Origin of the sequence: Rhizobium indigoferae (assembly GCF_034554815.1) — a bacterium.
Classification (GTDB): domain Bacteria; phylum Pseudomonadota; class Alphaproteobacteria; order Rhizobiales; family Rhizobiaceae; genus Rhizobium; species Rhizobium leguminosarum.
On the sequence record NZ_CP140638.1, the window covers coordinates 115344 to 228611 of the forward strand.

The window sequence follows — 113268 nt, forward strand, 5'->3', positions numbered from 1 at the left end:
TGGCCGATCTGGCCGTCGAAGGCGGCAACCGAGGCCGTATTGACGATGACGCCACGTTCGCCTTCCGCATCCGGCTCGGTAGTCTGGATCGCCGCCGCTGCCAGCCGGACCATATTGAATGTGCCGATGAGATTGATGCTCACAGTGCGGGCAAAACTCTCTAGCCGGTGCGGCCCGTCGCGGCCGATCACCTTTTCGGCCGGTGCGACGCCTGCGCAATTCACCAATCCGCGCAAGTCGCCGAAGGCTTCGACGGCAGCGGCAACCGCCACCGCCCCCTCCTCGCCATCGGTCACGTCGGCCTTGACAAAACGGGCATCGCTTCCGAATTCCCTGACGATTCCCTGACCGGCTTCCGCGTTGAGATCGGCGATTGTCACCCGTGCGCCCGCCTCCACGAGCATGCGCACTGTTGCCGCGCCGAGGCCGGAGCCGCCGCCGGTCACGATGAAACTTGCACCTTGGATCAGCATGAATGTTCCTCCCCGCCGGCCGCGCCCTCCTCCAAGCGCAACCGACGGGTACGATTCTATTCGCTCCACCTATTGCAAGCGATGACAGAAATGCTCCATTATTTCGGCCAGTTTTGCCATAGTGAGGATAGGATGGCCGAGATCGAGCGACGCATGATCGCGCCGGGATTCGTGGAGGAAGCGCTCGACAGCCTGCGGCGGTTGGGCAAGCCGACGGCGCCAATTCTTGCCCGCGTTGGCCTGCAGTCCCCAGTCAATCAGCCGGTTTCGGCAGAGACCTATGGCGCGCTCTGGCTAGCGATCGCTGCCGAGCTCGACGATGAATTCTTCGGCATGGGCGCGCGGCCGATGCGCGGCGGCAGCTTCACGTTGCTTTGCCACTCTGTGCTGCATGCGCCGACGCTCGGTCACGCCCTGCGCCGGGCGCTGCGCTTCCTCGATGTCGTGCTCGACGATCCCAGGGGACGGCTCGTCATCCGCGACGGTCTGGCCGAGGTCGAGCTCACGGATGCCGGCGGCCCGCGTTCGGCCTTCGCCTATCGTACCTATTGGATCATCCTGCACGGCATCATCTGCTGGCTGGTCGGCCGGCGCATCCCGATCCGCCTCGTCGATTTCCGCTGCGCGGAGCCCAGACAAGGCGCCGACTATCGGCTCTTCTTCGGCGCGCCAGTGCGTTTCTCGCAAACCATCAGCCGGCTCGGCTTCGACAGCGCCTTGCTCGACCTGCCGGTGGCGCGTAGCGAACAGGCGCTCAAACAGTTCCTGCGCGGCGCGCCCGCCAATATTCTGGTGCGCTATCGCTATGATGCCGGTATCGCCGCCGCCGTCCGCCGCCGCCTGAACCTGGCCACGCCGAGTGCCTGGTCACGCTTTACCGATCTTGCCGCCGACATGCGCATGCCGCCCTCCACGCTCCGCCACCGCCTGCACGACGAGGGACAAAGCTATGCCGCCATCAAGGACGATATTCGCCGTGACCTCGCCGTCGATCTGCTACTGAATACGTCGAAGACCATCGGCGAGATTGCCGTGCAGCTCGGCTATTCCGAGCCGAGCGCCTTCTTCCGGGCCTTCCGGAAATGGATGGGCAAGAGCCCCGAAGGGTTTCGGCGGGACGGAGCAGAAATCGAGGGCATGTCAGTCGAAACGGTTGACCCGCCCTGACTGGCCTCGCGCTTTCATGAACATGGCGGCAATCTTCATCATGAAGGACTTGCTGAAGCGGCCAACAACCTCCTGATGAGGCTCGATGTACTAGGAGCGCTGGACGATATCGTAATTGTATTCGTCGACGACGATCCAACTCTGTTTGAGATCACCGAGACCGGCGCGCCGGCGTTCGATATCGGGAATTTCCAGGGCAACCCTTCCCGCCTCCGGTGGCTGTGTGGTGATTGCCAGAAGGACGAGATGGGTGTTTCCATCGCTCGCACTGCGGATCGCGATCACGACACAGACCGGGCGCTGTTTACGCCCCTCGGTCTCACCACGCTGCTGCTGCCATGCCCAGAGATACGGATAGGTTATCACCTCGCCAGGACGAAACTCATGGTTCATCGTCGTAGCTTTCCCCGCGCGCTAGCCGCTCAATCGCCTCGTCGAACAAATCGGCATGCTCGCCCGGCATCTCCGAAATGTGATGGGCACGACGCGGGTCCCCGCCGCTGCGCATTCGCTGATAGTGCTCATAGCTCATCAGCACGAAACGTGGCTTGTTGTGGCGTGTAAGAATAACCGGCTCGCGGCTCGCGACATCGGTGACATCACCAATCTGTTTATTGAGATCACCTGTCGTGAACTGTCGCATGATTATCGTCTCCAGTTTCATTTCCATATATTCCATATATTCCATATTTTCAAGAAAAGCCGCTCACGGGGCTCAACAAGAATTCGCAAGGCTCTTCGGCCCCATCATTCAAGGGCACTTTGACCCCGCCGCAACCCGCGCTACATATTTGAGCGGGAGGAGTGCCATGTTTGATTTTTCGCTCGGCGAAACCGCGGACGCGATCCGTGAAACGACGGCGCGGTTTGCCGCCGATCATATTGCTCCGCTGGCTGCGGAGATCGACGAAAGCAACACATTTCCACGCCAGCTTTGGCCTGAGATGGGCGCGCTCGGCCTGCATGGAATTACCGTCGAAGAAGAATTCGGCGGCGCCGGTCTTGGTTATCTCGATCATGTCGTCGCCATGGAAGAGGTTTCACGCGCCTCGGCCTCCGTGGGGCTCAGTTACGGCGCCCATTCCAATCTCTGCGTTAACCAGATCCGCCGCTGGGCCTCGCCGGAACAAAAGCGCCGCCACCTGCCGAAGCTGATCTCCGGCGAACATGTTGGTTCGCTCGCCATGTCGGAGGTCGGCGCCGGTTCCGATGTCGTCTCCATGCGCTTGCGCGCCGAGAAAAAAGGCGATCGGTATATTTTGAACGGCACCAAGTTCTGGATCACCAACGCGCCGCATGCCGATGTGCTTGTTGTCTATGCCAAGACCGATCCCGCAGCCGGCCCGAAAGGCATTTCCGCCTTCATCATCGAAAAGGACCTGCCCGGTTTCAGCGTCTCCAAGAAGCTCTCCAAGCTCGGCATGCGCGGCAGCGACACGGCCGAACTCGTCTTCGAAGATTGCGCGGTGCCGGCCGAGGCGCTGATGGGTCGGGAGGGAGAAGGTGTGAAGATCCTGATGTCCGGCCTCGATTACGAGCGCGCCGTGCTTGCCGCCGGACCGCTCGGCATCATGCAGGCCTGTCTCGACGTCGTGCTGCCCTATGTGAGCGATCGCAAACAGTTCGGCAAAGCGATCGGTGATTTCCAGCTGATGCAGGGCAAGATCGCCGACATGTATGTCGCGCTGAATTCGGCGCGCGCCTATGTCTATTCTGTCGCCCGCGCCTGCGATGCAGGCCGCGCGACGCGCACGGATGCAGCTGCTGCGATCCTCTTTGCCAGCGAAAATGCCGTGAAGGTCTCGCTGGAAGCGATCCAGGCGCTCGGTGGCGCCGGCTATACCAAGGAATGGCCGGTCGAACGCTTTTTGCGAGACGCCAAGCTCTACGATATCGGCGCCGGCACCAATGAGATCCGCCGTTACCTCATCGGCCGGGAGCTCATTGCGTCATGACGGTGATTTCGACTGCGATCGACCGCGACAGCGACAGCTTCAAGGCCAATGCCAGCAAGAACAAGGCGCTTATCGACGAACTCTACGACCATTCGGCGAAAGCGCGCGAGGGTGGATCGCAGACAGCACGCGAGCGCCACACCGGCAAGGGCAAGCTGCTGCCGCGCGACCGCATCCAGCTCTTGCTCGATGCCGGCAGCCCGTTCCTGGAGATCGGCACGCTGGCGGCCAACGGCATGTATGATGACGAGGCGCCCGGCGCCGGCATCATTACCGGCATCGGCCGCGTTTCCGGCCGCGAGGTGATGATCGTCGCCAATGATGCGACGGTGAAGGGCGGCGCCTATTACCCCCTGACGGTGAAGAAACATCTGCGGGCGCAGGAGATCGCCATGCAGAACCGGCTGCCCTGCCTCTATCTGGTCGATAGCGGCGGCGCCAATCTTCCGCATCAGGCCGAAGTCTTTCCCGACCGCGACCATTTTGGCGCGATCTTCTTCAACCAGGCCCAGATGTCGGCCGAAGGCATTCCGCAGATCGCCTGCGTGATGGGAAGCTGCACTGCCGGCGGCGCCTATGTGCCCGCCATGTCCGACGAAACGGTCATCGTGCGCAATCAGGGCACGATCTTCCTGGCCGGCCCGCCGCTGGTGAAGGCCGCGACCGGCGAGATCATCTCGGCCGAAGAGCTCGGCGGCGCCGAGACCCATGGCCGCCGCTCGGGCGTCGTCGATCATGTCGCTGAGAATGATGAACATGCATTGCTGCTCGTTCGCGATATTGCAGCCACTCTCAACAGTGTGAAAGCTATCGATATCGACCTCAAGCAGCCAAAACCGCCGAAACTCGATGCCGAGGATCTCTGTGGTCTCATCCCGGATGATGTGCGCTCGCCCTATGATGTGCGCGAGGTCATCGGCCGGATCGTCGATGGTTCGGAACTGCATGAGTTCAAGCCGCTCTACGGCACCACGCTGGTCTGCGGCTTCGCCCGTATCTGGGGCATGCCCGTCGCCGTCATCGCCAATAACGGCGTTCTCTTCTCCGAGAGTGCGCTGAAGGGCGCCCACTTCATCGAGCTCGCCTGCCAGCGCCGCATACCTTTGCTGTTTCTGCAGAACATCTCCGGTTTCATGGTCGGCGGCCGCTATGAGGCCGGCGGCATCGCCAAGGATGGGGCCAAGCTGGTGACGGCGGTCGCGACATCAACTGTTCCGAAAGTGACCGTCATCATCGGCGGCAGCTTCGGCGCCGGCAATTACGGCATGTGCGGCCGCGCCTATCGCCCCCGTTTCCTCTTCACCTGGCCGAACAGCCGCATCAGTGTGATGGGCGGCGAACAGGCGGCCTCTGTGCTTGCCACCATACGCCGAGACTCCATGGAGGCGCGCGGTGAGAATTGGCCTATTGAAGAGGAGGAAGCCTTCAAAGCGCCGATCCGCGCCGGCTACGAGGCCGAGGGCAACCCCTATTATGCCACCGCCCGCCTCTGGGACGACGGCATCATCGATCCGCGCCAGACGCGGGATGTGCTGGGCCTTGCCTTTTCCGCCTGCCTGAACGCGCCGATCCCGAAAGGGCCGCGCTTCGGCCTGTTCAGGATGTGAGGCGCCGATGATGGAAAGTCTACTCATTGCCAACAGGGGTGAAATCGCCCGCCGCATCATCCGCACCGCCAAGACGCTCGCCATCCGCACCATCGCCGTCTATTCAGAGGCCGATGCCGGCCTGCCCTTCGTAAGGGAGGCAGACGAGTCGATCGCCATCGGCCCCTCGCCGGCCCGGGAAAGCTATCTCTCGCAGGAACGCATCCTGGAGGCGGCCCGGCAAACCGGCGCTGCGGCGATCCATCCCGGCTATGGTTTCCTTTCGGAAAATGCCGGGTTTGCCGAAGCGGTGGAAAAGGCCGGGATCATCTGGGTCGGCGCGCCGCCTGCCGCCATCCGTGCGATGGGACTCAAGGATGCCGCGAAAGAATTGATGCAGGCGGCCGGGGTGCCTGTGACCCCTGGTTATCTCGGGCCTGACCAGAGCGAAGAGAGGCTGGCGGCCGAGGCTGATACCATCGGTTATCCCGTGCTTATCAAGGCTGTCGCCGGCGGTGGCGGCAAGGGCATGCGCCGCGTCGAGCGCGCGCAAGATTTCGCTGAACTTCTCGCCTCCTGCCGCCGGGAGGCGGCCGCCTCCTTCGGCGACGACCGCGTTCTGATTGAACGTTACATCGCCAATCCGCGCCATATCGAGGTGCAGATCTTCGCCGACATGTTCGGCAATTGCGTTCATCTTTTCGAACGCGATTGTTCGCTGCAGCGCCGTCACCAGAAGGTCATCGAGGAGGCCCCTGCCCCCGGGCTCGATGCCGCCGCCCGCGCAGCGATCTGCGATTCTGCGGTGAAGGCCGCAAGAGCGGTCAACTATGTCGGCGCCGGCACCATCGAATTCATCGCCGATGCCTCCGAGGGCCTGCATCCGGATCGCATCTGGTTCATGGAGATGAACACTCGCCTGCAGGTGGAACACCCGGTTACCGAGGCAATTACTGGCGAGGATCTGGTGCTGTGGCAGTTGAAGGTGGCTAGCGGCGAGCCTTTGCCGAAAATGCAGGACGAGATCGCCATGAATGGCTGGGCGTTCGAAGCCCGGCTCTATGCCGAAAATCCCGCCGCCGGCTATCTGCCCTCGACCGGCCGGCTTGAACATCTCAGCCTGCCGGCGACAGTCCGTGTCGATAGCGGCGTCGAACAGGGCGATGAGATCACCGCCTTCTACGATCCGATGATCGCCAAGGTCATTGCGCATGGGTCGAACCGCGAGGCGGCACTTTCGAAGCTTGCAGCCGCCTGCGCGCAGATCGAGGTCTGGCCGGTCAAATCCAATGCCGGCCTGCTTGCCCGCATCGCCGTCGATCCGGATTTTTGCGCAGCTCGGATCGATACCGGCTTTCTCGACCGCCATGGCGACAGCCTTGTGGCAACGGAGCCGGGCGAAATCGCGATCGACACCACGGCCACCGTACTTTCAAGAAATACGGATAGTGATCCCTGGACCGCGCTCACTGGGTTCCGCATCGCCGGCGCGGATGACAAAAGGGTGCGTATCCGTATCGGCGATCATCTCCATTGGGGGCAATCGCGTCGGGAGCTTGAGGCAAAGACCGTCACGATCGGTGAAACGACGGTGCTTTTCGACGCCGGCAATGCCTGGCCGATCCGCCTGCCCGTTGCCAGCGAAGTCGAGGCAAGTCAGGGCGCCGGCGATGGCGCGATCCTTTCACCCATGCCCGGCCTCGTCATTTCGGTGGATGTCGCCGAAGGCGATCGTGTCGCCAAGGGGGACCGCCTGCTGACGGTTGAAGCGATGAAAATGGAACATTCGCTGCGCGCACCCTTCGATGGAATCGTCGAAAAGCTGCAGGTTTCCTCGGGTATCAGGGTCTCGGAAAACCAACTCGTCGTCAGCGTTGTGAAGGAGAAGGATTGATGGCCGGCCGTTATTTCGACGAGTGGACGGTCGGCGACCGCATCGCCCACGACATCCGTCGCACGGTCACCGAGACCGACAATCTGCTGTTCACGACGCTCTCCCATAATCCGCAGCCGCTGCATCTCGATGCCGATTATGCAGCCGGCACCGAATTCGGCCGGATCGTCGTCAACGGCACCTTCACCTTTGCGCTCACCGTCGGCCTTTCGGTCGGCGACACCACGCTCGGCACGCTCGTCGCCAATCTCGGCTATGACAAGGTGACGATGCCAAAGCCGGTTTTCATTGGCGATACGCTGCGGGTGGAAACCGAAGTGATGGAGCTGCGTCGCTCGAACTCCCGCCCCGATGCCGGCATCGTCACCTTCCGGCATATCACTCTGAACCAGCGCGGCGAGACTGTCTGCCAATGCCTGCGCACGGCAATGCTCAAGGTGAAGCCGTCATGAGGCTGCGCTCGCTGCTCTTTGCGCCCGGTGACCGGCCGGAGCGTTTTGAAAAGGCGCTCGCCTCAGGCGCCGACGCCGTCATTCTCGACCTGGAAGATTCGGTTGCGCCCTTGAACAAGCCGAAAGCGCGCGAGAGCGTGCACGAGTTCGTCCTGCATCATGCCGGCGAGACCAATCTCCTGATCCGGATCAATCCCCTCGCCTCGCCAGAATTCGAAGACGACCTTGCCGCTTTGAGCGGCCTTCATCCCTTCGCGATCGTGCTGCCGAAGGCCGAGGGTGCCGCTTCGGTGCTGAAGCTCGCAGGCTCTCTTGCATCTGCAATTCCCATCTTGCCGATCGCAACCGAAACGCCATCGGCGATCTTCGAGATCGGCACCTACCGGGATGTCTCGACCAGCCTCTGCGGCCTGACATGGGGCGCGGAGGATTTGCCCGCCGCGATGGGGGCTACGACCGCGCGAAGGACGGATGGCCGCTATACGCCACCTTTCGAGTTTGCCCGCTCGCTCACACTTTTCGGCGCTCATGCCGCCGCCGTCCCGGCAATCGACACCGTCTATCCCGATTTCCGCGATCTCAACGGTCTCAGGGCCTATGTCGGCCGCGCCCGGCGCGACGGCTTTTCAGGCATGATGGCCATCCATCCAAGCCAGGTCGAAGTGATCAATCACGCCTTCACGCCGGATGCATCCGAAATCGCCTGGGCGGAGAAAGTCGCCGCCGCCTTCGCCACCAGGCCGGACGCAGGCGTCATTCAGCTCGACGGACGAATGCTGGACCTGCCGCATCTCAAGCTCGCGATCCGCATCCTGGAGATATCAGGCCGATAGCCAGCGAGGCGCTCGCTTGACCGTCTTCGGCCAATTAGTCTGACTTCGCCGTTCGCTCGGGATCGTTCTGCCCCTGTTGCGTCAGGTAGCCGGCGCCAATGGCGACGTAGAGGTCCACATAGTCCTTGGCAACCTGCTGTACGGTGGCTGCAAGGCTTGCCTGGGCATCGGAGACCGAACGTTGCGCGTCCAGCACATCGAGCAGAGATGAAGCTCCATCCTTGTAGCTCGTTGTCGAAAGTGCGAGCGATTCCTGGGCCGTTTCCACCTGCCTGCGCAGCGGTCCCAGTGTCTGCCTGTCGCGGCGGACTGCAGACAGGGCGTTTTCCACCTCTTCGACCCCGTTCAGCACCGCCTCTTTCCAGGCGAGATACTGGGTCTTGGCATCGGATTTTTCGATATCGACATTCGCACGCAATTTGCCGCCATCGAAGATCGGCAGGTTGAGCGTCGGTCCGAAGGACCAGCTGGTCAGGGTTCCGCCGCTGGCACCGGATGATTTGACCCAGCTCGGCGAGATCGAACCGGAGAGCGAGATCGACGGGTAGAGCTGGGCTTCGGCAGCGCCGATATCGGCAACGGCTGCCGCCAGATCGCGTTCAGCCTTGCGGATATCGGGACGGTTGCGGATGAGATCGGCCGGAATGCCGGCGCGAATGTCGCCGCGGAAAACCGGCTGGCCGGCGCTATTCTGCAGCTCGTTCATCAGCGAGGCCGCCGGCATCCCGAGCAGAGTGGCAATGTGATGGGCCGATTCGGTGAAGCTCTGTTCGAGGCCGGGAATGTCGGACTTTGTCGACTGTACCAGGCCCTCGGCCTGAACGACGTCGAGGCGAGAGGCCGCACCTGCCTTGAGCTGCAGCTGCGTCAGTTCGTAAGTCTGTTGGCGGGATTTCAAGCTCGCCTGTGAAAGCGCGATGCGCTCCTGGTAATAACGGGCGTCGATATAGCTCTCGACCAGGTCTTTCAGGAAGGTGAGCTTTGTATTGTCGGCCGTTGCATAGGCGGCCTCCAGCGAGGCGATGGCGCTCTCCTTCGAGCGATGGTACTGGCCGAAGAAGTCGAGCAGCCAGGAAAGGCTGGCCTCGCCGCCTGTGGTATTTTCGGTGCCGACCGTCGTGCGGAGCCGCCCCTTCTCACCGGATACCGTGTGCGATGCGTCAACACTGAGGCTCGGCAGGCCGCCGGCGCCGGCAACCGTGACATTGGCGGAAGCCGAGTTGATGCTCTCGAGCGCCTGCAGCACATCGAGGTTCTCGCTGAGGCCATGGGCTACAAGGCCGTCGAGCCGCTTGTCGCGATAGGCCGTCCACCACTGTGCCGTCACGACATCGCCGTTGCTCTTGGTCCCGCCCTCTTCGAATTTAGCAGGAAGCGGCATCTGTGGGGGAGCGTGATCCGGGCCGCTGACGCAGCCCGCCACCAAAAGCGTGAGTGCCGATGTGGCGTAGCGGAGAGATGATATTCTTGTGCAGAGCGACGGACTCACTGGCGAGCTTTCTGAACCGGGATCGTAGGTTCAGGCTTAGCGGCGCCAACGTTAATGGCGGTAAAGACACTGTAAAGTTAGGTAAAGTCTGGGTTGCGGGGCCTCATCCACCACCGCCTCAACCTTCGTCGATTGGTCCTCAGGCGCGTTCTTCCGCCAAGCCATAGGGTATCGGCTTCCTGGGAAGCTCCAGGGTGACCGCCAGGCCTCCGGCATCCGGCAATGACGCATGCACACGCCCGCCGTGGCGTTCGATCGCCTGCCTGGTGATTGCCAGACCCAGGCCGTATCCGCCTCTTGGCACAGCCTCTTTACCACGTGAGAACGGCTGGAAGATCCGTTCGAGTTCGTCTCGCCGGACACCCGGCCCCTGATCCGTGACGCAGATTTTGAGGCGGTCGGTCGTCGCCTCGCACGTCACTGATATGTGCGAATGCTCGGCCGTGTATTTGACGGCGTTGCGGACGACGTTTTCGAGTGCCCTGTAGATCAGCTCACCTTCGACCTCGGCGCGGAAGGTGCCCTCGACACTGGTTGTGATCGAGACCTGCCGTGCCTGGGCTTCGAATGCCGAGTCGCCGAGGATTTCATTGAGGAGTTCGATGACATCCAGGGTCTGGGTCTTCAGCGGCAGGCCGGAGCCCGCGGTCAGTCTGGCAAGCGTCAGAACTTCGCCGACCAGCGCGTCGAGCCGTTCGACCTCCCGGTCCATGCGGTCCAGCATGGCGCCGAGTTTGGCCGGGCTTTGCCGAAGGACGCCGACGGCGGCCTGCAGACGGGACAGGGGCGAACGCAATTCATGAGAGACGTCATGAAATAGTCTCTGCTGCGCATCCTGAAGCTCCTGAAGCCGCGCGGCAGTAGAATCGAAGTCGTGCGCCAGTGCGGTAACTTCATCCTTTCGGCCCGCCATCTGGTTGCCGATACGGAAGTCGAAGCGGCCATGGGCGAGCGCGCTCAGGCCGTCGCGCAGATGTACGACGGGTCGAATGAGATAGCGGGCGAGTGCGGCGGCAGCGACCGTACTCGAAACGAAAATCGAAAGCCAAGGCACCAGCAGCGCCAGGTTGTCCGCAATGTTGAGAAGGAAGTTCGCTTCTGGCGCCACGGAGATCCGGTAGCAAATTCCGTCCTTCAGAATGGACTTCGTCTCTGCCCTGCCCTCGTCTCCGCACGCAGGCGACTCCATGGTTTTCGAAAGCGTCAGGCCTAGTGGCACCGTATATTCACTTGTGCGGATGAAGCGCGCTGCGGCGTCCTCCCCATCCCTTGTGAGCACGTTCGCCGTCAGTTTCAGAATGATCGCTCGCTCCTGGTATTCCCGATCGCGGCCAGGCGGCGGGATCTGAAAGAGGTTGACGATCACGATGATGACCGTGAGCGTCGTTGCAAGCGTCAACCAGATCGTCGCGAAGAACTTCCAGAAAAGCCTAGGCATGGTCAGTCCACGAGAAGTTGATAGCCCTGGCCGCGAACGGACTGGATCCAGGATTGCCCGTCCTCTCTCAGTCCGAGCTTCTGGCGAACGCTGCTGATATGGACGTCGATACGGCGATCGAACGGGGTCAACGGCTTGCCGAAGGCCCGCTTCGAAATCTCCTGTTTCGACACGAGCTGGCCGGCACTGCGGGCAAGCACCTCGAGCAGGCTGAACTCGGTACCGGTCAGGTCAACGCTTTCTCCGCGCCATTCGGCGATCCTGCTGCCCGGATGGATCACGAGCTGCCCCGCCCTGATGGTGTCGGTCGACGCGCCGGCCGCCGGCTGGCCGGCTCGACGAAGAATGGCGCGCAGCCTCGCCGCCAATTCGCCCGGTGAGCATGGCTTCGGCACATAGTCGTCGGCGCCGAGATTGAGACCCGATATCCTGTCCACGTCATCGCCCCTTGCGGTCAGCATCAGCACGGGAACCTGGCTGAGCTTCCTGATCCTCTGCAGAACCTCGATCCCGTTCATCCGAGGCATCATGATGTCGAGCACAATAATATCGACCGTATTGCCGGCGGCAGCGGCAATCGCGGCGCGACCGTCCGTATCGGTGACGACCTCATATCCTTCTTCGACCAGATATTCCTGCAGAAGCGTCGTCAGCTCGGCATCGTCGTCGATGAGGAGAACCTTGTTCATTCACTTCGTCCGTCATTGATCCTTGGCAGCCATACCGCACAATCACAGTCGCATGAGCGAGTTTTACCTAACTTAACACTAACTTGACCGCACTTAACGTTCACCCCGTTACTTATCCTTCCATGACATCACCGCGAGCCAGGATCGGGTTGCCTCAACATGAGCCGCAATCCTTCATCGAGTTGGCACGGATCGGGAAAAGGCACCCATGCCTTTGACCACAAGGAGTGCATCGTTGAGAAAACCGCCCAGAATATTCGCTGCTGCTCTTGTTGCGGCAGCGCTCCTGCTTCCCCTGCGCAATGCCATGGCGGACCAATCCGCCGCACCCGCCCTTACCGTCTCGCTGGTGACGCCGGCTGAGCGGGACTGGCCGGAAACCGTTCCCGCAAGCGGCTGGCTGAAGCCTTGGCAGGAAGCCATCATCGCTTCCGAGACGAGCGGTCTGCGCGTAACCGAAATTCTGGCCGACGTCGGCTCCGTGGTTAAGAAGGGGCAGACCCTCGTGCGGCTGTCGCAAGACAGCGTGCAGGCCGACCTTCGCAAGCAGGAGGCCGCCGTCGTGACCGCTCAGGCAAAGCTGACAAAGGCGAAGGCCAATGCCGATCGGGCTCGCCAGCTACGCTCTTCGGGCGCCCTTTCGGATGAGAAGATTGTCGAATATTTCGCCGACGAACAGACGGCGACGGCAAGTCTTGCGTCTGAAGAGGCGGCGCTCGACAGCCAGAAGATCAAGCTCGACCAGACAACCGTCACGGCCGTCGACGACGGCCTGATAACGTCGCGATCTGCCGAACTCGGCGCGGTCGTCTCGTCGGGCACCGAACTGTTTCGCCTGGTCCGCCAACAGCGGGTCGAATGGCAGGCCGAGGTTTCGGCTCGTTACCTCTCACACATCTCCGAAGGATTGAGCGTCGACATCGACGGGCCGGACGGACGTCCCATTCAGGGAAAGGTGAGACTCGTCGGACCTTCGATCGACACTAATACAAGCCGGGCGATCGTCTATGTCGCGCTCCCCCAGGACGTTCAGCCGCGCACCGGTCTTTATGTCACCGGCACCATTGAACTGAGGACCACACCGGCGCTGACGGTTCCGGAGACCGCGATCGTTTTCCGTGACGGCATAAACTACGTCTTTGCCGCCGGCGAGGACAAGCGGGTAAGGCGGGTCCGGGTCGAGACCGGCCGTCGCACCGACGGCGAAGTCGAGATCGTCTCCGGCATAGATAAGTCGGCGAGAGTGGTGACGTCGGGCGGAGCGTTTCTGTCGAACAACGATCTCGTGAAGATTGCGGGAGAAGGTTGATGAACTTTTCCGCATTTTCGATCCGCAATCCCGTACCGGCAATCCTGCTCTTCGCGATGCTTGCCGTCGGCGGTTTGCTGGCCTTCAAGCATCTGCCGGTCCAGAACTTCCCCGATATGGACCTCCCGACCATCAAAATTACCGCGACGCTCGACGGTGCCGCGCCGGCGCAGCTCGAGACGGAGGTCGCCCGCACGATCGAGGACAATCTTGCCTCGCTGAGCTATCTCGACCACGTCACCACGACGATTACCGACGGCACGGTGTCGATCAGTGTTTCCTTCAAACTGGAGAAGGACAGCGAAACGGCCTTGAACGAGGTTCGCAACGCCGTCGACAGCGCACAAGCCGATCTGCCGGCGCAGATGGAGACGCCAAGCGTCACCAAAGTCACTGTGCAGAGTTCGGCACTGGTCACCTATGCCATCCGGTCTACGGCCCTCAATGAAACCGAGCTCTCCTGGTTCATCGACAACGATCTGACCAAGGCGCTCCTGTCGGTACCGGGCGTCGGACAGGTCAACCGAATCGGCGGTGTCGACCGCGAGGTTCACGTCGACCTCGATCCGACAACGATGGCTGCATTCGGCGTCACCGCGACCACTGTGTCGGCGCAATTGAAGTCGGTTCAGGCCGATACCTCAGGTGGCCTTGGGGAGATTGGCGGCACCCGTCAGACATTGCGCACGCTCGGCGCCGTGGCATCGGTCGACGCTCTGAAGGAGCTTAGAATTCCCCTGGCCAACGGGCAGCAGGTTCGCCTCGATGACGTCGCATCCGTCACGGACAGCTTCGCGGAGCGTTCTTCGATGGCCTATCTCGACGGTAAACCGGTGGTCGCGGTCGAGATCAAGCGCTCGAACGGGTTTTCGGACAGCGGTGTCGCGGACGATGTCGACAAGGCGATGAAGGAGTTCGCAGCCAAACATTCCAACGTGCAGATCGAGGAGGCCTACAGCACGATCGGGCCGATCATCGACAACTACGATGGTTCGATGCACATGCTATACGAAGGGGCGATCCTGGCGATCATCGTCGTCTGGCTCTTCCTTCGGGACTGGCGTGCGACCATCCTGTCGGCCGTGGCGCTGCCGTTGTCGGTCATACCGACCTTCCTTGTAATGCACCTGGCCGGCTTCAGCCTGAATATCGTCACCTTGCTGGCGCTGTCGCTCGTGGTCGGCATCCTCGTCGATGATGCCATTGTCGAGGTCGAGAACATCGCCCGCCACCTGCAGATGGGCAAGCGGCCGATCGACGCCGCTCTGGAGGCGGCCAACGAGATCGGGCTCGCCGTCATCGCAACCACCTTCACGCTGGTCGCCGTCTTCCTGCCGACCGCCTTCATGAGCGGCATACCGGGACTTATATTCCGCCAGTTCGGTATCACCGCCGCGGTGGCGGTCCTCGTCTCGCTCGTCGTCGCACGGCTGCTCACGCCGATGATGGCCGCCTATTTCATGAAGGCCCATCCGAGGGAGGAAAAGGATGGCCGCGTCATGCGCGCCTATCTGGCAATCGTGAAAGCTGCCATGAACCGCAGGAAGACCACGGTGGCAGTGACTGCCGTCGTCGTCGCGCTTTCGCTTGCCACCATCCCACTCCTGAAATCCGGCTTCCTGCCCGCTTCCGACGACGCGCGAGCCCAGATCACGCTCACCATGCAGCCGGGTGCTACTATCGAGCAGACGGACGCCACCGCCACGAAGGCCGCCGATATCGTCGGCAAGCTCCAGGACGTGACACATGTCTTTTCCTCGGTCGGTTCCGCATCCTCGGGCGGTGGCCCCGACTCCAGCACCACGAGCAGCGTCGGATCCGCGACGATCGTCGCTGTGCTGTCGCCCATCGGCGAGCGCGATCGCAAACAGTCGGAAATCGAAAACGACATCCGGCAGGCTCTCTCGGTGCTTCCCGGCGTGCGGGTCGCGGTCGGCGGCGATGGCAACGGCACGAAGCTGGAGATCACCCTTGCCAGTGACGATGCCAACGCGCTTGACAGTGCAAGCACGGCGCTCGAGGAACAGCTCCGCACGCTGCAGGGCATCGGCGCGGTGACATCAACAGCGGCCAGGCAAGCACCCGAGATCCAGATCACGCCCGACTTTGCGCGCGCAGCAGCGCTTGGGGTGACCTCGAGCGCCATCGCCGAGGCGGTGCGCGTGGCGACGAATGGGGAATATTCCGCCGATTTGCCGAAGCTCAACCTGCCACAACGCCAGGTTCCCATCATCGTCCGCTTCAGCCCCGAGACACGCACCAAGCTCGACGATATCAAGAACATGCGGGTAGCCGGAACGAACGGCAATGTCGATCTCGGATCGATTGCCGATATCCGGATCGGCGGCAGCCCGTCGGAGATCGACCGTATCGACCGGATGCGCAATGTCACTCTTTCCGTCGAGCTCAACGGCCGCATCCTGGGCGACGTCAACCGCGAGGCGCAAGCCCTGCCGGCGCTCCGGCGTCTGCCGCCGGGGGTCACCCTTGTCGAACAGGGCGAACTTCAGCGCAGTTCGGAGCTGTTCCAGAGCTTTGGCCTTGCAATGGCGATCGGCGTGTTCTGCATCTACGCAGTCCTCGTCCTGCTCTTCCACGACTTCCTGCAGCCACTCACCCTTCTGATGGCTCTGCCGCTCTCGCTCGGCGGTGCGCTGGTGCCGCTGGTGGTGACCGGAACCAGCTTCTCGATGTCCGCTGTCATCGGGTTGCTCATGCTCATGGGCGTGGTGACGAAGAACTCCATCCTTCTCATCCAATACGCCATCATGTCGCGTCGCCAGGGCATGTCGCGGTTCGATGCCCTTGTGGATGCCTGCCACAAGCGCGCGCGACCGATCATCATGACCACCATCGCCATGGCATTCGGCATGCTTCCGGTCGCTCTCAGCCTGACAGGCGGCGATTCCAGCTTCCGGCAGCCGATGGCGATCGTGGTGATCGGCGGGGTCATGATGTCGACGCTGCTCAGCCTCATCGTCATCCCCGTCATCTTCACCTTCGTCGACGACCTCAACGAGGCGCTCACGCGCCTTGTGCGCCGGGCCGGGCCTGATACCGCCGACTCGGAACCGCAGGCATCTAACGATCGTGCGGCGATCACCTTCAAGCCCGGGCTTTCGAAGCGAGGGCAAGGTCAGAGATGACTGCTTTTGGCAAGCTATTCGCTAGATGGTCCAGCGCCCGACGCGGGCGACGCCCGGCGACCTTCATGGCAACCTCTTCGGTCGAATTCCCTCCCCCGGAACGAGACCGCGGGACGTGTTCCCCCGCAGGCGGCCTCGCGCCGCCTGCGCGTCCTGCATCTTCCCTGCCAACAGCGTACCTCGCTGTGTCACAGAAAGAACCTTTACCAAACTTTACACTTCCTTAACCGCGCTTAACACCCGCACAGCTATTAGAGTTCGACCTCAGCTCAATCCGGAGTGTCGTGTGTCCAAGGCACATCGAAATATTCTGCGTTGCCGCCTCGCGGAGCGGAAAATCATACTTGCCGAGATTTGGCGGTGGTTGCTGAAGCTTAATTCAACGAATTATATCTCAATTTCTACTTTCTTAAGTCCCTGGACCCGATCAGGCCGCGCAGAAAACGTTCGAATAGAGCGTGATGCTCTACTGGAAGACATTTCAATTGGAGGAACGGGGTGATTGATGCTCTTGGGTGATCAGCACGCGTTTGCTGGACAGATCAAACTGTTCAACAGGGCAGCAGGCCCTATCTCATGCTGAATATTGCCGGGCGTCATGACAATGGCGTCATGGCTTCGAAATCCGGCAAAGCGCCGCTCGCGTAGCCCACCGTTCCGAGCGAAGCGATGGCGATCCGGCCGTCGCGGATCGACAGCAGCGGTCCGTCGGCTCCCTGCTCGTAGAGATCGGGATGGGCCGCGGCAAAGCGCGCCTTCTCCGCCTGCGACGCTCCCTGCATGCCGGCCACATAGTGATGACCGTTGCGTTCGACATGGGAGAGGCCGAGCAGCGAGACAAGCGCCAGATCCTGCTGCACGGCAAGTCCCGCCTGGCAGGTCAGATCCTCGCCCGAGAGGAACAGTCCCGGCACCGTTCCGGTCCTGATGCGGATCGCCTTGAGTAACGAACGGTAAATGCCCTTGCAGGTTTTCGAGGAGACGCCGGTATAGCCGAGCCGTCTGGCGGAGGCGAAGGCGCCATCGCCGTCGTCGCTCTCATCGATCAGGAAGGGCAATTGCGCCGCCAGATCTCCCAGCGGCGTATCCATGGTGATTGCGCGCGAGAACGGCTGTTCGACAAAGGCAATGGCCGCACGCAACCTCGCCAGCTGCGGCATCGCCTCGATTTGCGCCAGCAAGGCGGCGAGTTGTTCGGCGGCGCCAAACTGTTCGTTGCCGTCGACCGTCACCCGATAGTCGGGCATGCGGTCCAGCACGGCAGCGATCCGCATCAGACGGTCGAAATCGGCATCGATCGCGCCCGAAAGTTTGATCTTGAACCAGCGGTTGCCATAGCGCGTTATCACCGCCTCGAGGCTTTCCGGCAGGCCGTCATCGACGGGATGGACGACATCGCCTTCGGTGATCGGGTCGAGAAGCCCGATCGTATGCCGGGCCGAGATCGAGCCAGCAGGACGAAGATCGGAAAGCACCGCCAATGCTGCATCCGCATCGATATCGTCGGGCAGCATTGGGCCGCCGATGCCGACGAGATTGCCCCGCACCGCCTCGAAGAAGGAAATGCCGGCAAGGCGGCAATAGGCATCGAGCGCGGCGCGGGCGATGAGCGAAGGGCCGAAACAGGCGGCCAACGGATTTCCAGGCAAACGCCGCACGGTTTCCATCTCGTTCAAGCGGGCGGCGGCAAACAATGTCGTCGGGCCCGACGGTTCGAGCGAAGCGGCCGCAGCAGTGCGGATCGAGGTGAGCAACTGATCGACATTCTGCGCCGGCATGAGCGCCGGGTTCTTGTCGAACCATTTCGGCATCATCATCTCGGCGGCGGCGCCAAGGGCAGTTCGCCCCTCTTCATCCTCGATACGGACCCTGAGAAAGGCTTGCGGCGCCTTTTCGAGAGTTGACGCGCCAAAGCGGAACGGCAGGCGCAGCTTGATATCGCGCTCGAAGGCGTCGATCTCGATGATTCTGATAAGCGGCGCCGTCACGGAACCCCCAACGCTTCTGTCCATGGTCATGCCATGCGGTCGAGCATGGCACGGGACACTTCGTGATGGAGCGGTTCCCGGCGAAGCAGCCGGCCGATCTCATCCACCATGGCCTGTCCTTGGGCGAGATGCGCCTCTTCGGTGTGGCCAGCAACATGCGGCGAAATGGTGACATTGGCCAGTGCGAGATCGCGGAAGGGACTATCCGGAGGCAACGGCTCGTCGTCAAAGACATCGAGAGCCGCCTCGATGCGGCCGGAGCGGATCTCGGCGAGTAGAGCCGCCTCGTCGACCAGCTGCGAGCGCGCCGTATTGATGAACAGCGCGCCGGGGCGCAGCAGCGCCAGTTCGCGGGCGCCGATCATGCGGTGCGTTTCGGGCAGGACAGGCGCATGCAGCGAGATCACGTCGCTCTGAGCCAGCATATCGTTCAACCCAGCGCTGAAAACGCCGAGCGCAGCAGCCTCGCTATCGTGGAGAAAGGGATCGACAACCAGCACGCGGCATCCGAATGGAACGAGCAGCCGCATGACCGCCCGGCCGACATATCCAGCGCCGACGATGCCGACCGTTCTGGCGCCCAGCAATCTCTGCGGCACGGCGGCGCGGACGTCGAGCCATTCACCGCCGTTGCGCAATTGATGATGTAGCCGATGAATGCCGCGCATGGCGAGCAGCGCTTCGGCGACGACGAACTCGGCAACCGAGGCGGCAATTTTCGAGGCGGCATGGGTGACGCGAATGCCATCGTCGAACAGACGCGCCGGGACCAATGTGCGGACGCTGCCTGCCGAATGAGCAACGAGAGCGAGTTGCGGATGGCGCTGGCGCGCGGCGGGATCGAAGGGCGGCGTGCCCCATCCGGTGAGACATGCGGTGGCGCCTTGCAGCAGGTGGTCGACATCGGTGGCTTCGATGGTGGCCCCGGTCGGCCAACGCACCTCGCCAAGGGCGTTCAACCGTGCAATCGCTGCGTCGTCCAGCATCATCCGGCGGGTTTTTTCGGTCAGCAGTACGGCGATAACGGGAGCCTCTTCGTTCATGGTTCTACTCTTTCGCTGCGGCGACCAGGCGCCTGAGATGGGCAAGATCGGCGCGGACCTTGTCGAGCGCCTGCCCTCGAGAGACGCGATATTGGGAATGCATCGAGAGCACCCCGGCAAATCCGGTGGTCACCAGATGCGGGACGATTTCGTTCCAGGGCACCATGCCTTCGTCGAGCCCGTACCAGTCCGAATGCCATGCGCGTTGGCCATGAGCTCCGTAAGTGCCGGGGAACCAACCGCTATTCTTGACGCCCATGCAGCAGAACCACGGTTCGAGAATATCGAGGGTCAGACGCCAGTCCTCGCTTCCCTCGCGAATGATCTGATTGGCTGGATCCGGATAGGCGCCAATCCTGATGGGATCACGCCCGGCCAGCAATCGCACCGCCAGCGCGCCCGAGCTGTGCAGGGTGCCGCCGTGAAGCTGGATCGCCAGCTTGATGCCGAAGCGTTCGGCCAGGCGCTCGAAGCCGTCGAGATCGCGCCGCGCCTCATCAAGCTGGGCCTGCCAGCGCCGCGACGGGTCATAGCGCCAAAAGCCAAGCCGGACCTGCCCGATGCCAGCCTCGCCGCAACAACCGAGAAGCCGGGATGCGGCATCGTCGGGCCGGGTGGAGTCGATGGTCGCCATCGGCGTGCGCAGGCCGGCCGCGGCAAAGAGCGTGACGGCCTTGACGATTTCCTCCGGCCTGTCAGGAGAAACGGCGTGGCCATCGCGAATGAGAAGATCAGCGCAGTCGAATCCCAAACCGGCAGTGATCCCGGCCGCCTCCTCGAGCGGCAGCCGTTCCAGGGTCTTGGTGAAATAGGCGATATCCATCGATCAGATCCCAGGCAGAAAGGCATTGTTCATGAGCGGGAGACACAAAGCTCGCTCCGGCGGCCAAATGCATCGCGGGCGCACACCGCATAACGCACGCCCTCGGGCGGCGACATGTGCAGGAATGCCGTCGAGATCAGCGGCGCGGGACTGACTTTTTCAAAAGTCCCGCCGTTAGTGCTGACCAAGACATCGTAGAAGATGGCAGGCCGGATATCGCCGGAAGCCCAGAAGAGCATGCGCTCTTCCCGGCCGCCAAGACCAAGATAACGTTCGACGACAAGGCCGGTCGGTGCCGCCGGTGGCACGCCGACATCGGGAACGACAAGCACCTGCGTCAGCGATGGCAATGGCACATCGAGGTCGACACCGATCCGGCCTTCGTCGCACGCGACGACGCTGATCGGATGCAGCAAGGCGGGCTCCTGCGCCCGGCGCAGTTCGGCAAATTGCGCCTCGCTCGGTGCCGGCGGTGCGCCGACCGGCTCGAAGGGGCCGCGCGGATTGCTTTCGTCGCGTTGGGCCTCCCAGACCTCCATCGGATTGGTGAATTCCTCGTCGATGCGCAGCAGGCAAAGTGCGTGCCGGCCGGGAACCAAGCCACTCACCTCGAGACGCACGGCGGTTCGGCCCGAACGGTTGATGGCATCGACGCTATGGATGAGGCTGATGGAAACACCGCCGCCCGGCAGCCGTGTCGGCAGGATCGCCAGGCCATCCTGGTCGGGAGCAAGCGGCGGTTCGGCCGTCACCTCGCAAAAGGTATCGCCCAGCGTTGCCAGCAGTTCCATCGATGTGAGGCCGGGCTTTTTGATGATGTCGAAAGGCGGCGCCCTGTCGACATCCGTCACCAGCATATCCAGATTGGTCTTGTGCTCCCACTGCGCCTTGGTGAAATTGCGCGAACCGAAATAGGCAAAGATCGTGCGCTGGCTCCAGCCGCCGATAAAGGCGTGGTCATTGCTGAGGAAGGTGAAATTCGCTGCTTTCGGGGCGATAATGCGCCGGTCGTGCTGTTCGATGATGCGGGCGATGATGCCGGCGTAATAGGCTTTGCCATGCCAGCTATGGTGATCGCTCCATCCAAGCTGCGGATCGCATTCGTCGTTGACGATGGGCAGGCCTGCCAGGCGCGGGTGGTGCTCTTTGAGATAGTCGACGACGAGAAGCGTGCGGTCGACGATGGCGTTGGCTTTCGGGGTGAGGTCTTCCTTGCTGCCGTTGACACCCTTTTCATGGATCGAGATGTAGTCGATCCGCGGCGGGCCATCGCCGGTGAGACAGCTCGTGCCACTGTCGCAATGAGCCATGAGGGCGCGAAAGATCGGCGAGAGCGTCCGAGCGGTGCCAGGCCCGCCCATCGGCAGGCTCGGATCGATGGCATCGAGCCCCGCGACGCAGGCGTCATAGTAGTTGGTGTAGCCCTTGATCCCGTAGGTCCACCAGCCGGAATCGGCCTCGTTCGTCGTTTCGAAATACCATGTGCGCAATTCGTCCATGCCGTAACGCGCGCCATAACGGTCGACTGTTGCCGTCACGAGATCCCGCCAGCGCCTGACCTGATCCATGTCCTCATAGTCAGTGAACAAGCCAGATGGGTTGCCCATCAGCTCGAAGAACGGCTTCAGGCGGTGTTCGATCATCACGTCCAGCGCGCGATCGAGCAGGGACCAGTCATAACCAGCCCCGCCCTTTGCACTCAGCAGATTGTAGAGATAATGCACACGCAGGAACTTGATGCCCTCATTCGGCAGGCCGCCGATATAGGCAAGCATCTGGCGCATCTCAGGTTCGAGCAGCAGCTCTGCGGGCGAAAAGCCGGTGCCGCGCCAGAACCGGTTGAACGGGCGTACCGCTCCGCTGGCATCAACGTTTATTCGCGTGCGTTCACGCATGGGTCATCTCTCCTTGGGCGGAAGTTGGCGGTGCGCCGCAATGCCGGCACACGAGGCCACAAGCCGGATTATTTGAACTTGTCGCGCATCGCATCGATGCCGGGGATGGTTTTGGTCAGATGCTGATGGGCGGGATCGAAGCGCTGGATCAGCCCCCGCCGATGCTTGCCGACGAGAATGGTGAAGATATAGCCTCGGTGCCCCGGCGAGGTGACCGTCGGGTGGTAACCCCGGTCGACCAGGACTGTGTCGCCGTTGCGGGTCATGAGGATCTTGACCGGACCGTCTTCATCATAGGTGATCTGGCTGCCGAAACCGGTCTCGGGCTGGAAGCGGTAGTGATAGAGTTCTTCATGCCGGGTCTCGACGTCACCGTCTTCGGTATCGTGCTTGTGGGGGGGATAGCCGGACCAGCAGCCCTCGCCGGCATAGAGTTCACTCACCAGCAGGTTACCGCAGCGTCCGTTCTGTCGTTGTCCGAGCAGGTGGACGATTCGCCGCTGGCTGTGCGTGTCCGACGAGCCGACATTGACGGCGTCGACCTCATCCGGCGTGATGCGAAACGCGGCGTAACGCGTGTCGCAGAGGCCGCCGGCAATGGCGACTTCCGCCGCCGCGCCACGAGCCGATATCCGGACCTTGGCGCCGACAGGCGCGTAAACCGAGTCCGCATCGCCTCCCCAGATATCGGCTCGCCGGCCCACCGCTTCGAACATGATGTCATCGACCTCGATATCCACCTGCCCCGACAGCACGACGTAGAGGCTTTCGTGCATGGGCAGCCGCCGCGTGTCCTGGCCGTTGGCCGGAAGCGTGACGAGGTCGAAGTAGATGAGATCGAGCGTCGTGGAGGAGGTATCCACAATGGGACGCTGCTCGGAGCGTGGAATGAATTCGGGCATTAATTGAACTCCGGAACGGTACGGTCGGCGAAGGGATTGAGCGACAAGGATTCGGCGTAGTGACAGGCCACTGCGTGCCCATCGGCTGTGACGGTACGCAACGCCGGTACCTCCTGCTTGCAAAGCTCGGTGGCGTAGCGGCAGCGCGGATGAAATGCGCAGGCGGGAGGCGGATGGGCAGGATCGGCGACCTCGCCCGCCAGTCGAATGCGCTGGCCATGGCGGCGCATCCTCGGATCGGCGATCGGCACGGCCGAGAGCAGCGCTTCGGTGTAGGGGTGGAGGGGGCGCGAAAAGATCTGCTCCGTCGGCGCCTTTTCGACCACCCGACCGACATACATGACGGCAATGTTATCCGAGATGTGCCGTACGACCGAGAGGTCGTGGGCGACGAAGAGATAGGTCAGACCGAACTGCTCCTGCAGGTCCTGCAGGAGGTTGATGGTTTGTGCCTGCACACTGACATCGAGCGCCGAAACGGCCTCATCGGCGATCACCAGCCGCGGATTGGAGGCCAGCGCCCGGGCGATGCCGATGCGCTGGCGCTCGCCGCCAGAAAACGCGTGCGGATAGCGGTGCATGTATTCGGGCCTCAGGCCGACGCTCTGCATGAGGTCGGCGACGCGGTGCTCGAGCTCCCGGCCCTTGGCGATGCCGTTGACACCAAGCACCTCACCGATGATGTCGATGACAGGAAGGCGCGGATTGAGCGAAGATTGCGGGTCCTGAAACACGATGCGCAGGTCGCGATGGATTTCGTCGAGGGCAGAACCCGACAACGCCGCGAGATCGACCGTGCCGCCACTGCGGTTGCGATAGCGGATTTCGCCGCTCGTCGGCTGATAGATGCGCAGCACCGTGCGGGCAAGCGTGGACTTGCCGCAGCCGGACTCCCCGACAATACCGAGTGTTTCGCCATCCTGGACGCGAAGCGAAACGCCATCGACCGCCTTGACGTGTCCGACCACACGCCGGAATGCGCCCTTGCGAATCGGGAAATGCATCCTGAGATCGTTCAGTTCGAGCAGCGGGCTTGGTTGCTTCATGAGATCGGCCATTATTGTCTTCCTTCGTAAAGCAGACAGCTGGCGACATGCCCGTCACCGATGGCGATGGGCTGTGGATCCCTTTGGTCGCACAGGCCCGCCCTCGCCTCTTTGCATCGGGGATGAAAGCTGCAGCCCTGGGGCCGGTTGAAACGCGAGGGCACCATGCCATCGATGATCGCGAGCCGTTCGGTGGGTTGCCCATGCATGCGTGGCACCGATTGCAGCAGCGCCTTGGTGTAGGGATGCGCCGGTGCGTGGAAGATCGTGTCAACATTGCCTGCTTCCACGACCCGGCCGACATACATGACGACGACCTCGTCGGCGATCTCGGCCACCACGCCGAGATCATGGGTCACGAACAGCACCGAGAGCCCGAATTCGGCCTGCAGCGAGGCCAGGAGATCGAGGATATTGGCCTGGGTGGTCACATCGAGTGCCGTGGTCGGCTCGTCGGCGATCAGCAGTCTGGGGCGGCAGGCGAGCGCCAAGGCGATGCAGACGCGCTGGCGCATGCCGCCGGAAAACTGGAAGGCATAACTTTCCATGCGCTCGGCCGGCCGCGGAATGCCGACCAGAGCCAATGTCTCGATGGCATGTTCGCGCGCCTCCTTCTTTCCCATCTTCAGATGCAGGCGGATCACTTCCACCATCTGGTTTCCGATCGTATGAACGGGGGAAAGTGCGGCCATCGGCTCCTGGCTGATCAGGCCGATCTGGGCACCGCGGATCGCCCGCATGTCGTGACCGCGCGGATCGAGTGCCGCCAGGTCGACCGAGGATGCTGCGGGATCCGGTCGGTAGCGGATTGCGCCCGAGACGATCCGTCCTCCCCTGGGAACCTGGTTGAGGATCGAGCGGCCGGTGATGCTCTTGCCCGAACCGGATTCGCCGACGACGCAGACCGTCTTGCCGCGTGGGATGGAAAAGGAGACGCCGTCGACCGCCTTGATCGTGCCCGCACCACCGAAGAAATGGGTCCTGAGATCAACGACCTCGATCAGCGGGTCACGATCCCCGTGCCGGCCGCCGGCTGCGGCAAAATTGGGATCAGTATTCATAGGGATCTGCAGCATCGCGTAATCCATCACCGAGGAAATTGAGGGCGAGCACGGTGACGATCACCGCGAGACCGGGAAGAAACAGCCAGGGTGCGCTCGAGACGGCGAGAATGTTCTGTGCCTCCTGAAGCAGCACGCCCCAGCTCACCACCGGCGGGCGCAGGCCGATGCCGAGGAAGGAGAGCGCGGTTTCTGCGAGGATCATCGTCGGGATGGCGAGCGTCACCGAGGCGATGATGTGGCTCATGAAGGACGGAACCATGTGCCGCCAGATGATGCGCATCTGCGAGCAGCCATCGAGACGGGCGGCGATGACGAAGTCTTCCGTCTTGAGCGACAGGAAGCGCCCGCGCACCACCCGCGCCAGGTCGGTCCAGCCGATCAGCGACAGGATGATGGTGATCCAGAGATAGACCAGGATCGGATCGGCGCTGATCGGAACGGCAGCCGCAAGGCCCATCCACAGGGGAATGGTCGGGATAGAGTTGATGAGTTCGATGGAGCGCTGGATCACGTCGTCCACCCAGCCGCCGTAGAGCCCCGAGATGCCGCCCAGGATGATGCCGAGGATGAGGCTGATTGCGACGCCGATCAGTCCGACGGACATAGACACGCGCGTGCCGTGGACCGTCCGGCTGAAGACGTCGCGACCCAGCCGGTCGGCACCGAACAGGTAGAATGGTTTGCCCATCTCGATCGGGCCGATCAGGTGCCGGTCGAAATCGAACAGCCCCCAGAGCCGGTAGGGTTCTCCCTTGACGAAGAAGCCGAGGGGGATGACGACGGCCGGATCGGGCACGTAATTGCGGCTGAGCGCGATCGGGTCAACCTTGATCGAATAACCGTTGACGTAGAGCGGATGAAACTGCCCGGCCGCGTCGTAGCCGGCGAACTTGATCTGCTGCGGCGGCGCATAGGTGTAGCGGGAATCGTAGGTCTGCGATGAAACCGGGGCGAGAACCTCGGCAAACAGGGCGACCAGGTAGATTAAAAAGATGACGACGCCTGCCGCCAGCGCCAGGCGATGGCGACGGAAGCGCCGCCAGATAAGCTTCCACTGGCCGGCGACCGCGTCGGAATTCTGGATCAGTTCAGGCTGTAGCGCGATGGCTTGATCGGTCATTGGTCTCGTCCTTCAGCCGTTGCGAATGCGTGGATCAAGCCAGGCAAGCAGCAGATCCGAAATCAGTGTGCCGATCAGCGTCAGCATGCTCATCAGCAGGATGAATGTGCCGGCCAGATACATGTCCTGGGCAAAGAGGGCGTTCAGCAGCAGCGGCCCGGTGATCGGCAGGCTGAGAACGATGGAGACCACCACCGAGCCGGAGACGAGGTGCGGCAGCACCCAGCCGACGGTCGAGACAAAGGGGTTGAGCGCCACCCGCACCGGATATTTCAACAGCAGCCGGATTTCGCTCAAGCCCCGGGCGCGGGCCATGTCGACATAAGGCTTGTTGAGCTCGTCGAGCAGGTTGGCGCGCATGATACGGATCAGCGCTGCGGTGGCACCGGTGCCGAGAACGACGACCGGGATCCACATATGCGAAATGAGATCGCCGAGCTTGGCCCAGCTCCAGACGGCATTGATATAGGCGGGTGAAAACAGCCCGCCGGTGCTTTGGCCGAAATACTGTGCCGAAACATACATCAGCACCAGCGCCAGCAGGAAGTTCGGGATGGCAAGGCCGAGAAAGCCGAAGAAGGTGGCGAAGTAATCTCCCACCGAATATTGCCGTACGGCCGAATAGATGCCGATCGGAAAGGCCACCGCCCAGACGAAGAGCAGCGTGGTAACCGAGACCACCATCGTCAGGCCCATGCGAGCCCAGATCAGCTCGCTGACCGGCTTGTTCCAATCGAGGGACTGGCCGAAATCGCCGCGCAGCAGGATGCCGCTGATCCATTTCCAGTATTGGACCGCCCAGGGCTGATCGAGACCATAGCGTTCACGCAGGCCGGCAATGACGCCGGGATCGATCGTTTCGTTCTGGGAGGCGAGACGCGCGGTCATCGCGGTCAGGAAGTCGCCGGGCGGCAGCTGGATGATGATGAAGGTCACGACGGAGATCGCGAACATCATCGGGATCATATAAAGCAGGCGTCTGATGATGAAGCCGGCCATGGTCAAGCTCCTTCAATCGGCGATCGCCGATCGGATGATTGGGACTGGGCTGGTGTCGATGGGCTGGCGCCCGTAGACGCCATCCCTGTCGGTCGCGTTCCGTTATTTCTGGTAGTAGAAGGTCTCAGGCTTTGCCGGTCCCGGCGTCATGTAGAACGATGTGCTGGGAATGACCTTCGGAACGTTGCGCATATTGGTCTTGACGATGCCGACGCGGTCCGGCTCCAGGTTGGTGCCGATGACGTAGAATTCGTCACGGGTGATCGCCAGCAACTCCTTCATCGCGGCCAACTGCTTTTCGAGCGTCGGCGCTTCCTGCACCTGCCGGTACAGCTCCATCTGCTTCTTGGCAGCGGGACTCGGTTCTTGCGCGTTCGGATCCTTGGGGTTCTGGTAATAGAGGCCCCAGGCCGTCGCGAAGCTCGACTCGTATTCGTGGGGGAAATACCATTTGGGATCGAGCAGGCCGAGGAAGTCGTAGCCACCGCCGCCAACCCATCCAAGGCCGTCATTCTCATTGTTCTGCAGGCGGGAGAAGATCAGCGAACGTTCGGCCGGGCGGGGCTGCATGTCGATGCCGACGGCTCGCCAGTAGCGCTGGATCATCTCGAGGGCGTCCACCTGGATCGGGCTTCCGGTCAAGGCGTCGATCGCAAAGGTAATCCGCTTGCCGTCCTGGCCGAGGCGATAGCCTTCGGCGTCATGTTTGGTAAGGCCGGCCTTGTCGAGATACTGATTGGCGAGATCGACATTATACTCCAGATACTGCGTCGCCATCTTCTCGTCGTAGAGCGCGGTGCCTTCACGCGGTGCTGCCTGATAAGGCTTGGCCTGTCCGGCATAGATCAGCTGGTTGAGCTCTTCGCGGTTGATGGCGTAGCTGAGGCCGATGCGGAAATCCTTGTTGGAAAAGACAGCGCGCAAGGCCGGATTCTTGTGGGTCTGGTTGAGGGTGATCAGCAGGGCGTTCGACCACGCCGGCCGGGCGATGAACAGGCCATACCCGCCTTTCTCTTGGTTCTGCACGATTACCGTACGGGCGTCCGTCGTCTCGATGAAGCGGTTCTGCATGTCGATTTCGCCGCTGATCGCCTTCAGGATGATTGCCTGGGTATCCTGCATTACATCGATGGTGATGCGATCGAAGTAAGGCAGCTGGTTTCCTGCGGTATCCACCTTAGCATAGTATGGATTGCGCTCGGCGACGACCTGGGTGGTGCCGTTATAGGGCGCGGTCAACACCCAGGCATCGAGCGTTGGACGGCCGAGATCGCGCCAGCGGCCGGGAAACCCGATCTTGTTGTTGAAGAGCTGGACCCAGTCGGTTGCACCGGCTGCCTTCGCCAGGGCGTCGACGCCGTCGGGATTGAAATCCTTGTGGAATTGCTTGAGGTAGTGGGCCGGTGCGGCCGCCAAAATATCCGAGCCGCGCACGGTGGCCATGTTCATCAGGAATAGGCCGTTCGGCGCGGCAAACTTGAAGACGACCTTGTCGTTGGCGAGCTTTTCGACCTTGACGGTCTCCCCGCCCGAGGTCAGCCAGTCTGGTGCTGCAGGCGTGATCTTGGTGTTGCGCAGCACGTTCTCGTTCCACCACACCAGATCGTCCGCGGTAAAGGGCTCGCCGTCCGACCAGCGTGTGCCTTCACGCAAGGTGAACGTATATTCGGTGGCATTATCATTGACCTCGACGCTCTTGGCGATATCGGGGATCACTTCGGTCCATTCGGGATTCCAGCGAACCAGTCTCGTATAGCCGATCGAACGCTCGATCTCGCTGTCGCCACCGCCAAAGGTGGCCGTGCGCCAGGTGCCGCCATAGGTACCGACCGATTCAAGCGGAGTGAGCACCAGCGGCTCCTTGGGCAAGCGCTTTTCGACCGGCGGCAGCTTGCCGGCATCGACCAGCGCCTTCAGTTCCGGCGACTCCTCAAAGCCGAATGCGACACCGGCCCAGCCGGCACCCATGAGGATCGCCGCAGCAACGGTCGAGACAATCTGCCGTCCTAAGATTCTGACGTGTTGCATTCTTTCCTCCCAATATTCTGCTCTAGGTTATCGTTAACGTATTCTCCTCTTTCTCTAACGTTATCGTTACCGTTAAAAATTGTCAAAGAGATTCTCGACGTCCTAAACTAGGCCGGAGTAGCCTTGGCTTTCCTGGAAATTATGTTAGTTATCGTTATCGTAACTTTCTACCATTTCTAACGAGACAATCCAGTTGAGCAGCCCCAAAGAGCCAGAATCCAAAATAACCATCGCCGATGTCGCCCGCGCCGCAGGGGTGTCGCCGATGACGGTATCGCGCGTGCTCAATGATCGGGGCGGAGCCAGTGCGGAGACCAGTCAACGGATTATCTTAGCGGCGAGCGAACTCAATTACCGGCCCAATCCCTTTGCTCGGGGATTGCGGTCCGATCGATCGAAAGCCATCGGCCTACTTGTTCCCGACATCACCAATCCGTTCTTTCCCGAAGTCATCAGGGGAGCCGAGGATGCGGCAAGCGCTGCCGGCTACAACCTCCTTCTGTCCAATGTCGTCGAGAACAGCAAGCGGGAAGAAGAACTCATCGAAACGCTGCTGCGGCACCGGGTCGACGGGATCATCGTCTGCAGCCCGCGACTGCCCGATGCCGCGCTTCACAAGGCGCTTGCGCCCCACCGCGCCGTGGTGCTCATCAACCGCGAGGCGCCCAACGAGGTCGCCGGGACGATCGTCACCGACTACGAGACGGGAGCGTCGCGTGCCATCGACCATCTGGTCGAGCGCGGACGCCGCAGGATAGCGATCATCGCCGGGCCGCGCAGTTCGTTTGGCGGCAAGAGCCGGCTTGTCGGTTTTCGCAAAACGCTAGCGGCCCACGGGCTTAAGGCGCAAGGCATCGTTTATTGCGATCCGACCGCAGCGGGCGGCCAAACGGCGGCCGCGCAGTTGCTGGCGGAGACGCCCGGCATCGATGCCCTTGTCTGCTACAACGACCTCAATGCGATCGGCGCGATGAAGGCCTGCCGGGCCGCCGGCATTTCGATTCCCGCGCAGATCGCCCTGATCGGTTTCGACGATATTCCGACTGCCGAACTACTGTCTCCGGCACTCACCACCTTGCGGGTGCAAAAACGCGAAATGGGGGAGGAGGCGGTGCGTCTGCTGCTCAGCCGGATCGCCACCAGAAACCGTCAGCACGGCATCGTCATCGTGCCCGAACTCATCATCCGCGAAACAACCTGAACTCCCCGGAGCATGATGCCGAAAAGTTTGAGCGGTTTTCGGACGACATCATGCTCCAACCCTTAAAGTGGAACAGGAGGAATATCCGATGGATATCAACAATCTGCAGTCACTGGCCCTGCCTGAGGAGAAGAAGGCCTGGTTCGTTCACGACCGGTTCGGCATGTTCGTGCACTGGGGACTTTATGCCCTGCCGGCACGCCATGAATGGGTCAAGAGCCGCGAAGAATTGAACGACGCCGACTACCAGAAATATTTCGACCATTTCGATCCCGATCTCTACGATCCCGGTGAATGGGCCAGACGCGCGAAGGCTGCCGGCATGAAATATGTCGTGCTGACCACCAAGCACCATGAAGGCTTCTGCCTCTGGGATACCAAGGCGACCGACTTCAAAGTGACCAATACGCCTTATGGACGAGATCTCCTGGGTCCGTTCGTCGACGCCTTCCGCGCAGAGGGCCTGAGGATCGGGTTCTACTATTCGCTGATCGACTGGCATCATCCCGACTTCACCGTCGATCCGCGCCATCCGCAGCGCAACCATCCCGATGCGCTGAAAATCAACGAAGGCCGGGACATGCAGCGCTATGCCGCCTTCATGCGCGAGCAGGTCCGCGAGTTGCTGACCGAGTTCGGCCAGATCGACATCATGTGGTTCGATTTCAGCTATCCGCAGTGGAAGCTTGGCGAACTGGTCGGAAAGGGCCATCAGGATTGGGAAAGCGAGAAACTCGTGCGTCTGGTGCGCCAACTCGCCCCCGATATCATTATCAACAACCGGCTCGATCTCGCCGGCCTGCAGCCAGACATCGTCACGCCGGAGCAATATATGCCGCGCGCCCGGCCGCTCCGCGATGGCAGGCGCGTCGTCTGGGAAGCCTGCCATACACTCAGTGGCTCCTGGGGCTACCACCGCGACGAGGACACTTGGAAAAGCACGGAACAACTGGTGCAGATGCTGGTCGGCACCGTTGCCATGGGCGGCAATCTGCTGATGAACGTCGGGCCGACGGCGCGCGGCACGCTCGACCACCGCGCGATTGCAGCCCTTGCCGCTTATGAGGAGTGGATGGCGCTGCACGAGCGCAGCATCGTCGGCTGCACCCAGCCCGACTTCACAGCTCCGGCCGACTGCCGCCTGACCCAGAATGGCGATCGTCTTTATATCCACCTCTTCAACTGGCCCTATCGCCATCTGCATTTCGATGCGCTGGCAGGCAAGATCGAATATGCGCAATTCCTGCATGATGGCAGCGAGGTCACCTGGTTGCGCCCATCCGCCAATACGCTGTGGGCGAACACGCAGTTCCCCGTCGGCGAAAATCAACTGACATTCGTCCTGCCGGTGCGTCGACCTCAGATCGTGGTCCCGGTCATCGAGGTCAAGCTCAAGCCGGGGAGCGCGGCTGGCATTCAGGACTAATGCGGGTGAGATGGCTGACCTGAGCGGGCAAGATGGCGCCCGCTCATGAGAACGGCTCGGTCGATCTCGCCGCCTAATGCCCGACAAGGGCTCAGGGATTGGCTGCGGTGGTCCCTACAAAGAACTGGTTGAGTTGCTTCATCTCCAGCGCATGAGCGCGCTTTCTAAGAGCGACGGCCTGTTTGAGCGTCGCTAGCTCATCCGTTATGTCAATGAGATGAGCCTCGGCGACGAGCATCTCCGCTTCGACCCTTCCCTGCTCTCTCAATTGCCAGACGTCCCGGATGCGGAATTGAACAATGATCGTGCCGAAAAGCGCCACCAGCGCGGAGGTCGCCATTGGGAGCCATTGGGGGATAACCGTGCCATAAGCCGAAAATAATGAAGAGAGGCCGCTCAGAACGATGATCCCCAATGTGAGAAAATTCCAGAGATACTGATTCACCCTGGAGGATCGCGCATACCAGTTTCGATGCGTCCGCAGGTCACGCAAAGCCTGCCTTTTAATCTCGACCATATCCGATGGAAGCATCTTTTCTGCTCTCTCTTGACCGATCTCCCGTCTTGCTGCCAAAATCACGTTGATGACACCTATAGTTATCCCGAAGGTAATCATGAACCAGGCGATGTAGTGCAAAGGGACGTCATCGAGAATGACGTTTGGAAAAAACTCAGGTTGAAAAAATTCGATTAAAGCGCCAAGCGATATCAAGAATACAGAAAAGACAACCACTGCTATCGAAAGCATCGCTGCCATATTTCTATATCTTCCATTCAGTTTCATTTTCTGCAATTGCGCGGAGTCATCCTCATCCTTTCTGAACAAGTCCATCATCCTATCCTCGACACTGCAGGTTTAACCACAGTCAACCTTGTACTACGCCAGAAAGCAAGTAACGTTTGCGAAGAAATACTTGATAGATCGAATTGCGGGCGGCCCTGGGTTCCGTCGATATGTCAGATGCCGCGAGAACCAACCGCCATATCGCCAACGTTCAGGCTGGGATAGCCTCCGCCTCTTGAATCCTGTCGCTTCAGGATAGGCTGATCGCCAGCAGTCGGTCGAGATCAATATATTCCTGGTTCTGCCGGACGAGAGCGGACAGGAGATGATGCCCGCTCAGGAGAATGGCTCGGTCGGTCCCGCCGCCGGAATTGTCAGCCAGCATGGTCCCTCGGCGGTCATGTACATATGGTCTTCCAGCCGGATCCCGAATTTCCCAGGGAAGACGATCATCGGCTCGTTGGAAAAACACATGCCGGCGGCAAGCGGCGCGTCGTTGCCGCGAACGATGTAGGGTTCCTCGTGGATCTCGAGCCCGAGGCCATGACCGGCCCGATGCGGCAAACCTGGCAGGCGATAGTCGGGGCCGAGGGAGTGTTTGGCAAGCACCTTTCGGGCCGCATCGTCGAGGCTCGAGCAGGCGGCGCCGATCCGAGCTGCGTCGAAGACGGCCTGTTGCGCCTCGCGCTCGATCCACCAGGCCCGTTCGAACGCGCTTTCGCCGCCCTCCAGCATATAGGTCCTGGTGATATCGGAATGATAACCGTCGATCCGGCAGCCGGTATCGATGAGAATGACGTCGTCGCGCCCAAGGACCTGATCGCCGTCGGCGCCATGCGGAAGCGAGGTCGCCGCGCCGAAGGAGACGATGCAGAATGTCGAGCCGGCATCGGCGCCGGCCTGGCGATGCTGCCGGTCGATGAAATCCACCACTTCGGATGATTTGATGCCCGGCTTCAAAAGCCCATGCACTTGCCTGTGGACGTCAAGTGTCAGGTCCATCGCATACTGAATGAGGGCAATCTCCGCGGCCGATTTTATGCAACGCAGGTCGCGGATCAGTCGCCCGCCATCGGCAAGCCTCGCCTCGCCCATCTCCGCTGCCAATGCATGATAGAAGAAAAGCGGCAAACCATCGTCGAGGGCAAGTCTGCCGCCCTGGGCAACAAGGCGGGCGATGAGAGCGGCGCTGCTCTCCTCCTCTTCCCAGACCAGGATTTCCCCCGGCAGATGCGGCAGCGTTTCGACACGGCTGCGCTCGAACCCCGGCACGATGTAGGAAATGGTCGCTTGCGTGACGAGCGCGCCGAGGAACCTCTCGCTCGGATGCCAGACCAGCCCCGTGAAGTAACGCAGGCTTTCGGTCGGTCCAAGAAGCACGGCAGCCAAGCCTCCGGCTTCGATCATTTTGCGAAGCCTGGCGAGGCGGTTCTGCCGTTCGTCCTCAGTTATGCGGGGTACCGTATGCTGCCATGACATGTTGTCTTCCTGCTTTTCCTGCGCTTCCAGATCGATGAAGCCCTCGCCTTGCAGCGGGGATCTTGAGCCGACACTAATGCCGCTGTAGGCAATATGTCGACATGAAAAATGAGGAGATGGCGATGGCGGTCGAATACACCATACCGGGCATGCTGATACGCGATCATATGGTCGACGTTCCCCTGGATTGGTCGAAGCCGGAGGGGGAGACGATCCGGGTTTTCGCACGCGAAGTATGCGATCCCGCCCGCCGTCGCGAAACATTGCCGTTGCTGGCTTTCCTGCAAGGCGGCCCTGGCGGAAAATCGCCGCGGCCGAGCAATGGCGGGCCGCCATGGCTTGCCGAAGCCCTGAAGACGCACCGCGTTATCCTGATCGACCAGCGCGGCACCGGGCGCAGCAGCCGGATCGAAAGTGCGACGATGGAGCACTTTGCCGACGGCAGGGCCGCAGCCGACTATCTCACCCTCTTTCGTGCCGACAGCATCGTTGCCGATTGCGAACATCTGAGGAAAACCGTCTTCGGCGGCGGACGCTGGCAGACGCTCGGCCAGAGCTATGGCGGCTTCCTGACGCTTACCTATCTCTCGAAGGCGCCGGAGGGACTTTCCGCCTGTTATGTCACCGGCGGCCTTGCTGGCCTTGGGGCGACGGCCGATGATGTCTATCGGCGCACCTACCCGCGCGTCGCCGAAAAGAACGCCGCCTATTACAGCCGCTACCCCGGGGATGCCGAGCGCATCAGCCGGATCGCCGACTATATCGAGGCCAACGAGGTGCGGCTGCCCGATGGCGATCGCCTATCCGTTCGCCGCTTTCAGACTATCGGCATCGATTTCGGCATGGCGCCGGGTTACGAGAACGTCCATTGGCTGGTCGACGAGGCTTTCTCCGGTCCCAATGAAGACCGTCTCTCCGATCGCTTCCTCGCGTCGGTGATGTCGCTGACCTCCTATGACGACAATCCGCTCTTCGCCGTTCTGCAGGAAAGCATCTATGGCCAGGCCGGGACGCCGACTGCCTGGGCGGCCGAACGCATCCGCGCCGAGCATCCGGCCTTTGCCGGCGACCGGCGGCCGCTGCTGTTGACGGGGGAGATGATGTATCCCTGGATGTTCGAGGAAATTCGCTCGCTCAGGGCCTTCAGGGCAAGTGTCGAGGCGCTGGCCACGCATCAGCGCTACGTGCAGCTCTATGCCCCGGAACGTCTCGCGGCAAATGAGGTGCCAGTCGCCGCCGTCATCTATCATGACGACATGTATGTCGATGCCGGGCTTTCGCTCGAAACAGCGCGCCACGTCGCCAACGTGCAGGCATGGGTGACCAACGAATTCGAGCACGACGGTGTCCGCCAATCGGCGGCTGTCCTGCGCAGGCTGATGACCTTGGTCAGGGAGCAGAGCGGCCCCCTCGCCCCCTGAGGCTCGAACGTTTCATTGCTCTCGTCGCATCAGGACATGCTGATCGCCACCGGCCGATCCAGGTCGCGGGCGATATATTCCTGGATCTGGCGAACGATCTGCCCGGCGTGGGCGATCGCCAGGCGGTCGGCCCGCTCGACGTCACCGGCCTCGATCGCTGCGATGATCTCCTCGTGTTCGTCGACATACTGGCGCGGCAGACGGTCGTCGAATGTCGAGTAGTAAAGGCGCAGGATGCGGCGGCCCTCGTCGAGCAGCCTGGCGAAGAAGGCGGTGTAATAGGAATTGCCGGCAAGTTCGGCAATCGCGACGTGAAATTCGCGGTTCGCCTCGATCATCGCATAGGCATCGCGCGCGGCAACGGCATCGGCGAAGTCCTTCTGATGCCGGCGGACGGTCTTCATGATGTCGCCGTTTCGCCTTTGCGCCGCGCCACGGGTCGTCACCCGGTACATCAGCGTCAACGCTTCGAAATAGGTGGGCAGGCTTGCGAAATCGATTGTCGCAACGATCGTGTTCCTGTTCGGCAGCGTCGTGACGAGCCCGTCGGCGGCGAGCCGCAACAGCGCCTCGCGAATGGGAGTTCGCGACATCCGGAAACGTTCCGACAGGCGCACCTCGTCGAGCGGACTGCCGGGTTCCAGCGCCATCGACAGGATTTCCTGCCTGAGCGTCACATAGACGCTCTGCGTGCCAGAGCCGCGCACCCGCACATTTTCCGCGTCGTTCCGCATTCGTCCGCCCTCTTTCGTTAGTGCCTTGTATTTCGTTTCGGCCGATTCCCGCAATGTCGGTCTTCGGGGGCCTCAAATTTGTAAGCTCACATCATTGAATCTTGTCGACAGTTTGTATATAAGGCAACCAGTTTCAACGAGGCTCGATCAATGACCACAGGATGGAAGGGCGTATTTCCCGCCGTAACGACACAGTTCAACGAAGATCTTTCCGTTGATCTGCCCTCGACCCAGCGCGTCCAGGACGCGCTTGTAAACGATGGCGTCAATGGACTGATTGTCATGGGCACATGTGGCGAGAACAATTCGCTGGACCCCGAGGAGAAGCGCACGATCTTGAAAGCTGCCGTCGAGGTCGTCAACGGCCGCGTTCCCGTGGTGACGGGCGTGTCCGAATTCGACACGCGCCGTGCCGTCGCCTATTGTCGCGACGCCGAAAAGCTCGGCGCCGACGGCCTGATGCTGCTGCCGGCCATGGTTTATGTGCCGAAGCCCGAAGAGCTGATTGCACATTTCCGCACCGTCGCCGAAGCGACCTCGCTGCCGATCATGCTGTACAACAACCCGCCGGCGTACCGCGTCAATATCGGCGCCGATGTGCTGAAGGTGCTTGCCGACGTACCGAACATCAAGGCGGTCAAGGAAAGTGCGCCGGATCCGCGCCGCTTCACCGATCTCATCAATGAATTCGGCGATCGTTTCGATATCTTCGCCGGCCTCGACGACGTCGCGCTTGAAGGCCTGATGCTCGGCGCCAAGGGCTGGGTCTCGGGCTTGACCAGCGCCTTCCCGGAGGAATCCGTGCAGCTCGTTGCCGCCGCCGAACGCGGCGACTGGGAAGAGGCCCGCAAGATCTATCGCTGGTTCATGCCGCTTCTGCACCTCGATGCCGAACACGATCTCGTGCAGTCGATCAAGCTTGCCGAGCAGATCATGGGCCGCGGCTCCGAGCGCGTCCGCCTGCCGCGCCTGCCGCTTTCGGGCGCCCGCCGTGCCGAAGTCACCGCCATGGTCGAGAAGGCCGCTGCCACGCGTCCTTCGAAGATCCGCCAGGCTGCCTGATCAACGAGGCCGGCGACCCCGCGGTTGCCGGCCTTTCCGTGTTTGCGGTTCAGGCAAGCGCCAGCGACTGGCCGGTCGCCGGATCGAACAGATGCATCTGGTTCATGTTGAACGAGAGCGGCATCGTCGACATCGGGCTAGGCCCGCTCTCGGGATCGATGCAGGCGCAAAGACTTGCCTCGCCGATGTCGAAATAGACCATGGTCTCCGGCCCGAGTGGCTCCACAAGATCAATTCTGGCTTCGATGTCGGCATAACCAGGACGGGCCTGGCGGTCGGTGATCGATTCCGGCCTGATCCCGAACACGACTGATTTGCCGGCATGGCCGGCGTAGTCGCCGGCGCGCGCCTCTGGCACTGGAAGCTCGCTGCCGTCGGTCAGTTTGACGACGAGACCCTTCTCTCCTGATAGCAGCGTCGCGGACAGGAAATTCATCGACGGTGAGCCGATGAAGCCGGCGACGAACTGGCTGACGGGCCGATGATAGAGCGCCTGCGGCGGTCCCGCCTGTTCGATGATGCCGCCATTCATCACCACGACACGATCCGCCATGGTCATCGCCTCGACCTGGTCGTGCGTGACGTAGACGGTCGTCGTCGGCAACAGTTGGTGCAGCCGCTTGATCTCCGTGCGCATCTGCACGCGAAGCTTGGCATCAAGGTTGGACAATGGCTCGTCGAAGAGAAAGACTTTCGGGTTCCGCACGATCGCGCGCCCCATCGCGACGCGCTGGCGCTGGCCGCCCGAAAGCTGGCCCGGGCGCCGGCCGAGCAGCTCGCTGATATGCAGGGTTTCCGCCGCCCTGATGATACGCGCGTCGATCTCGCTCTTGGCGAGCTTCTGCTGCTCCAGGCAGAACGAAATATTCTCCCGCACCGTCATGTGCGGATAGAGCGCGTAGTTCTGGAAGACCATGGCGATATCGCGTTTGCCCGGGCCGAGCCGGTTGACGACCTGGTCGCCGATCACGATCTCACCGCCGGTAATGTGTTCGAGACCCGCAATCATGCGCAATGTCGTCGATTTTCCGCATCCCGACGGGCCTACGAAAACGACGAATTCATTGTCTTCGATGTCAAGGCTGATGCCGCGCACGGCCTCGTAGATACCATAGGATTTGACGATGCTCTTGAGTTCCAGCCGTGCCATGGTTTTCTCCTAGACCTCCTGCAACCAGATCGCCATCGCTCCGGGCTCGCGATTGGCCCAGAGGTGATAGGGAATCGCCTTAAAGGGCCGCTCCTTCAGCGAGGGAGGCGCGGTGCGATAGAGCGCATTCTGCCAATCGGCTATATCGGCTTCGAGCGCGGTGCCTTCGAGGACGGTCGCTCCGCCGAGAAGCGCGGCATCGTAACGGGCAGAGATTTCCTCAGACGCCGGCAGGCGGAGCCGCTGTGGCTCGCCGCCGAGGTCCGTCTCCTCGATGCAATAGACGACAGGCCCGCGCCGCAGCGCGACGCGTCCGCCGTCTTCGGAGACAGCAGGATGCGCGTAGATGCGCTCGACCGGCATCGAGAAGCCGATGCGGACCTCGTCACCATTGCGCCATTCCCTTGATATTGCGGCATAACCCTTCGTCACGCATTGATCGAGATCGACGGCAGCACCATTGACCGAGATCTGCGCCTGCCTGCACCATCCGGGGATGCGAAGACGAAGTTGAAACCGGCTTGGCCGCTCGACGGCGAACCGCAGGCTGATGTCGCCATCCCAGGGATATTGCGTCTCCTGGATCAGGCGCACGAAGCTGTCGCCAACTGTGAGATCTGCGCAATTGGTGCCGTAGAGATGGATGGCGAGCTCATGGTCACCCGTGGAATAGAAATATTGGCCGAGCGACGTGATGAAACGGGCAATGTTGGTCGGGCAGCAGGGGCAGTAGTGCCATTTCCACCGGCGATGCTGCCCGTGGCTTTCAAGGACGTTCTCATAGAAATAATGTTCGCCGTCGCGCGAGATGCCGGAAAGCGCGCCGTTGTAGAGCACCGTTTCCAGCCTGTCCGTGAACTTGCTGTCGAGATCGACCTGCGCCATGCGATGGCTCCAGAAGCCGAGCGCGACGGCTGCGCATGTCTCGGCATAGGCCGTCTCGTTCGGCAGGTCGAATTCCCGGGTGAACCCTTCATTGGATGCCGATGGGCCAAGGCCGCCGGTCACGTAGAGCTGGCGGCTGACCAGATTGTCGAAAAGCCGGTCGCAAGCCTCCTTCAATGTCCGATCGTCGTTCTCATGGGAGAGATCCGCCATCGCAGAAAACAGGTACATGGCGCGAACCGCGTGTCCGACGACCTGGTGCTGGTCGCGCACCGGCATATGGGCCTGGCTATAGGCGTATGTCTTGTAGACGTAATCATCAGGGCTCTCGCCGCGCTTGCGAGCCTCCCCGTCGTAATATGAGGGCATCCGGCCACGTTCGTCGACGAAATAGGTCGCAAGCTTCAGATGCCGCGGGTCGCGCGTCACGCGATAGAGCTTGACCAGCGCCAGCTCGATTTCCTCATGGGCATCGTAGCCTCTGAGCTTTCCGGGCTCCGCACCGAAGGTGGCCATGATATGGTCGACTGCACGGATCATCACATCGAGGAAGCGACGCTTTCCCGTCGCCTCGTGGTAGGCGACGGCCCCTTCCAGCAAGTGGCCCATCGAATACATCTCGTGCAGGTCGCGCAGATTGGTCCAGCGCCTGTCCGGCTCGCGGCGAATGAACCAGCTGTTGAGGTAGCCATCCGCCATCTGCCCTTTTTCGAGCTTTTCGACGATAGCGTCGATCTTCGTTTCGAGCACAGCATTCGGGTGAGCCTTCAGCGTGTAACTTGCGGCCTCGATCCATTTGCCGAAATCGGAATCGAAGAAATGCTGCATCGACAGTCCGCTCGGCTGGATCGGGCGCACCAACGGCCCGGCCGGCTTGTCAAAATCGAGCACCTCGAGGAAGCCCTCCTCTTCCAGCCGCTTGTGCTGCGTCGGGATGGTGACGTTGCGAACAGTCTCGGTCCAGCTCTGCCAGAAACCGCCATCGAATACGACACCGGTATGGTCGGCAGGCCTGTATCGCTGCCGTCCCGCAGCGCGTGCCGGTTGAAAACGAGGTGAGCTGGTCATGAGGACTCCTGAGCGGGACGAGCGCTGTTACTTCACGGCGCCGGCCGTCAGGCCGCGCACGTAATATCGTTGCAAGAGAAGGAAAAGCAGGATGCAGGGGACCATGGTCACGGCTATGCCGGCCTGCAGCGCGCCCCAGTCGATGATGCCGTAGATGCCCGACGATACATTCACCAACATGATCGGCAGCGTGAACTTGTTCTGATCGGACAGAAAGATGAGGGCAGCGAGGAATTCGTTCCAGGAATTCAGGAAGGCGAACATCGCAACGGTGGCGACACCGGGAAGCGCGATCGGCAGCATGATCCGGCGCAGGATCGTCGCCTGCGAAGCACCGTCTATCCGCGCCGCTTCGATCAGCGCCTTCGGCACCGCGTCGAAGGCGTTGCGCATCATGAAAACGGCAAAAGGAAGCTGGAAGGTCACATAGATCAGCACCAGGCCGAGAAGGCTGTTCTGCAGCCGGAAGACTTTCAGGATCAGGAAAAGCGGCGTCAGGATCGACTGGAACGGAATCATCATCGTCGCCATGATCAGCACGAAGAGCAGCGACTGACCGGGAAAGCGGAATTTCGAAAAGCCGTATCCCGCCGGCACCGAGACGAGCACCGTCAGGATCACCGTTCCGGCAGCGATCAGCACCGAATTGCCGGCATAGACGTACCAGCCGGCGCCGACATGTTCGAGGCGGCGGTAATTTTCAAGCGAGAAGGCTTTCGAGAAAAGCGCTGCCGGATCGGCAAGTGCTGCGGCCGCGGGCTTGAAGGAATTGGCGAAGGACCAGACGATCGGCATCACGAAGAAGACGGCAAAGACGCATGCCGTCAGAACGAAGGCGAGATAACCGAGCCGCTCGCTCGCCGGCTTCGCCGCGAGATTATAATTGAGCCGTTCCATCAACCCTCCTCCGGCCGCTGGCGCAGCAGGACGAACTGGATCGCACTGATCGCCACCAGGACGACGAGCAGGGCAAAGGAGATCGCCGAGCCATAACCGAGACGGTAGGATGAGAACGACGCGAGATAGATCGAGAAGACCGCGGAGATCGTGCTGTTCTCAGGGCCGCCCTGGGTGATGATGAAGAACTGGTCGAAGGCCAGCATCGACGAAGTGACGTTGAGGACGAGCGCCAGCACGACCGAGTTCCTCATCAAAGGCAGCGTGATCCGGCGAAACCGGCTCCAGACGCTGGCGCCGTCGATCCTGGCGGCTTCGATGACGTCGTTCGATATGCTCTGAAGGCCGGTCAGGAGGATGATCATCGTGAAGCCCGCTGTTTTCCAGACGACCATCAGGATGACGACGCCGAGTGCCGGCCAGAAACTTTCGAGCGGCCTCGGCGCGCTGTCGATGATGCCTGCTCCGCGAAGCAATTGCGCAAAGACGCCGCTATCGGGATTGAGCAGCCACATCCACAATGTCGAGGCCGCCCCGAAGCCGATGACGACGGGCATGAAATAGATCGTGCGGAAAAAGCCGGCGATCCGCAGCGGCCGGTCGACGAGCAGCGCCAGAGGAAAGGCCACCAGGAAGATCGCAGCCGTGACCAGCACCGTGTAGAGCAACGTGAAACCCAGGGAATGCCAGAGCTGGGTATCGCCGATCAGTTCGGCATAGTTGGAGAGGCCGATGAATTTGGTCCGGCCAAGAAGCGGCCAGTTGTAGAAGCTCATCCAGACCGTCATGACAAGCGGCACGAGGAAAAGCACGACGATGAACAGCAAGCCCGGCAGGATGAAGGCAAGGCCAAGCCAACCCTTTGGCTCCGGTTCTCCGGTCGCGACTGCGCGCCTCCGGCTGCGAAGTGTCGAGGATATCACCGCAACTCCTCCTTCCGCTTGAAAGTCGAGATGTGAAAGGGACGGCAGGGCATCCGCGGATTCCCTGCCGAAACGCGTCGGCTTAGTTCGGGTTGGTGCGTTCGAGGATACGGGTGAAGTCGGCCTGCGTCTTGGCGATCGTTCCGTCGACGTCGTCGCCGAAGATCGTGCCCTGGATCAGATTGAGGAAGGGTCCGGTGCGGCTGACGAAGAGTTCGTCGGACGAAAATGTGTAAGGCGTGCGCCCCTTGGCGAGGATATTGTAGGCGACGAGATTGCGCTGGTCGAACTTCGCATAGGCTTCCGCTGCGAGGTCGGTGCGCGACGGCATCCCCGATTCCTGGGTGATGTAGACCTGCTGCTCGGGCTGCATGTAGAAATTGACGAAATCGAGCGCGACTTTCTTCTTCTCGTCGCTGATGCCCTTGATCAGGGAAAGCGTATCGCCGCCGGCAAAGCTCGATTCACCGCCCTTCGGCCCCGGGATCGGTGCGACGGCGAATTTCACGTCAGGATATTTGCTGGTCAGCAGATTGACGATGTAGGAGCCTGTCATCAGGATGCCGACCTTGCCCGAGGCGAAGGCCTCGACGGCATTGTTGCCGTTGCCGGAACGCGAGGTCGGATGAATCGCACCGGCCTTCCACATATCGCGATAGGCAGCGATGGTCTCACGCAGCGCCGGCGTATCGACCGTGGCGCTGCGGCCGTCATCGCTCAGCACATCGGCACTGGCGGCCCAGAGATGCGGCAGGAAATCGTAGATCAGCCAGCTTCCCGAATTAGCGACGAAATAGAAGCCATAGGTCTCGTTGCCGAGCGCGGCGATCTTCTTGGCGTCGGTGGCAATCTCCTCCATCGACGACGGCGCCTTGTTCGGATCGAGGCCGGCCTTGGTGAACAGATCGGTATTATAAGCAATGATGGATGCATCCGGCAGAGCAGGCACGCCGTAGATCTTGCCGTCATAGGTGGCAAGGCGGATGTGGGACGGGCTCATGGCCGCGGAATAAGGCAGCCCCTTCACGAAGTCGGAGATATCTTCGAGACCGTCCGCGGCGGCAAAGGTCGGAAGATAGATCAGGTCGAGCACGGCACCGTCAGGAGCCGCGCTGCCGGCAATCGCCGCACCCAGCTTCGGCACCATCTGCTCTGCCGTGATTTGGGTGACATTGACCTTGTCGGAGTGAGAGGCGTTGTATTTGTCGGCCAACCCCTGAAGGACGGCGCCGGACGACGTGCGCACCCATAGGGTGATTTCTTCGGCGCCGGCGAGAGAAGAGCTTGCCAGCAGTGCAAGAGCGGTGATCGTCGTTTTCAGTCGAAGCATGCTTGTTCCCCTTTTTCTCGTTCAGGCCTCAGGCCTTCGGACGAAATGGACGTTAGATCAGAAATTTTTTGGTGTCGACAGTCTGTGTGCAAAAATATGATGCGCGTTTGATAAAACCTTTTAACAGCACATTTTTTCTGCTAAAAGCTTTTATCATGAATCGACTACGAGGCGGCACTTGAAGAATACGGGCGATCGAAGACGGACGATTTATGACGTGGCGAAGGCTGCAGGCGTCAGCATTTCGACAGCGTCGAACGCACTGAACGACACCGGTCGGACGAATGCCGAAACACGCGAGCGGGTCCGGCGCGTGGCGGAGGAGATCGGATTTCGGCCCAATGCACTCGCCCGTGGGTTGCTAAGCAAGCGAAGCCATGCGATCGGCATGCTGACGAACGACACCTATGGCAGATTGACGCTGCCGATGGCGGCCGGGGTATCGGAGGTGCTGGTCGATCACGGCGTGTCCGTCTTCCTCTGCGCCACGAATAATGATCCGAGGCTCGCACAGCTTCATCTGGAGGCGCTTCTCGACCGGCAGGTCGACGGCATCATATTCACCGCGACCCGCCTCGACCTCACGCCGCCAGTCCAGCTGTCCCGCCTGCCGATACCCGTCGTCTACGTCTTTGCCGAGGGGCCGGCTGACAGCGTCACCTTCTTTCCGGATGACGAACAGGGCGCCCGCCTCGCCGTCGACCACCTGAAAGAACTCGGTCGATCGCGGATCCTCCACATCACCGGACCGCGGGATTATCTCGCCGCTCGCATCCGCGCCCAATCCTATCTTGACGCCTGCGGCGACGGTGCCGAAGCGATGTTCGGCGACTGGTCGGAGGAATGGGGTCACGAGGCCGTTCAGTCGGTGTTTGCCCGGCCCGGCGCAAAGCCCGACGCCATCTTCTGCGGCAGCGACGAGATCGCCCGCGGTGTCATCGACGCGCTGCGCGACCTCAATGTAGAGATTCCCACGGATGTCGCCGTGGTCGGCTTCGACAATTGGGAGGTCGTCGCACGGCAAACACGCCCGCCGCTGACCACCATCGACATGGAGTTGAAGGAACTGGGCCATCGCGCCGGCCTGGCAATCCTCAGCCTCTCCAAGGGTGAGCCGGTCCCTGCCGGCATCACCAGATTGCCCTGTCGCCTGGTCGTGCGGCAGTCGTGCGGCAGCCCCCTTCAATCCGGCTGAGAACGACGGCAAGCAACACAGCAAGCCGGCCGTCGTCGCTATTATCTGTCCGTGGAATTGCCGGAACGGGTCAGGCTGCTGCGGCTGACCAGCGACGGTATCTGGAGAATATGCTCGGAAGCGGTGCGGCCTTCTATTCTGGAAATGAGAGCCCGGGTTGCGACCTGACCGAGCTCCCTGCCCGACTGATCGATGCTTGCGAGATTGACGAGGCCGAGTGCTGCGGTCGACGAATTGTCGTATCCGATGACGGCGAGATCTTCGGGCACCCGCACACCCATCTCCATAGCCAGGCTCAGAAGGGTGATCGCGTCGAGGTCGCTCCAGCAGAATACGGCGCGCGGTCTGTCCTTCCTCGATAGAAACTTTCGCATCGCCTCTTCCCGCTTCGGCGAAGCAATGGGAATTTTGCCGATCGCTGGCGAGGAGCCAAGCCCGCCACGCTGCATCGCCCGGCGAAACCCGATCTCACGCTGGCGGACGACGGAGACTGCGTGTCCCTGGCGCTCGCCGAGACTGAGCATTTCAATGTCGCGATAGCCGCAGGCCAGAAGCGCTTCCACGGCGATCTCCGCGCCGCGCTGATCGTCTGCGTTGACGGTATCGAAGGCCGTAGCGCTGGCATCGTGGTAACCGACCGCGACGATCGGTATCTGGACTGCGAACCTTGCGAGGATCTCCGAGGGCAGACGCGGCGCAACGAGGATAAGGCCGTCCATCTTGTAGTCGATCATCGACTCGATCAACGACGTCTCCAGCTGCACGCGCGCATCGCTGACGCCGATCATCGCCTGGTAGTGCGAAGGCGCCAGCACCCCGTTTACGCCGGCAATCACCTCCGGAAGGAAAGGATTGCGGATATCGATCAGGAGCACTCCGATGGTGAAACTCCGGCCACGCAGCCCTCTAGCTGCCCGCGAGGGGCGATATGCGAGTGCCTCGATGGCATCAGTCACCCTTGCGCGCAGCGCATCACTGACGCCGTAGGCATTTCGCATCACCTTGGAAACCGCTGCGACCGATACGCCTGCGTGAGTTGCCACCGTCCGGATCGTCACGCGATCGTTTCGTTGCAGCTTTTGTTTTTCTTCGATTGACATGAAATCTCTGGCTTACTGCGGATCGTCGACATCGCCCGCAGAACCACCATGGCAGACTGGCAACGAAAATTCTATTGCGCTTCCGAAGAAAATGTAGAACGTTATATGGAGAACGTTCTACAACTCGTCGGGAGGACTTGATGAACTTTCAGCCGGCAGCCATCAGCGGCAACCTCGTTTCGCGTGCCTGGTCCGGGGATATGATCGCGCCACTATCGGATGGCGGTCAGGGAACGGCCGCAAGCTTCGTCTCCAAAACTTTCGAACATGATGGCGCCAAGCTTCCCGTCGAGCTCTTTATATCAGCACTTGGCCTCTACCGCAGCTTCATCAACGGCGTTCGCGTCGGCGACGACCTGTTGACCCCAGGTTGGACGAACTACGACGATCGCCTTGCCTATCAGCGATACGACGTCTCCAACCTGCTCAAGCCGGGCCTCAACCGGATCGAGATCTGGCTTGCCGACGGATGGTATCGGTCGCCTTTGATGTGGGGCGCCCAGGCGATCTCGAATTGCTGGGGCGACAGGATCGGCGCTATTGCGGATCTGATCGGACCGGATGGCACCGTTCTTTCCACCGACACCTCATGGCGAAGCGGCCTTCTGCCGATCCTGAAATCCGGAATCTACTTCGGCGAAATCTATGATGCCCGCCAGGAAAACTACTTGGAGAGCCATGGCACCGAGAGATTGCCCTTCGACAGGGCGCTGCTTGTCGCGCACGAAACGGCTGCGGTGCGCGAGTTGCCGCCACTTGCCGCTGTCGAAAGCTGGACCGACGATGAGGGCAGGACCGTCTACGATTTCGGCCAGAATGCCGGCGGCTATGTCAGATACAAGGTCCGCGGCGCTGCCGGCGCCGAAGTCCGGGTGGAGCATTCGGAGGTACTCGGCCCCGATCGTCATTTCGACAATCGCAACTATCGCACGGCCGCGGCACATACCGTCTACACGCTGCGGGGAGACGGCGATGAGACCTACGCACCGCATTTCACCTTCCACGGCTTCCGTTATGCCAGGGTGACGATCGAGGGCGATGCGAAGATCCTCGCAATCGCGTCCATCCCGATCTCGTCGGTGCCTGAGCCCGCCGGCGGTTTCACCTCCGGCAATGCGCTGGTCAATCGCCTCGTCGAGAATACCATCTGGTCGCAGCGCGCCAATTTCGTCGAAGTTCCAACCGATTGCCCGCAGCGCGATGAACGCCTGGGCTGGACGGGCGACGCCCAGGTATTTGCCGCAACCGCATGCTGGCTGAGCGACAGCCAATCGTTTCTCAGGAAGTATCTGCGGGATGTGATGGCTGATCAGCGCGAGGATGGCGCCGTCTCGCACTTTTCACCGGATCCGACGCGCTTGCATCCGGCCAATTTCCCGGGCTATGCCGGCTCGACCGGCTGGGGCGACGCGATCGTCGTCATCCCCTGGGTACTCTACACCCATTACGGCGACCGGGCCGTCCTGTCGGAGTGCCTGGATTCCATGGTGCGCTGGGTCGATTTCGTCTGGTCGATCTCGGATGGTCCGCTCGTGCGTCCGCCCTCGCGTTGGGGCGACCGCGGCTTCACCTTCGGCGACTGGCTGCAGCCGGTCGGCGACAATCGAAAGCCTCGTCCGACGATTGCTGACGACTGCGCGGCCACGCTTTACCACTTCATCTCGACCGACCTTCTGGCAAGGATCGCAGCCACTCTCGGCGAGCATGCGCTTGAAGAGAAGATGAAACAGCGCGCAAACGAGATCCGGCGGACATTCGCCAACGAGTTCATCACGCCGGCAGGACGGCTCGCACACAACGACCAGACGTCCTATGCGTTGGCCTTCCTCCACGACCTGATACCGGCGGAGCACACGCAAGCCGCACAGCAGCATTTCCGGCAGGTGATCATCGATGCAGACTACAAGATCGGCACCGGTTTCATCGGCACGCCCGCCCTGCTGCCGGCGCTGACGAAGCTCGGCATGGACGATTTGGCCGAAAAGGTCTTCCTGCAGGAGGATGTGCCGGGCTGGCTCTACCAGGTGTCAAAAGGGGCGACGACGATCTGGGAGCGCTGGGATTCCATGGCGCCTGACGGCACCATCTACGAACCTGATATGAACAGCTACAACCACTATGCCTATGGCGCGGTCTGCCAGTGGCTGTTCGAAAGCGTCGCCGGAATTTCGCCGAGCCCGAGCGTCCCCGGATTTGCCGAGGTGATTGTCGATCCGGCGCCGATTCCGTCCCTTTCGCCGGTTTCGGCCTATCATGATATCAGTCAGGGACGCATCGAGGCCGGCTGGCAGTGCGACGGCAACAAGGTCACCTATGTGCTGACCCTTCCGGAGGGCTGCATCGGCCGGTTCCGGCCCGGAAAACGGCATCAAAACCCGTCGCTCGACGGAGAGCCTGTTGTCGAGGAAGCCATTCTTCCCTCCGGGACGCACCAGCTGGTCTTTTCCCTACCCAATTCTTGAGGAGCATACACGTCACACCGTTCAGAGGAGGAACGTCATGACACATCGGATAAAACTCATTCTTGCGGGCGCGTCCGCGCTTTTGGCACTGGTCGCGGCTGGCCCGTCGCATGCAGACACCACGCTGTCATTCCTGATCGACAACAACCCGGACACCGTCGCGGCAGCCGGGGCACTCGTTGCCGCCTATCAGGCAAAGGCACCCGACGTGACGATCGAAATCGAGCCGCGAGCCGGTGGCGGCGAAGGCGACAACATCATCAAGACGCGCCTGGCGACGGGGGAGATGTCCGATGTGTTTCTCTACAATTCCGGCTCGCTGCTACAGGCGCTGAAGCCGACACAGACGCTAGTCGATCTGAGCGGACTGTCGTCGCAAGCGAAAGTCGACGAAAGTTTCAAATCGGTCGTCCGTGCCGATGGCAAGATCTATGGCGTTCCCTTCGGCACGGCGATGGCGGGAGGGATCCTCTACAACAGGAAAATCTACCAGGACCTCGGCCTCTCCGTCCCGAAGACGTGGGCGGACTTCATGGCGAACAACGCGAAGGTCAAAGCTGCCGGAAAAGTCGCCGTGGCGCAGACCTATCGCGATACCTGGACCTCGCAGCTGTTCGTTCTGGCTGACTATTACAATCTGCACGCGGCGGTGCCGAACTTCGCCGCAGACTATACCGCCAACAAGGCAAAATACGCCGAGACGCCTGCAGCCCTGAAGGGCTTCGAACGGCTGAAGGACGTTCACGACGCCGGTCTGATGAACGAAGATTTTGGCGCGGCAAGCTACGACGATGGCCTGAGAATGGTGGCAACCGGCGAGGCAGCGCATTATCCGATGCTGAGCTTCGCGGTCGGCGCGCTCAAACAGAATTATCCCGAAAACCTCAACGATGTCGGCTTTTTCGCGCAGCCGAGCGACGACGCCGCAACCAACGGCTTGACGGTCTGGATGCCGCCAGCCCTCTACATTCCCGTGACCAGCCAGCACGCCGAGGAAGCGCGAAAATTCGTCGATTTCGCCGGAAGCGTCGAGGCCTGCAAGATCATGGTGGAAACCAATGCCGTTCAGGGGCCTTCCCTGATCGACGGCTGCGACCTGCCAGCTAGCGTGCCGCCTGCGATAAAGGACATGCTCCCCTATTTCGAGGCCAAGGACAAGACGACCCCGGCGCTGGAATTCGTGTCGCCGATCAAGGGACCGGCTCTTGAGCAGATCACCGTCGAAGTCGGCTCCGGCATTCGCCAGCCGGCTGACGCGGCAAAGCTCTATGACGACGATGTGCGCAAGCAGGCCAAGCAGCTCGGTCTTCCCAACTGGTAGCGGTCTTTCGGGTCAATTAACCTCGCTCCTAAAGGGGCGAGGCTCCACCCGAGAAGAGGTAGTCATGACCGAGACACGCCCCCGTTCGCGCAAATCGCCCTACCCGCTGTGGTTTTTCATTCCGGCCGCAATCATCTACGGCGTGCTGTTTCTGATTCCCACGGTATCCTCTCTCTGGTTCAGCCTCACACGCTGGGATCTTTCGACGGCCGAATTCATCGGGCTCGAAAACTTTCAGCAGTTCTTTTCCGAACCATTCCTGGTCAAGGGACTGGTCAACACGCTGATCTACGCCGTGACGACATCCGGCCTAAAGACGGTCTGCGGGTTGCTGCTTGCCGTGCTGCTAACCAGCAATATCTTCGCCCGCGGCTTCCTGCGCACGCTGGTCTTCTTTCCCGTCCTGGTCTCGACGATCGGCATCGGCATCACCTTCACGGTGATGATGCATCCGACCAAGGGCATCATCAATGTCACGCTCGAGACGCTTGGCATTCCCGGCCCGGGATGGCTCACCAATCCGGCGCTGGCGCTTTTTTCGGTGGCTTTGGTCGACGTCTGGAAGGGTGTCGGCCTTGCAACCCTGATCTTCATCGCCGGCCTTGCCGCGATCAGCCCCGATTATTATGAGGCGGCGAGGATCGACGGGGCCACGCGTCTCCAGCAATTTTTCCGGATCACCCTGCCGCTCGTGCGTCCTGCCACCGTCATCGTGGTGACATTGTCGCTGATCGGCGGGCTTCGATCCTTCGATCTGATATGGGCCATGACCCGCGGCGGGCCTGGTTTCTCCTCCGATGTGATCGCCTCGGTCATCTATAAGCAGTACCAGGCGGGTTTCTACGGTCTGTCGACGGCCGGAAACGTCATCCTGTTCGCGCTGATCGCCATAATCATCCTGCCATTCACCCTGTGGTTCAACCGGCGCGAGGTCGAGGAATGAGAAGCGTCCGCCCTTACGTGACCGGCGCGATTGCCCTTGCGGTGGCGGCCGTCATCTTCGTCATGCCCTTCGTGTTCGTCGCTCTCCAAGCGGTCAAATCGAAATCCGAAGCCTCTCGCCTCGATTTCGAATTGCCCGAACATTGGCTGTTCTGGGATAATCTGGCCGCCGTCTTCAAGGCGCGCGACTACCAGCTCGCGCTCGCCTATTTCAACTCCACGCTGATCACCGTGGTCTCCGTCACGATCCTGATCCTGCTGTCGGCAATGGTCGGATATGTGATGCAGCGCCGCAAGACCGTCTGGAACAAGGTGGCCTCCATTGCCCTGTTCATGGGTCTGATGATGCCCCCAGCCGTCGTACCCACCATCGGCCTCTTGCAGGAGATCGGTCTCTTCAAGACCATGACCGGGATGATCCTGATCCAGGTCGCCTATAATCTCTCGTTCTCGACATTGCTCTACCGGTCGTTCATTTCGACCATACCACGCGACCTTGACGAGGCGGCGCTGATCGATGGCGCCAAACCCCGACAGATTTTCTTCAGAGTGATCCTGCCGCTGCTGAAGCCGGTGACCGTCACCAACATCGTCGTGCAGTCGATCGCGATCTTCAACGATTTTACCAACCCGCTCTACTACCTTCCCGGCAAGGAGAACGTGACCGTGCAGCTGACGCTCTATAATTTCCAGAGCATGTATACGAGCCAGTACAATCTCCTCTTCATGAATATCCTCCTCGTGACGATCCCGCCGCTGATTGTCTTCATCTTCTTCAACCGGCAGATCGTCGCCGGCATGACGGCCGGCGCAGTAAAAGGGTAACCGAATGGCTGAGCTCACTCTCAAGCAAGTTCGCAAGAGCTTTGGCGCCCTTGAAGTCATCAAGGGAATCGATCTGGAGGTTGCCTCCGGCGAGTTCGTCGTTTTCGTCGGCCCGTCTGGATGCGGAAAATCGACGTTGCTGCGGATCATCGCCGGCCTGGAAGAATCGACTGCAGGCACGCTGACCATCGGCGGCAAGGACGTGACCTATGCCGAACCCTCCGAGCGCGGTATTGCCATGGTGTTCCAGAGCTACGCGCTCTACCCGCATATGACCGTCGCCGAGAATATCGGCTTCGGCCTTTCACTCGCCCGCCGCCCAAAGGCGGAAATCGCCGCCAAGGTCGCGGCGACGGCTGAAACGCTGCAGCTCACCCAGCTGCTGGAAAGAAAGCCGAAAGCGCTCTCCGGCGGCCAGAGGCAGCGCGTCGCCATCGGCCGCGCGATCATCCGCGATCCCAAGGTCTTCCTGTTCGACGAGCCGCTCTCCAATCTCGACGCTTCGCTCAGAGCCCAGATGCGTCTTGAGATCGCCGATCTGCACGCCCGCCTGAAATCGACGATGATCTACGTTACCCACGACCAGGTCGAGGCCATGACGATGGCAGACAAGATCGTCGTCCTGAACGGCGGCGCGGTCGAGCAGATCGGCAGCCCGATGGAACTCTATCGCACTCCGGCAACACCATTCGTCGCCGGATTCATCGGCAGCCCGAAGATGAACCTCTATGGGGGCGAGACCGCGCGGCGAATGAACTGCACGACCTACGGCATTCGCCCGGAACATATCAGGCTTTCGGAAGGTGCCGGGCAGTGGCAGGGCAGGATCCGGCATCTCGAGCGGCTTGGCGCCGACGCGATCCTCTACCTCGACGTCCCCGAACTCGGTGAGATGGTGGTGCGCGCCGAAGGCGAGACGCCATTTGCGCCTGGAATGACAGTCTGGGCAAATCCGGTCGAAGGAGCGGAACATCGGTTCTGAGGCTAACGCCTGCCCGCCGTCTCGCTCATGAGCCTGCGGAATTTCAGGCGAGAAGACGCGCGGGTTGGCCTTGGCGGATTACCAGCTCGACCGCCTGCTTGTCGAAAGTTACGAAGCTCTCACCGCCAAGCCATGCTCCTTCATGGGCGATCACGCCATCTGCAAAATCGCCACCCGCCTCCAGCATGGCCAGTCCTGCTTCGACCGCAGGACGGTTCATCGCCACATTGCCCGCGTTGAGCAGGTCGTGGATCGTCTGTGAAACATCTTCCTTTGATAGCCTGGCTCCTCGACGCAGTATCCAGACCAGTTCACATAAGCTCGGCAGGGAAACCGCGATCAGTGATACTTCCCTGAGGAGCTTTGCCGCTGCCCTTCCCTGCTCAGCATTATCCTGCAAGACGGCTCGAGCAAGAATGTTGGTATCGACTGAAATTTTCATTCCCCGCCGGCCCAGCCCGAAGCCGCGATTTCGTTCATCTCTTCGATGGTCAACGGTTTTTTCATCTTGCCAGCATGCCGTCCGATAAAGTCCTCGATTGTCCCCGTCGGACGAGCAGCCCTTACCCGCAGCTCGCCCCCAGGCAGCTTGTCGAATTCGATCCGCTCCCCTGGTTTGACCCCAAGATGCGTCAGCAAATCCCGTCTCAGCGTGATTTGCCCTTTCATTGTGACTGCAAGGGAAGCCATGGAAAATCTCCGAACTTTAAACCCATACAAAAGTAATGGAATTTTTCCTTACATTCAAGTTCGAGTGATACGGACTTGCCTTCACCTGCCTAGTTCGTGTGGCTCACTTCCAACCGAAGAAAACGGAAAAATTCGTCTGCCGCTCAAGCTCTCAATTGCGGCAATGCATCGCCGGCAAGCGATAAGAGCGGCGCATAGTCGGCTTCGGAAAGCACTGAAAAATCGACGAGCCCGAGTGTAGCGCGCATAGCGGCCAGCGATGGCTCCTTGATCGCGGCGTCAAGCGCATTTCGCAGCAGAAGGACTCTCTCGTCCGATGCATCGCCTGAGGTGATGAAGGGCAGACCGGGGCCTTTGGGCGTTTCGGCGATGATGCGGACCGCTTGGAGATGGCCGGGATCGAAGCGGCGAATATTCGCATAAGTGACGCAGTCAATGGCCGCACTGTCAGCCCTGCCTTCGGCGACTGTCCCGATGCTGCCGCGGTGGCTGCCGGTTTCGATAATCCGGCCGAAGAAGCGACCGCTGTCGGCAAGCGGAGCGACCGCTGCGCGAAAGAAATTGCTGCCGGAATTGCTGTCAGGGCTGTTGATCGCAGCCGTCGTGCCACGCAAATCCGCCAGCGAGCAAAGGGGAGAATCCTTGCGGACGACAATGAAGCTGCGCATCAGCGGACCGTCGCAGCCAGGATGGTCATAGATCGGCGTCGCCACTAGGCGGACCCTGCCTCGCAGGCCCCTGGCAAAGGGATAGCCGCATGCCTGCGAGAGAAGAAGATCCGGCCTCAACCAGGCTTCGTCATAGGGAACCGTCCGATCGAGTTTTTCAGGCAAGCCCTTGAGGCCGGCATTCGCGAGATAATGCCGGAGGAACGACCAGAGCTCAGCCGTCGCATCCGCGAGCGGCTCCGATGTGACATACATGGCGATGCTGACGAGAGGCATTCTGGTCTTTCCCTGCGACGAGGCGCAAGCATCGACCAGATCAGGCAATGCCGCCGAGGCATACATATTTAAGCTCGGTGTATTCGTCCAATCCGTGCCTCGACCCTTCGCGACCGAGACCCGACATCTTCACGCCACCGAACGGAGCCTCAGCTGTGGAGACAAGACCGGTATTGACGCCGACCATCCCATATTCGAGGGCTTCGGCGACGCGAAATACCCGCGACAGATCGCGGGCGTAAAAATACGAAGCAAGCCCGAACTCGGTGTCGTTTGCCTGTTCGATGACGTCCTGCTCGTCGCGGAAGCGAAAAAGCGGTGCAAGCGGCCCGAAGGTTTCCTCGCGCGCGACCTGCATGCCGGCAGCGACATCGCGCAGGATTGTCGGCTCGAAGAAATGGCCGCCAAGCGCGTGGCGCTTGCCGCCCAAGACGATCCCGGCCCCCTTTGCAACGGCATCGCTGATATGGCTTTCGACCTTGGCGACGGCGTTGTCGTCGATCAGCGGGCCAAGCACGACGTCGCGGTCGAGACCGTTGCCGACCTTCAGGCCCGAAACCGCCGCGGCGAGCTTGGCGGCAAACGCCTCGTAGACGCCGTCCTGGACATAAAGCCGATTGGCGCAGACGCAGGTCTGGCCGTTGTTGCGGAACTTGGCGATGAGCGCGCCTTCGACGGCAGCGTCGAGATCGGCATCGTCGAACACGATGAAGGGGGCATTGCCGCCAAGCTCGAGACCGAGCTTTTTGATCGTCGGCGCGCATTGCCGGTAAAGCAGCTCGCCCGTCCGGGTGGAGCCCGTGAACGTCAGGACCCGAACGTCACGGCTTGCCGTCAGCGCCCCGCCAATTGCCGCTGCGTCACCCGTGACGATGTTGAGAAGCCCCGGCGGCAGGCCGGCACGCTCACCGAGAACGGCGATGGCGATGGCGGAGAATGGCGTCTGCAGCGCCGGCTTGAGAACGACGGCACAGCCGGCGGCAAGCGCGGGGCCAATCTTGCGGGTGATCATCGCGTTCGGAAAATTCCAGGGCGTGATGGCGGCCACTACGCCTGCAGGCTGGCGCAGGACGAGGATCCGCTTGTCGGCCTGATGTCCAGGGATGGTCTCGCCGTTGATGCGTCTCGCCTCTTCGGCGAACCATTCGATGAAGCTCGCGCCATAGGTGATCTCCCCCTTGGCCTCGGCCAGGGGTTTTCCCTGCTCCAGCGTCAGGATCATCGCCAGATCGTCGCGGTTTTCGATCATCAGCCGATGCCAAGCCTTCAGAACGGCGGCGCGCTCCCCGGCGGTCTTCCTCGCCCAAAGCTTCTGGGCAATCACGGCGGCGCGGATGGCGTCCTCCGTTTCCGCGGCACCGAGATCAGGGACCACCCCCAGCGGTTCGCCTGTCGCCGGATTGCGGACCGTCGCCGCCTTGCGGCCTTCCGTTTCGATCCAGCGATCGGCGATGGGGCATGCCTGACGGAACAGCGAGGGATCATTGAACTTCATATGACAACTTTCAACAGAATACGTGAGCGGCACCGGGATCGAAATTCAGATGGACTATATCTCCGCGGCTGAGCCCCGCGATAGCCTCGTGACCGAACGGCAGGCGAACCGCCAGCGCCTCGCCTGTTGCCGTCTCGGTGGAGACATGAATATTGTTGCCGAGAAAGGTAATGTCGCTGACCGTTGCGGCAAGGCCCGCTTCCGCCGCTTGGGCGCGCGACAATCGAATGCGTTCAGGCCTCAGCATCAGGGCTGCCCTCGTCCCGGAGGTTCCTTTTCCATGCACCGGAATATGATTGAAGACGCTCCCGCCGCCAAGCGAAATGGTAGCCTGCCCATCGGAGGATGACAGCAGGTCGCATGAAATGAAGTCGCTGTCGCCGATGAATTCGGCAACGAAGCGGGTCCGCGGATTGGCGTAGAGTTCCGGCCCCGTGCCGATCTGGTCGATGACGCCCTTGGAAAAGACGGCGATGCGGTCGGAGAGCCGCAACGCCTCCTCCTGGTCGTGCGTGACATAGAGGATCGTCACTTCGGTCTGCTGATGGATCCGGCGAATCTCATGCTGGATTTCCTCGCGCAGCTTCTTGTCGAGCGCCGACAGCGGCTCGTCCATCAGAAGCACCGGCGGATCATAGGCAAGGGCTCTGGCAAGGGCGACACGCTGCTGCTGGCCGCCGGACATTTGCGCGGGCTTGCGATCCTCGAAGCCTTCGAGCCTGACGAGGCGCAGCATCTCCTTCACCTTGCTATCGACCTCGGCTTTGGACTTGCGCCGGACCTTCAGCGGGAATGCGATGTTTTCGCCTACCGTCAGGTGCGGAAACAGGGTGTAGCGTTGGAACACCATGCCGATGTTGCGCTTGTGCGACGGCGTGGCGAGCAGGGTCTTGCCCTCCAGCGTGATGTCGCCTTTCGTCGGAGTTTCAAAACCGGCCAGGATGTAGAGGGTCGTGCTTTTCCCGGATCCGGACGGTCCGAGAAAGGTCAGGAACTCCCCGCGCCGAACATCGAGATTGACGTCGTGGACGGCAACGACAGGGCCGTATTCCTTGCGTATTCCGCGGATCTGAAGGAATGGTTCTTTCATTGTTTCAGTACCTTACGCACGACGGCAACCAGCGCCATCAAGATGATCGTCAAAAGGATGAGAAGGGTCGACGCCGCAGCGACAACCGGCGTCAGGTCTTGCCGCAGCGTCGCCCACACTTTTACCGGCAGCGTCTGCAGCGTCGGGCTGGACATGAAGATCGCCACCACCACCTCGTCCCAGGATGTCAGGAACGAGAAGACGGCCGCCGAAAATAGCCCATGGCTAATTGCAGGCAGGGTCACCCTGATCTTTGCTTCCAGAGGCGAGGCCCCGCAAAGAACCGCCGCATCCTCGATCGACTTGTCGAAGCCCTCCAGCGCACTTGAGATGGAGAGGATCGAAAAGGGCAGCGCGAGAACGAGGTGCGAAATGACGAAGCCTACCAATGTGCCGCCAAGGCCGATCCTTAGAAAGAAGGCATAAAGGGCGACTGCAAGAACCACGACGGGAAGGATCATCGGCGTCAGGAACAGCGCTTTCAGCGCATCGCGGAACAGGAACGAACCGCGCACCAGCCCGAAGGAGGTCACGAGCCCGAGCAGCACCGACAGGATCGTCACGATGACCGCGATCTTGAAGCTCGTCCAGGCCGATTCCAGCCAGCGCGGATCGGCAAAGAGCTCGCTGTACCATTGAAACGTCCAGCCGGGCGGCGGAAAGATCAGCCACTGCGAGGAGCCGAAGGACAGGGCGGCGATAAAGACGATCGGCAGCAGCAGAAAGGCCGCAGTCAGAACCGTTATCGTCAGCAGCATGTATTTCCACCAGCCGAGGCGGTCGAAATTGAGCAACATGTCAACGCCCTCCCGGGTTCTGGTTGCCGACGAAGCGCAGCTGCACGGCATAGAGCGACAGGGTCACCACGAGGAGAACCAGCGCCGCAGCACCTCCCATGCCCCAGTTGACCAACGACTGCACGAATTGCGCGATCAGCTCTGCGAGCATCATGTTCGCAGTGCCGCCGAGAAGCGATGGCGTGACGAAATAACCAAGCGACATGACGAAGACCATGAGGGCACCGGCCGCCATGCCAGGCATGGCCAAGGGCAGCAGGACACGGGTCAGGCATTGCCACCGGTTGGCGCCGCAAAGTGCTGCCGCCTGCAGGGTCGACGGGTCGATCTTCTTGATCACGCCGTAGAGCGGCAGGATGATGAAGGGCAGCATGATATAGGTCATGCCGATCGTCACCCCGGTCAGGTTGTTGACGAGCGCCAAGGGCTTGTCGATCAGCCCCATTCCGATCAGCATCTTGTTGATCAGCCCCGTCCGCTGCAAAAGCACCATCCAGGCATAGGTGCGGGCAAGCAGGTTGGTCCACATCGACAGGAGCAGGATCGCAAAGATCACCGACGTCAGGCGGCCGGGCATGATCGCCAGTGCCCAGGCGACGGGAAATCCGATCAGCAGCGAAATCACCGTGACGAGACCGGAGACGATGAAGGTGTTGGCGAAAATCTTGAGATAGGTCGCGGACCCGATCAGCTGGGCATAGTTTCCAAAGCCCGGAACAGGTTCCAGCACGCTGCGCAACAAGAGCACCGCCACCGGCGCGATGAAAAAGATCGCCACGAAGGCGAGAGCCGGAACGACTCCGCCAAAACCCGTTGCCCTGCGCGCCTTTGGCAGGGGCGCAATTGCGCCGGAGGCATCGCTATATGTCGACATGACAGTCCTTCCCACGCGCCAATTTCCACAGGCGCCGAGGCCCGACAACGGGCACTAGCGCTGCGGCAGGCACGGCGAACATTCGCCGTGCCTGATCATCTCAAGTTTCAGGCTATTTTGCCTGCCATGCGTACCATTTCTCGCCGATGGCATCGCGATTATCAGCCCAATAGTTCATGTCGGCATTCACCTGGCTTGCCGTCTGCTGATCCGGCAGGGTCTTGGCCGTCTCCGGATCCATCAGCTTGGCCGAGTCAACATTGATTGGTGCATATCCGGTGGCCTTTGCAAGGGCGGCCTGCGGTTCGGCTGAGGTCGCCATTGCAATGAACTTCATCGCGGCTTCCGCGTTCGGCGAACCCTTCGGCACGACGAGCGAATCCGCGGCGGTGATGTTCTGTTCCCACGAGGTCTCGGTCTTGATACCGCTCGCCGCAAGCGCGGTCATGCGGCCATTCCAGACACTGCCGAAGGGAGCCTCGGCGGATGCCAGAAGCTGCTGCGACTGTGCGCCGCCCGACCACCAGACGATGTCCGATTTGATCGTATCGAGCTTCTTGAAGGCGCGGTCGAGATCAAGTGGATAGAGCTTGTCGGCAGCCACGCCGTCGGCAAGCAACGCCGCTTCGATCACGCCAGGAGCCGACCACTTGTAGAATGTGCGCTTTCCCGGAAACTTCGTCGTGTCGAACAGATCCGCCCAGGTCTTTGGGCAGGCGCTGACGGCATCGGCATTGCAGCCGATCACGAAGGAATAATAGAAGCTGCCGACCGAATAGTCGGTCACGAAGCGCGGATCGAGCTTGGATTTATCGATGACGGAGAAATCGAGCTTCTCGAGCTGGCCATTCTTGCCGGCCTGAGCGGCATAGTCGCCTTCGACGTCGACGACATCCCAGGTAACCTGGCCAGCCTCGACCATCGCCTTGAGCTTGCCGTAATCCGTCGGCCCGTCCTGTACGACGGTGATGCCAGTCTTCTCCGTGAACGGGCTGGCCCATGCTGCCTTCTGCGCGTCCTGGGTCGTTCCTCCCCAGCTCGAGAAGACCATGTTATCGGCGTGCGCCGGTACGGACACAGCCACGAATGCGGCAACCGCCGCGAAAGCAAATGTTGTTTTCATGTTCCCTTATCCCTGTTCTGGTTTGTCCTACGGGTATGCCTTATGCCGTCAGTGCGCCTCGCTCCTGGGAGAAAAGCTGGCTTGCTTCATAATCTTGTTTTCCGCCACCTCGATGAGATCGCGGATCTTGGGCAGGAAGGCCTGCCACCGGGGATCGGCCAAAAGCCTCTGGCGCCTCGCTTCCCGGTCGTCCAGGCTCGCAAACGCCCAGATGTGGACGATCTCGTTGATCGTTCCGATCTCCGAAAAGAAGTAACCGACGAGCGTGCCGAGATGGCTCTTCTGGATCTCGATCCCCTCCTCCTCGACGACCTTGAGATATTGCGGGATCGTGCCGTTCTTCAGCCGATAGGTGCGGATCTCGTAAAACATCGGCGCTACCTCATCACGAAGGGATCGGGGATCGGATCGTCCGATGTCCTGAGCCAGATCGTCTTGGTGCGCGTATAATCGAGCGCCGCGGCCATGCCGCCTTCCCTCCCATGGCCAGACAGGCCGAAACCGCCGAACGGCGCGATCGGTGATACCACGCGGTAGGTGTTGACCCAGACGATCCCGGCACGGAGCCCCTTCATCAGCCGGTGCGCCCGGGTGAGGTTCTGGGTGAAGACGCCGGAAGCCAGGCCGTAACGGGTATCGTTGGCAAGCCGCAGCGCCTCGGCCTCCGTCTCGAACGACACGACGGACAGGACCGGTCCGAAGAATTCCTCGACCAGGGACGGCGAGGCGACATCGTCGCAATCGAGAATCGTCGGCGGGAAATAATAGCCGTCGCCGTCGATCTTGCTTCCGCCTGTGACGAGGCGGGCGCCGCTTTCAATCGACTTGGCGACGAGGGCGCCGATATTGTCCTGCTGGCGCTTGGTGGCAAGCGGGCCGACTTCTGTCGCCATATCGAGCGGAGCACCGATTCGGATCGCCTCCGCCTTCTCGCGCAGCATGGCGACGAACTTGTCCTTGATGCTGCGTTCGACGATCAGCCGCGATCCGGCAACGCAGCTCTGCCCTGTCGCGGCGAAGATGCCCGCGACCTGAGCATTGGCAGCGCTCTCGAGATCCGCGTCGGCAAAGACGATGAATGGCGACTTGCCGCCAAGTTCAAGCGAGGTGGAGGCGAGGTTTTCGGCCGAGTTGCGAACGACGTGCCGGGCGGTTTCAGGACCGCCGGTAAAAGCGACGTGAGCGACCTTCGGGTGCCGGCCGAGGGCGGCGCCACAGGAGGCGCCGAAACCCGTGATGATGTTGACGACGCCGGCGGGAAAGCCTGCCTCGTGCACGAGCCGCGCAAATTCGAGAAGCGGCGCCGGCCCATCTTCCGAGGCCTTGACCACCATCGTGCAGCCGGCCGCAAGCGCCGGGCCGATCTTTACCGCTGACAGGAAGAGCTGGCTGTTCCACGGCACGACCATCGCAACGACGCCGATCGGCTCGCGGCGAAGCCAGACATCCATGTCGGGCTTGTCGATCGGCAGGTAGGCGCCTTCGATCTTGTCGGCGATACCGGCATAATAGCGATAGTATTCGGCGACATAAGCGATCTGCGCCGATGTCTCGCGGATGATCTTGCCGGTGTCGCGTGTCTCCAGTTCAGCCAGCACCTGCGCGTTGATGGCAACCAGGTCGGCCAGTTTGTAGAGCAGCTTGCCGCGTTGTGTGGCAGTCATTTTCGACCAGGGGCCTTCGCAAAGCGCCCTGTCGGCCGCGTTGACAGCCCGATCGACATCCCCTTCGCGCGCTTCGGGCATATCAGCCCAGACCGCGCCGGAGGCTGGATCGATGCTCGGATAGCTGGCCTCGCCATCTGAAAATTCGCCATCGATGTAGTGCTGGAAACGCCGCATGGTCTTACTCCTGAAAGGCTGGCATGACCTCGGTAATGAAGCGTTCGAGCGACGCTTTCTTGCGCTCGAAGCTCATGCCGGTGTCGATCCAGAAGGAATATTCGTCATAGCCGAGCGCTTCATAGGCCTTGAGCCGGGCGATGACGGTCTCAGCGTCGCCAACGACATTGTTGGTGCGCATGACCTGGTCCGACAGCATCGCGTTTGCTCTGACCTGTTCGTCCGGGATCCGTTCGATCAGACCCTGGGTAACCGGCTTCTCATTCTTGAACCAGGCGAAGAAATAATTGTAGTAGACGCTGAGTTCATGGGCGGCTTGCGCGACATCGTCCTCTGACGAGCCGACATAGGTGTGACGCAGCAACATGATCTTGGGCCGCTCGATCTCGGGATTCTTCGCGCAGGCATCGTTGAAGCGCTCCATCAACGACTGAACTTCGTCGTCGCCCTGCCAGAGCGGCGTCACCTGAACGTTGCAGCCGTTGGCGACGGCAAATTCGTGCGAATTCGGATCGCGCGCTGCCACCCATATGGGCGGGTTCGGCTGCTGCAGCGGTTTCGGCGCCGATGTGGTCGACGGAAACTTGAAGAATTCCCCGTCATGCGCGTAGTCGCCGGCCCATATGCCTTTGACCGCCGGGATGAGCTCGCGCATGCGCTGGCCAGCACCCCAGGCATCGAGACCGGGCAGCAGACGCTCGTATTCGAAGGAATAGGCCCCGCGCGCGATGCCGATGTCGAGTCGTCCATCGCAGATGATATCGGCCATGGCCGCCTCACCGGCGAGTTTGATCGGATGCCAGAAGGGGGCAATCACTGTTCCCGTCCCAAGCCGTGCCCGCGATGTGCGGCGCGCCAGATCGGCAATGGTCACAAACGGGTTGGGCGCGATGGTGAAATCCATGCCATGGTGCTCACCCGTCCAGATCGCGTGCATGCCGCCTTTGTCGGCGATCTCGCAGAGCGCGACGAATTCCTCATAGAGGCTCTTGTGGCTTTGGCTGGCGTCGAGCCGTTCCATATGGACGAAGAGGGAGAACTTCATGCTTTTGCGTCCTTGGCTGGAATTGGGTGTACAGTGCCGCCGGTCTCGTCGCCGAAATAGACTCCGAAATTGCCGATCGAGCTTTCCATCGCAAAACGGTTGACGATATCGGCAGTCGAACTGGTCTTGAACTTTGCCGCAACCAATGCGTCAGGCTTCAGGAACCTGCCGCCGGCAGGCTCGCCCTCTCCGGCAACGGCGTGATAGACAATGTGCTGCTTGCCGTCGCTTTTGCCCTCATAAACCGAATAGAGAAAGCCGATGCTGACCTTCAGCCCGGTGAGTGTCTCCAGGTATTTTTGCAGTGCCTCGGTCGGGCTGCCGTCATGGGCGTCGACGCTTGGCAAGGAGAGCACATCCTCGCCGAGCAGCAGAACTTCCCCGCGCCGCTCGACAACGGCCGCAAGTTCCATATTGCCTTCGCTTGCCGCCGACACTGCCTTGCTTGCGAGCGTCGGCGTGAAATAACCGCCACGCGCATAACCGAGACCGTTGCGGCCGCTATTGTCGAAAGCTTCGATGCGCCCCATCAAGATGACGTGGTCGCCAGCCTCGATGACCTGCTCCATGGCACATTCGAACCAGGCCGCCACGCTCGAGAATATCGGGCAGCCTGCCGATCCCCTCGCCCACTCGACCGCCGCGAATCTATCCTCGACCGGTCGCGCAAAGGTGTTCGACACGTCTTTCTGCGTTTCCGAAAGCACGTTGATCGCAAAATGCTGCGCACCGGTCATGATGGCGAAATTGCGTGACGTCTTGGCTAGGCAGACGAGGAGAAGCGGTGGATTGAGCGAGACCGAGGTGAAGGAGTTCGCCGTGAATCCGATCGGATTTCCATCCCCGTCACAGGCGGTGACGACAGTCACCCCGGTCGGAAAAGCTCCGAATGCATCTCGCAGCGCTCTTGGGTCGACAGTCTGGATTGTCATCGTTCATCCTCCCCGAACGACAGCCACTCAGCGAGCAGCGAATTTACGATATCAGGCGCGGTCAGGTTCACCATATGACGATGGCCTTCGACGATGCGGGCATAGCCCCGCGGCGCAAGCTCTGCCATTTGCGTTGCCATCAAGGGCGTCGAGTTCGGATCATTGGACCCGGTCAGAAATAGGGCCGGACCAGCCACGTCTTTCCAGCCGTCAGCATAGGTCTCGTCTCCGCCCGCGAAGGCGGCGTAGGCGACGGCATATCCCTGGAGATCAACGAGGTTCAGCCATTTTCGTGTCAATTCACGCGCAGTGACGCTGTCCGCATCCTCGCCGAACCAGCGGGCCAGGGGGCCTTCCTTGTCGACGCCCGATACCGGAATGGCCGCGGCGCGCGAAAGGACTGCGGCCTTTGCCTCGGGGTCACGCCTGTAGACGCCGTTGAGGTAAGCGACGCGGCTGATACGCTCGCCAAAGGTCGCGGCCGCCCCTCCTGAAACCAGTGCGCCCATCGAGTGCCCGGCAACATTTGCCGTGTCGATTGCCATCTCATCGAGAAAGCGTCCGAACCAGGCGACGAACTCCTCAAGCCGACTGCCCGCCGGCAGCTTTGCGCTTTCCCCATGTCCCGGCATATCGACGGCGATGACGCGATGGCCTGCAGACAGGAATGCGATCTGCGGAGCCCAGGCCTCAAGCCGCATGCCGACGCCATGAATGAGAACCAGCGGCTCACCGCTGCCGGCCTCATGATAGGCCGTTCCGCTTGCCGTCGCCTTTCGGGGCAAGGCACCGGCGGCGTTTGTTGCTGCAGCGGTGCGTGTGGTCGGTCCGGCTGTCAGCATCTCAGGGCGCTCCTTCAAACGCCCGCGGGATTGGCAACGTCCTGCCCCAGGTCTTTCAGATCCTGGTAGCGGTCGCCGATGCGGTGATGCGGGCGCCCGCCTATCGAAGCACCGAGAGCCACGACGATCTCGTCGGCGGCAGGCGCGTCGGGGATCGACGTCTGGATGGTCAGGTAATGCGAACGGCGGCCTTCATCGTTCTTGTCCATCAGCGGGATCATGATCGGCGCATTGGCCGGACCGCGTGTGTTGCAGAAGGCGAGATAGGACTTGGCGCCGACGGCCTGGCGATAAAAATTGCCGAAGCGCAGGGTGTGGATGAGCGCCGACCCGTGTTCGATCTCGCCGTCCAGGCCGACGACAGCCGACTTTCCATATCCCTCGACAGCCTCGCCGGACCCGACCGCATCGATGATCATCTTGGTCAGCAACTCGCCGAGCACTGGAGCGCCTGCGTGAATTTCGGGTTTGAGGTCGTCGACAAAGCCGCGACCCGCCCAGGGATTCTTCACGACCGCGAAGGCGGTAAACAGCTTCAGCGGAACCGCCGCGGCCTTGCCGCCTTCGATCAATGTCGTCTCGATCTGCAGTCCCGTCTTGCGAATTTGAATGGCCACTGAACACCTCATTTTCTCAATTTCGTATTATGGTATACCATAATATATGAGTGTCAAGTTGGTTGCTGCGAGGACGCAGTTCAGACCGAGGCGGAGATTTTCAATTTGGCGCGCGTGTGCTCTCACGCTTGGAAGGCGCCTCTTCTTTTCAGCTTATTGTTAGCAGCCACAGACCCCGCAACGGCAGCGCCGAAGGCGCACGGCAAGTCCGGAGGTCACGATTGTCCCAGTTCATATGATACCGCCTTATGTATTATTTATTATGGCATACCATCACATTGGGCAAAGTTGGGTGTCAAGCTTGGAGTGCGGAGTCTTCTAAATTCCTAGGAATGTGATTGCGCCGACTGGAGTGACATCGACAGATGCTCGGTGCCAGCGCTTTGCTGTCCGCCTGCGACTAAGACCGCAACGGTCTCCCGCCGTGGCTAGTCGGCAGGCTTCTTCGCCGACAGCACCGCTTCGGCAATCGCGCTCGCGGCGGCGACGTGATCCATCGCCGCCCGGTAAGCCCCCTCGCCGTCACCGCGGCGGATGGCGTCCACGATCTTCGACATCTGCAGCGGCCCTTCGATGCCGCGCCTCTCCGTCTTGATCGTCATCGAGCGCAGGTGGTTTATGCGCACGGTGAGGAGATTGACGACACCCCAGGCAACGTTCCTGTCAACCATCGTGAACAGCGTGTGATAGAAGGAAGAGGTGTTCGTCAGCACAGCCGACATATCGTTTTCGCGGTAACTGTTGCGTATCCCGGCCAGCGATTCCTCCAGCGCAGCGACTATCTCGGGGCTTCGGCGCTCCGCGCATAGCCGCGCCGCCATGCCTTCCAGCGCGCCACGGATCTCATAGATCTGCTTGGCTTCCTCGATGTCGAGCTGCGCGACAATCGGCCCCTTGTTCGGCAGATTGGCGACAAGCCCTTCCGATTCCAAATGCCTCAGAACCTCGCGCACGACTGTTCGGCTGACGCCGAGCTGGGCGCAGAGGTCACGCTCGACAAGGCGATCTCCAGGACGGAAATATCCGTTGACGATCGCCTCGCGGACCTTGTCGAGCGCCAATTCCCGCAAGGTCTTTGCAGGACGCTCAACTCTAATTGCGTCCTTCAGAGCACCGCTCATTCTGTACCTCAGTGTTGGACTTTGCACGCTCAACTTCCGCCGCGGCAGCCGAATGCAAGAATCGTATTATGGCGTACCAGATACTGTAGCTGTCGGCGGCCGGCAATTCAACAAGCGCCGTGCCGACCTATAGGGCCGCGCGACTTTCAGACCTGCAAAGGACGCTGCAGCACTTAGATCTGCTGCTCTAGAAGTCGCGAGCTAGCCTCTTGAAACAATCTCCTCGACCACGGCCTTGGCCTGCACCCGGATATCCGGAACGGCCGTGATCTCCCAGAATTGCCCCGCCGTCAGGGCGCCGACCGCGAATAGTCGGGCAGGCGAGATCCGGGACGAGGCTATCACCTCGGAAGCGGCATCCGCCTGGATTCCAAGGCCAAGAGGATCGGGGACGATCAACTCAAAGCGGCTCATTTCCTTCAAAAGCGGTGAATGACTGATCCCGGCCCGCTCCATTCCCGTGCAGTTGACGAGCCAGTCCGCCCTGATCTCGGCGATCTCGCGCGTCGATCTGACCCTGTAGCTGGCAGCAAGCCGCCCCTCCTCGGCTCCGAGCGATTTCAGGAAGCCCGCGTGGAAGCGAACGGTTCCGTCTAAGACCAGCTTCTCAAACCTGTCGAACACGTCAGGCGCGACCCGGTGACGGTGGATGTTCCACCAGGGAAGCGCATGCCTGAGGAAGCGTGCCCGCTCCTTGTTCGAAAGCCGTTGCCAGAGAGCCTGCGTTGCAGGCCTCAGGCCGTCCATCACGGCTCGCCAGTCGGTAACCGTCCTGCTCTTTCCCCGCAGGGTCTTCAATATGCCGCTGATCGTCTCCGGAAGCCTCTCGACGTCGATCGGCAGAGGCACCGGCGGCTTCCACGCGTGTCCGAGCGGAGCGAGCCCGCGCCGCGAAAGCACATCAATCTTGCCGCTGTGGCCATGGGCGCGAAGTGCGAGAACCTGATCGATCATCGTCAAGCCGGATCCGAGGATACACACCGCATCGGATGGTGCGACGCGCCTCAGCCACGAAAGCCGCCACGGGTTCTCGATGATCCGTGATCGCAGCGATGGCGGGACGCCATCCGGATCGACCGGAAGGCTCGCGTTACCGACACCGAGGCAGAGCACCACGTTCTTCCCGGCAATCTCGTCACCATTGCCGAGATGGAAGGCCAGCGTGCTGCTATAGCGTTCAACGCATCCCGCCGCCTTGGCTTTGATGAAATCGACCCGACAACGGCCGTCCCGCTTTCGAAGCAGCCGTGCAAGCGTATCGCGAACATAAAGACCGTAATCGCTGCGCGAGGCGAAATCGCCTGCCTGCAGCCGGCGGCCATGGCTTTTCGGCCAGTCGACAAAGTCGTCGGGTTGATGCGGTAGCAGGCTCATGCGGCCGGCGGGAACATTGAGGCGATGGAGATAGAGCTCCGTCCGGTACGCCGTCCCGCGGCCGAAACCGGGATCGTCGCCGACGACGGCGACCTTCGCCGAAGCGGGAAGCTGTTCGATGAGATTGCAGGTAACCGCTATCGCTGAAAAACCGGAACCGACGACGATAACATCATATGTCAAATGCATTCTCCCTGAAGCTCAGAACGTCATCGAGACATGTCGTCATTCAAGCCCCGTGTCGCTCACCGGTCCCTGCTGATCGCACGAGCGGCAGAATCACGAAAACAATTATCTCTATAGTCTATAAATATAGTTTGTTATTTCTCCCGCTAGCCCCTCCCCAACCATTACGCTTTTGAGGGTGAGATCAAGAGCCGAGCGGCTCTGAACAAAGGGGCTCAAGATGAATTTCAGGAATTTGGTTGCCGCAATCGCCGTCGGCGTCGGCACTCTTGCAACGGCTGTTGTCGCTGAAGCGGCGGACAAGAAGGTCGTCGTCGCCTATCAAACCGACGCCTTGCCGTCTTCCGTGGCGATCGCCAATGGCGAATTCGCCAAGGAAACGGGATACGACATCGACTTCCGCAGGTTTAACTCCGGCGCCGAAATCTTTGCGGCGATTGCTTCCGGTGACGTCCAGGTCGGCTATGTCGGCTCGAGCCCGTTCGCGGCTGCGGTATCACGCGGGCTCGAGGTCAAGGCCTTTTACCTCGCCTCGATCTCGGGCATCGACGAGGCTCTCGTCGTCCGTAACGGCTCCGGGATCGAAAGCCTGAATGATCTGAAGGGCAAGAAGCTTGCTGCCGCGCCTGTTTCCACCGACCACTATCAGCTTCTGGCGCTGATCAAATCGCTCGGTCTGACCGAAAAAGACGTTCAGGTCTTCGCAATCCCTCAGCCTGAGATCGTCGCCAGCTATAACCGCGGCGATATCGATGGCGGCTTCGTCTGGGATCCGGCACTCACCGAACTGAAGAAGAACGGCAAGGTCCTGGTGACCTCCAAGGAGGTGGCAGACAAGGGTGCACCGACATTCTCCGCCTGGGTCGCGACCTCGAAATTTGCCGCCGACAACCCGCAATTTCTGAAGGGCTTCGCTTCGGTCATCAACAAATACTACGCATCCTTTGCCTCGGACAAATCCGCCTGGGGTCCCGACAGCGACAACGCCAAGTCACTCGCCAAGCTTCTCGGCGGAACAGCCGACCAGCAGGCATCGGCCCTGAAGAACCTGACGCTACTGACACCTGAGGTCCAGGCATCGGATGCCTGGCTTGGCGGCGGCGAAAAGGCGGGTGCCGGCAAGATCCTCAAGGACACGGCATCGTTTCTGAAGGAACAGGGCAAGGTTTCCGATGTGCTGGCGAATTACGGCACCTTCGTCACCGCAGATGCCCTCACCGGCGTCAGCAACTGATCCTCCCCAATGCCGGCGCGGCTTGCCGCGCCGGCATTGAACCTGCGAGCGGCAACATGCTTAAAGTCGATCACGCCAGCGTTTTCTTCGCAGCCCGCGACGGGCGGACCGTTCACGCGCTCGATCGCGTTTCCTTCGATATTCCTGAACGGGGCTTCGTCGTTGCGCTCGGAGCATCGGGATGCGGCAAATCAACCCTTCTCAATGCGATCGCCGGTTTCCTCCCGCTTTCGGATGGCCGGATCACCCTCGATGGCCGCGCGGTCGAAAAACCCGGCGCGGACCGTGGCGTCGTCTTTCAGAAGGACTCGCTGCTACCCTGGAAATCGGTTGTCGAGAATGTCGCGCTCGGTTTGAAATTCGCCGGGGTCAAGCGCAAGGAGCGCGAAGCCCGCGCGCTGGAGCTTCTCCGGCTCGTCGGCCTCGATGAATTCGCCGGCGCTTTTCCCTACGAATTGTCGGGCGGCATGCGCCAGCGTGTCGGTATCGCACGGGCTCTGGCGACAAATCCCGACATCCTGCTCATGGACGAGCCGTTCGGCGCGCTCGACAGCCTGACGCGCGAGCAGATGCAGGAACTGCTGGTTTCCATCTGGGATAAAACGGCAAAGAAGATTTTCTTCATCACGCACTCGATCGAAGAGGCCTTGTTCCTGGGCACGCAGGTGTTGGTCATGTCACCGCGACCGGGCCGCGTCGTGGCACGCTTCGATCTCGATTTCGTTCGCCGCTTCGCCGAAACCGGCGACGCCCGGTCGATCAAGGCGTCACCGCAATTTGCCGAGCTGCGCGAGGAGATCCGCGCCATTCTCCACAGCACCGAAGACCTCAGGAGCGCCGCATGAGCGACATAGTGCAGGCCCCGCCGATTGCGGCGGGCAGAGAGGACCGCCCGGTCAAGCTGGTAAAAATGGCAAGCTTCGGAGCCGGCGAGAAATCGACGGTGGCCATCAGCATTGCCACGGCCCTCGCCATCCTTCTGCTGTGGTGGCTGGTATCGGCGCTCGGTGTCGTCCCACACCTGTTCCTGCCGCGTCCAGACGAGGTGCTGACACAAATCGGCGCCATTTATCGCGACGGTTACGCCGGAGCGTCACTGTCCGAGCATGTTTTTGCGAGCTTGTTCCGCATCGTGGTCGCCGCTCTCATCGCCGTTTCCGCCGGCATCCCGCTCGGGTTGCTCATGGGCCTGAATCGCTGGGCAAAAGGGGTGCTCGACGCGCCGATCGAATTCTACTGGCCGCTTCCGCCACTCTCCTACCTGCCGCTGATGATCATCTGGCTCGGCATTGGGGAGACGTCGAAGATCACGCTGCTGGTGCTTGCGATGTTCGCGCCGATCTGCCTCTCGGCCCAGGCCGGCGTTCGTTCGCTGCCGATCGAGCGCGTCAATGCCGCGCGTTCGCTGGGCGCGAGCCGGCTGCAGCTCTTCCTTGATATCGTCCTGCCGTCGGCCCTTCCCGAGATCCTCACCGGTATCCGAATTGCGCTCGGTGTCGGCTGGGGCACGCTGGTCGCGGCTGAATTGATCGCATCCACGCGCGGGATCGGTTTCATGATCATGTCGGCTTCACAGTTCCTGGCGACCGACGTCGTCTTCGTCGGCATCGGCATCATCGCGATCTGCGCATTCACCTTCTCGGCCGCCATTCGTTTTCTGGAGGCGTTCCTTGTGCCCTGGAAGGGCAAGCTCTGACCAAGTGGCGGCAGGGATGCCTATTCAATGGCTTGCTGCCGCCGCGTTCAGCCCGTGTATGGCGACAAGCTCGGCTGCGACCAGCTTCTGAAGCCGCCATAAATTGCGGTCCCTGATGCCGCGTTCCTCCAGATGCTTCACCGTCAGATACAGATATTCGGCGCAGGAGCCCATGTGTCCGCAGGCTCTCGCAAGAACCTGCGCCACCGTCTCCAGCGGCAATTTGCGGGAAACCCGCTCGCCCTTCGGACCAGCCCAAAAGACCAGCGCACGCACCAGCCCATGCGCGGTCGCGACCGGGATCCAGCGAACCGTCGCAGCGTCTTCGATCGTGCCGACCTCACGGCGGATCAACCGCCTAATCTGGCCAAGGCGATCATCATCGGCAAGCCTGAAGACAATGCCGTTGCAACGTCCACCGCGGTCAAGTGCCATCATCAGGCCCGGCTGTGCTCGCGTTCCCCGCCAGCGGGTCATCTGCAGACAGAAGGAGCGATGCCACCCTCTTGTTGCGCCATGCTGCGATTCGACGGCATCGAAGTCCGGCTTCCATATCAATGATCCATAGGCGAAGATCCAAAGCGGCGCGCCGATAGACTCATCGAGCAGCCGGTTGGCGAGCATCTCCACCTCTGCTTCGGTCAGCGGTGTTCGGTGTGGCTCGGGGCCTACATCGACCGCAGGGCGAAGGCTCAGCGATACGAGCTCGTCCGTCAGAGCCATTCTTGATCCGGTCATCAAAAGTTTGCTTCCCCGGACCGTCACCAGCTTATGCTCCCGGATCTCCGTCATGCGTCAGTGCACCGTAAATCTGGCCGCATCGGCCTGGCGCCGCTGCAGGCTGCGTATCAGCATCGCGGCCTCCCTGACGATTGCCGAAAACGTCGCATCATCGGCCTCTGCGATCCTTCCCGTCATCTCGCGGATGATCGTCGTCAAATGAATGATGGAATGGCGATGCTGCGCATCTCCCGATCCTATTTCGGCATCGGCCATGGCGAGCAGCGTCTGCACCAGCCGCTCCATGGTTTGGCGGCGCCTGGTCCTCGGGTCGGCATTCGGATCTTCGCTAAGGCGCAGCAGGTCGGCGACAATGTCGGACATTGCGATTCCACTCACATTGCAAAGGCCGGGGGCATGGAAACGACATGCCTTCGACCGCGCGTTTGCGTCTTCAAGCCCTCCAACAATCGGTAGCCGTTGCGCCAGCGGCCAAAGCCGCTGGAGACATTGATGTGTCCGGCAAGGCCGATATTCCTGGTCTCGGCGTTCCACAGGCGGCCGAACAGGGTCAACCGATCGACCGTCATGTAGGCATCGTTCATGCTGCCGACGACGATGCTTGGAAAAGGCAAAGGCGCCGTCGGCATGGCGCCAAACGAGATAAGCCCCGGATGCAGGTTTTCCGTGGCCGGCAGATCGCATGGAGCAACGAGCAATGCCCCTTTGACGCGCCGCGCCGCACTTCGCCCGGCCAAGCGGGCGGCAAGCAGGCATCCGAGACTATGGGCGACCAGATAGGCCTCGCCGGCCTCTTCAAGTGCGCCTTCCAATCGCAGCAGCCAACTGTCAAGGTTCGGATGATCCCAGTCCTCCTGGGCGACGCAACGACTGCCCGGCTGATCCTGCAGCCAGTGCTGTTGCCAATGTCCCCCTCCCGAGCCGAAAAGCCCGGGAAGAATAAGTACATCGATCATCTGACGGCATCCTCTCTGAGGTTGCGCGTCGGTCTTTTTCCCGATCGGGGCAAACATCTGAGCTCACTCATCAGACCAGCCCGATCACCAGGGCGAACAGGAATGTGAAGGAGCTGACGATCAGGCAGATTCCGGCCGCATGCCTGAAATGCGACATGACGCTGCCTTCCGCTCTTTTCGCACCGTGCCGACGCAGGTCGGTCTCAACGACAATCGCCATCACGCCGTTCTCCTCAATACCAAAGGCCAGGCATGGTGCCCCAATAATGGAGTTCGTATTCGCGGGCGGACCGGTCGCGCTCGTCGTCCGGCGTGAACAACCCGTTTACAGGCTCCCGCGCAGCGGGCGGCTTCAGGCCGAGGATCCGGCCGATCGAAAGCTTCAGCCAGAACTGAAAATCAAGCTTCATGCGAACCTCCTGTCAGGAACCGGTATTCTTCGGCTAGAGCATTTCCGTTTTTCTTCGAATCACGGAGGTGCTCTATCTCTTTGTTTTCATGCAATTCCGGACGCAAAACCGCTGTGCACTTTTGCTGGAATTGCTCTACGAAATCAGCGAATGACGTTGTGCATTGGCGAGAAGAACGTGAAGCGATGCCGTCGGTCCGTAGAGCATCAGCAGGCGGTTCTCCTCGCGTTTGGCGAGACGATATCGTCGGGCGAATTCGAAGACGCTCCACAATTGCTCGCTTGGCCCCGGCCTTTCCTCATCGGTGATCGTTGCTTCCTGAGATCGAGCCATGGTGACGATCCTTACTCGGCTGCCGCCAGGGCCGGGTTTGCGCCCGGAAAGAAGGCCGCCAATTCGCCGATCACGTCGTTGATGCGGGCTAAAAGCGCGTCGGATGAAACCGCATAGTTTGTGAAATCGCGGTCGGACGCATAGACGGCGGTCGGCAAGGTATGGGCCATGAAAAACCCAAACAGCGGCCGAAGCTGATGCTCGACCATCAACGCATGCCGGTCACCGCCGCCGGTCGCCGTGATGATGATCGGCTTGCCCCGAAGTTCGTGCGGGTCGATCAGGTCGATGAGGTGTTTGAAATGGCCGGGATAAGAGCCCTTGTAGGTTGGCGAGCCGATGATCAGGGCATCGGCCTGCACGATCTCGTCGACGACATGCCTGGCCTGCGCGTCGAGATCCTTGCGCCACAAGGCGCTGCCAAGCGACGGACCGACATCATGCAGATCATAGCTCTTGCTCGCAAATCCGTAGCGAATGCTCGCACGTTCGGCGACGTGCCGCACAAGTGCCAATGTCTTCGATGGACGGTTGAAGCTGCCAGCGATGCCGACGAGTTTGAAACCTGACATGGTTTTTCCTCTCTTTGCGTTACCCCAACTATTGTCTACAAAATTGATAGATTAAAGGAACGTGCGTCTCTCCTTCTTCGCCTGGTTGAAAAAAACGTTCGCCGTCGCTCCGGCACGCATAGGCTGCATGGCGATCGTCACATGGGATCGCCGATCCGGCGACGGCCGGAATCTGCGACCGCGCGTGCGGGAATCCGGCAGGAAGGGGAACTTGTTCGGCCTCTCTTGGAGACGCTGGTGCGGGCGGCATGATGATGTCGCGAGCCTGGCGAGAAGCTCGTGCAAATTGCCCGCCATAAATGGCTTTGCCGCAAGGTCGAATATAATTGGTATAAGATTTCCGGTTCAGCGGAACGATTGGATGACAAGCCCTGCCTTTTCCTCTGCGGAAAATATACGCTTCTTATAGATTTTAGCGGGAGCTTTTCATGCCAGTGCAGACGGCTGATGTCATCGATTTCCAGGCCTACCGGCAATCTCGCAGCAAAGATGCGCCCGATGCGCTGAAGACGGCCACGCCCGTATCCTTTGCGATGCAGCCGGTTCTGATGTGGGTGCCCTATTGGGGCTTTGTCCCGGTCATGGCAATGGGCATTGCGGGATATGGCGTCTGATCAAGCGCTTCTTCCCGACGGCGAAGCGAGAGATGCCGCCGAAGAGATCACGGTTCAGACAGGACAGAATTTGCGGCGCATTCGCACCCGCCGCGGCTACTCCCTGGACCGGCTGGCAAAGATCGCCGGCGTCAGCCGCGCCATGCTCGGGCAAATCGAGACGGGCAAAAGCAGCCCGACATTGAGCATTCTCTCGAAGATTGCACTTGCTCTCGGTATTCCCTGCGCCGCTCTGATCGCAGAACGCGGCGACACCTCGATCATTACAGTACCGCGGGCAAGATCGAAGATCCTCGCCTCTTCCGAAGGGCGCTTCCGGACACGGGCTCTTTTCCCCTTCGAAGGCGAAAGAAAGGTGGAATTCTACGAGCTCAGGATCGCTCCGCACCATACCGAAAGTGCCGATGCCCATCAGCATGGAACGGTCGAAAATCTGGTCGTTGCTCAGGGCACCGTCGAAATCATCGCCGGCAAGCAGGCACCCCATATTCTGGGTGAAGGCGATGCCATCATCTTCGATGCAGACGTGCCGCACATCTACCGCAACATGACGGGAACGGAAGCAATCCTCTACCTAGTCACGACCTATCTCGAAGACGTTCGCGTCTGACACAAAAAGAGCCCCCGTCTCCGGAGGCTCTTGGTCGTTTCCTTGAGAGGCGGATGGCTCAGGCGGCCATCATGCAGCACATCATCATCCCGCCGCAGTTCATCATCATCGGCATGCCGCTGGACATCATACGCTTGCAGCATTCCATGAACATGTCCTTGTCCATGCCTTCCATCGGCTTCATTTCGCAGACCATGCCCTCGGCAGTCATGGTGCATTTCATAGAGCCCATCATCATCATCGGCATGGAGGCCATCATCGGCATCATCGCGCCGTTCATCATGGGCATGCCTGACATCATCGGCATCATTCCACCCATCATCGGGTTCATCATGGCGGGCATCATGTTGTTCATCATCGGCATCATGTTCATGGCGGGGTTCATTGTCTCTCTCCGATCAATATCGTGGCGTTTCGTGTTTCGATGAAACGGGAGATAAAAGAACCAATTGCAGCAAACAATGTAAAAAAATCTTCCCTTATATTTTCCTCCAATAGAATGGAACGGTTTCGATGGGAATGTGCAATCTTGCCAAGATAACGGAATTCCATCCGCTATCATCGCCCGAGCGGGACGATCGTTCTGAACAGTCTCCCTGAATACGCCAGGAGAATTAAGTCCCCCACGCCATTGTGAGGGACTTTCTGAAAGTCTGGCGTTTCCGAACTAAGTTTCCGATATCTCGACCGACAGATCCGGGCCGAGCGCCTGCAGGAAGCTAGCGGCATCGAAAATGGCTGCCGGCGCCTTTGCGCCGATATCGCGGATGCGCCCCGAGAGGATACGCTGGACCGCTTCACAGATGATCGGCGCCGTCACGGCGTAGATGTCTTGTCCCTGTGCGACAATCTGACGGCGCACGTCACCCTGCGTGACGATCACTTCTACGGCAAAGCGCTGCGCCGAACGCCCGGATTCGTCGACTGCCTGCGGCGGAGGCGTCGACGAGTCGCGGACATCCCGCAGAGCGACTGTGCTCAAGAAGGTGTGCAGTTCCTTCGTCCGGACGTGCCGGGCGATCAGCGGCACTTCCGAAAAGGGAAGCTCGACGAAAGTCTGCCGACCGAACGGGGCCGGTAAAGTCGACACCCTTTCAGCAGGCGGTTGAGGCACCGGCTCCAGCTGCCCACCGCTGACGGCCAGGCGCCGTGCAGTGTTTCTTTCTCCGGTAACGCGTGTGCCTCTCGTCGGGAGCCAGCTGTCGAGCGCAACTTGAATTTCGATGTCGTCGGCGTGCTCCCACTCGTCCATGACAGCTGCCACGAGCAGGTCGGCCAAGCCGCCATAGAAACCCATGGCCGGGATGACGGCTGTGCCCGCTTCCCGGGCCGCAACCTCATGCCTCTCGAACGTGGCCTGCACACTCGGTTGCTCGGCCGTCACGTCGAGATAATGAATCCCCGCTCGCAACGCGGCACGCACCACTGCGTCGGCGGTGTCCATGAACGGGCCGGCGCAGTTGATGACCGCCGCCGCGCCGGCTAGCGCCCTGTCCAGTTCCCCGTCATCCTCGACCGCTGCTTCGCGGCATTCGATGCCGCGCTCCGCAAAGCCCGCAGCCGCCAGCCGCTCGGCATTCCGTCCAACCGCGATGGGCTTGAGACCGCGCCGCAACAGTTCGGCTACGACAAAACGACCGGTATGGCCGTTCGCTCCCAAGACCGCGATAGATTGGGACGTCTCCGTGATGTCGGCTTCGTAAATGGTCATTGTTTTCTCCATCGCTACAGACCTGTCTGTACGCAATAAAACATACAGGTCTGTAGCGTGTCAATCCGTTTGCTGTTATGCTGGCGACATTGGAGGTACACGAATGTCGAAAAGCGCAACGAACTCCCGTGCCTCTGGCGGCAACGAGGTGCGGGATAGGATTCTCGAGACGGCGTCGGAACTCTTTTACCGGCGCGGCGTGCGTGCTGTCGGTGTCGATCTTGTGGTCGAAAAATCCGGCGTCGCCAAAACCAGCCTCTACCGCCATTTCGGCACGAAGGACGACCTCATCGCGGCCTTCCTCAAGCGCGAAGACCTGGACTTCTGGAGCACCTGGGATCGCGTGACGGAACAGCATCCGGACGATGCCGAGGCCATGCTCGATGCACATTTTGAGTGGATCGGCGAACGGGTCGGGCGGGAAAACTACCGAGGCTGTCCGCAGATCAACACCGCAGCCGAATTTCCCGAAGCGGATCACCCTGCCCGCAAGGTCGCCGAAGCCCACATGCGCGAGATGCGGCGGCGTCTGAAGACCATCGCCGAGGGGCTTGCGGTTGCCGCGCCCGATCGGCTCGCCGGTCAACTCGCGGTTCTGATCAACGGCGCCTTTGTCAGCATGCAGCTCTTTGAGCCCGGCGAGGCCACCGGTTTGCTCCGCGATGCAGCGCACGCCCTGATCGCCGCCAGCCGTAGCTGATCACACTGGACATCCGCTGAAAGTACAAATTGCAGAGCTGTGAAATGGGCAACAGGAAGCCGCAAGACAGGGCGACTGAGCAGCCCCCAAATCCCGGCTTTTCAAACATTATAGTGCCGGGTCCGGCTCAGTTAGAAATTTTAGGAATGATGAGGATGCGTCGGATCGTCGTGCGGCTTCAGGAAAAACCGGCGCGCAATATCCCAATAGCCATTATAGACAAGCCCGCCATTCGACCGGACAAGCGTTTCGCGGTTTTTGCGATAGACCGCCGGAAGGCGATACCAGGAGATGCCCGGCCGGCGGTGATGGAGAACGTGCAAATTGTTGTAGAGAAACAGCAAGCCGAAGAGATGGCTGTTTTCGACGATGGCGGTGCGTTCCTCATGGCTTTCGGCATATCTGTGCTCAGCATAGGATCTGAGCCGCGTCATCGCAGCACTCGTATAGACGAAACCGAGATAAAGCCAAAGCGGCATGCCGCAGACGACGGTCGCCCAGAAAAGAACGGCGGCGACACCGATGCCGTGCACAACCCATATTCGCCGTCGTCCCGGTTCGTTCGCCCGTACCAGCTGCCCTTCCTGCCCAAGGAAACTCAAAAGCATCACTGCAGGGCCGATGGTCAAACGGCCGAACAGGGTGGTGTTCCACCGTGCCAGCAACCTGCCGGTCGCGCCGAGCTGGTCCCAGGTGGCCTTGGTAAAATAGGAGGATTCCGGATCTTCGATCGGATCGGTCAGATATTCGTCGCGATGATGCTCCAGATGGCTTTCCCTATAGATCGGATAAGGCAGCCACAGCGACAGCGGTATCGACCCGATCGCGTCGTTTATCCTTTGGTTTCCCGTTGGATGGCCGTGAATGACTTCGTGCTGAAGGGATCCCTGCCAGGCAATCAGCCAGCCTCCGGCGATCACGGCCATGATCAGCAGCAATGATTGCCACCACCAGGTGAGCGCAAGAAATCCGCCATGGATGACGAGTGCGAGAATGACGGTCGGCCATTCCGTCGAACGCGACGGAAGAATGGTTCCGGCGGCCTGCGAAGTCCTGTCGAGCATGCGTGTGATTTTTCCCCATCAACCACACCAATCTATCGCAGGGCATCAGCGATAGAGAATAATGCCTATCTATTTTATAGACTTATTTGAAAAAATCCGTCTCAATCCGATCGGATTGCTTGCTCGAGTCTAAGGCTTGTCGCCGCGAAGATGGCGTTCAAGGAAGGGCAAATTGTCCTGTCCCCAATAGATCTCGCCATCATAGACATAGGTGGGAAAGCCGAAGACGCCGCTGTCGCGCGCATGCACGCGGTCTGCCGACCATTTGTTCTGGACATCGTCGTCGGCTTGTCGCCGGAGGAGTGTTGCGCCGTCGAAACCCGCTGATGTCACGATCGCCTCGCGCACGTCGGGCTTGCCGATATCCCTCGCCTCGCTCCAGAAGGCATGCTGCAGGGCGCGAGCAACGCCGATCCAATCCTGTCCGTCGAGATAGGCCGCAATCACGAAGAGGGACGCCGGCGTCGGATCGCTCAAATCCGGGCGATGTTCGAGCCGCAGTTCCTTGCCGCGCACGCGCGCCCAGCGCTTGAGGTCCCGCGTCCAGTAAGCGCGCCGGATCTCCGGGCGATTGCGCGAAAAGATACCGCCATTTTCCTCGACCACCGTCGTCAAATAGGGCGTGATGACGACGTCGTTCTTTGCCGCAAGTTCGGCGAAGACGTCGAAGCCGATGTAGGACCAGGGCGAGCCGATAGAAAAGAAGTACTCTACTGATTTGGTCACTGATGCATGTTCCCTGCGAGGTGATTGTTCTGGCATCGAATGGTCGACGGCATTTTCAGGAAGCGGATCTAACTTCGGATTGGGCTTTCCATCCGAGTTCCGGTGCGATCAGCGTCACGAAGTCGTAGAGAATCTGTCGATACTCCTCGTGCTCGAACTCGTAAGGGAGCTCCAGCCTCAACTCGCCGACCTGAGGCAAGATCGGATCGGCAAAAAGCTGCGCCAATATCTCGTCCGAGGTGCCGACGACATCACGGGCGAACAGGGTGCGCCGCTCGCCCTGCGGTGAAAGGGTTCGCTCATGACGGCCATCGGCATAGTCTCGATACCGGCGCCGCGTTGCGGCATCGGCGCTATCGAAAGGCACGATGACGCGGCCCAGCGCGACCCGGCGCTGCGTGCCGGCGGCGCGATAGGTGTGGATCAGCCGCGATTGCGCGGTGAAGAAATCATCGGTCCCGTCGCCCGTTATCACATTGCCGGTCAACAGGTTGAAGCCATTGCGGCCGGCCCATTCGGCCGAGCGCTGCGACCCGCCGCCATACCAGATCCGGTCGATCAGGCCCTTGGCATAGGGCTGCAGCCGTGGCCGCTGCGGACCGAAGGGCGTCTTGATCAAGGTCTGCTCGTCGCCGAGATAAGTGCCACGCAGATTGTCGGCAAAGCGCAGCACGCGATCATGCGAGAAATCGTAACCCGTCCAGTCGCCGTCGAAGACAAGCGGAGCGATCAGCTCGGCGTGCAGCGGCCGGCCGGCGCTGACGCCGATATTCAGCCGCCCGCGCGACAGAACATCGACGGTGGCGAGATCTTCGGCCAGCCGGTAAGGGCTCTCGTAACCGATCGGGATGACCGCGGTTCCAAGCTCGATCCGGCTGGTTCGCTGCGTCGCCGCCGCCAGGAAGGCGCTCGCGGAAGAGATTCCAGGCTCCAGGTGCCGCTGCCGGACCCAGGCACTGTCGAAGCCCAGATCTTCGCCATATTGCAGCTGCTCAAGCGTCTGCTCCAAGCCCGACAAAGGATCGCCGTCGGGATAATTGCCGGGTGTGAGGAAGCCGATATGGCTGATGGATATGTTGCCCACGCGTGCCATCCGATGATCAGTATTTCGGCAGGCCGGGCGGGTTGGTCTCGGATGCCGGCAGGGCTTCCTCGGAGAGATGCCAGTGGTCGAGTATCTTCGCGTAGGTGCCGTCCTTGATCAGACCGTTGGTGGCAATGGTGAGCGCATCGGCCAGTCCGCTTCCTTTGCGAGTGGTGATCGCGACGTCCGAGCGATCCGGCCAGCCGGCGCTCAGCGTGCCGACGCGTTTGATGTTCTTGTCGCGCGCGGCGATGAAGACGAGCTGTGCATGCGGCTGTACGATGACATCGGCCCGGCCGGAACGCAGCGCGAGAAGGCTTGCCGCCTCGTCGTCGTAATATTGCAGCTCGATCGGTTTCAGGCCCGCTGCGACATCTTCCTCGCTCCATTTCACCAGGATACGCTCCTGGTTGGTGCCGGCCCCGACAACGATCCTGAGGCCCGCCGCATCCTTGGGCTCCTTGATCGAGGTGATAGGACTGTCGGATTTTACGAAGAAACCATGCAGGCCCTGGCGGTAGGTAGAAAAATCGAATTTTTCCTTGCGCTGCTCGGTGACCCCAACATTGGAGATGACGGCATCATACTTGCCCGAGGCGAGGCCGAGCGGCCAGTCGATCCAGGCGACCGGCACGATCTCCAGTGTCAGGCCAAGGCTGTCGGCGATGGAATAGGCATAATCGGGATCTGCCCCGACCACGGTCTTGGCGTCCGTGGCATAGGTCGCAAGCGGCGGGCCGCCGGGGCTGACGGCGATGGTGAACTTGCCAGGTGTGACGAACTTGAATTCCCTGGGGATTGCGGCAATCGCCGCATCGTTCCTGGCGGCGTGAAGCCGGCCTGGCTGCTCTGGGCTGAGGTCGAAATCCTCGGCTGCATGAGCTGCGCCGAAGAAAAGGGCCGACGCCATGGCGGCGATCAGCAGGGTCCGGAATGCCGGAAAGGCAATCATCGTCTTCAATCTCCAAATTGTCAGGCAGGAATGGCCGGCAGCATTGCCGCCGGCCCAATAGGGATCGATCAGGAGCCGCTCTTCGGCAGGCCCGGTGGGTTGGTCTGGGCCTTGTCGATCGCCTCCGGACCGAGGTTCCACGTATCGAGGATCTTCCGGTAAGCACCGCTGGCGATCAAGTCGTTAACGACATCGGTCAAGGGCGCGGCCAGGCCGCTGCCCTTGCGCGTGGTGACGGCAATTTCTGCGGTGATCGGCCAACCGCCGCTGACGGTGCCGACGAGCTTGGTCTTGCCGTTGATCCCCGCCGAATAGGCCTGCGTCGCGTTCACGCTGAAGACGGTGTCTGCTCTGCCCGACTGGACGGCAAGATCCTTGACCGCATCGTCGTCATAATATTGCACCTCGATCGGCTTCAGGCCGGCGGCGACATTCTCACGATCCCATTCCAGAAGGATCTTCTCCTGATTCGTGCCGGCATCGGTGATGACCTTCAGACCGGCAATATCTTTCGGCTGCTTGATCGAGGTGATCGAGCTGTCGGACTTGACGTAGAAGCCAAGCTCGTCCTTGCGATAGGTCGAGAAATCGAATTTCTCCTTGCGCTCTTCCGTGACCGTCACGTTGGAGATCACCGCGTCGAACTTTCCAGAGGTCAGCCCCAGGGGCCAATCGGCCCAGGCGACGGAAACGAGCTCGAGCTTCAGACCCAGGCTGTCGGCAACCGCCTGGGCCAGATCGACGTCGTAACCGATAACCGTCTTGGAATCGGAGGCATAATCATGCAGCGGAAGATTGCCGCTCGAGCTGATGCCGACGGTGAAGACGCCGTTTTCGACGAACTTGAAGTCCTTGACTTCGGCAATGCGCTTCTCGTTCTTTTCCACCCGCAGCCGGTTGGGCTGCTCGGGGCTGAGATCGAACTTCTGCTGCGCCTGAGCGGAACCGAAACCGATCGCGGCAATGGTGACGGCTCCCGCTATCAGAAGCCTTGCCCTATCTGTAAATGTCATGCCCCTTCTCCATTTCATCTTTAGGTTGTGGTTATTGTTATTCGGCCGGAGCAGCCCGTCGCGGCCCGGCATTTCGCCAGCGCTATTAGGCGCTAGAGAACCTTGGCGAGGAATTCCCGCGTACGGGGATGTTCCGCTTGTGCGAAGATGCGGGCCGGCGGGCCAGCCTCCAGGATGCGGCCGCTTTCCATGAAGACGACGGTGTCGGCGACTTCGCGGGCAAAACCGACCTCGTGGGTGACGATGACGAGCGTCGTGCCGGTGCGGGCAAGTTCCTGGATGACGTCGAGCACTTCGCCGACGAGCTCCGGATCGAGCGCCGAGGTCGGCTCGTCGAAGAGCAGTACCTTCGGGCGGAGCGCCAGTGCGCGGGCGATCGCCACACGCTGCTGCTGGCCGCCGGAAAGCTGGCGCGGATAGGCGTTGACCTTGTCGCTGAGGCCGATGCGCGCCAGCAGCTCCTGCGCCAGTTGCACCGCGTCCTCACGGCCGATGCCGCGAACCTGGATCGGCGCCTCGATGAGGTTTTCGAGCACGGTCAGATGCGGAAAGAGATTGAAGCTCTGGAAGACCATGCCGATATCGGCGCGGCGTTTGAGGATATCCTTCTCCTTGAGCTCGTAGAGCGTGTCGCCCTTACTGCTGTAGCCGACGAAATCGCCGTCGACCGAGATGAACCCCTCATCGACACGCTCCAGGTGGTTGATAGCGCGCAGAAGCGTCGACTTGCCCGAGCCGGACGGACCGAGGATGGCGGTCACGCTGCCCGCGGGCAGGCTGAGCTCGACATCATCGAGCACTTTCAGCGAGCCGAAGCTTTTGGAAATGCCGTGAATGCGCACCGCGCCGCCTGCGGCCCGCAGCGTCGCCGCATCCCGGAAACCGATCTTGCGCACGGTGTCGGTCGCCGTATCGAGGACAGGCAGCGGACGGCGGAAACGCTCGAAAAATGCCTGGAAGGGCAACGGCGTCGGATTGCGCACGGCGCCTTTGGAGAAGTAGCGTTCGATATAGCGCTGAGCGATCGACAGCACCGTCATGATGATTAGATACCAGACGGTCGCGACCATCAGCAGCGGAATGACTTCGAGATTGCGGCGGTAGATCACCTGGACCGTATAGAAGAGCTCCGGCAGCGCCAGCACGTAGACCATGGAGGTGCTCTTCGCCAGTCCGATGAGTTCGTTAAAGCCGGTCGGCAGAATCGAACGCATGGCCTGCGGCAGCACGATTCGGAAGGCCTGGCGGCGGCGCGGCAGGCCGAGTGCTGCGGCGGCCTCCAACTGTCCGTGATCCACCGAGAGAATACCGCCGCGCACGATCTCGGCGAAGAAGGCCGACTGGTTGAGAGTCAGGCCGAGAAAGGCGGCTGCAAAGGGCGTCAGCAACTGCACTGTGGGATAGTCGAGGAAGACGGTATCGGTCAAGGGAATGCCGATCTTGATCGTCTCATAGAGGTAGCCGAGATTGTTCAGGATCAGCAGCAGCACGATGACCGGGATTGAGCGCAGCAGCCAGATATAGCCCCAGGAGAGACCGGAGAGCGGCGGCGACTTGGAAACGCGGGCAAGCGCCAGGGCCGTTCCGAGGATGGAGCCGGATATGGCGGCAAGCACGGTCAAAAGCAGCGTCCTGCCGAGACCGACGAGCACCGGTTCGGCAAAGAACCATTCGGCAAAGACGCTCCAACCCCAGCGCGGATTGGTGAAGATGGAATAGAGCACGGCGACGATGACGATGGCAGCAAAGATCGTGCCTGCCAGGCGGCCCGGATGGCGCGCCGGCACGATGCGGTAACGGGAATGATCCTTCGATTCTGCCGTCCTGCTGCCGGCGTCGATGCCGGCGAAATCCGTCGTCAGTGCCATTGTGCTTCCCTTTTATGATTGTCGGTCTTTGCCGTTTTCAAAAATTTGCACCGGCCACGCGCAGGCGCGGTTCGGCATCTTCGTGAGCAGGCTCAGCGAGATGAGTGATGTCCTTCTCGAAGGGCAGGCTCTTGTAGATCTCGGGATCGGCGGATGTGTCGAAGAGAGCGGTGTAGCCGTAGTTCAGATAGAGGCCGACGGCCTCGGGCTGGCGAAAGCCGGTCGTCAGATAGATGCGGGAATAGCCCTGGCGAGCGGCCTGGGCCTCCAGCTCCACCAGCACCTTGCGGGCAAGGCCCTGACGGCGCAGATCGGAGCGCGTCCAGATGCGTTTGAACTCGGCCGTGCGGTCGTCATAGTTCTTGAAGGCACCACCGCCGATGGTTTCACCATCACGGATCAACAGGAGAAAATTGCCCTGAGGCGGCGCAAAGGCCTCAGGGGGATAACGGTTGAGCTCGGCCGCAGCACCTTCGGCATTGAAATAGTTGCCGTAACGGCTGTCGTATTCGTAGATCAATTCATCGATCAGCGGCTTGGCGCGCGGGTCGAGAGGGCTAGTATACAGAAACGTATCGCTCATATCGTTCATCACCCGTTGTCATCAGTGAGGAAGGTTTCGGCGAGCCGCACCCAGTAGCGGGCGGCGGGCGCGATGATCGCGTCGTTGAAATTGTAGTGGGCGCTGTGGAGAGGAGCGCTGTCGCCATTCCCGACGAAGAGATAGCTGCCGGGATTTGCCTGCAGCATGAAGGCAAAATCCTCGCTTGCGGTTCTCGGCCGGAAATCCTTCTCGACCGCCGCGGGGCCGAGTGCGTCGTAGGCGACGTCGCGGGCAAAGGCCGTCTCCGCAGCATGGTTGATCAGCGCCGGAAAGCCGAGGCGGTAATTCACATCCGCCTCGGCGCCGAAGCTTTCGGCTTGGGCGCGTGCAAGTGCCGGAATGCGCTCTCGCAACAGCTGGCGGACCGTCTCGCTGAAGGCCCGCATGGTGAGCTTCATCTCCACACTTTCGGGGATGACGTTTGAGGCGGAGCCGGCATGGATCGAGCCGACGGTCGCGACCGCCATATCCTGCGGGTCGACATTGCGCGAGACGACGCTCTGCAGGGCGGTGATAAAGGAGGCCGAGGCGAGCACCGGATCGACGGCGCGGTGCGGTTCGGCGCCGTGGCCGCCCTTGCCGATGATCTTGATCACCGCCTGATCGACCGAGGCCATGGCGGGGCCGCTAACGAAGCCGAATTGTCCCGCGGGAACACCCGGCCAGTTGTGCAGCCCGAAGACCGCATCGACAGGAAACCGTTCGAACAGGCCTTCCGAGATCATCTTGCGGGCGCCGGCGCCGATTTCCTCAGCGGGCTGGAAAATCAGCCGCAACGTGCCGCTGATATTGCCGCTTTCGGCGAGATAACGCGCGGCAGCGAGCAGGATCGACGTATGCCCGTCATGGCCGCAGGCATGCATGACGCCGGGGTTGCTGCTGGCATAGGCAAGACCAGTTGCCTCCTCGATCGGCAGCGCGTCCATGTCGGCGCGGATGCCGATCCGCTTTTTCCCCTCGCCGCGCCTGAGGGTGGCGACGATGCCGGTTCCGGCAATGCCCGTCGCCACCTCATAGCCCCAGGAGGAAAGGCGGGATGCCACAAGCTTGCTGGTCCTGAGCTCCTGGAACGCAAGCTCCGGATATTGATGCAGATCGTGGCGAAGCGCGATGATCTCGTCGAGATAGGTGGCGATGCCCTTGTCGACAGGATCGTTGCTGCTTGGGTTCTGAGCGATGATGTTCATGACGGTTCGTCGGCGCCTCAGGCGCCGACAGCCTTTCCGCGCTCGATCTGATCTGCGCCCGCCGTGTAGCGGCTTTCACGGAAGGGCAGACCGAGATGGTCGCGCAGCGTCTCGCCCTTCAGGACGGGATCGAAATAGCCGCGCTCCGTGAGGATCGGCAGAACATATCTCGAGAAATCGTCGAAGCCCTCGGCGATGACAGGGAAACCGAGGATGAAGCCATCGGCAGCGCCATGGTCCACCCAGCGGATGATTTCGTCGGCGATATGCTCCGCCGTGCCGATGAAGGGCGTGCGCGGCGTTGCGGAATCAAGCGCGACCTGGCGGAGCGTCAGACCTTTCTCGCGCGCCGTCTTCTTGATGCGGTCGGTGGTGGCGCGGAAATTGTTCCTGCCGATATCGCCGAGTTCGGGGAATGGCGCGTCGAGCGGATAGACGCTGAAATCATGATGATCGAAGAAGCGGCCAAGATAGAGCAGTGCCTCCTCTGTCGTGACGAGGTTGCGGATCGCCTGATACTTGGCTTCAGCCTCGTCCTGCGTCGCACCGACGATCGGCCCGATACCAGGATAGATGCCGACTTCCGCGGCACTGCGGCCATGGGCAATCACGCTGCCCTTGAGCTGTCGGTAGAAAGCCTGTGCATCCTCGAACGGCCCACCATTGGTGAAAACCGCATCGGCATGCTTGCCGGCGAGCCTGATGCCGGAATCCGAGGCGCCGGCCTGGAAAACGACGGGTTGGCCCTGCTTGGAACGGCCGATGTTGAGCGGCCCCTCGACTCGGAAGAAACGGCCCTTGTGGTTGAGGCGATGCATCTTCGTCTTGTCGACAAAGACGCCGGTCTCACGATTGCGGACGAAGGCGTCGTCGTCCCAGGAATCCCACAGGCCCTTGATCGCATCGATATAATCCTCGGCGATCTCGTAGCGCAATTCGTGTTCGGGATGTTCGCGGCTGTAATTGCGCCCCGAGCCTTCGAGCGGCGAGGTCACCGCATTCCACCCTGCCCTGCCGCCGCTGATGAGATCGATCGAGGCGAACTGGCGGGCGATGGTGAAGGGATCGCTGTAGGAGGTCGAGACCGTGCCGACGAGGCCGATCTTCGAGGTCGAGGCGGCGAGTGCCGAGAGAATGGCGATCGGCTCGAACCGGTTGAGGAAATGCGGAATGGACTGCTCGTTGATGTAGAGCCCGTCGGCGACGAAGGCGAAAGCGATGCCGGCCGCCTCCGCCTTGCGCGACGTCTTGACGAAGAAATCGAAATTGACGCTGGCATCCGCCGGTCCACTTGGGTGTTTCCAGGCATTCATGTGACCGCCGGGACCCTGCAGCATGATGCCGAACGTGACGTGTTTCTGAGCCATGGGATCAATCCTCCTTGGAAACGATCAGGCGACGAGGGAAAGCCGCTCCTTGGCGAGCAGCTCGATGGAAGCCAGGCGCTCGGCAACCGAAAGCGCCGGCGTGTCCAGCACGAACTCCTTGACCCCATAGCGGCGGTGAAGTTCGTCCAGCTCCTTGCGGATCTGCTCCGCCGTGCCATGCAGCACGCTAGGCACCCTCTCCTCGATGCGGTAATCGGTGACGCCGGCCTGGCGGGCGAATTCGGCGGCCTGCTCCTCGCTGCCGAGATTGACGGTCTGGCCGTTCGGCAGGAACACCTTGACGATGCGCAGATTGCCGACGCGCTCGCGGGCATAGTCCTCGCTTTCGGCGGCAAAGGCGGCGAGCGCCAGGATCGGGCGCTTGCCGGCGGATGCCCGCTCATAGGCCTCGAAGGTCCTGCGCAGATTGTCAGGATCGCCGTTCAGGTGACCGGCGAAAACGAGTTCCCAGCCCTTCTCGGCAGCGAGTTCGGCGCTTTCGACGCTGGCGCCGAGCAGGAAACGCTCAGGCGCAGTCGGCGGGAAAGGCGTTGCCTGCGCGCCGTCGTAATTCGGGTCCGCAGCGAGATATGTGTTGAGATCGGAAAGCTGGCTCGCGAAATCCGGCTTCCTGGCCGGATCGACGGCAAGCTGCAGGGCGCGCGTCGACAGAGGAAAACCGCCCGGCGCCTTGCCGACACCGAGATCGACGCGGCCGGGCGCAAGCGATGCCAGAAGATTGAAGGTCTCGGCAACCTTATAGGCGCTGTAGTGCTGCAGCATGACGCCGCCGGAACCGATGCGGATCCTCGATGTCCTGGCGAGAAGATAGGCGATCAGCGCCTCCGGCGCCGAGCTTGCCAGATTGGACATATTATGATGCTCGGCGACCCAGAAACGGTGATAACCAAGCTCCTCGGCCCGGCCGGCAATCTTTACCGTCGTCCGCAGCGCATCCGCGGCCGTCAGCCCCTGTTCGATCGGGCTTTTGTCGAGAAGACTGAGGAGGTAGGTCATGGCACCACGATCCGATCCTTGGTTGCAAAGTTTAGTCTATAAAATCAGTAGACAAACTTAATTATAAGAAATGACATTCTCTTTCGAACGCGTTGAGTGAAAAAAGCGGCCGCACCCAAGATGGAAATTCGGATGCTGCGAATGTGTCTCGCCGCCACCGAAAGGCTTCTTTCAATCGACCACTTGATGGTCTATATTCTGGTCGAAAGGGAGTAGCCGCATGAAGCTGTCAGAACAGGTCAAGCCGATCAGCTATCTCAAGGCGCATGCGCCGGAGATCATCCGGACATTGAAGGATAACCCGCAGCCGGTCGTCATTACGCTTCACGGAGAGGCGAAAGCCATCCTTCAGGACGTCGGCCAATATGAAGAAACCCAGGAGACACTGGCGCTCCTGAAGGTACTGGCGCTCACCAACCGGCAAGTCGAGGAGGGTAAACTGCGCCCTGCTGCGGAATCCTTTGCGCGCATCCGCAAACGTCTGGCGGACAGCCAATCCTGATGCCATATCGTGTTCTTTTCGCCGAGGATGCGGAACGCGACATCGAAGATCTCTATCGCTTTATCGCCGGTCGCGACGGCGCCGAGACGGCAGAGCGCATTCTGACGGACATCGAGCGCGCGTGTGCCGAGCTTGAAGAATTCCCTGCCCGCGGAAATATTCCGAAGGAGTTGGCGGGGATCGGAATTTCCGAATATCGGGAACTGCACCATAAGCCGGGGTGCATGATCTATCGCATCATGGGCACTGATGTCGTCGTCTACTGCGTGGTAGATGGACGGCGCGACATGCAGAGTTTTCTGGAGCGAAGGTTCATCCGCGCTTAGCCACACGCTGCCCACACGGAGGCTGAACACTGTCCAACCTTCCGTCCGGCCGGCGCATTTGGCCGCAGAAGCGCCATCAGCATCAAGCCGATCGCGAATTCTCCGTTTTCGCTTCCCTGTCGGTCAAACTCTGGACGGCGAACGCAATGCTCACCGCGCGATTCACGACCGCCGCAAGAACGGACATGTGGGTCTCGCCGGCATAAAGCTCGAATTCGGTACGCAATCCGTCGGCGGCCCCGTCTAGTCGCTCCGCCATCTCCCGCGCCAGGAGGACAGTCCGCTCGATCTTCCTCTTCTCCAGACGTGCCGCCGCATCCTCGTTCCGGTACTGGAAGGGTGCCAGCTCATCGCCTTCGTATTCTCCGGCAGACAAATGCAGGAAGGGTGCATTTCCCGGTATGACTTGACGTCGCGCCTCATTCTTGAGGATTTCGCTGTTCTCCCAATAGATGGTCGGGCTGGCCGCAATCCAATTGGCAAACAGACCTGGACGCTCGAACAGGCCATAGAGAGTAAAGAGGCCACCGAAGGAATGTCCGAAAAGCGATCGGCGCATCGGATCCAGGATCACCATCTCTGCAATGCGCGGTATAAGCTCGTTCTCGATGAAGTCGAGCAGCTTACCGGTCCCTCCAATGACAACCGGCGGACCGCCCTCAACGAAGGGCGGATAGGATTTGACCGGCGGAGGCCCCAGGTCCCAAGACCGGCGGAGCGGATCATAGGGCTCGTCGCACGGGTAGCCGATCGCCGCGATCACCCCCCAGCCGACATTCGTTCCCGTGGGATAAGGTGCCTGCGTGACCAAGCTGGCAACCGCGAAGGGGAAAGTGGCGTTGCCGTCGGTCATAACGAGAAGCGGCCATCCTTTCGCCGGCGGGCTCTCTGCCGGAATGGAAAGGAATATGCGATAGGGCTCGCCGCCCGCGGCAGGAGCCAGATCGAAAAAACACGTTCCGGGCATCGAATAGACGCTGGTAGGATTAGTCATGAGCATGTTTTCTGATGTTTGAAGAAAGGGATAGGGAAGGGAAACTGATGTCGGTGTGGTTCATGGGCGGGTTTCAGAGCTTTCCAGGTCGGTGCAACTCTTGCTGATATCCTGACTTTCACGAAAGCGCATCATGGCGATCACGGTTCACGTTTACACAGGCTGATCTAACCTAGTTCCAGGCATGATTTGAAGACCCGAGGCTATCGCGCGGAGGTCCCGCTGTTCGATGGCCGGCCGCGACATTCAACGCGGGGTGCGACATGCCGGGAGAAGTCCAATAAAGCGCCGCTTATTCCGGCATTGAAGGTCATGAACTCGTGGAGGACGTCTTTGCTGAAAACCTGCGCCTCTCAGGAACTCCCCGGTCGCCCATTTGTTTTACATTCTGCACCACCCGGAAGTTTTCCAAGGTGCAGTCGGCGACAGTGGAACTGATCCATGGACATGACGCGCATCCGAGATCGCATGGTGGAGCACCACGTTACGCGTCGTGGCATTCGCGATCCAAGTGTGACCGAAGCGATGCGCACGGTGCCGCGCGAAAAATTCGTTCCTCCGGGCTTCGAGGAATTCGCCTATGAGGATGCGCCCCTGTCGATCGGCGAAGGCCAGACAATCTCGCAGCCGTTTATCGTGGCTTTGATGCTCGAAAAGGCCAAACTGGATGCCGGCGACACCGTGCTCGAGGTCGGAACAGGTTCCGGCTACGCTTCAGCCCTTCTGAGCCGGATAGCCAGGCATGTCTACTCCATCGAGCGCCATGAAATACTGGCGCTCGAGGCCAAGGAACGGTTCGAGAAACTGGGATACCGCAACATTGACGTTCGCGTGGGCGATGGCAGCAGGGGCTGGGCGGAAGCCGCCCCCTTTGACGCCATTATTGTTTCTGCGAGCGCACCAGAGGTGCCATCCGCCTTGAGGGAACAACTGGGGCTCGGAGGGCGGCTCATCATCCCGGTCGGCCGCGGTGATGGGCAGCGCCTGAAACGCCTCACGCGCACCGGCGCCACCGCATTCGAGGAAGAAGATCTCGGCGGGGTACTCTTCGTTCCCTTGATCGGCGAAGACGCCTGGACCGCTTCCCATCCGATGTATACGGCGACGGCCCCCTCATTGCCGGGAACGGTTGCCCCCGAGCCAAGCTCTCCGCAAGACGTACAGGGAGGGGGAATCGGAAAGATAGACGCATTGCCCACGCTGCCGGAAGGTGTGCTCGATCATAGCGAATTTCAGCAACGGTTCTGGGCTGTTCAACGTTTTTCCTGGATCGTTTTCACGTTTCTTCTGCTGACCTGCTTGCTGGGTCTGCTTGGAAGAGGCGGTCCGTTTTCGCGGCAAACACTCATACTGCCCGAAGGGTCCGTGGACTTTCCCGTCATCTCCCGATGGAATGCTCCCGAGGATATGACGGTGACCTTCACGCCGTCGTCCGAAGACAGGATATTCACGATAGATCCCGCCTTTCTTCAAACCTTTTCGATCCAAGGCGTCGACCCGCCCCAAAAAGCGACCTTCGCGCACGCGGGCCGGATAGGCTACGTGTTCCCCGCCGACCCGGCCGGGCCGACGCAGATCGTCTTCCGTCTGCAAACGCAACTCCCCGGCCCTCTTCGCGCCACCATTGGCATGGGCGGGGAGACCCGCACCCAATCCACTTTCATCTTTCCATGAGGACAGCACGGTGGATGCGGTATTACGCGGACTGGCAATCTATTTCACCCTGCTCGTGATCATCCGCTTGTCGGGAAGACGGACATTGGCCCAGATGACACCGTTCGATCTGGTGATCGTGCTGGTGATCTCCGAAACCACCCAGCAGGCGATGCTAGGCGATGACTTCTCGATCACCAACGCCGTCATCTTGATCCTCACACTGTTTACGACCGACATCGGCCTGTCTTACGTGAAGAGGTGGTGGCCTCGCGCAGCTCATATCATCGATGGCGTTCCAACCATTCTGGTGACGGATGGCGTCTACGACGAACGCGCGCTCAGAGGCGCCCGGCTGCAGAAGGAAGACGTCATGCAAGCGGCTCGAAGCCAGGAAGGCATCGAGAGCGTGGGGGAGATAAAATTTGCGATCCTCGAAGTAAGCGGCAACATCAGCATCATCAAGAAGCAGAAATCCGGCTGACAATTGACGACGAAGGAGACATCCAGAGTTAAGGGCATGAACTCTCTACCATTTTTGAGTTGATAGCCGCTTGGAATGCGCGTCAGAAGGATAGGTCGAGCACCCTGCCCTCGAACAGACGGTCCCGGGAGCCTTCGAGATGCGCCTTCATCAGTCTTTGTGCATCGTCAGGCCGGCCATCGGCGATCGCCTTGTAGATGGCGTTGTGCTCTTCGTAGACCTGTTCCAACCCTTGGCGAGGGCCGAGCAAAGAGAGACCGTGGAGATGCATGCCTACTGCGATATGGGCCTTCAGCGCATCGATCGAGGCCGTGTAATAATGATTGTTGGCAGCCTCCGTCACCGCGCGGTGGAAGAGAAAATCGGCGTCGGTGCGATGAAGCTGGTGGCTGGTCGCCTCACGCAGATCCGCAAGCGCGCTGGCGATCTTCTGAATGGCCTGCTCATTGCGGCGTTTTGCGGCAAAATAGGCCGCCGCCGGCTCAATCGTCAGGCGGAACTCGTAGCAGCGCTGGATGTCGGCGATCGTCTTGACCGGTGAATAGGCAAGCTGCGTCGTCGGCGATCCATGCGCACTGACGAAGGTGCCAGCGCCCTGCCGGGCATAGACCATGCCCTGATCGCGCAGGCGCGCCAGCGCATCGCGGACGATCGGCCGCGACACACCCAGCATCGAGGCAAGCTCATGCTCGCCGGGAAGGCGGGAATCCGGCGGATAATTTCCGCCGCGGATACGCTCGAGCAACTGGTCGAAGACGCGATCGACCAGCTTGACGGCCTTGCCGCGTTCGGGCTTGCCCGGTGGGCCGGCTTCCGCGTTCAAAGATTCGCCATTCACTTCAGCCACGTCATTCTCCCCGGCGGTACCTTACTATGCCGCCCGATTCCAAAGAACCAGTCTTAGCAAACTATCGGGATTGCCGAAGCCCCCCGACTTCACGGCGCACCGAAAATGCCGCCCGTCGGCTGCCGTGACTTCGAACCACGGCACGCCAGCTTCGATTTCGCCCTTCGGCACCAGCACCCTGACATCAAGCGCCTGGAAAACGGCAAGCGCTGTATCGCCGCCTCCGACCATCAGCATGTCAGGCCTGGTATCGTCGATGGCCGTTTTGACGCCAGCCGCAAAATGGCGGGCGACAAGTGTTGCATCGGTTGCCATATCGCCGGTGCAGCGCAGCAACGCCGGCAGCGCCATGCCCTCCCCGCCTTCGACCTGCCCCATCGGCGCGTCAACCACCATACGCAGAACGCCCGAGGCTTCGAGCCGGTCCATCTGGGTAGCGGTAATCGGGTCGCGCGAGCCAAAGGCGAACAGGGTACGCCGGGTCGCCGCAAACTCCGGCACCGATTGCCGCGCCGTCTCGCCGAGTTGACGGGCAAGTGCGGAACCCAGACCCCGTGCGCCGACCGCAAGCGTCAGCCGCCAGTCATGATCGGCAACGATCTGGTCGAGATCACTATCGTCCTCCGCATCGGCAACGGCAACATTGCCCGCACGGCCCTCGAACAGATCGGCGATCGGCAGTGGCTTGTCGACGCCGCGGCCGACGACACAGCCTCTACAGGTCACACGCTCCTGATCGGGAATAGCGGGCGCCACGAGGATAGTCTCCATGCCGAGCGCATCGGCCAGCGCCAGGCTTTCCGCCGCGACATTGCCCTTCAGCCGGGAGTCGATCTTCTTCATCACGACCGCGGGCTTCACGCCACGAAGTGCCGCGGTCGCGAAGCGGACCCTCTCGGCAGCTTCCGGTTCGCCGAGCGCGCGAGAGGCGGTATTGATAACAACAACGTCACAGCCTGTGGCGATCGCATCCTCTGCGGCCTCGACATCGACGGCGACCGCAACCGAAAGGCCGGCTTCGACGAAGGGCGTTCCGGTATCGAGCGCACCCGTCAGATCATCGGCGACGATAACGGCCTTCAGCGTCATGCGGTCTGTCCGGTGTTGACGGCGTGACAGGCGACGAGGTGGCCGGGCTTCGCCTCCTTCCACGCGGGAATGACCTTGCTGCAGACATCCATGGCGATTGGGCAGCGCGTGTGGAAACGGCAGCCCGACGGCGGGTTCAGCGGGCTCGGCACGTCACCCTGCAGGATCTGGCGCTGACGTGTGCGCTCATGCTCGGGATCGGTCTCCGGAACGGCCGACAGCAGCGCCCTGGTATAGGGATGCAGCGGATTGTCGAAGAGTTCCTCGCGGGTGGCAAGTTCGGCGAGCCGCCCGAGATACATGACGCCGACGCGGGTGCTGATGTGGCGCACGACGGCGAGATCATGGGCGATGAAGAGATAGGTCAGCCCGTATTTGTCCTGCAGATCGAGCAGCAAGTTGATGATCTGGGCCTGGATCGACACGTCGAGCGCCGAAATCGCCTCGTCGCAGACGATGAATTTCGGCTGGCAGGCGAGCGCGCGGGCAATGACGACGCGCTGGCGCTGTCCGCCGGAAAGCTCGTGGGGGTAACGCTGGGCAAATCGCGTGGACAGGCCGACATCGGTGAGCAGCGTCGCCACCCTCTCCTTCAGTTCCGTTTTGGTGCAAAGCTTGTGGAAGAGGATCGGCTCGCCGATCGCCTCGCCCACCGTCATGCGGGGATTGAGTGTCGAATACGGGTCCTGGAAGACGATTTGGAGGTCACGGCGGAAGGGCCGCATCTGTTTTTCATCGAGCGTCGCGAGATCCTGGCCCTTGTAGACGACCTTGCCGCTGGTCGCCTTGTAGAGGTTGAGAATGGTAAAACCGGTCGTCGACTTGCCGCAGCCGGATTCGCCGACCAGGCTCAGCGTCTCGCCTTCCATGATGTCGAGATTGACATTGTCGAGCGCATAGACGGTCGCCGAACGCTCACCAAAGGCGCCGAGCTTGACGTGGAAATGCTTGACCAGGTTTTCGACCTTGAGCAGCGGTTGAGCACCCATCATGCGGCCTCCTGCATTCTCTGGACGACGAAACAGGCAGCGCGGTGATTGCTGCTGCCGCTCAGCGGTTCGAGCTGCGGCACCTTTTCGTGGCAGATGTTTTCGGCAAGCGGACAACGCGGCGCAAACGGACAGCCCTTCGGCCGGCGGCCAGGCTCCGGCGGGGTACCGCCGATCGAGCTCAGCCGGCTTGCCGGCGGGTCCGAGAGCTTCGGGATCGATGACAGCAGGCCGCGCGTATAGGGATGGCTCGGCCGGGCATAGAGCTCGTCGACCGGCGCATCCTCGACCACCGTGCCGGCATAAAGCACGGCGACGCGATCGACGAGGCCGGCGATCAGCGCCAGGTCATGGGTGATCCAGACGACCGACATGCCGAGCTTGGTCCTGAGATCCTTCACCAGATCGACGATCTGGGCCTGAATGGTGACGTCGAGCGCCGTCGTCGGTTCGTCGGCAATCAAAAGCTTCGGATTGCAGGCAAGGCCGATTGCGATCATCACGCGCTGGCGCATGCCGCCGGAAAGTTCGTGTGGATAGGCCTGCAGGCGCTCTTCCGGGCCAGGAATGCCGACAAGGCGCAGAAGCTCAACCGCACGTCTGCGGGCCTCCGCCTTTTTCATTCCGCGGTGATAGATCAGCGGCTCGCAGATTTGGTCACCGACGCGCATCACCGGATTGAGCGAGGTCATCGGATCCTGGAAGACGAAGCCGATCTCGCCGCCGCGCACCTTGCGCAGCTCCCTATTCGACATCGTCTGCAGGTCGCGGCCGTCGAATGTGGCCGATCCCTTGGTGACTTTGATCTTGTTTGGCAGGAGCCGCATCAGGCTCAGCATCGTCAGGCTCTTGCCGCAGCCGGACTCACCGACGACGCCAAGGGTCTCGCCCCTGTCGACATGGAGATCGATGCCGTCGACGACGATGGCGGGGCCGTTGCGGCCATCGATTTCGACTGTGAGGCCCCTGACATCGAGCAGGCGGTTGGTGTTTTTCGTGTCCATCATTTGCTGCCCCGCGGATTGAGCGCGTCGTTGAGACCGTCGCCAAGGAAGCTGAAGGCAACCGAGGCAAGGCCGAGCACGGCCGCCGGAGCGGCGAGAAGGTGGGGATAATGTTGCCAAACACGCAGGCCGTCCGAGATCATGTTGCCCCAGCTCGGCGTCGGCGGATTGACCCCGACGCCAAGGAAGCTGAAAGCACTTTCCAGCACCATCGCCGTGCCGAGACCGGCGCTGACCGAGACGATCAAGGGCCCCAGCGCGTTCGGAATGACATAACGCTTGATGATGATCCAGTTCGACAGGCCGAGCGCCTGGGCCGCGGTGATATAGGGCCGGCTGCGGATCGACAGCACCTGGGCGCGGACGAGACGGGCGTAAGGCGGCCAGGAGATCAGCGCCATCGACCCGAAGACGAGAATGAAATCCACCCACATAGTTTCGCGGTAGAAGGGATTGAGGGTCGCGAGGTAACGCGCCTCCATCCATTTGCTGATTGGTGACTTCAACGACGCGTTGATGACGACGACGAGCAGCAGGTTGGGAACCGACATCGTCACGTCGGTCAGCCACATGATGGCGCGATCGAACGGATTGCCGAAGAAACCGGCGACGGCACCGAGCACGAGACCGATCAGCACGGCAAAGACGGTGACGATGACGGCGACGAGGAAAGCGGTGCGCGTGCCGAAGACCACACGGCTGAAGACGTCGCGGCCGAGATCGTCGGTTCCGAAGAGGTGGCTCATCGACGGCAGGACGTTGCGGGCGTTGAGATCCTGGCTCAGATAATCATAGGGAGTGAGGTAAGGCCCGAAGATCGCCGTGACGGCGAGGATCACGACGACGACAAGGCCGAAGATGGCGAGCCGGTTGCGCTTCAACCGATACCAGGCGTCGCGCCACAGGCTGACCGGCTCTTCGACGGTTTCGATGGTGGAAAGAGGGATGGCGGACATGGTCAGCGGCTCCTTCTTGAATCATTGGCGCGTGGATCGAGCAGCGGATAGAGCACATCCACCAGGAGGTTCGAGACCATCACCAGGAACGATCCGATCAGCGTGATCGCCAGAATGACGGGATAATCGGAATTGATCAGCGCCTGCACCGTCAACCGGCCGAGGCCCGGCAGGCCGAAGACGAGTTCGACGAAGATTGCGCCGTTGACGATGGTGATCATGATCAGGCCGAGCTGCGTGACGACAGGCGTCAGCACCGGCCGCAGGATATGGCGCAACGCTACGATGATCTCGGGCACGCCCTTGGCGCGGGCGGTCCGGACGAAATCCTCCGACAGCACCTCGATGACGGCGGCACGCGTCTGGCGAACGATCAACGCGATCGGCTGGAAGGAAAGGACGAGCAGCGGCAGCAGGATACGGACATCGAGGATGCCGCCCCAGCCGTAGGGCACGCTCGCACCCGGCAGCAGCACGATGAGGCCGACCATCAGCAGCGGACCGGCGACATAGGCCGGGATCGCCCAGAGGAAGAGTGCGGAGCCTAAAATGGCATAGTCGATGCGCGAATTCTGGTTCAGCGCGGCGATCATGCCGAGCGGGATCGCGACGACGGCGGTCAGGATGATGGAACAGAGGGCAAGCTGGAAGGAGACGGGTGCGGCAGCCGAGACCATAGCCCAGACGGAACGGCCCGATGTCAGCGAGTTGCCGAATTGGCCGTGTAGCAGGTTCCAGATGTAAAGGCCGAACTGGACGATGAAGGGTTTGTTGAGGCCGGCACTTTCGCGAATGGCTTCGATGCGCTGCGGATTATAGGCAACGTCGCCCGGCGCGCGCAGGAAGATCAGCTTGATCGGATCGCCGGCGCCATAGAAGGCCAGCGCGTAAACCGCCAGCATCACCACGAGAACGGACGGAATCCAGATGGCAAATCGGGTTAGCACGTAGCGCAGCAAGGCCACCTCCCACCTGTTGTTCGATGCGTTCCCGCTTTTGGCTGCGATCGCATCTCTTCTTCTTGAAACTTGCGCGAAGGCCTTGCGGCCTTCGCGCGGTTTATCGCCGACAGGGACGGTTTCCGCCGATCAACCGATGGAAATATTCCAGGGTTCGACGACCTGCCAGTCAAGGTTCTTTTCCAGGCCCTTGACGTCCTTGGTGGCCCAGCGCGACATCGCCTGAGAATACCATGGAATGAAGGCCCAATCCTCGCGGAACGCCTTCTGAGCTTCCTGCGCGAGAGCAATGCGCTGCGGATCATCCGCAGCCTTGGTCGTCGCTTCGGCAAGGGCACTGTCGACCTTGTCGTTCTTGTATCCGCCGAGCTTGTTCTGGGCGTTCGACGAGGTCGAGGCGATGCTGCCTGCCAGATAGGAGACGGCATCCGGCACGCGTGTGCCGACGTCGTCGCGGAAGATCTGGACCGAGTTCTGATCCGGACCGGCATAGGAGTCTTGCTGCGGCTTCATGTCGACGGCAGTGATGCCGAGATTCTGGCGCCACTGCTCGGCAATGAACTGGGCGGCAGCCTGAATGGCTGGCCCCGAGATGCCGACGAAGAGGATCTTCGGCAGACGCTCCGGACCGCCGTAGGTCGATTCCGCAAGCAGTTTCTTGGCAGCCGCCGGATCATAGGGATAAGGCTCGAAGCCGGAATTCTCCGCACCAGGAACCGAGTTGAGGATCTGATCGGCCTTCTTATGCGGCCCGTCGGGATAGGAAGCCTTGAACAGGCCATCGCGATCGACGGCCATGATCAGTGCCTGGCGAACCTTCGGATCGTCCATCGGCGCACGAGAGATATTGAACCAGAAGTGCTGGCTGGTCGGGATCAGCGGGCCGGCGGAAAATTCCGGGCCGAGATCCTGAATGATGGTCGAGGTGATCAGTTCGGTATGGGCGTTGAACTCGCCCGACTTGATGAGCGAGGTCGCGGTGACATTGTCCTCGATCGAGGTGATATCAATACGGGCAAGCTTTGGCTTCGGTCCGAAGAAGTTCTCATTCGGCTCGAAAGAAAGCTTGCCGGCATCGATATCGAGGCTCGTCAACTTGAAGGGTCCGGAGAAGACCGGCTTACTGTCAGGCTTGTACCAGTCGGTGATCTCCTCGCCGTCGCTGCCGCGCGACTGGGACGCCTTGGTGATCGGCGCGATGTGGTTTGCAAGGCGCATGAAGAAGATCGGGTCTGCAGCAGCCAGCGTCACGACGACCGTTCCCTCGTCGGGTGTCGCGACACCTGTGAGCTCGTTGCCGGAGCCGGCGGCGATTTCGGCGTAACCCTTGACCCTGCTCAGCACCTGGTCGGCGCGCTGGTTCTTGGTGTTCGGCATCGAGGAGACTTCCCACGACCCCTTGACATCGGCCGAGGTGATCTTGCTGCCGTCGGAGAAGACAGCCTTCGGGTCGAGCTTGAAGGTCCAGACAGTGTTGTCGGCCGATTCCCAACTGGTGAAGACGTAGGGCTTGATATTGCCTTGGCTGTCGAAATACATCGGCGATGCCCACCAGATCGAATTCCAGCGGAACGTCCTGCCGCCGCCGCGCAGCGGCGACCAGTCCTGGTCGAAGGCCGGATTTGCGACCTTCAGGACCTGGCCTTCATCGGCCATAACGATGCGGGCATTCATCCCGAATACGGTGAGGCCGACGCTGGCTGCAAGGCCGAGCTTCAGCGCGTTACGACGTGATATATTGGTTTTATCCGATTGATCAGACATGGCATTCCTCCCAGAGTGAATTCGGCAGCGCTCTCCCTGCACCTGCCAGGCGCAGCACAATCCGTTCCGTATCGTTCTCTCGTTATTGTAAATATGTCAACAAAAAATCGCAATTTCGATCAGAACAAAATTTTCATCTAAAAATATATAAGTTATAACAGATAGATAACTTTTCGAAGCTGCATCACAGCATTTTGTCTTCTTGACAAAAGCGCGGCGATGGAAAAGTTCTTTGCACTCCATCGCGACAGACGAATGACAATTGGAATGCGCAGCCGGCCGGTTCGAACACGGATCCCCAGACAGGACGCGCCGAGGAGGGCGAAATGAGCCATCACAGGATTACAGGCGTTTTCAGCGCCTCCGCAACGCCACTGACGGCGGACAACAGGCCGGATTTCGCACTATTCACCGATCATTGCCGGCAGTTGCTGGCCGAGGGATGCCACGGCGTGGCGCTGCTCGGAACCACGGGCGAGGCCAATTCCTTCTCCGGAGCCGAGCGCCGCGCCATTCTGGAAGCAGCACTTGAGGCCGGCATTCCTGCTGACAGGCTTCTGCCAGGCACGGGCGTCGTCGCCATTCCCGAGACCGTGGAACTGACCCGGCACGCGCTGTCGCTTGGCGTCACCAAGGTGGTGATGCTGCCGCCCTTCTACTACAAGGGCGTCTCTGACGACGGTCTCTTCGCCGCCTATTCGCAGGTGCTGGAAAAGGTCGCCGACACGCGGCTGCAGGTCATCCTCTATCATATTCCGCAGGTCTCAGGCGTGCCGCTGTCCATTCCGCTGATCGGACGGCTGATTGCGGCGTTCCCGGAAACGGTCGTCGGTATCAAGGAATCTGCCGGCGATTTCAACAACATGCAGGCGATCAGCTGCGCCTATCCCGGTTTTTCGGTGCTGGCGGGCGCCGACCCGCTGTTGCTGCCGCTGCTGAAAGCGGGCGGCGCCGGCTGCATCACCGCAACCTCCAATCTCGTGGCGAATTCGTTGCGCACCGTCTACGACCACGTCCATGACGAGGCGCGCGGCGCCGACGTCGAGGCGGCACAGGCCCGCATCAATGCCTATCGCACGCTTTCCAATTCCTACGTCCAGATCCCGACCATCAAGGCGATGGTGGGGCTGAAGACCGGCAATCCCGCGTGGAAGCGCACGCGCGCGCCGCTGATGCCGCTCGGCGATGCCGACTATGCCGCACTCGCCGAAAGCTATGCCAAGCTGCCTTGAGGAGATCCGCCATGAGTTTCACCGGCCTGCCTCCGGAAGCCGTTCCGGCCCTGATGACCGGGGCCATCACCCCGCACCCCATTGTCGAGGGTCGCGCGGAGGCCTATCTGCCCTCCCCCTGCATCCAGAACCATGCCGCAAATCTCGCCTTTCTGCCCGACGGCACGCTGACCTGCGTCTGGTTCGGCGGCACGATGGAGGGCATGGGCGACATTTCGATTTACATGTCGCGGCTGACACTTGGCTCCGAGCGCTGGTCGGAACCTGAAAAGATGAGCGACGACCCGGAGAAATCCGAACAGAACCCGTTGATTTTCAACGCTCCGGACGGAAAAGTATGGTTGCTCTATACCTCGCAGACTTCCGGAAATCAGGACGGTTCTGTTGTCAAATGCCGGATTTCAAGCGATGGCGGCCAGACCTTCGGCCCGGTCCAAATCCTCTGCGACAGCCCTGGCACCTTCGTTCGCCAGCAGATCGTCGTGAACGGTCGGGGCGACTGGCTGCTTCCGGTCTTCCGCTGCGTCGGCCTGAACGGCCAGCGCTGGAGCGGCGATGCCGATACGGCAGCCGTGCTGATGTCGCGTGATAGCGGCGCGAGCTGGCAGATGCGGGATATTCCGGACAGTCTCGGCGCCGTGCACATGAACATCCTGCCGCTTGGCGGCGACGAGATGATCGCCTTCTACCGCAATCGTTTCGCCGAAAACATCCTGTCCAGCCGATCATCCGACGGCGGCGAGACCTGGAGCGCACCCGAGGCCGCTGACCTGCCGAACAACAACTCCTCGATCCAGGCCGCAATCCTGAATGACGGAGCAATCGCAATGGTTTACAACCATTCGAATGCCGCCATGTCGGATGCGCGGCGCCAGTCCCTCTATGACGAAATCGAGGGCGGCGAAGCTGAAGTGACCGCTGTTGTTGCGGGCAACCTCCGCAAGGCCGTCTGGGGTGTTCCGCGTGCGCCGCTGAGCCTTGCGATATCAAGGGATGGCGGCAAGAGCTTTCCGCATCGCGTGGATCTCGATACCGGCGACGGGCTCTGCCTGAGCAACAATTCGAAGGATTCGCTGAACCGTGAATTCTCCTACCCCTCGATAGTCCAGGGCGGCGACGGCACGCTCCATATCGCCTACACCTATTACCGGCGCGCCATCAAATATATCAGCCTCGCCCCGCAATCCCTGCCCTGAGCAAAACGGCAGCCGGAAAATTGTAAACCTGCGTCCGACCGCATGCGGCAAGATGCAGGATGGCAACGGCTGAGGGTTGACTGACGGGAGAAATTGACAACAGGGTCGGATTATTCGCCGCCGTCGCAAGATGATGGCCAGCCGTGCCTGAAATGCCGTTTTCATCGATACAGTTCTTATAACACATTGATATTGTTATCGATAGTTGCACGTCTACGCTAGCCTGAAGCGCGACAGATCGCGCATCGAAAGATAAAAAATTCCGCCTTTTGGAATGCTGGCTTGACATTGATCTTACAACTTTACATTAAAGAGGGCGAGGATATTGCCGCAAGATCTTGCAGGGAGGACTGGTTCATGGCCAGCTTGGATTCGCCAATCACGATAGTTCGGCCGCATCTGATCGAATTCGGCGTCGGCACGGCGGGAAAGCTCGGCAAATGGGCTCATGAAAAGGGCTATCGGCGCACGCTCGTCATCTCCGATGCCTTCAACGCTTCGCGCATCGACGTGCTGGAGCTGAAGGGCGAGGTTACAGTCTTTGCCGACGTGACGCCCGAACCGGATACAGCCAATCTCGAAAAAGTCCTGGCGGCGGCAAACGCCGCCGATGCCGAGCTGATCGTCGGCTTCGGCGGTGGCAGCGCCATGGATCTGGCAAAACTTGCGGCAGTGCTTGCCGGCTCCACCCAGACGCTGCACGAGGTCGTCGGTCCGAACAAGGTGCATGGGCCGCGCAAGGTAACGCTTGCCCAGGTGCCAACGACATCGGGCACCGGCAGCGAGGCCGGCATTCGCGCGCTCGTCACCGACCCCGCGACGATGGCAAAGCTTGCGGTGGAAAGCCTGCATATGTTGGCCGACATCGCCGTCATCGATCCGGCCCTGACCTTCAGCGTCCCTGCCCGCACGACGGCGGCAACCGGCGTCGATGCCATGGCCCATTGCGTCGAGGCCTTCACCAACCGCAAGGCCCATCCGATGGTCGACATCTATGCGATCGAGGGAACGCGCCTCGTCGGCAAATATCTCGCCCGCGCCGTCAAGGACGGCAACGATGCCGAGGCGCGTGCCGGCCTCTCGCTCGCCTCGCTCTACGGCGGTTTCTGCCTCGGCCCGGTCAACACCGCCGGCGGCCATGCGCTTGCCTATCCCCTCGGCACGCGCTGGCATGTGGCCCATGGCGCGGCCAATGCGCTGATTTTTCCGCATGTTCTCGCCTTCAATACACCGTCCGCGCCTGAGAAAACCAAAGCGGTGATGGAAGCGCTTGGGCGTGAAACCTCCGGAAACATCACCTCCGTCTTCGATGCGGCTTACGCTTTCTGCGCCGAACTCGGCATCGAGATGAAGCTTTCCGGCCTCGGCGTGCCGGAAACCGATCTCGACGCCATGGCCGACGACGCCTTTGCCATTCGCCGTCTGCTCGATAACAATCCGCGAGATCTCTCTCGCGCCGACATTCGCGCGATTTACGCGGCTGCGTTTTAAGCGGTAAGGTTTTTTAGAAGGACTCGATCGATGGACAGGAATGCGAAAGTCGCCGTTACGCTCGGCGATCCGGCCGGCGTCGGCCCCGAGGTGATCGTCAAGGCCTTGGCAGCCCTTCCGAGGGAAGAGCGCCGGGATTTCGTCATCGTCGGCAATGTCGAAGCGCTGGAGCGCGCCGACCGCGTCACCGGCGCCGGGCTGCGGTTCGGGCCCGCCGATGCACCCAGTGACGACAGGATCGCCGTCGACGAGGTCGCGCTCGGCGCGGCCCTACCCGAGATTGGCAAGGTCAGCCCCGTCGCCGGCGATGCCTCGGTGCGCTATATCACCCGCGCCGTCGATCTCGCCATGTCGGGGCAAGCGGATGTCATCGTCACCGCGCCGATCAACAAGGAGGCGATGAACCTCGCCGGCCATCACCATGACGGCCACACCGGGCTTCTCGCGCATCTCACCGGCTCGAAGAGCTCCTTCATGCTGCTTGCCTCCGAGCGGCTGAACACCATCCACGTCTCCACCCATATCTCGCTGAAGGGTGCGATCGAGCGCGCCAAGACCGAGCGGGTGCTCGCCACCATCGAAGCCGGCCACAATCATTTCCTGCGGCTCGGCCGCAAGGCGCGCATTGCTGTCGCCGGCCTCAACCCGCATTGCGGCGAAAACGGCCTGTTCGGCACCGAAGACATGGAATTCCTGGCGCCCGCCGTCGAGCAGGCGCAGGCAAAAGGCATCGACGTCGTCGGGCCGATCTCGGCCGATACGGTGTTCGCCCGCGCCTATAACGGCGCCTTCGATCTTGTCATCGCCCAGTATCACGACCAGGGCCATATCCCGATCAAGCTCGTCGCCTTCGACACGGCAGTCAACGTCTCGCTCGGCCTGCCCATCGACCGCGTCTCGGTCGACCACGGCACCGCCTTCGACATCGCCGGCACCGGCAAGGCCAACCACGTCAACATGCTCTCGGCTATCGCCTACGCTAGGCTGATGGCCCGCTCACCGCGGCAGAGACCGTGATCGCGGCTTCCAGAAGGACACCTAATAGCAGAAACCGGACTCAATCGTTAGGCACGCTCCAACGTTGACGCACCAGCATTCCGCATGTACATAGCTAGACAGTCTAGCTAGGGGCAGAATCGATGGAATGGCAGCTGCAGGACGCCAAGAACCAATTTTCGAAGGTAGTGCAGAAGGCCCGACAAGAGGGGCCGCAGGTGGTTACCGTGCGCGGCGAGCGGACGGCCGTCGTTCTGTCCGCCCGCGACTACGACGCCCTGCGCGCCGGCAGGCCGACGCTCGTCGACGACCTACTCGGCGGCCCCGCCTGGGACGATGAGTTCGCCGATGCGGTCGAAGCACGCAACAAGACTCCAAGCCGCGACGTTGCCTTCTGATGTATCTGGTCGACACCAACATCGTCTCGGAGGCGCGACGCGGCACGCCGCAGGCGGTCTCCTGGCTGCGCTCCGTCGATCCGCTCACCATCCACCTGAGCGCGTTGACGCTTGGCGAGATCATGCGCGGCATTGCCCTCAAACAGAAATCGGATCCGAAGACCGCGGCCCATCTCACCGAGTGGCTGCGCAAGCTGCGCTATGATCATGGCGACAGGATCCTGCCGGTAAGCGACGAGATCGCCGTCGAATGGGGCCGCATCGCCGCCATCCGGCCGCGTGGTGATATCGACGGGCTGATCGCCGCAACCGCGATCGTTCATGATCTGATTGTCGTCACTCGCAATGTCGGCGATTTCGGCGACACCGGCGCAGTGGTGATAAATCCATGGGAGACGGACGCGTGAGCAGTCGAGGCAACGCTCACCGCAATAGACCAGTCTTCTGACGTCGAAATCCCTCCACGTCGCAGCCTCCGGCATGAGCGAATTGCATTCCATGTTGATAAAATGTCTTATGGCTGCCTAAGCCTTAAGCCGATCAAATATTGATAGGTATACTCGAGGAATTTATGCCTTCTTTTAGCCTGCTTGGGTCATCGACCGGTTCCGATCGTAGCCACGATATGGTCGGCCTATGTGACTACCGCAGCTCTTGTCCGTCGAAGAGAAATGACTGGAGAGCGTTTTGTTGCCGCCTTTTTATTTCCGTTAGGAATCATTGCTGCAAGTTCGCTGATGTTTTTGTCAAGATACGATCTACGCATCGTCCTAGCTGCGGGGCAATTCCTCACACCAATATGTTTTGTAGCAACATATATCCTTGAGAAGAAGCTTCGCGGCGACCAACCATTAATGCCTATCGAGGGAATGAGTGTTAAAAGCATAATTGCAAGTCTTTATTGTGTTGTGATAATTTACCTTATATATTTTCTAATTACGCTTAATTTTCCTATTTTTAGCGCATGCTCGATTTCTATGTTACGTTCTTGAGTTGTTTTTCGGTGGAAAGATTTATAAAATCTCCGTATTGTACTTCGTAAATTTTGTGGGATCTTTGATATTGGTAGGAATTATTTCAATGTTATTCCTAATCATCTCGAGAGCGCAAACGAAGAATTAATCACGCAACGAACTCTGGAGGAATTAAATAGCTCACATTTCGGATTGGGAGATGTGACAGATGGGTCGCGACCGACTCCATTCCGGACTGGATGCGCAGCAGCTCGAAGGCCAACCCCATCACATGCCGAACAAACGGCGATCCCAGAAGACCGGTTGGTGGAGGCTCGCCGTGATCGATCGGGATTCCGGGTGGGCCGGGTTGATCAATATATTGCGGTCGACGCGGGCGACGACACTCGGGACCAGCAGGATGGCGCTGCGCTTTTCCTGGCGCCACCGTTCGCCGAAAGCCTTGCTGACGTTTGCCGGCATGCTGTCCCAGCCGGGCAGCGCGGGCTCGGAGAAGACCTCGTAGCTTAGCCCCCGCGGCAGGGTGATCGTGACATAGTGCTGGTTGGGCGGCAGCCTCCCGCTGCCATGGACGAGCTTTTCGAGCAGCGCGGTCGAATAGTGTTCGCTCGTGTAGATGATCGGGCTGCCCGAAGTGTTCCACCGCCCTGGCGCGATGGTCGAGCCGGTGGCGTCGAAGATCGGATAGGTTCCACTGGGATCTCCGATGCGGACGGATGTCAGCGTACGGTCGAGATGCTGTGCGCTCACGCAGCGCTGCCGTATTTCAGGCTTCCGAGGATGTCGAGCACGAGCTCGCCGCCGATCTCGCTCTGGATGACCACGTCGATCGGCCGCCTGTCCTCGAGCATCGCATGCGGACGAAACAGGAAATCACGTGCCTCGGTCTCGGTCTGCCAGACATCGAGCGCCGATCCCCAGACGCGCGCCAGACGCGCGAGCTTTATGCCCTCGTCGGAAGAGAGCCGATGCTTGGACTTGCGCCGCTCATAGGTGGCCTTCGGAACGAGCCGGTATTTGAACTGGGTATCATCAGGCGCCAGAAGCAGCGCCATGCGATCAAGCGCCTTGACCGGCAAACCTTCCTCGATGCTTGAGAGCAGGCCGAAGGCCGAACGCGACGCCGGCTCCCTGGCGGGCAATCCGAGAACATCGGCGATGTCTGCAAATCCCATCATGATCATGGCCCTTTTCACTTGAGGTTATATTTAGTCTCAAGTGAGACAATGATCAATAGCGCCGATCCGACTTATCTCCGATGGCAGCGGATTGCCCTGCGCGCCGGAGACCTCTATATTTTTCGAAGCCACGAACAGCGAAGGAGGTTGCCTATGTCACCGCGGGACGCCTGATCCAGCAATATCAAGACTTCTGCCTGTCCAAGGGCATTGATTTCATACGCATCGAATCCGTACGGCCGCATGACGATACCACGCTCTTCTGCAGCGCTGGAATGCAGCAGTACAAGCCCCTCTTCTCAGATCCCTCCCATAGTGGAACCGTCGCAAACAGCCAGGCCTGCCTGCGCATGGGCGACCTCGACGAGGTCGGCGACGGAACTCATCTTCTCCATTTCACAATGCTCGGCCTTTTCTCCTTCAGGGAAATGACCGTCGGCAGCGCCATCGATTTCTGGCTCGAGTTTCTGGGAACGCTGGGGCTCGTGCCGGATCTTGTGACGATCCACCCCGCCCGCCTGGTGGAATGGGCACCGCTCTATGGCGGGCGTGTGCCCATCGTGCCGGATCCGGAATGCATGTGGAGCGATGGCAGCATCAGCGGATACTGCACCGAGTTCTACAAGGATGGCGTCGAGATCGGAAACATCGTCAATCCGCTTGGAAGCTGCATCGACGTCGGCTTCGGCCTCGAGCGTCTCGACATGATTGTCAACGGCACGCCGCAAGACGACGCGCTCGGGACACTGTGCGAGACGGTGATGACAATCGTGGAGAGCGGCTACCGGCCGGGCAACAAGGAGCAGGGATACGTCTTGCGAAAACTGCTCCGTCGCATCCACAAGATCGGCGGCACGCTTGATCATCCCTTCTTCACAGAAGAGGTCGAGCGCCAGAAGCGGCTGCGCGCCAAATATCTGCGTCTGCGTGATCGGCATCCCGAGATGAGTCCCGACTGGTGGTTCGACACTCACGGCATCGATCTCTCCGACATCCGGGAGACGATGGACGAGTAGCAAGGCGCAAGGCCTCCTGCAGAAAACAGCGGGAGGCCTTGCCATATCCTTGAAAGCGTTAGCGTTTCGGCCGCCTCCAGTTTGCCCAGGCGGCGTTCGTTCGTGCCGAGGTTTCAGCTTTGCCCCTGATGCAGCCGACGGAAAATCCGCTCGATCTGGGCAACAGCGGCAAAAAAGACGATGCCGGAGAAAGAGGCGAGCACGACGGCGGCAAAAAGCCTTTCCGCCTGATAGTTGAATGTCGACTGGATGATGACAGCACCCAGCCCCTGGTTCGAACCGATCCACTCTCCGACAATCGCGCCGATCACGCAAGTGGTTGCCGAAATGCGCAGCGACGCAAAGAGCAAGGGGGCGGACCGGGGGGCGCGCAGGCGCCAGAACGTCTCCCACCCGCTCGCCGAAAGCACATGCATCAGGTCAAGCTCGCTCGCAGTCGCCAGATTGAGGCCCCGGGCGGTGTTCACCAGGGTTGGGAAGAAGCAGATGAGAGCGGCGATGATGACCTTTGGCAGCATGCCGAGGCCGAAGATCAGGATGATGATCGGTGCGAGCGCCAGCACCGGGATGGTGTTGAAGAGCAGGACAACGGGAAAATAGGCGGCCTGGAAGCGCGGATTATAGACAAAGGCAACCGCCAGGATCACGGCGAGACTATTGCCCAGGAGGAAGCCGAGGCCCGCCTCGCCCCATGTCGGGATCGCATTCGACAAAAGGAAGCGCCATTCGATGCCAAGCGTGCGCAGGATCGCCAGCGGCGTTGGAACGATATAACCGGGAATACCGAGCGCCGGCACCAGCCATTGCCAGGCAAGGAGCAGCGAAAGAGCGCCGATAACAGGAAGGCCGATCGCCTCGGTGAATGACAACGGACGGTGCCTCATGCAGCTGAACTCCCCTGCTGCAGCAATTGGCGCAGATGGGCTGCGGTCTCCTGGACATCAAGGCTCTCGCGCCGACAGAGTCCACGCTCGTCTTTCAGCGGCGTAAGGTCGATCAGTGCCTGAACACGGCCCGGATTGGCCGCCAGGACCAGCACACGTCCGCCGAGATAGATCGCCTCGATGACGCTGTGGGTCACGAACAGGATGGTCGTGCCGGTTCGGCGCCAGACGTCTAGAAGCTCGTCGTTCAGTCGTTCGCGCGTGATCTCGTCGAGCGCACCGAAAGGTTCGTCCATGAGCAGGATATCCGGCTCGCATTGAAGCGCGCGCGCAATAGCGACACGCTGGCGCTGGCCCCCGGACAGTTGATGCGGATAGCGGTCGGCCAGATGCGACAGGCCGACCAGTTCGATCCAATGGTCGGGTCGCGGGTCGACCGATCGCGAGACGCTCTTCTTCCCCACCTGCAGCGGCAGCGCGACATTCTCCCTCACGGTCCGCCAGGGCAAGAGCGTTGCATCCTGAAAGACGAAGGCGACCTCGCGCCTCCGGCGCGCCTCCGACGCTGTCCGGCCGAGCACCGACAGCCGCCCGTCAAGCGGCGGAAGAAGATCCGCCACCGCACGCAGCAAGGTCGACTTGCCGCAGCCGGAAGGACCGAGAATGGTCAGAAACTCATCCCTGCCGACGCTGAGGTCGACGCCGGACAGAATGCGGGTCGTCTCGACAGCGCCGGCATAGCCGATAGCCAAATCCCTGGTTTCGATGGCCGCTGCTTCAGGCAAATTCGCTCTCACGCAATCTTCGGACGGTCGCCCGCCGTCATGTCGAGTATTTCAGTCGTATAGCAATCCTCCAGCTTCGGCGCGCCGCTCTTGAATTGGCCGATCTTGTCGTAGACGGAAATCTGCTCGGCAAGAGCGGCCGGATCGAAGCTGCCCCAGCCATCCTTGCCTGTTGTCGCATCGAAGCTCAGCGACAGGATGCGCGGCACCGTCTGCAGCTCCACGGCAAGATCGAGCTGCGGATAGGCCTCCACCGTCAATTTGACTGCCTCTTCAGGATGTTCATGCGTCCAGGCCCAGCCCTTGGCGACGGCACGCAGCACCTTTGCCAGTGTCTCGGCATGGCCGGTCACGGCATCGTCGGTGGCAAAATAGACGTTGGCGTAGGAGGGCAGGCCCGTGTCCTTCATCATCAGATCGATGCGATCCGGGCCGATGATGGAAAGGGCCTGCGTGTTGGTGATCCATCCGGTCACGGCATCGACCTGGCCGGTCATCAGCGGCGTCATGTCGAAGCCGATATTGGTGATGGTCAGGCTCGAGGGATCGATATTGTTCTTCAGCAGAATGGCATCAAGGACATAGCGGGCCGTCGGCTGGATGCCGATGCGCTTGCCGACCATATCCTTGACGGTGCGGATCGGCGCCTTGGGCAGCGAATAGAAGGCGAAAGGCGCCATGCGGAAACCGCAGGCGAAGATCTTGATCGGCACGCCGGATGACCTGGCAAGAAGAAGCTGGGCCGAATCCGAGAATTGGCCGAGCTGCGCATCACCCGTGATCACAGGCGGCACCGTTGCCGAATTGGGACCGCCTGGGGAAAACTCGACGTCGAGACCCTCGGACTCGAACAGGCCTTGCTTGACTGCGACGATATCGCCGATCTGTCCGTTGCTCATCAGCCAGTCATATTTGATGACGACCTTGGATGCGGCGGCATTCGATTGACGCGGCACGAACACGCTAATCCCTGCCGTCGCTGCAGCAAGGGCAAAGGCTCCGCCCTTCAGGACGGTACGCCTGCCGACCACGATTTGTTTGTCATCCCCGTTCATTTTCGTTGCCTTTCCCCTTGTTGGATTGTTGGACGCCCGGCCGATTGCGCTTGCTATTGCGGGTCGATGTCACCGATCGGGCCGCCTGCGGACCACGCATAGATTTCCCAGAGATTGTCGTCAGGATCGGCGAAATAGACGCATCGCGCGTTCCAGACATAGTCCTGCGGCGGCGCGTGGAAGAGCACGCCCGCAGCTTTCAGCTCCGCATAGGCGGCATCGACCTGCTCTGGCGAGGCGAGCTCAATGGCAGCGCAGGCCTTGTGCGCACCTGGAGGGGCGCGGCGGCTGGAGACGCCGGTATTCTCGGCGATATGTTCGATCTCCCACAGCGCCAGCGTCACGCCCGCCCCTTTGAAATCGGCAAAGCCCGGAGCCCGGCGGCGAGGTTTGAAGCCAAGCCGCTCGACATAGAAGGACGATGCTTTGTCGATATCCTCGACCAAAAAGCAGATGTCGGTAATCGGATTGGTTTGCGCAAAAGCGGTCATATGGGGCCTCCTGATCGGAAAAGCCTCGCAGACCGCAGCCTCAAGAGATTTCAAATTCGTGCGGTTATCTTTCGCAAAATTGCTGATTTGCCATCGGCGGGTGCTAGCTCAAAGACGGACCGAACGCTGGTATTCCTTCGGGGTCGCCCCCATCAGCCGGCGGAAAACGCTGGAGAAATGCGCCTGGCTGGAAAAGCCTGTGGCATAAGCGATGTTTGCGAGCGTCTCCTTGCCATCGGCGAGGTAAAGTCGCGCCCGCTCGATCCTGCGTTCGAGAACGAAGCGATGCGGTGCCATGCCGGCCGCCCGTTTGAATTCCCTGCTGAAGTGAAAGGGGCTCATATGGGCCACCCCGGCCAGCTCCTCCACACTCAGATCGGATTTGCCAAGCAGGTTCTCGATGTAATCGATCACACGTCTGAGATTGTCCGATGTCAGCGGACGATCGCCGACTTCAGGTTTGGCGCCCAGTAGCTTTACAACGCAGCAGGCGAGCGCCATCCCAAGATGCTGCATCAAAAGCGGGTCGTCGCGCCCGGTCTTCTCGGCGGCAAACGCAAGGGAGAGCGCGACCTGCAGCGTTGTCGGATCAGTCGTCGCGCTCAGCGCATCACTATCCCAATGCTCGGGATCGAAGCGAGAGCCGCCGATGCTGCTGTAGAGCGCAGGTGACTGGAAGATCGAGATATAATCCGCCGCATCGCCATCGACTTCAAGGACGGTGGCGGCCGGTTGAAATCCCAGGGTGAACGGCGGCCTCTCAACTTTGCGGAATGCCCCGCTTCCAAAACGATAGGCATATTTGCCGTGCGCCGTGCGGTTGATCGAAATTCTATGAAGGGAGCCCCTCGAAATCATTTGCCCCGCGGCGCTGCGATAGGTCTCGACGATCATGTCGCGTTGAACGAAGGCCTTGTAGCCTCCCAGAGATGGCCGGCTTATTGAGAAAATCTGCGGGTCGATATCGGGCATTGTTTCATTCTCCCTAACAGGGGAGAGGCAAGTTGCGCGCCAAGTGGAGCGAGGCTTCGCGCTGGATATCAACGTCGCAGCATAAAACCCGACGGTGCTCGTTAAATCCTGATTTTACGCCTGCTGTCGCGCCACACCGCACCACGACCTAGCAGGAGCTGACCCTCGGCAAATTTGGTCGCATGCGCAAGAATTATGCAATGCATGCTTCTTCTTGATTGGCCCGCTCGCGGGAAACCGCAGCCAGAAATGAGCGTTCGCTCCGCCCACTCTTTTCATCGGAGCGCGTCATTTTGGAAATTCCTTTCTCCCCATTCTCAGTAGTCTACTTAATTTATAGACATAACTGAATTGGAGAGAATGGTAATGAGCATCGAAAAGTCCGGAAGCGGTCTCGGAAGACGAGATCTGTTGAAACTGTCTGCCGCGGTCGGGGCCGTCGTCGCCGGTGCTGCGCTGGTCGGGCAGCAGCCAGTTTTTGCAGCCGAAGAGCTGTCACTGAAAGGCAAGCGCATCGCCATCAGCGCAACCGGCACCGACCACTTCTTCGACCTGCAGGCTTATAATGCCCAGATCGAGGAGGTAAAGCGCCTCGGTGGCGAGCCGATCGCCGTCGATGCCGGACGCAACGACGGCAAGCTGGTCTCGCAATTGCAGACGCTGATTGCCCAGAAGCCGGATGCGATCGTTCAAATCCTCGGCACGCTCAGCGTTATCGATCCCTGGCTGAAGAAGGCACGCGATGCGGGGATCCCGGTTCTGACCGTCGACGTCGGTTCGACCAATTCGATCAACAACACCACCTCCGACAACTGGGGCATCGGCAAGGACCTGGCGCTGCAGCTCGTTTCCGATATCGGCGGCGAAGGTAATATCGTCGTCTTCAACGGCTTCTACGGCGTAACCCCCTGCGCGATCCGCTACGACCAGTTGGTCAATGTCGTCAAATATTTCCCGAAGGTGAAAATCCTCCAGCCGGAACTGCGCGACGTCATCCCGAACACCGTGCAGGACGCCTTCACGCAGATCACGGCAATCCTCAACAAATATCCGGAAAAGGGTTCGATCAAGGCGATC

Annotated in this window: 110 protein-coding genes and 1 pseudogene (2 of these 111 running past the window's edge); 36 read left to right on the forward strand and 75 right to left on the reverse strand. The window is 60.9% G+C overall.

What is annotated here, in order from left to right; genetic code table 11:
* Positions 1-473 carry the 5' portion of a 3-hydroxyacyl-CoA dehydrogenase gene (locus tag U5G49_RS33085; protein ID WP_193445904.1) on the reverse strand. It extends 295 nt beyond the left edge of the window, so only the first 473 of its 768 coding nucleotides appear in the window; its start codon is at positions 471-473; its stop codon lies beyond the left edge, outside the window.
* Positions 474-554: 81 nt separating this feature from the next.
* Here U5G49_RS33085 and U5G49_RS33090 point away from each other — a divergent pair, with 81 nt between their 5' ends.
* Positions 555-1640, forward strand: a complete 1086-nt coding sequence (locus U5G49_RS33090; protein ID WP_193445903.1) for an AraC family transcriptional regulator — start codon at positions 555-557, stop codon at positions 1638-1640.
* Here U5G49_RS33090 and U5G49_RS33095 read toward each other — a convergent pair.
* Together U5G49_RS33095 and U5G49_RS33100 are read right to left on the reverse strand one after the other, a co-directional pair.
* A pseudogene (locus U5G49_RS33095) lies at positions 1614-2033 on the reverse strand (hypothetical protein). The gene U5G49_RS33090 and the pseudogene U5G49_RS33095 overlap by 27 nt on opposite strands.
* Positions 2023-2283, reverse strand: coding sequence for a type II toxin-antitoxin system Phd/YefM family antitoxin (locus tag U5G49_RS33100; RefSeq protein ID WP_113542996.1), 261 nt, complete (start codon positions 2281-2283; stop codon positions 2023-2025). Before U5G49_RS33100 ends, U5G49_RS33095 begins: the two are co-directional and overlap by 11 nt.
* A gap of 166 nt (positions 2284-2449) precedes the next feature.
* On the opposite strand from U5G49_RS33100, the gene U5G49_RS33105 reads away from it, so the two are divergent.
* Genes U5G49_RS33105 through U5G49_RS33125 form a run of 5 tightly spaced genes read left to right on the forward strand, consistent with a single transcriptional unit; the run spans position 2450 to position 8360 of the window.
* Positions 2450-3595: an isovaleryl-CoA dehydrogenase gene (locus tag U5G49_RS33105; RefSeq protein WP_112907876.1), complete on the forward strand. Its 1146-nt coding sequence runs from the start codon at positions 2450-2452 to the stop codon at positions 3593-3595.
* The gene (locus tag U5G49_RS33110; RefSeq protein ID WP_182564143.1) at positions 3592-5202 is read left to right on the forward strand and encodes a carboxyl transferase domain-containing protein; all 1611 of its coding nucleotides are present in this window, start codon (positions 3592-3594) and stop codon (positions 5200-5202) included. The genes U5G49_RS33105 and U5G49_RS33110 overlap by 4 nt, the downstream gene beginning before the upstream one ends.
* 7 nt (positions 5203-5209) lie before the next feature.
* Positions 5210-7075, forward strand: a complete 1866-nt coding sequence (locus U5G49_RS33115; protein WP_193445902.1) for an acetyl/propionyl/methylcrotonyl-CoA carboxylase subunit alpha — start codon at positions 5210-5212, stop codon at positions 7073-7075.
* Positions 7075-7527, forward strand: coding sequence for a MaoC family dehydratase (locus tag U5G49_RS33120; RefSeq protein WP_018246756.1), 453 nt, complete (start codon positions 7075-7077; stop codon positions 7525-7527). The genes U5G49_RS33115 and U5G49_RS33120 overlap by 1 nt, the downstream gene beginning before the upstream one ends.
* The gene (locus tag U5G49_RS33125; protein WP_193445901.1) at positions 7524-8360 is read left to right on the forward strand and encodes an HpcH/HpaI aldolase/citrate lyase family protein; all 837 of its coding nucleotides are present in this window, start codon (positions 7524-7526) and stop codon (positions 8358-8360) included. The genes U5G49_RS33120 and U5G49_RS33125 overlap by 4 nt, the downstream gene beginning before the upstream one ends.
* A gap of 34 nt (positions 8361-8394) precedes the next feature.
* On the opposite strand, the gene U5G49_RS33130 is transcribed toward U5G49_RS33125, so the two are convergent.
* The 3 genes from U5G49_RS33130 to U5G49_RS33140 all read right to left on the reverse strand — a co-directional run bounded on the left by U5G49_RS33130 (position 8395) and on the right by U5G49_RS33140 (position 11976).
* Positions 8395-9849: an efflux transporter outer membrane subunit gene (locus tag U5G49_RS33130; RefSeq protein WP_193445900.1), complete on the reverse strand. Its 1455-nt coding sequence runs from the start codon at positions 9847-9849 to the stop codon at positions 8395-8397.
* A gap of 139 nt (positions 9850-9988) precedes the next feature.
* Positions 9989-11287, reverse strand: coding sequence for a HAMP domain-containing sensor histidine kinase (locus U5G49_RS33135; protein WP_193445899.1), 1299 nt, complete (start codon positions 11285-11287; stop codon positions 9989-9991).
* 2 nt (positions 11288-11289) lie between these two features.
* A complete protein-coding gene (locus tag U5G49_RS33140; protein WP_113542907.1) occupies positions 11290-11976 on the reverse strand; it encodes a response regulator in 687 nt (228 codons plus the stop codon).
* Between the two features lie 208 nt (positions 11977-12184).
* On the opposite strand from U5G49_RS33140, the gene U5G49_RS33145 reads away from it, so the two are divergent.
* Together U5G49_RS33145 and U5G49_RS33150 are read left to right on the forward strand one after the other, a co-directional pair.
* On the forward strand, positions 12185-13285 hold the full coding sequence (locus tag U5G49_RS33145) for an efflux RND transporter periplasmic adaptor subunit (protein WP_193445898.1): 1101 nt from the start codon (positions 12185-12187) through the stop codon (positions 13283-13285).
* Positions 13285-16431, forward strand: coding sequence for an efflux RND transporter permease subunit (locus U5G49_RS33150; RefSeq protein ID WP_193445897.1), 3147 nt, complete (start codon positions 13285-13287; stop codon positions 16429-16431). Before U5G49_RS33145 ends, U5G49_RS33150 begins: the two co-directional genes overlap by 1 nt.
* A 596-nt stretch (positions 16432-17027) precedes the next feature.
* On the opposite strand, the gene U5G49_RS33155 is transcribed toward U5G49_RS33150, so the two are convergent.
* The 10 genes from U5G49_RS33155 to U5G49_RS33200 all read right to left on the reverse strand — a co-directional run bounded on the left by U5G49_RS33155 (position 17028) and on the right by U5G49_RS33200 (position 29339).
* Positions 17028-18449, reverse strand: a complete 1422-nt coding sequence (locus tag U5G49_RS33155; RefSeq protein WP_193445896.1) for an enolase-like domain-containing protein — start codon at positions 18447-18449, stop codon at positions 17028-17030.
* Positions 18446-19462, reverse strand: coding sequence for a hydroxyacid dehydrogenase (locus tag U5G49_RS33160; RefSeq protein WP_193445895.1), 1017 nt, complete (start codon positions 19460-19462; stop codon positions 18446-18448). The genes U5G49_RS33155 and U5G49_RS33160 overlap by 4 nt, the downstream gene beginning before the upstream one ends.
* Positions 19463-19466: 4 nt before the next feature.
* Entirely contained in the window at positions 19467-20285 is an 819-nt protein-coding gene (locus U5G49_RS33165; protein ID WP_193445894.1) for a sugar phosphate isomerase/epimerase family protein, read from the reverse strand.
* Between the two features lie 29 nt (positions 20286-20314).
* Entirely contained in the window at positions 20315-22180 is a 1866-nt protein-coding gene (locus U5G49_RS33170) for a GH39 family glycosyl hydrolase (protein WP_193445893.1), read from the reverse strand.
* 68 nt (positions 22181-22248) lie between these two features.
* Positions 22249-23082, reverse strand: coding sequence for a 5-deoxy-glucuronate isomerase (locus tag U5G49_RS33175; protein ID WP_113542914.1), 834 nt, complete (start codon positions 23080-23082; stop codon positions 22249-22251).
* Positions 23082-24140, reverse strand: coding sequence for an ABC transporter ATP-binding protein (locus U5G49_RS33180; protein WP_284200617.1), 1059 nt, complete (start codon positions 24138-24140; stop codon positions 23082-23084). Before U5G49_RS33180 ends, U5G49_RS33175 begins: the two co-directional genes overlap by 1 nt.
* Entirely contained in the window at positions 24140-25204 is a 1065-nt protein-coding gene (locus U5G49_RS33185; RefSeq protein ID WP_193445891.1) for an ABC transporter ATP-binding protein, read from the reverse strand. The genes U5G49_RS33180 and U5G49_RS33185 overlap by 1 nt, the downstream gene beginning before the upstream one ends.
* On the reverse strand, positions 25179-26312 hold the full coding sequence (locus U5G49_RS33190; protein WP_193445890.1) for an ABC transporter permease: 1134 nt from the start codon (positions 26310-26312) through the stop codon (positions 25179-25181). The genes U5G49_RS33185 and U5G49_RS33190 overlap by 26 nt, the downstream gene beginning before the upstream one ends.
* 12 nt (positions 26313-26324) lie before the next feature.
* Entirely contained in the window at positions 26325-27311 is a 987-nt protein-coding gene (locus tag U5G49_RS33195) for an ABC transporter permease (RefSeq protein WP_018246741.1), read from the reverse strand.
* A gap of 102 nt (positions 27312-27413) precedes the next feature.
* Positions 27414-29339 carry an ABC transporter substrate-binding protein gene (locus U5G49_RS33200; RefSeq protein WP_193445889.1) on the reverse strand — a complete coding sequence of 642 codons (1926 nt, stop codon included), beginning with the start codon at positions 29337-29339 and terminating at the stop codon, positions 27414-27416.
* A 193-nt stretch (positions 29340-29532) separates the two neighbouring features.
* Between U5G49_RS33200 and U5G49_RS33205 the strand changes: the two genes are divergently transcribed.
* Complete coding sequence (locus tag U5G49_RS33205) at positions 29533-30540, forward strand: LacI family DNA-binding transcriptional regulator (RefSeq protein WP_113542918.1); 1008 nt, start codon at positions 29533-29535, stop codon at positions 30538-30540.
* Between the two features lie 67 nt (positions 30541-30607).
* Positions 30608-31966: an alpha-L-fucosidase gene (locus U5G49_RS33210; protein ID WP_284200618.1), complete on the forward strand. Its 1359-nt coding sequence runs from the start codon at positions 30608-30610 to the stop codon at positions 31964-31966.
* A gap of 91 nt (positions 31967-32057) precedes the next feature.
* On the opposite strand, the gene U5G49_RS33215 is transcribed toward U5G49_RS33210, so the two are convergent.
* On the reverse strand, positions 32058-32798 hold the full coding sequence (locus tag U5G49_RS33215; RefSeq protein ID WP_113542997.1) for a DUF4231 domain-containing protein: 741 nt from the start codon (positions 32796-32798) through the stop codon (positions 32058-32060).
* A gap of 288 nt (positions 32799-33086) precedes the next feature.
* Positions 33087-34229 carry a M24 family metallopeptidase gene (locus U5G49_RS33220; RefSeq protein WP_193445887.1) on the reverse strand — a complete coding sequence of 381 codons (1143 nt, stop codon included), beginning with the start codon at positions 34227-34229 and terminating at the stop codon, positions 33087-33089.
* Positions 34230-34351: 122 nt separating this feature from the next.
* Here U5G49_RS33220 and U5G49_RS33225 point away from each other — a divergent pair, with 122 nt between their 5' ends.
* On the forward strand, positions 34352-35650 hold the full coding sequence (locus tag U5G49_RS33225; RefSeq protein ID WP_193445886.1) for an alpha/beta fold hydrolase: 1299 nt from the start codon (positions 34352-34354) through the stop codon (positions 35648-35650).
* A gap of 29 nt (positions 35651-35679) precedes the next feature.
* Here U5G49_RS33225 and U5G49_RS33230 read toward each other — a convergent pair whose 3' ends face one another.
* Positions 35680-36384, reverse strand: coding sequence for a GntR family transcriptional regulator (locus U5G49_RS33230; RefSeq protein WP_113542921.1), 705 nt, complete (start codon positions 36382-36384; stop codon positions 35680-35682).
* A 150-nt stretch (positions 36385-36534) separates the two neighbouring features.
* Between U5G49_RS33230 and U5G49_RS33235 the strand changes: the two genes are divergently transcribed.
* Positions 36535-37446 (forward strand): dihydrodipicolinate synthase family protein, encoded by a 912-nt coding sequence (locus U5G49_RS33235; RefSeq protein WP_193445885.1) that lies wholly within the window; start codon positions 36535-36537, stop codon positions 37444-37446.
* A gap of 49 nt (positions 37447-37495) precedes the next feature.
* Here U5G49_RS33235 and U5G49_RS33240 read toward each other — a convergent pair whose 3' ends face one another.
* The 5 genes from U5G49_RS33240 to U5G49_RS33260 all read right to left on the reverse strand — a co-directional run bounded on the left by U5G49_RS33240 (position 37496) and on the right by U5G49_RS33260 (position 43699).
* Positions 37496-38596, reverse strand: a complete 1101-nt coding sequence (locus U5G49_RS33240; RefSeq protein WP_193445884.1) for an ABC transporter ATP-binding protein — start codon at positions 38594-38596, stop codon at positions 37496-37498.
* A gap of 9 nt (positions 38597-38605) precedes the next feature.
* Complete coding sequence (locus tag U5G49_RS33245) at positions 38606-40549, reverse strand: glycoside hydrolase family 127 protein (protein ID WP_193445883.1); 1944 nt, start codon at positions 40547-40549, stop codon at positions 38606-38608.
* A 27-nt stretch (positions 40550-40576) separates the two neighbouring features.
* A complete protein-coding gene (locus tag U5G49_RS33250) occupies positions 40577-41446 on the reverse strand; it encodes a carbohydrate ABC transporter permease (RefSeq protein WP_193445882.1) in 870 nt (289 codons plus the stop codon).
* On the reverse strand, positions 41446-42369 hold the full coding sequence (locus U5G49_RS33255; protein ID WP_064654374.1) for a carbohydrate ABC transporter permease: 924 nt from the start codon (positions 42367-42369) through the stop codon (positions 41446-41448). The genes U5G49_RS33250 and U5G49_RS33255 overlap by 1 nt, the downstream gene beginning before the upstream one ends.
* An 82-nt stretch (positions 42370-42451) precedes the next feature.
* The gene (locus U5G49_RS33260) at positions 42452-43699 is read right to left on the reverse strand and encodes an ABC transporter substrate-binding protein (protein WP_193445881.1); all 1248 of its coding nucleotides are present in this window, start codon (positions 43697-43699) and stop codon (positions 42452-42454) included.
* 178 nt (positions 43700-43877) lie between these two features.
* Between U5G49_RS33260 and U5G49_RS33265 the strand changes: the two genes are divergently transcribed.
* On the forward strand, positions 43878-44894 hold the full coding sequence (locus tag U5G49_RS33265; protein ID WP_028732346.1) for a LacI family DNA-binding transcriptional regulator: 1017 nt from the start codon (positions 43878-43880) through the stop codon (positions 44892-44894).
* Positions 44895-44935: 41 nt separating this feature from the next.
* Here U5G49_RS33265 and U5G49_RS33270 read toward each other — a convergent pair whose 3' ends face one another.
* On the reverse strand, positions 44936-45994 hold the full coding sequence (locus U5G49_RS33270; RefSeq protein ID WP_193445880.1) for a LacI family DNA-binding transcriptional regulator: 1059 nt from the start codon (positions 45992-45994) through the stop codon (positions 44936-44938).
* A gap of 140 nt (positions 45995-46134) precedes the next feature.
* Between U5G49_RS33270 and U5G49_RS33275 the strand changes: the two genes are divergently transcribed.
* The 5 genes from U5G49_RS33275 (at position 46135) to U5G49_RS33295 (ending at position 52526) form a co-directional block, all read left to right on the forward strand.
* The gene (locus U5G49_RS33275; RefSeq protein ID WP_193445879.1) at positions 46135-48456 is read left to right on the forward strand and encodes an alpha-L-rhamnosidase; all 2322 of its coding nucleotides are present in this window, start codon (positions 46135-46137) and stop codon (positions 48454-48456) included.
* 37 nt (positions 48457-48493) lie between these two features.
* Complete coding sequence (locus tag U5G49_RS33280; protein ID WP_047620438.1) at positions 48494-49777, forward strand: ABC transporter substrate-binding protein; 1284 nt, start codon at positions 48494-48496, stop codon at positions 49775-49777.
* Between the two features lie 64 nt (positions 49778-49841).
* Positions 49842-50720: a carbohydrate ABC transporter permease gene (locus U5G49_RS33285; RefSeq protein ID WP_047620437.1), complete on the forward strand. Its 879-nt coding sequence runs from the start codon at positions 49842-49844 to the stop codon at positions 50718-50720.
* Complete coding sequence (locus U5G49_RS33290; RefSeq protein ID WP_193445878.1) at positions 50717-51544, forward strand: carbohydrate ABC transporter permease; 828 nt, start codon at positions 50717-50719, stop codon at positions 51542-51544. The genes U5G49_RS33285 and U5G49_RS33290 overlap by 4 nt, the downstream gene beginning before the upstream one ends.
* Positions 51545-51548: 4 nt before the next feature.
* Positions 51549-52526, forward strand: coding sequence for an ABC transporter ATP-binding protein (locus U5G49_RS33295; RefSeq protein ID WP_113542929.1), 978 nt, complete (start codon positions 51549-51551; stop codon positions 52524-52526).
* A 43-nt stretch (positions 52527-52569) separates the two neighbouring features.
* Here the strand turns inward: U5G49_RS33295 and U5G49_RS33300 are convergent, their stop codons facing one another.
* The 16 genes from U5G49_RS33300 to U5G49_RS33375 all read right to left on the reverse strand — a co-directional run bounded on the left by U5G49_RS33300 (position 52570) and on the right by U5G49_RS33375 (position 67500).
* On the reverse strand, positions 52570-52968 hold the full coding sequence (locus U5G49_RS33300; RefSeq protein WP_193445877.1) for a type II toxin-antitoxin system VapC family toxin: 399 nt from the start codon (positions 52966-52968) through the stop codon (positions 52570-52572).
* The gene (locus U5G49_RS33305) at positions 52965-53216 is read right to left on the reverse strand and encodes an AbrB/MazE/SpoVT family DNA-binding domain-containing protein (RefSeq protein WP_193445876.1); all 252 of its coding nucleotides are present in this window, start codon (positions 53214-53216) and stop codon (positions 52965-52967) included. Before U5G49_RS33305 ends, U5G49_RS33300 begins: the two co-directional genes overlap by 4 nt.
* A 143-nt stretch (positions 53217-53359) precedes the next feature.
* On the reverse strand, positions 53360-54160 hold the full coding sequence (locus U5G49_RS33310) for a phosphate/phosphite/phosphonate ABC transporter substrate-binding protein (protein WP_193445875.1): 801 nt from the start codon (positions 54158-54160) through the stop codon (positions 53360-53362).
* A 40-nt stretch (positions 54161-54200) separates the two neighbouring features.
* Positions 54201-55655 carry an NAD-dependent succinate-semialdehyde dehydrogenase gene (locus U5G49_RS33315; RefSeq protein ID WP_193445874.1) on the reverse strand — a complete coding sequence of 485 codons (1455 nt, stop codon included), beginning with the start codon at positions 55653-55655 and terminating at the stop codon, positions 54201-54203.
* 10 nt (positions 55656-55665) lie between these two features.
* On the reverse strand, positions 55666-56745 hold the full coding sequence (locus U5G49_RS33320) for an ABC transporter ATP-binding protein (protein WP_018446103.1): 1080 nt from the start codon (positions 56743-56745) through the stop codon (positions 55666-55668).
* Positions 56742-57542 carry an ABC transporter permease gene (locus U5G49_RS33325; RefSeq protein ID WP_018246715.1) on the reverse strand — a complete coding sequence of 267 codons (801 nt, stop codon included), beginning with the start codon at positions 57540-57542 and terminating at the stop codon, positions 56742-56744. Before U5G49_RS33325 ends, U5G49_RS33320 begins: the two co-directional genes overlap by 4 nt.
* A 1-nt stretch (position 57543) precedes the next feature.
* Positions 57544-58416 (reverse strand): ABC transporter permease, encoded by an 873-nt coding sequence (locus tag U5G49_RS33330; RefSeq protein WP_018446104.1) that lies wholly within the window; start codon positions 58414-58416, stop codon positions 57544-57546.
* A gap of 112 nt (positions 58417-58528) precedes the next feature.
* Positions 58529-59539, reverse strand: a complete 1011-nt coding sequence (locus U5G49_RS33335; RefSeq protein ID WP_105010326.1) for a polyamine ABC transporter substrate-binding protein — start codon at positions 59537-59539, stop codon at positions 58529-58531.
* A gap of 48 nt (positions 59540-59587) precedes the next feature.
* The gene (locus U5G49_RS33340) at positions 59588-59911 is read right to left on the reverse strand and encodes an NIPSNAP family protein (protein WP_193445873.1); all 324 of its coding nucleotides are present in this window, start codon (positions 59909-59911) and stop codon (positions 59588-59590) included.
* Positions 59912-59916: 5 nt separating this feature from the next.
* Complete coding sequence (locus U5G49_RS33345; protein WP_182564116.1) at positions 59917-61380, reverse strand: aldehyde dehydrogenase; 1464 nt, start codon at positions 61378-61380, stop codon at positions 59917-59919.
* A 4-nt stretch (positions 61381-61384) separates the two neighbouring features.
* On the reverse strand, positions 61385-62425 hold the full coding sequence (locus U5G49_RS33350) for an LLM class flavin-dependent oxidoreductase (protein WP_065277346.1): 1041 nt from the start codon (positions 62423-62425) through the stop codon (positions 61385-61387).
* Positions 62422-63357 carry a flavin reductase family protein gene (locus U5G49_RS33355; RefSeq protein WP_182564114.1) on the reverse strand — a complete coding sequence of 312 codons (936 nt, stop codon included), beginning with the start codon at positions 63355-63357 and terminating at the stop codon, positions 62422-62424. Before U5G49_RS33355 ends, U5G49_RS33350 begins: the two co-directional genes overlap by 4 nt.
* A complete protein-coding gene (locus tag U5G49_RS33360) occupies positions 63354-64199 on the reverse strand; it encodes an alpha/beta fold hydrolase (protein WP_193445872.1) in 846 nt (281 codons plus the stop codon). Before U5G49_RS33360 ends, U5G49_RS33355 begins: the two co-directional genes overlap by 4 nt.
* Positions 64200-64213: 14 nt before the next feature.
* Positions 64214-64816: an amino acid synthesis family protein gene (locus U5G49_RS33365; RefSeq protein WP_003538313.1), complete on the reverse strand. Its 603-nt coding sequence runs from the start codon at positions 64814-64816 to the stop codon at positions 64214-64216.
* Positions 64817-65244: 428 nt separating this feature from the next.
* Positions 65245-65937 carry a GntR family transcriptional regulator gene (locus tag U5G49_RS33370; RefSeq protein ID WP_193445871.1) on the reverse strand — a complete coding sequence of 231 codons (693 nt, stop codon included), beginning with the start codon at positions 65935-65937 and terminating at the stop codon, positions 65245-65247.
* A gap of 201 nt (positions 65938-66138) precedes the next feature.
* Entirely contained in the window at positions 66139-67500 is a 1362-nt protein-coding gene (locus U5G49_RS33375; RefSeq protein ID WP_193445870.1) for an FAD/NAD(P)-binding protein, read from the reverse strand.
* A gap of 217 nt (positions 67501-67717) precedes the next feature.
* Here U5G49_RS33375 and tauA point away from each other — a divergent pair, with 217 nt between their 5' ends.
* The 3 genes from tauA to U5G49_RS33390 are packed head-to-tail and all read left to right on the forward strand — an operon-like array spanning position 67718 to position 70427.
* Positions 67718-68731: a taurine ABC transporter substrate-binding protein gene (gene tauA, locus U5G49_RS33380; RefSeq protein WP_193445869.1), complete on the forward strand. Its 1014-nt coding sequence runs from the start codon at positions 67718-67720 to the stop codon at positions 68729-68731.
* Positions 68732-68787: 56 nt separating this feature from the next.
* A complete protein-coding gene (locus U5G49_RS33385) occupies positions 68788-69576 on the forward strand; it encodes a taurine ABC transporter ATP-binding protein (RefSeq protein ID WP_182564109.1) in 789 nt (262 codons plus the stop codon).
* A complete protein-coding gene (locus U5G49_RS33390) occupies positions 69573-70427 on the forward strand; it encodes an ABC transporter permease subunit (protein ID WP_131702954.1) in 855 nt (284 codons plus the stop codon). Before U5G49_RS33385 ends, U5G49_RS33390 begins: the two co-directional genes overlap by 4 nt.
* A 24-nt stretch (positions 70428-70451) precedes the next feature.
* Here U5G49_RS33390 and U5G49_RS33395 read toward each other — a convergent pair whose 3' ends face one another.
* The 7 genes from U5G49_RS33395 to msuE form a co-directional block, all read right to left on the reverse strand.
* On the reverse strand, positions 70452-71219 hold the full coding sequence (locus tag U5G49_RS33395) for a gamma-glutamylcyclotransferase (RefSeq protein ID WP_131703845.1): 768 nt from the start codon (positions 71217-71219) through the stop codon (positions 70452-70454).
* Positions 71220-71222: 3 nt separating this feature from the next.
* Positions 71223-71531, reverse strand: coding sequence for a hypothetical protein (locus U5G49_RS33400; RefSeq protein WP_018446115.1), 309 nt, complete (start codon positions 71529-71531; stop codon positions 71223-71225).
* A gap of 11 nt (positions 71532-71542) precedes the next feature.
* The gene (locus U5G49_RS33405) at positions 71543-72124 is read right to left on the reverse strand and encodes an RBBP9/YdeN family alpha/beta hydrolase (RefSeq protein WP_193445868.1); all 582 of its coding nucleotides are present in this window, start codon (positions 72122-72124) and stop codon (positions 71543-71545) included.
* 70 nt (positions 72125-72194) lie between these two features.
* Positions 72195-72344: a hypothetical protein gene (locus U5G49_RS33410; protein ID WP_193445867.1), complete on the reverse strand. Its 150-nt coding sequence runs from the start codon at positions 72342-72344 to the stop codon at positions 72195-72197.
* A 13-nt stretch (positions 72345-72357) separates the two neighbouring features.
* The gene (locus tag U5G49_RS33415; protein WP_018446118.1) at positions 72358-72534 is read right to left on the reverse strand and encodes a hypothetical protein; all 177 of its coding nucleotides are present in this window, start codon (positions 72532-72534) and stop codon (positions 72358-72360) included.
* A gap of 135 nt (positions 72535-72669) precedes the next feature.
* Positions 72670-72867, reverse strand: coding sequence for a hypothetical protein (locus tag U5G49_RS33420; RefSeq protein WP_018246698.1), 198 nt, complete (start codon positions 72865-72867; stop codon positions 72670-72672).
* Between the two features lie 11 nt (positions 72868-72878).
* Positions 72879-73439 carry an FMN reductase gene (gene msuE / locus U5G49_RS33425; protein WP_047620426.1) on the reverse strand — a complete coding sequence of 187 codons (561 nt, stop codon included), beginning with the start codon at positions 73437-73439 and terminating at the stop codon, positions 72879-72881.
* 428 nt (positions 73440-73867) lie between these two features.
* Here msuE and U5G49_RS33430 point away from each other — a divergent pair, with 428 nt between their 5' ends.
* Positions 73868-74053 carry a hypothetical protein gene (locus U5G49_RS33430; protein WP_193445866.1) on the forward strand — a complete coding sequence of 62 codons (186 nt, stop codon included), beginning with the start codon at positions 73868-73870 and terminating at the stop codon, positions 74051-74053.
* Positions 74043-74663: a helix-turn-helix domain-containing protein gene (locus U5G49_RS33435; protein WP_018446120.1), complete on the forward strand. Its 621-nt coding sequence runs from the start codon at positions 74043-74045 to the stop codon at positions 74661-74663. The genes U5G49_RS33430 and U5G49_RS33435 overlap by 11 nt, the downstream gene beginning before the upstream one ends.
* A gap of 58 nt (positions 74664-74721) precedes the next feature.
* Here the strand turns inward: U5G49_RS33435 and U5G49_RS37220 are convergent, their stop codons facing one another.
* Positions 74722-75048 (reverse strand): hypothetical protein, encoded by a 327-nt coding sequence (locus tag U5G49_RS37220; protein WP_407693064.1) that lies wholly within the window; start codon positions 75046-75048, stop codon positions 74722-74724.
* 282 nt (positions 75049-75330) lie between these two features.
* Positions 75331-76374, reverse strand: coding sequence for a saccharopine dehydrogenase family protein (locus U5G49_RS33445; RefSeq protein ID WP_168319968.1), 1044 nt, complete (start codon positions 76372-76374; stop codon positions 75331-75333).
* Positions 76375-76477: 103 nt separating this feature from the next.
* Between U5G49_RS33445 and U5G49_RS33450 the strand changes: the two genes are divergently transcribed.
* Positions 76478-77074 carry a TetR/AcrR family transcriptional regulator gene (locus U5G49_RS33450; RefSeq protein WP_018446122.1) on the forward strand — a complete coding sequence of 199 codons (597 nt, stop codon included), beginning with the start codon at positions 76478-76480 and terminating at the stop codon, positions 77072-77074.
* A 140-nt stretch (positions 77075-77214) separates the two neighbouring features.
* Here U5G49_RS33450 and U5G49_RS33455 read toward each other — a convergent pair whose 3' ends face one another.
* The 10 genes from U5G49_RS33455 to U5G49_RS33500 form a co-directional block, all read right to left on the reverse strand.
* Positions 77215-78138: a fatty acid desaturase gene (locus U5G49_RS33455; RefSeq protein WP_193445864.1), complete on the reverse strand. Its 924-nt coding sequence runs from the start codon at positions 78136-78138 to the stop codon at positions 77215-77217.
* Positions 78139-78267: 129 nt separating this feature from the next.
* Entirely contained in the window at positions 78268-78864 is a 597-nt protein-coding gene (locus U5G49_RS33460) for a 2-hydroxychromene-2-carboxylate isomerase (RefSeq protein WP_018246690.1), read from the reverse strand.
* A 55-nt stretch (positions 78865-78919) separates the two neighbouring features.
* Positions 78920-79957, reverse strand: coding sequence for an LLM class flavin-dependent oxidoreductase (locus U5G49_RS33465; RefSeq protein ID WP_193445863.1), 1038 nt, complete (start codon positions 79955-79957; stop codon positions 78920-78922).
* A 7-nt stretch (positions 79958-79964) separates the two neighbouring features.
* Positions 79965-80900 carry an ABC transporter substrate-binding protein gene (locus U5G49_RS33470; RefSeq protein ID WP_047620422.1) on the reverse strand — a complete coding sequence of 312 codons (936 nt, stop codon included), beginning with the start codon at positions 80898-80900 and terminating at the stop codon, positions 79965-79967.
* 68 nt (positions 80901-80968) lie between these two features.
* Positions 80969-81913 (reverse strand): ABC transporter substrate-binding protein, encoded by a 945-nt coding sequence (locus U5G49_RS33475; RefSeq protein ID WP_047620421.1) that lies wholly within the window; start codon positions 81911-81913, stop codon positions 80969-80971.
* Between the two features lie 92 nt (positions 81914-82005).
* Positions 82006-83781 (reverse strand): amino acid ABC transporter permease/ATP-binding protein, encoded by a 1776-nt coding sequence (locus U5G49_RS33480; protein ID WP_193445862.1) that lies wholly within the window; start codon positions 83779-83781, stop codon positions 82006-82008.
* Positions 83782-83818: 37 nt separating this feature from the next.
* The gene (locus U5G49_RS33485) at positions 83819-84376 is read right to left on the reverse strand and encodes a GNAT family N-acetyltransferase (protein WP_026230616.1); all 558 of its coding nucleotides are present in this window, start codon (positions 84374-84376) and stop codon (positions 83819-83821) included.
* The gene (locus U5G49_RS33490) at positions 84373-85572 is read right to left on the reverse strand and encodes a M20 aminoacylase family protein (protein WP_130654067.1); all 1200 of its coding nucleotides are present in this window, start codon (positions 85570-85572) and stop codon (positions 84373-84375) included. Before U5G49_RS33490 ends, U5G49_RS33485 begins: the two co-directional genes overlap by 4 nt.
* A 17-nt stretch (positions 85573-85589) precedes the next feature.
* A complete protein-coding gene (locus tag U5G49_RS33495) occupies positions 85590-86939 on the reverse strand; it encodes an LLM class flavin-dependent oxidoreductase (RefSeq protein WP_193445861.1) in 1350 nt (449 codons plus the stop codon).
* A 24-nt stretch (positions 86940-86963) separates the two neighbouring features.
* A complete protein-coding gene (locus tag U5G49_RS33500) occupies positions 86964-87956 on the reverse strand; it encodes an LLM class flavin-dependent oxidoreductase (RefSeq protein ID WP_193445860.1) in 993 nt (330 codons plus the stop codon).
* 220 nt (positions 87957-88176) lie between these two features.
* Between U5G49_RS33500 and U5G49_RS33505 the strand changes: the two genes are divergently transcribed.
* Positions 88177-88458, forward strand: a complete 282-nt coding sequence (locus U5G49_RS33505) for a type II toxin-antitoxin system Phd/YefM family antitoxin (RefSeq protein WP_003591561.1) — start codon at positions 88177-88179, stop codon at positions 88456-88458.
* The gene (locus tag U5G49_RS33510; RefSeq protein ID WP_193445859.1) at positions 88458-88784 is read left to right on the forward strand and encodes a type II toxin-antitoxin system RelE/ParE family toxin; all 327 of its coding nucleotides are present in this window, start codon (positions 88458-88460) and stop codon (positions 88782-88784) included. The genes U5G49_RS33505 and U5G49_RS33510 overlap by 1 nt, the downstream gene beginning before the upstream one ends.
* 82 nt (positions 88785-88866) lie before the next feature.
* On the opposite strand, the gene U5G49_RS33515 is transcribed toward U5G49_RS33510, so the two are convergent.
* Positions 88867-89778 (reverse strand): alpha/beta hydrolase, encoded by a 912-nt coding sequence (locus U5G49_RS33515; RefSeq protein WP_115157800.1) that lies wholly within the window; start codon positions 89776-89778, stop codon positions 88867-88869.
* Positions 89779-90219: 441 nt separating this feature from the next.
* Here U5G49_RS33515 and U5G49_RS33520 point away from each other — a divergent pair, with 441 nt between their 5' ends.
* Positions 90220-91452, forward strand: coding sequence for a protein-L-isoaspartate(D-aspartate) O-methyltransferase (locus tag U5G49_RS33520; protein WP_193445858.1), 1233 nt, complete (start codon positions 90220-90222; stop codon positions 91450-91452).
* A 10-nt stretch (positions 91453-91462) separates the two neighbouring features.
* Positions 91463-91915 carry a DUF421 domain-containing protein gene (locus U5G49_RS33525; RefSeq protein WP_047620416.1) on the forward strand — a complete coding sequence of 151 codons (453 nt, stop codon included), beginning with the start codon at positions 91463-91465 and terminating at the stop codon, positions 91913-91915.
* 82 nt (positions 91916-91997) lie between these two features.
* Here the strand turns inward: U5G49_RS33525 and U5G49_RS33530 are convergent, their stop codons facing one another.
* From U5G49_RS33530 to U5G49_RS33560, 7 genes are all read right to left on the reverse strand, one after another.
* The gene (locus U5G49_RS33530) at positions 91998-92762 is read right to left on the reverse strand and encodes a FadR/GntR family transcriptional regulator (protein ID WP_003549481.1); all 765 of its coding nucleotides are present in this window, start codon (positions 92760-92762) and stop codon (positions 91998-92000) included.
* 24 nt (positions 92763-92786) lie between these two features.
* Entirely contained in the window at positions 92787-93851 is a 1065-nt protein-coding gene (locus U5G49_RS33535; RefSeq protein ID WP_130719348.1) for a four-carbon acid sugar kinase family protein, read from the reverse strand.
* Positions 93848-94840: an ABC transporter ATP-binding protein gene (locus U5G49_RS33540; RefSeq protein WP_018446137.1), complete on the reverse strand. Its 993-nt coding sequence runs from the start codon at positions 94838-94840 to the stop codon at positions 93848-93850. The genes U5G49_RS33535 and U5G49_RS33540 overlap by 4 nt, the downstream gene beginning before the upstream one ends.
* Complete coding sequence (locus U5G49_RS33545) at positions 94840-95847, reverse strand: ABC transporter ATP-binding protein (RefSeq protein ID WP_018246675.1); 1008 nt, start codon at positions 95845-95847, stop codon at positions 94840-94842. The genes U5G49_RS33540 and U5G49_RS33545 overlap by 1 nt, the downstream gene beginning before the upstream one ends.
* Complete coding sequence (locus U5G49_RS33550) at positions 95844-96800, reverse strand: ABC transporter permease (RefSeq protein WP_193445857.1); 957 nt, start codon at positions 96798-96800, stop codon at positions 95844-95846. Before U5G49_RS33550 ends, U5G49_RS33545 begins: the two co-directional genes overlap by 4 nt.
* 2 nt (positions 96801-96802) lie before the next feature.
* On the reverse strand, positions 96803-97759 hold the full coding sequence (locus U5G49_RS33555) for an ABC transporter permease (RefSeq protein ID WP_003552254.1): 957 nt from the start codon (positions 97757-97759) through the stop codon (positions 96803-96805).
* A gap of 129 nt (positions 97760-97888) precedes the next feature.
* Positions 97889-99523, reverse strand: a complete 1635-nt coding sequence (locus U5G49_RS33560) for an ABC transporter substrate-binding protein (RefSeq protein WP_193445856.1) — start codon at positions 99521-99523, stop codon at positions 97889-97891.
* A gap of 326 nt (positions 99524-99849) precedes the next feature.
* Here U5G49_RS33560 and U5G49_RS33565 point away from each other — a divergent pair, with 326 nt between their 5' ends.
* From U5G49_RS33565 to U5G49_RS33590, 6 genes are all read left to right on the forward strand, one after another.
* On the forward strand, positions 99850-100755 hold the full coding sequence (locus tag U5G49_RS33565) for a dihydrodipicolinate synthase family protein (protein WP_193445855.1): 906 nt from the start codon (positions 99850-99852) through the stop codon (positions 100753-100755).
* An 11-nt stretch (positions 100756-100766) separates the two neighbouring features.
* Positions 100767-101951 carry a sialidase family protein gene (locus U5G49_RS33570; RefSeq protein ID WP_193445854.1) on the forward strand — a complete coding sequence of 395 codons (1185 nt, stop codon included), beginning with the start codon at positions 100767-100769 and terminating at the stop codon, positions 101949-101951.
* A gap of 357 nt (positions 101952-102308) precedes the next feature.
* On the forward strand, positions 102309-103442 hold the full coding sequence (locus tag U5G49_RS33575) for an iron-containing alcohol dehydrogenase (RefSeq protein WP_193445853.1): 1134 nt from the start codon (positions 102309-102311) through the stop codon (positions 103440-103442).
* Positions 103443-103472: 30 nt separating this feature from the next.
* A complete protein-coding gene (pdxA, locus tag U5G49_RS33580; RefSeq protein WP_193445852.1) occupies positions 103473-104459 on the forward strand; it encodes a 4-hydroxythreonine-4-phosphate dehydrogenase PdxA in 987 nt (328 codons plus the stop codon).
* Between the two features lie 122 nt (positions 104460-104581).
* The gene (locus U5G49_RS33585) at positions 104582-104836 is read left to right on the forward strand and encodes a type II toxin-antitoxin system Phd/YefM family antitoxin (protein WP_011649626.1); all 255 of its coding nucleotides are present in this window, start codon (positions 104582-104584) and stop codon (positions 104834-104836) included.
* Positions 104836-105243, forward strand: coding sequence for a type II toxin-antitoxin system VapC family toxin (locus tag U5G49_RS33590; protein ID WP_193445851.1), 408 nt, complete (start codon positions 104836-104838; stop codon positions 105241-105243). Before U5G49_RS33585 ends, U5G49_RS33590 begins: the two co-directional genes overlap by 1 nt.
* Positions 105244-106077: 834 nt before the next feature.
* Here U5G49_RS33590 and U5G49_RS33595 read toward each other — a convergent pair.
* Together U5G49_RS33595 and U5G49_RS33600 are read right to left on the reverse strand one after the other, a co-directional pair.
* Positions 106078-106560, reverse strand: coding sequence for an RES family NAD+ phosphorylase (locus tag U5G49_RS33595; RefSeq protein ID WP_182564078.1), 483 nt, complete (start codon positions 106558-106560; stop codon positions 106078-106080).
* A complete protein-coding gene (locus tag U5G49_RS33600; RefSeq protein ID WP_193445850.1) occupies positions 106557-106988 on the reverse strand; it encodes an antitoxin Xre-like helix-turn-helix domain-containing protein in 432 nt (143 codons plus the stop codon). The genes U5G49_RS33595 and U5G49_RS33600 overlap by 4 nt, the downstream gene beginning before the upstream one ends.
* An 80-nt stretch (positions 106989-107068) precedes the next feature.
* Here U5G49_RS33600 and U5G49_RS33605 point away from each other — a divergent pair, with 80 nt between their 5' ends.
* Positions 107069-108004, forward strand: coding sequence for an alanine--tRNA ligase-related protein (locus U5G49_RS33605; protein ID WP_193445849.1), 936 nt, complete (start codon positions 107069-107071; stop codon positions 108002-108004).
* A gap of 113 nt (positions 108005-108117) precedes the next feature.
* Here U5G49_RS33605 and U5G49_RS33610 read toward each other — a convergent pair whose 3' ends face one another.
* From U5G49_RS33610 to U5G49_RS33630, 5 genes are all read right to left on the reverse strand, one after another.
* Complete coding sequence (locus tag U5G49_RS33610; RefSeq protein WP_182564076.1) at positions 108118-108888, reverse strand: ABC transporter permease; 771 nt, start codon at positions 108886-108888, stop codon at positions 108118-108120.
* Positions 108885-109673 (reverse strand): ABC transporter ATP-binding protein, encoded by a 789-nt coding sequence (locus U5G49_RS33615; RefSeq protein WP_193445848.1) that lies wholly within the window; start codon positions 109671-109673, stop codon positions 108885-108887. The genes U5G49_RS33610 and U5G49_RS33615 overlap by 4 nt, the downstream gene beginning before the upstream one ends.
* Positions 109674-109681: 8 nt before the next feature.
* The gene (locus U5G49_RS33620) at positions 109682-110728 is read right to left on the reverse strand and encodes an ABC transporter substrate-binding protein (protein WP_193445847.1); all 1047 of its coding nucleotides are present in this window, start codon (positions 110726-110728) and stop codon (positions 109682-109684) included.
* A 53-nt stretch (positions 110729-110781) separates the two neighbouring features.
* The gene (locus U5G49_RS33625) at positions 110782-111219 is read right to left on the reverse strand and encodes a VOC family protein (protein WP_131647722.1); all 438 of its coding nucleotides are present in this window, start codon (positions 111217-111219) and stop codon (positions 110782-110784) included.
* A gap of 108 nt (positions 111220-111327) precedes the next feature.
* Positions 111328-112191 (reverse strand): helix-turn-helix transcriptional regulator, encoded by an 864-nt coding sequence (locus U5G49_RS33630; RefSeq protein ID WP_193445846.1) that lies wholly within the window; start codon positions 112189-112191, stop codon positions 111328-111330.
* Positions 112192-112557: 366 nt separating this feature from the next.
* Between U5G49_RS33630 and U5G49_RS33635 the strand changes: the two genes are divergently transcribed.
* Positions 112558-113268: the 5' portion of a sugar ABC transporter substrate-binding protein gene (locus U5G49_RS33635; protein ID WP_193445845.1), read on the forward strand. The gene runs 300 nt beyond the window's last position; the window shows 711 of its 1011 coding nt (coding positions 1-711); its start codon is at positions 112558-112560; its stop codon lies beyond the right edge, outside the window.

What these genes read in the sequence shown, in the direction of transcription:
- U5G49_RS33245 (WP_193445883.1), bottom strand. Translation starts at nt 40,549, where the DNA reads ATGACCAGCTCACCTCGTTTTCAACCGGCACGCGCTGCGGGACGGCAG.
- U5G49_RS33135 (WP_193445899.1), bottom strand. Translation starts at nt 11,287, where the DNA reads ATGCCTAGGCTTTTCTGGAAGTTCTTCGCGACGATCTGGTTGACGCTT.
- U5G49_RS33190 (WP_193445890.1), bottom strand. Translation starts at nt 26,312, where the DNA reads ATGACCGATCAAGCCATCGCGCTACAGCCTGAACTGATCCAGAATTCC.
- U5G49_RS33215 (WP_113542997.1), bottom strand. Translation starts at nt 32,798, where the DNA reads ATGGACTTGTTCAGAAAGGATGAGGATGACTCCGCGCAATTGCAGAAA.
- U5G49_RS33415 (WP_018446118.1), bottom strand. Translation starts at nt 72,534, where the DNA reads ATGAAGCTTGATTTTCAGTTCTGGCTGAAGCTTTCGATCGGCCGGATC.
- U5G49_RS33585 (WP_011649626.1), top strand. Translation starts at nt 104,582, where the DNA reads ATGGAATGGCAGCTGCAGGACGCCAAGAACCAATTTTCGAAGGTAGTG.
- U5G49_RS33375 (WP_193445870.1), bottom strand. Translation starts at nt 67,500, where the DNA reads ATGCATTTGACATATGATGTTATCGTCGTCGGTTCCGGTTTTTCAGCG.
- U5G49_RS33260 (WP_193445881.1), bottom strand. Translation starts at nt 43,699, where the DNA reads ATGCTTCGACTGAAAACGACGATCACCGCTCTTGCACTGCTGGCAAGC.
- U5G49_RS33370 (WP_193445871.1), bottom strand. Translation starts at nt 65,937, where the DNA reads ATGAGCGGTGCTCTGAAGGACGCAATTAGAGTTGAGCGTCCTGCAAAG.
- U5G49_RS33310 (WP_193445875.1), bottom strand. Translation starts at nt 54,160, where the DNA reads ATGCCTCTCGTCAGCATCGCCATGTATGTCACATCGGAGCCGCTCGCG.
- U5G49_RS33170 (WP_193445893.1), bottom strand. Translation starts at nt 22,180, where the DNA reads ATGCGTGAACGCACGCGAATAAACGTTGATGCCAGCGGAGCGGTACGC.
- U5G49_RS33400 (WP_018446115.1), bottom strand. Translation starts at nt 71,531, where the DNA reads ATGTCCGACATTGTCGCCGACCTGCTGCGCCTTAGCGAAGATCCGAAT.
- U5G49_RS33140 (WP_113542907.1), bottom strand. Translation starts at nt 11,976, where the DNA reads ATGAACAAGGTTCTCCTCATCGACGACGATGCCGAGCTGACGACGCTT.
- U5G49_RS33285 (WP_047620437.1), top strand. Translation starts at nt 49,842, where the DNA reads ATGACCGAGACACGCCCCCGTTCGCGCAAATCGCCCTACCCGCTGTGG.
- U5G49_RS33570 (WP_193445854.1), top strand. Translation starts at nt 100,767, where the DNA reads ATGAGTTTCACCGGCCTGCCTCCGGAAGCCGTTCCGGCCCTGATGACC.
- U5G49_RS33270 (WP_193445880.1), bottom strand. Translation starts at nt 45,994, where the DNA reads ATGTCAATCGAAGAAAAACAAAAGCTGCAACGAAACGATCGCGTGACG.
- U5G49_RS33155 (WP_193445896.1), bottom strand. Translation starts at nt 18,449, where the DNA reads ATGACCATGGACAGAAGCGTTGGGGGTTCCGTGACGGCGCCGCTTATC.
- U5G49_RS33410 (WP_193445867.1), bottom strand. Translation starts at nt 72,344, where the DNA reads ATGGCGATTGTCGTTGAGACCGACCTGCGTCGGCACGGTGCGAAAAGA.
- U5G49_RS33500 (WP_193445860.1), bottom strand. Translation starts at nt 87,956, where the DNA reads ATGACCTACCTCCTCAGTCTTCTCGACAAAAGCCCGATCGAACAGGGG.
- U5G49_RS33490 (WP_130654067.1), bottom strand. Translation starts at nt 85,572, where the DNA reads ATGAACATCATCGCTCAGAACCCAAGCAGCAACGATCCTGTCGACAAG.
- U5G49_RS33535 (WP_130719348.1), bottom strand. Translation starts at nt 93,851, where the DNA reads ATGACGCTGAAGGCCGTTATCGTCGCCGATGATCTGACGGGTGCGCTC.
- U5G49_RS33610 (WP_182564076.1), bottom strand. Translation starts at nt 108,888, where the DNA reads ATGAGGCACCGTCCGTTGTCATTCACCGAGGCGATCGGCCTTCCTGTT.
- U5G49_RS33250 (WP_193445882.1), bottom strand. Translation starts at nt 41,446, where the DNA reads ATGGAACGGCTCAATTATAATCTCGCGGCGAAGCCGGCGAGCGAGCGG.
- U5G49_RS33105 (WP_112907876.1), top strand. Translation starts at nt 2,450, where the DNA reads ATGTTTGATTTTTCGCTCGGCGAAACCGCGGACGCGATCCGTGAAACG.
- U5G49_RS33220 (WP_193445887.1), bottom strand. Translation starts at nt 34,229, where the DNA reads ATGTCATGGCAGCATACGGTACCCCGCATAACTGAGGACGAACGGCAG.
- U5G49_RS33565 (WP_193445855.1), top strand. Translation starts at nt 99,850, where the DNA reads ATGAGCCATCACAGGATTACAGGCGTTTTCAGCGCCTCCGCAACGCCA.
- U5G49_RS33120 (WP_018246756.1), top strand. Translation starts at nt 7,075, where the DNA reads ATGGCCGGCCGTTATTTCGACGAGTGGACGGTCGGCGACCGCATCGCC.
- U5G49_RS33480 (WP_193445862.1), bottom strand. Translation starts at nt 83,781, where the DNA reads ATGGCACTGACGACGGATTTCGCCGGCATCGACGCCGGCAGCAGGACG.
- U5G49_RS33445 (WP_168319968.1), bottom strand. Translation starts at nt 76,374, where the DNA reads ATGACCATTTACGAAGCCGACATCACGGAGACGTCCCAATCTATCGCG.
- U5G49_RS33395 (WP_131703845.1), bottom strand. Translation starts at nt 71,219, where the DNA reads ATGACGGAGATCCGGGAGCATAAGCTGGTGACGGTCCGGGGAAGCAAA.
- U5G49_RS33630 (WP_193445846.1), bottom strand. Translation starts at nt 112,191, where the DNA reads ATGCCCGATATCGACCCGCAGATTTTCTCAATAAGCCGGCCATCTCTG.
- U5G49_RS33605 (WP_193445849.1), top strand. Translation starts at nt 107,069, where the DNA reads ATGGCAGCGGATTGCCCTGCGCGCCGGAGACCTCTATATTTTTCGAAG.
- U5G49_RS33360 (WP_193445872.1), bottom strand. Translation starts at nt 64,199, where the DNA reads ATGCTGACAGCCGGACCGACCACACGCACCGCTGCAGCAACAAACGCC.
- U5G49_RS33090 (WP_193445903.1), top strand. Translation starts at nt 555, where the DNA reads ATGACAGAAATGCTCCATTATTTCGGCCAGTTTTGCCATAGTGAGGAT.
- U5G49_RS33620 (WP_193445847.1), bottom strand. Translation starts at nt 110,728, where the DNA reads ATGAACGGGGATGACAAACAAATCGTGGTCGGCAGGCGTACCGTCCTG.
- U5G49_RS33455 (WP_193445864.1), bottom strand. Translation starts at nt 78,138, where the DNA reads ATGCTCGACAGGACTTCGCAGGCCGCCGGAACCATTCTTCCGTCGCGT.
- U5G49_RS33235 (WP_193445885.1), top strand. Translation starts at nt 36,535, where the DNA reads ATGACCACAGGATGGAAGGGCGTATTTCCCGCCGTAACGACACAGTTC.
- U5G49_RS33125 (WP_193445901.1), top strand. Translation starts at nt 7,524, where the DNA reads ATGAGGCTGCGCTCGCTGCTCTTTGCGCCCGGTGACCGGCCGGAGCGT.
- U5G49_RS33145 (WP_193445898.1), top strand. Translation starts at nt 12,185, where the DNA reads ATGCCTTTGACCACAAGGAGTGCATCGTTGAGAAAACCGCCCAGAATA.
- U5G49_RS33420 (WP_018246698.1), bottom strand. Translation starts at nt 72,867, where the DNA reads ATGGCTCGATCTCAGGAAGCAACGATCACCGATGAGGAAAGGCCGGGG.
- U5G49_RS33150 (WP_193445897.1), top strand. Translation starts at nt 13,285, where the DNA reads ATGAACTTTTCCGCATTTTCGATCCGCAATCCCGTACCGGCAATCCTG.
- U5G49_RS33195 (WP_018246741.1), bottom strand. Translation starts at nt 27,311, where the DNA reads ATGGCCGGCTTCATCATCAGACGCCTGCTTTATATGATCCCGATGATG.
- U5G49_RS33280 (WP_047620438.1), top strand. Translation starts at nt 48,494, where the DNA reads ATGACACATCGGATAAAACTCATTCTTGCGGGCGCGTCCGCGCTTTTG.
- U5G49_RS33385 (WP_182564109.1), top strand. Translation starts at nt 68,788, where the DNA reads ATGCTTAAAGTCGATCACGCCAGCGTTTTCTTCGCAGCCCGCGACGGG.
- U5G49_RS33350 (WP_065277346.1), bottom strand. Translation starts at nt 62,425, where the DNA reads ATGAAGTTCTCCCTCTTCGTCCATATGGAACGGCTCGACGCCAGCCAA.
- U5G49_RS33300 (WP_193445877.1), bottom strand. Translation starts at nt 52,968, where the DNA reads ATGAAAATTTCAGTCGATACCAACATTCTTGCTCGAGCCGTCTTGCAG.
- U5G49_RS33505 (WP_003591561.1), top strand. Translation starts at nt 88,177, where the DNA reads ATGAAGCTGTCAGAACAGGTCAAGCCGATCAGCTATCTCAAGGCGCAT.
- U5G49_RS33320 (WP_018446103.1), bottom strand. Translation starts at nt 56,745, where the DNA reads ATGAAAGAACCATTCCTTCAGATCCGCGGAATACGCAAGGAATACGGC.
- U5G49_RS33100 (WP_113542996.1), bottom strand. Translation starts at nt 2,283, where the DNA reads ATGCGACAGTTCACGACAGGTGATCTCAATAAACAGATTGGTGATGTC.
- U5G49_RS33465 (WP_193445863.1), bottom strand. Translation starts at nt 79,957, where the DNA reads ATGGCACGCGTGGGCAACATATCCATCAGCCATATCGGCTTCCTCACA.
- U5G49_RS33165 (WP_193445894.1), bottom strand. Translation starts at nt 20,285, where the DNA reads ATGGATATCGCCTATTTCACCAAGACCCTGGAACGGCTGCCGCTCGAG.
- U5G49_RS33110 (WP_182564143.1), top strand. Translation starts at nt 3,592, where the DNA reads ATGACGGTGATTTCGACTGCGATCGACCGCGACAGCGACAGCTTCAAG.
- U5G49_RS33180 (WP_284200617.1), bottom strand. Translation starts at nt 24,140, where the DNA reads ATGGCCGATCTCATGAAGCAACCAAGCCCGCTGCTCGAACTGAACGAT.
- U5G49_RS33405 (WP_193445868.1), bottom strand. Translation starts at nt 72,124, where the DNA reads ATGATCGATGTACTTATTCTTCCCGGGCTTTTCGGCTCGGGAGGGGGA.
- U5G49_RS33515 (WP_115157800.1), bottom strand. Translation starts at nt 89,778, where the DNA reads ATGACTAATCCTACCAGCGTCTATTCGATGCCCGGAACGTGTTTTTTC.
- U5G49_RS33560 (WP_193445856.1), bottom strand. Translation starts at nt 99,523, where the DNA reads ATGTCTGATCAATCGGATAAAACCAATATATCACGTCGTAACGCGCTG.
- U5G49_RS37220 (WP_407693064.1), bottom strand. Translation starts at nt 75,048, where the DNA reads ATGAACCCCGCCATGAACATGATGCCGATGATGAACAACATGATGCCC.
- U5G49_RS33175 (WP_113542914.1), bottom strand. Translation starts at nt 23,082, where the DNA reads ATGCCCGAATTCATTCCACGCTCCGAGCAGCGTCCCATTGTGGATACC.
- U5G49_RS33495 (WP_193445861.1), bottom strand. Translation starts at nt 86,939, where the DNA reads ATGGCTCAGAAACACGTCACGTTCGGCATCATGCTGCAGGGTCCCGGC.
- U5G49_RS33475 (WP_047620421.1), bottom strand. Translation starts at nt 81,913, where the DNA reads ATGACATTTACAGATAGGGCAAGGCTTCTGATAGCGGGAGCCGTCACC.
- U5G49_RS33450 (WP_018446122.1), top strand. Translation starts at nt 76,478, where the DNA reads ATGTCGAAAAGCGCAACGAACTCCCGTGCCTCTGGCGGCAACGAGGTG.
- U5G49_RS33295 (WP_113542929.1), top strand. Translation starts at nt 51,549, where the DNA reads ATGGCTGAGCTCACTCTCAAGCAAGTTCGCAAGAGCTTTGGCGCCCTT.
- U5G49_RS33510 (WP_193445859.1), top strand. Translation starts at nt 88,458, where the DNA reads ATGCCATATCGTGTTCTTTTCGCCGAGGATGCGGAACGCGACATCGAA.
- U5G49_RS33520 (WP_193445858.1), top strand. Translation starts at nt 90,220, where the DNA reads ATGGACATGACGCGCATCCGAGATCGCATGGTGGAGCACCACGTTACG.
- U5G49_RS33330 (WP_018446104.1), bottom strand. Translation starts at nt 58,416, where the DNA reads ATGTCGACATATAGCGATGCCTCCGGCGCAATTGCGCCCCTGCCAAAG.
- U5G49_RS33355 (WP_182564114.1), bottom strand. Translation starts at nt 63,357, where the DNA reads ATGACAATCCAGACTGTCGACCCAAGAGCGCTGCGAGATGCATTCGGA.
- U5G49_RS33470 (WP_047620422.1), bottom strand. Translation starts at nt 80,900, where the DNA reads ATGATTGCCTTTCCGGCATTCCGGACCCTGCTGATCGCCGCCATGGCG.
- U5G49_RS33225 (WP_193445886.1), top strand. Translation starts at nt 34,352, where the DNA reads ATGGCGGTCGAATACACCATACCGGGCATGCTGATACGCGATCATATG.
- U5G49_RS33430 (WP_193445866.1), top strand. Translation starts at nt 73,868, where the DNA reads ATGCCAGTGCAGACGGCTGATGTCATCGATTTCCAGGCCTACCGGCAA.
- U5G49_RS33200 (WP_193445889.1), bottom strand. Translation starts at nt 29,339, where the DNA reads ATGCAACACGTCAGAATCTTAGGACGGCAGATTGTCTCGACCGTTGCT.
- pdxA (WP_193445852.1), top strand. Translation starts at nt 103,473, where the DNA reads ATGGACAGGAATGCGAAAGTCGCCGTTACGCTCGGCGATCCGGCCGGC.
- U5G49_RS33550 (WP_193445857.1), bottom strand. Translation starts at nt 96,800, where the DNA reads ATGTCCGCCATCCCTCTTTCCACCATCGAAACCGTCGAAGAGCCGGTC.
- U5G49_RS33390 (WP_131702954.1), top strand. Translation starts at nt 69,573, where the DNA reads ATGAGCGACATAGTGCAGGCCCCGCCGATTGCGGCGGGCAGAGAGGAC.
- U5G49_RS33230 (WP_113542921.1), bottom strand. Translation starts at nt 36,384, where the DNA reads ATGCGGAACGACGCGGAAAATGTGCGGGTGCGCGGCTCTGGCACGCAG.
- U5G49_RS33575 (WP_193445853.1), top strand. Translation starts at nt 102,309, where the DNA reads ATGGCCAGCTTGGATTCGCCAATCACGATAGTTCGGCCGCATCTGATC.
- msuE (WP_047620426.1), bottom strand. Translation starts at nt 73,439, where the DNA reads ATGTCAGGTTTCAAACTCGTCGGCATCGCTGGCAGCTTCAACCGTCCA.
- U5G49_RS33325 (WP_018246715.1), bottom strand. Translation starts at nt 57,542, where the DNA reads ATGTTGCTCAATTTCGACCGCCTCGGCTGGTGGAAATACATGCTGCTG.
- U5G49_RS33600 (WP_193445850.1), bottom strand. Translation starts at nt 106,988, where the DNA reads ATGATGGGATTTGCAGACATCGCCGATGTTCTCGGATTGCCCGCCAGG.
- U5G49_RS33115 (WP_193445902.1), top strand. Translation starts at nt 5,210, where the DNA reads ATGATGGAAAGTCTACTCATTGCCAACAGGGGTGAAATCGCCCGCCGC.
- U5G49_RS33340 (WP_193445873.1), bottom strand. Translation starts at nt 59,911, where the DNA reads ATGTTTTACGAGATCCGCACCTATCGGCTGAAGAACGGCACGATCCCG.
- U5G49_RS33625 (WP_131647722.1), bottom strand. Translation starts at nt 111,219, where the DNA reads ATGACCGCTTTTGCGCAAACCAATCCGATTACCGACATCTGCTTTTTG.
- U5G49_RS33345 (WP_182564116.1), bottom strand. Translation starts at nt 61,380, where the DNA reads ATGCGGCGTTTCCAGCACTACATCGATGGCGAATTTTCAGATGGCGAG.
- U5G49_RS33335 (WP_105010326.1), bottom strand. Translation starts at nt 59,539, where the DNA reads ATGAAAACAACATTTGCTTTCGCGGCGGTTGCCGCATTCGTGGCTGTG.
- U5G49_RS33545 (WP_018246675.1), bottom strand. Translation starts at nt 95,847, where the DNA reads ATGATGGACACGAAAAACACCAACCGCCTGCTCGATGTCAGGGGCCTC.
- U5G49_RS33185 (WP_193445891.1), bottom strand. Translation starts at nt 25,204, where the DNA reads ATGCTGCAGATCCCTATGAATACTGATCCCAATTTTGCCGCAGCCGGC.
- U5G49_RS33240 (WP_193445884.1), bottom strand. Translation starts at nt 38,596, where the DNA reads ATGGCACGGCTGGAACTCAAGAGCATCGTCAAATCCTATGGTATCTAC.
- U5G49_RS33290 (WP_193445878.1), top strand. Translation starts at nt 50,717, where the DNA reads ATGAGAAGCGTCCGCCCTTACGTGACCGGCGCGATTGCCCTTGCGGTG.
- U5G49_RS33590 (WP_193445851.1), top strand. Translation starts at nt 104,836, where the DNA reads ATGTATCTGGTCGACACCAACATCGTCTCGGAGGCGCGACGCGGCACG.
- U5G49_RS33315 (WP_193445874.1), bottom strand. Translation starts at nt 55,655, where the DNA reads ATGAAGTTCAATGATCCCTCGCTGTTCCGTCAGGCATGCCCCATCGCC.
- U5G49_RS33305 (WP_193445876.1), bottom strand. Translation starts at nt 53,216, where the DNA reads ATGGCTTCCCTTGCAGTCACAATGAAAGGGCAAATCACGCTGAGACGG.
- tauA (WP_193445869.1), top strand. Translation starts at nt 67,718, where the DNA reads ATGAATTTCAGGAATTTGGTTGCCGCAATCGCCGTCGGCGTCGGCACT.
- U5G49_RS33540 (WP_018446137.1), bottom strand. Translation starts at nt 94,840, where the DNA reads ATGGGTGCTCAACCGCTGCTCAAGGTCGAAAACCTGGTCAAGCATTTC.
- U5G49_RS33160 (WP_193445895.1), bottom strand. Translation starts at nt 19,462, where the DNA reads ATGAACGAAGAGGCTCCCGTTATCGCCGTACTGCTGACCGAAAAAACC.
- U5G49_RS33275 (WP_193445879.1), top strand. Translation starts at nt 46,135, where the DNA reads ATGAACTTTCAGCCGGCAGCCATCAGCGGCAACCTCGTTTCGCGTGCC.
- U5G49_RS33435 (WP_018446120.1), top strand. Translation starts at nt 74,043, where the DNA reads ATGGCGTCTGATCAAGCGCTTCTTCCCGACGGCGAAGCGAGAGATGCC.